The organism is Klenkia soli, from assembly GCF_900103975.1.
GTDB lineage: Bacteria > Actinomycetota > Actinomycetes > Mycobacteriales > Geodermatophilaceae > Klenkia > Klenkia soli.
The window spans coordinates 57,672-171,184 of the sequence record NZ_FNIR01000009.1 but is presented as its reverse complement, the minus strand read 5'-3'; the positions used below and the strand labels follow the sequence as shown (position 1 = coordinate 171,184).

The following is a 113,513-nucleotide window of genomic DNA, read 5'->3' as shown; positions in this document are numbered from 1 at the left end:
TGGGTGGCCAACGAGATCGACGTCGTCCCGCCGTCGGAGCCGCTGCCCAACCTGCCGGTGGCCCGCGCCGTCTGGGAGCCCCGCCCCGACTTCGCCACCTCCACCGAGGGCTGGCTCACCGCCGGCGGCCCGCACCACACGGTGCTGACCACCCAGCTGACCACGGCCGAGCTGACCGACCTGGCCGACGTGTTCCGCACCGAGCTGGTCGTCATCGACGCCGACACCACCCGCCGCAGCCTGGCGAAGGAGCTGCGCTGGTCGGCGGCCTACCACCGGCTGGCCCAGGGCCTCTGACGCTCCCGGGGGTGGGTCGTCGACCGGCCCACCCCCGGTGCCGTCAGCTGTGCTGCATCCACACCCGGCGGCGGCCGGCCTTGGTGCGCTCGTGGGCCATGGCCTCGACCATGGCCCGCTGCTGCGCGGTGGCCCGGTGCTCGGTGACGGCGACCTCGGCCTCGCGCATGGCGCGCTCGGCGCGCCGCTCGGCCGCGGTGGCCGGGGGCAGCTCGGGCTCCTCGTCGTCCCCCGTGCTGCCGGAGGCCAGGTTGGCCCGGTAGGGGTTGTCCTCGGGCAGGTTGCCGCTGACCCGGCCGTAGAGGCCCAGGGTGAGCAGCAGCAGGCCCACCACGATCGAGAAGATGACGTTCGACATCGCGAACGCCAGCACGTTCAGGCTGGTGTTGAGCACGAACAGGTGCCAGAACGCCGACAGCAGGAACGCGACGCCCACCCCGGTCATGACGATGCCGGCGACGCGCCCGCCCTTCACGGCGGCCGCGACCAGCACGGCGGCGGTGACCAGCGAGATGGTCGAGAGCAGGCCGTTGCTGGACAGGCCGGCGACCGTGCCGCCGTCGGTGGAGAAGAAGTCCAGACCGCCGACGAAGCCCAGGACGCCGAACACGGCGAGGACGGCGGCGACGGCGAAGGCCCCGATGCGGTGGACGACGACCACCCGGTGGGCGGTGGCGGTGTCCACGCTCTCCTCGTGGACGCGGGGACGGCGTTCGGGTGTGGTGTGGGCGGTCATGGCAGGCTCCTGCGCTCGCGGACTGAACGACATCGTCGGGGTACCCGCCGGATCCCGCAGTAACCTCCGTTTACGCCGCTGAGGTGATCACCAGCGGCGGCGCCGGCTGATCAGGTCGGCCACCGCGGCCTCGGTGGCCGACCGCGCCTCGCCGCGGCCCTCGACCAGGGCCGACAGGGCGGTGCCGTCGGCCAGGGCGACCAGCCGGCCGACCGGGACGTCGCGGTGCCCGCCGCCGGTCAGCACCTGCCCGACCAGGGCATCCAGCCGGGCCCGCGTGGCCTGCAGCGTCGGCCGCAGCTCGGGGTGCCGGCCACCGGCCAGGAACCGCTCGTAGAAGGCCAGCACCTGGTCGTCGGTGCGGCAGTGCGCCCCGAGCAGGACGTCGACGACCCGGGCTGCGGTCTCACCGGTGCTCCGGCGGCCGGTCGGCAGCGCGGCGACCAGCTCGGCGGCCCGGGCCAGCTCCTGCTCGGCGACCCGGTCGACGGCGGCCACCCGCAGGTCGGCCAGGTCGCGGAAGTAGTAGGTGGTCGCGGCCAGCGGCACCCCGGCCGCGGTGGCCGCGGTGCGGTGCGACACGGCGCCGGGGCCCTGCCGGACGACCAGGTCCGCGGCCGCGGCGACGATGGCCTCGCGCCGCGCCTCGCCCTTGGGTGTGGTCATCAGTGGGCGGACGACGGGGCCAGGTTGAGCCCGATCACCCCGGCCACGATCAGCACGATCGACAGGATGCGCAGCGTGCCCACCGGGTCGCCCAGCAACCACATGCCGACGACGGCGGTGCCCGCGGCCCCGATGCCGGTCCAGACCGCGTAGGCCGACCCGACCGGCAGGGTGCGCAGCGCCAGGGTCAGCAGGGTGAAGCTGATGCCGGCGCAGACGACGAACGACAGCGTCCACCACAGCCGGCTGAAGCCCTCGGAGTTCTTCAGCGAGACGGCGAACGCGGTCTCGAACAGACCGGCGACGACGACGAGTGCCCAGGCCACGACGGCCTCCTTCCAACAGATTGGTACGACCGTACCTCAATACAGGTACGACCGTCCAGTTCTACCGTCCGCCTACGGTGGTCGTCGTGACCGTCGACGGAGGACCCCGCGTGGAGCTGGACTGGGCCGGCACCCACCGCTACGCCGCACCGGTGGTGCGCCCACGGGACGTCGCCCACCTGCAGGAGGTGGTGCGGGGCGCGACCGCCGTCCGGGCGCTGGGCACCCGGCACACCTTCAACGGTCTGGCGGACTCACCGGGCGTGCTGCTGGACCTCACCGCGCTGGCCGACCGGGTCGACGTCCGCCCCGACGGCACGGTCGTGGTCACCGCGGGGACGACGTTCGGCGCGCTGGCCCGCGAGCTGCACCGGCAGGGCCGCGCCCTGCACAACCTGGGGTCGCTGCCGCACATCTCGGTCGGCGGCGCCGTCGCCACCGGCACCCACGGGTCCGGCGACCGGGCCGGTGCGCTGGCCACCGCGGTGCGCGGGTTCACCCTGGTCGGCCCGGACGGCGAGCTGCGCACGGTCACCGGGGACGACGTCGCGGCGCAGGCCGTGGCGCTGGGCTCGATCGGCGTGGTCACCGAGCTGGTGCTGGCCACCGAGCCGACCTACGACGTCCGGCAGGACGTGTACCGCGGTGCCGCGACGGCCGAGGTGCACGAGGCCTTCGGGGCCGGCGACAGCGTCAGCGCCTTCACCCGGTGGGACGGCACGGCCGACCTGTGGGTGAAGACCCGGTTGCCGGCGGAGGTGCCCGACGAGCTGCTCGGTGCCCCCCGTGACCCGGTGAGCCGGGACCGGATCACCGACGAGATCGTCGGCAACGTGACGCCGCAGGGCGGGCTGCCCGGGCCGTGGCACGAGCGGCTCCCGCACTTCCGGCACGACGCCACCCCCAGCAACGGCGACGAGATCCAGTCCGAGTTCTTCGTCGACCGGGCCGACGCCGCCGCGGCGATCGCGGCCGTGGCCGGGGTGGGGGACCGGATCCGCGAGCACCTGGTGGTGAGCGAGCTGCGCACGGTGGCCGCCGACGCCCTGTGGCTCTCGATGGCGCACGGCCGTGACTCGCTCGCCGTCCACTTCACCTGGCGCCGCACCGCCGGGGCGCGCGAGGTGGCGGTGCCGCTGGTCAGCGAGGTCCTCAGCGCCGTCGGGGCCCGGCCGCACTGGGGCAAGGCGCACACGGTCAGGGACGTCGCCGCCGTCGTGCCCCGGCTGGCCGAGGCCCGGGCGCTGTTCGACGCGCTGGACCCCGACCGGGTGTTCAGCTCGCCGCAGGTCGAGGCGCTCGGGGTGCGCTCCCCGGGCTGACGGGGGAGCGCACCCCGGGCTCAGCGCACGAACCGGGAGACCGCGCTCCGCATCTCCGCGGCCATCCGGGCCAGCTCGTCCACGGCGAGCCCGGTCTGGCCCAGGGCCTGGGTGGTCGAGGTGGCGGCCGCGGAGACGCCGGTGATGTTGGCGGCGATCTCGGTGGTGCCCGCGGCGGCCTCGGCCACCGACCGGGACATCTCGTTCGTCGTCGCGGTCTGCTCCTCGACGGCGCTGGCGATGGTCAGCTGGTAGTCGTTGATCTGGCCGATGACGGTGCCGATGCGGCCGATCGCCGTCACCGCACCCCCGGTGTCGGCCTGGATGGCCTCGACCCGGCGGGCGATGTCCTCGGTGGCCCGGGCGGTCTCCTGGGCCAGCTCCTTGACCTCGTTGGCGACGACGGCGAAGCCCTTGCCGGCCTCGCCGGCCCGGGCGGCCTCGATGGTCGCGTTGAGGGCCAGCAGGTTCGTCTGCTCCGCGATCGAGGTGATCACCTTGACCACGTCGCCGATCTCCTTCGACGAGACCCCCAGCTTGGCGATCGTGGCGTTGGTCGCCTCCGCCTCGCCGACCGCGTCGGCGGCCACCCGGGCCGCGTCGGCGGACGACTGCGCGATCTCCCGGATCGCCGCACTCATCTCCTCGGCGCCGGCGGCCACCGTGGCCACCGACCGGGAGACCTCGTCGGCGGCCGAGGACACCAGGGACGTCTGGGTCGAGGTCTCGCCGGCGGCCGACGAGATCTGCGAGCTGGAGGCGGAGAGCTCCTCGGAGGAGGCGGCGACGGCGTCGGCGGAGCGGGCCACCGAGTCCATGACGTCGCGGATGCTGACCACCGCGCCGTCCAGGGCGGCGCTCATCTGCCCGAGCTCGCACCGGGTGCCGAACGCGCTGGCCTTCGTCAGGTCGCCGGCGGCCAGGGCCTCGGCGACGTCCTGCACGCACCGCACCCCGCGGGCGAGACCGGCGGCGACCCAGGCGCCGGCGGCCAGGGCGAGGGCGGCGCCGACCGCGATCACCGCGAGGACCTCGAGCCGGTCGGTGCGGTAGGCGGCCTGCGCCGTCGTGGCTGCGTCGGACCCCGAGCTCCGCTCGAGGCTGCGCAGCCGGTCGATGTCGGACTCGGCCTGGGTGACCAGCGGCTTGGCCACCGACTGGTTGGCCGTGCGCCACCCGGCCTCGTCGCCGGAGAGGGCCAGCGGGCCCAGCGTGTCCTGCACCGCGGTGACGTAGGCCGAGAACGACTGCTCGGCGTCGGCCAGGGTGCTGGCGCGCTCACCGGTCAACCCGGCGCCGGTGTAGTCGTCGGCGGCGGTCCCGAAGGCCTGCTGCAGGTCGGGGATGCCGTCCAGCACGGTCTGGGCGTCGGCCGGCGTGGCCGCGATGAGGGCGTCGCGGGTGGCGATGCGGACGTCGGTCAGCGCGGCGCGCATGTCCCCGGCCGCGGCCACCCGGAGGAGGTTCTCGCGGTAGAGGGCCTGGGTGTCGTCGGCGCTGCGGCCGGCGGCCAGCACGCCGAGGACCCCGACGACGACCGAGACCAGGGCGGCCAGCGTCACCACCGCGAGCACCTTCGTGCGCACCGGGCGGTCGTACCACCACTGCAGCAGCCGGTGGTCCGTCGCACGCGGGGCGGGGGCCGGGGTGGGCGGACGGGTCATGGTTCCTCCAGGGGCCTGGCGTCGGCGCGGCGGGGAGGCCCTCGTCGCGGACCAGGCTTCGGCCGAGCCGACCGACCCGTGCACGCGAAAGTCCGAACTCGTTCCGGAAAGGTCGGTGACCGGCCCGCCCACCTCGACAGGACGACCTGTCGACCCCGGCTCAGGCGTCCCGGACGACCGGGCAGCTCATGCACCGCGGACCCCCGCGGCCGCTGCCCAGCTGGTCGCCGGCGATCGCCACCACCTCGATCCCGGCGGCCTCCAGCGCCTTGTTGGTCACCGTGTTCCGCTCGTAGGCGACCGCCAGGCGGGGCCCCAGGGCCAGCGTGTTGTTGCCGTCGTCCCACTGCTCGCGCTCGGCGGTGACCGGGTCCAGGCCGGTGTCGATCAACCGCAGCCGGTCGATGCCCATGGCGGCCGAGGCGGCGGTGAGGAACGGCTGCGGGCCGGTGATGCGCAGGTCGCCGTGGTCGGGGTCGTCACCGGAGCGCACGGTCCAGGCGGCCAGGGTGTCGGCCACCGCGGGGTACATGACCATGGCGTCGACGTCGACCATCGTGGCGATGGTGTCCAGGTGCATGGTGGCCCGCTCCTGGGCGATGGGGACGACCAGCACGGTGTGCGCGAGCCCGCGGGCGAACACCCGCCGGGCCAGCCGCTCGGCCCCGCCGGCGGTGGTCCGCTCGCCGACGCCGACGGCCAGCACCCCGGGCGCCAGCAGCAGGACGTCACCGCCCTCGAGGTGCTCCAGCGAGGGGTCGTAGAGCCGCTGCGGCCCGCCGAAGCGGGGGTGGTGGGCGTAGATCGCCCCGGTGATCGTGGACTCGCGGTGCCGGGCCGGCATGGTCAGCGAGGTCACCGCCACCTGGTCGCCGACCCAGACGCTGGAGTCGCGGGTGAACAGCAGGTTGGGCAGCGGCCGCACGACGAAGTCGCCCTGGCCCATGAGCTCGAAGGCCAGGCCGCGGGCGCCGGGCAGCTCGTCGTGGGCCAGCCCGCCGATCAGCGCCGCGGCCAGGTCGGCCGAGGCCAGCCCCGACAGGTGGTCGACGCACGCCCGCTGCAGGGTGGCCCCGATGCGCGGGTCGTCGACGGCGGCGGCGACCAGCTGCTCGCGCGCCGCCGGGATCTCGAGCACCTCGCTGAGCAGCCGGTCCACGTGCAGCACCTCGACCCCGCGGTCGGTCAGCGCGGCGGCGAACGCGTCGTGCTCCTCCTGGGCGCGGGCCACCCAGGGCACGCCGTCGAAGAGCAGCTCGTCGTTGTTGCGCGGGGTGAGCCGGCGGAGCTCGGCGCCCGGCCGGTGCAGCACGACGGTGCGCAGTCGACCGACCTCGCTGGTGACCAGGGGAGAAGTCATGGGCAGACTGTGCCCTGTGGAGAACGAGGAGCAGCAACCCGCCTGGTTCGTCGTGGTGCTCGGCCTCGGCCTCGCCGTGGCGGTGGCCGCGCTCTGCTTCTTCGGGCTGGCGGCCCTGGGCGCCGAGCAGGTCGGCACGGGCTTCGTCGTCCTCGTCGGGGTGCTGTCCGCGGTCATCGGCGGGTTCCTGTCCCGCAGCCTGGCCGCCAAGCTGCCGCCGGTGGGCCGGTCGCGCTGAGCCGAGCTGGTGGCGTTGGCCGCCGAGCTCAGGCGGGCGTGACCGGGGCCGGGGCCGGCACCGAGCGGAACACCCGGTTGAGGCCGGTCTGGTTCAGCAGCAGCCGCAGCGACGTGGGGGGCTCGACGACCTCGAGCTCGGCGCCGGCCCGCTTCTGCTTGCGGGCCAGGTGCACCATCAGCTCCAGCCCGGCCGAGCTCATGAAGGTCACCTCGCGGGCGTCCACCCGGCTCGGCCAGTCGGCCGGCCGGACCATCAGCCGGAAGTGCCGGACGACGTCCTTGTCGATCTCGCCGGTGAACACGAGCAGCTGCCCGTCGTCGACGAGCTCGATGGAGCCGTGCTCGGGCGCGCTGTTCTCGACGTCCTGGCTCATGGAGCGGTGGGTGTCCGCCCGGGGCGCGGTCCAAACCCTCAGGAGGGCAGCAGCACCCCCGGGTTGCAGATCCCGGCCGGGTCCAGCGTGGCCTTGACCGCGCGCAGCACGTCCACCCCGAGCGTCCCGATCTCGCGGTCCAGCCACGGGCGGTGGTCGGCACCCACCGCGTGGTGATGGGTGAGGGTGCCCCCCGCGGCCAGCACCGCGTCGGTGGCCGCCCGCTTGGCCGTCAGCCACTGCTGGATCGGCAGGTCGTCGTCGCGGTCGGCGAGCACCGTCAGGTACAGCGAGGCGCCGGTGGCGTAGCCGTGCGAGAGGTGGGTCATCACCAGCGGCTGCGTCCCGGGGGTGGACAGCGACTCGCGCAGCGCCCGGCGGGCCGCGTCGTACACCGTGGGCAGCGCGCTCCAGGTCGCCGCGGTCTCCAGCGTCTCGACCAGCAGGCCGAGGTCCAGCAGCCGGTCGCGCAGGTAGGGGCCCTCGAAGCGGTGGCGCTCCCACGCCTCGCCGACGCGGGTGCCGGCGCGCTTGCCGCCGTCCTCGCGCAGCAGCGAGCTGGCCGCCCGCTGCCGGGCGCGGACGATCGTGGGCAGCCCCTGCCACCCGACGACCAGCAGGCAGCCGCTGCCGTGCCCGCGGCCGCGCAGGGCCCCGCGCAGCGCCCGGGCGCCGGCGCCGCCGGCCAGCACCAGGTTGGCCCGGGTCTCGTCGGGGTCGCTCAGGCGCACGACGTCGGGCAGCAGGTCGTGCCGGGCCAGCCGCTGCAGGGCCGCCAGCCCGGCCGCCCAGCTGCGGAAGGACCAGCCCTCGTAGCCCTCGGTGCGCGGTCGGGGGCGGACCCGCAGGGTGACCTCGGTGATCACCCCCAACGTGCCCTCGGAGCCGACGGCCAGGCCGAGCAGGTCGGGGCCGGCGGCCGAGGCGGGGGCGTGCCCGACCTCCAGGACGCCGGTCGGGGTGGCCAGGGTGAGCCCCTCGACCAGGTCGTCGAAGCGGCCGACGCCGGTGGACGCCTGACCGGCGCTGCGGGTGGCCGCGTAGCCGCCCAGGGTCGCGAACTCCCAGCTCTGCGGCAGGTGGCCCAGCGTCAGGTCGTGCTCGGCGAGGGCGTCCTCGAGGGCGGGGCCGCGCATCCCCGGCCCCGCGGTGACCAGCGAGGAGGGGACGTCGACCGACACCACCCCGGCCATGCGGGCCAGGTCGACCACCACCACGGGCCGGTCGTCGACGTCGGTGCCCGACAGCCCGCCGACCACGCTGGTGCCCCCGCCGAACGGGACGACGACCACCCCGTGCCGGCTGCACAGCTCCAGCAGCGCGGCGGTCTGGGCCGTGTCGGCCGGGGTGAGGACGGCGTCCGGTGCGTCGGTGGCGTCGCCGGAGCGGCGGCGGAGCAGGTCCAGGTAGCTCTTGCCGCCGGTGCGGCGCAGCCGGGACTCCCGGTCGTCGCGGACGTTCTCGACCCCGAGCAGGGTCACCAGCTCGGCGCGGACCGGCACCGGCAGTCGGCTGGGGGCCAGCTCGATCGACTCGACGGGTACCGGCGGGGTGCTGCGCGGCGTCCAGCCCAGCTCGCGGGCCAGGTGCTTGCGGGCGGCCTTGGGCAGGGTGCGCTTGATCGCGGCGTCGGGGGTCAGCTCCAGCGACCCGTCGGCCACGTGCGCGACGCGGGTCCCCGGGGGACCCCAGCCCTGGATGGTCAGTTCCGGTTGCTCGGCCACCGGGACAGTCTGCCGGGTCGAGGGCTCGGGTCGGGGCGCCGCGCACCGACTCCGCCTGGGAAGGTGGGTGGTCGTGAGGGGAACCCGGCTGGACGGCGACCGGCGGCAGCGCGACCTCGACCGGCTGGGTGCGGCGGTCGACGTCCTCGTGGTGGGCGGCGGGGTGACCGGCGCCGGGGTGGCCCTGGACGCCGCCTCCCGCGGGCTGTCGGTGCTGCTCTGCGAGCGCGCCGACCTCGCGGCCGGTACCAGCCGGTGGTCCTCGAAGCTGGTGCACGGCGGGCTGCGCTACCTGGCCCACGGGGAGATCGGGCTGGCCCGGGAGTCGGCCCGCGAGCGCGCCGTCCTCATGGGGGTCACCGCGCCGCACCTGGTCGAGCCGCTGGCGTTCTGCGTGCCCGACGCCGCGGGCCGGGACGTCGCCGCCGTGGCCGGCCTCGGCGGCGTGCTCGGCGATGCCGTGCGGACGTCGGTGCGCGGCGGTCGCGGATCCCTGCCGCGCGCCCGGCGGGTGGACGCCGACCAGGTCTCCGCCTGGTTGCCCGGGGTGCGGGCCGGGGGTGGGGGAGTCGCGTTCTGGGACGGCCGGCTGGTGGACGACGCCCGGCTGGTGGTCGCGCTGGCCCGCACGGCTGCCGGGTACGGGGCCGGCGTCCTCACGGGGGCCTCCGTGGTCGGCGTGGACGGCAGGACGGCGACCGTCCAGGTCGAGGGCCGGCAGGTGGAGGTGGAGGCCGGGGTGGTGGTGAACGCGGCCGGCGTCTGGTCGGCCGCGCTGGACGACGGCATCCGGCTCTCGCCGTCCCGGGGGTCGCACCTGGTGGTGCGGGCCGACCGGCTGGGGTCGCCGACCGCCGCGCTCACCGTGCCGCTGCCGGGCTCGCGCTCGCGCTACGTGTTCGCGCTGCCGCAGGACACCGGCCTGGTGTTCCTGGGCATCACCGACGAGCCGGTCGAGGGCCCTGCACCCGACGACGACCCGCAGCCCTCGGCCGCCGAGGTCGAGCAGCTGCTGAGCACGGTGAACCGGGTGCTGGCCGACCCGCTGACCAGCGCGGACGTCGTCGGCGCCTACGCCGGCCTGCGCCCCCTGGTGCTGCCGGCCTCGGCCGGGACGGGGCCGGGGGACGCCACCGCCGACCTCTCCCGCAAGCACCTGCTGCACCGCTCCGGGTCGGTGCTGACGGTGGTCGGCGGCAAGCTCACCACCTACCGGGCGATGGCCGAGGAGACCGTCGACGCCGCCGTGGCGCTGCTGGGCCGGGGTGCCGGCCGGTCGGTCACCGCCCGGCTGCCGCTGGTCGGGGCCGCTCCCCGACGGGCGCTGGACCGGGTGCCGGCGCCGGCCCGGCTGGTCGCCCGGTACGGCACCGAGGCGCCGCAGGTGCTGGCCCTGGGCGCGGCGCCGCTGGTCGAGGGCCGCCCCGAGACGGTGGGGGAGCTGCGCTTCGCGGTGGCCGCCGAGGGCGCGCGCACGGTCGCCGACCTGCTGGACCGCCGCACGAGGATCGGCCTGGTGCCGGCCGACCGCCAGGCCGCGCAGGCGGCAGCCGAGGCCGTGCTGACCGCCTAGGGCAGGCGGTAGAGGTGGCGGGCGTTGTGCTCCAGCACCGCTTCCGCGTGCTCGCCGGCTGCCTCTCCCAGGAGGTCGAGGTCCTCGTCGGCGAAGGGGCGGCTCGCGCGCGTGCTGGGCAGATCGGTGCCGGCCATCAGTGCCCGCGGGTCGACGGCCAGGATCGCGGTGACCGCGGCCTCGACGTCCAGCTCCACCCGGCCGAAGCCGGTCGCCTTGACCACCGCGCCGTGCTCGACGAGGTCCAGCAGGTCGGGCAGGCCGTCGGCGTGCAGGCCGAGGTGGTCCACCGTCACCTGCGGCAGCCGGCGCAGCACCGGGGCCAGCTCGGCGAGGTCGCGGGAGTCGACGTACAGCTCGGCGTGCCAGCCGGCCAGGTCGTGCACCCGGCGGGCCAGCCGGTCCAGGTCGCCGACCGGCGCCGAGCCGCCGCGCCGCAGGTTGAACCGCACGGCGCGCACCCCCGCGGCGTCCAGCCGCAGCACCTCGGCGTCGGGGACGTCGGCCGGCAGCTGCGTGACGCCGACGAACCCCGGGCCCAGCAGCTCGAGCGCCGCGAGCAGGTAGCCCTGGTCGAAGGCCTGGAAGGACCCGGAGACCACGGCCCCGCCGACGACGCCGAGCCCCGCCGTCCGGGCGCGGTAGTCGGCCACCGTGAACGGCTCGGGCAGGAAGCCCTGGTTGGCGACCAGCGGGAACGCCGGGTCGACGACGTGCAGGTGGGTGTCGACCAGCCTCACAGGAAGGCCTTGCCCTCGCCGCGGTAGGTGGCCGCGGTGCCGACCAGCTCGTCGCCGGCCACCAGGTGCAGCTGGTTCACCCGCTCGCACAGCTCGCCGGCCTTGGCGTGCCGGAACCAGACCCGGTCACCCAGCCGCAGGCCCGCCGCGGCGGCGCCCAGCAGCGGGGTCTGCGCCTCGCCGGCGCCCTCGAGGGGGTTGTAGCGCAGGCCGGGTGGCCAGGCGATGGTCGGCTGCCGGTCCGCGCCGGGCGGGCCCGAGGCGACCCAGCCGCCGCCCAGCGCGGTGGCCACCCCCGCGGAGGGACGGCGCACCACCGGCTGCACGAAGTAGGCCGCGGGCCGGGCCCGGAACCTGCGGTAGGAGTCGAACAGCGCCGGGGCGTAGAGGCCCGAGCCGGCGGCCACCTCGGTGACCGCGGGCTCGGCGGAGGTCTGCTCGACCGACCCGGTGCCGCCGCCGTTGACGAACCGCAGCGGGGCCAGCGCCGACACGGCGGCCACGACGGCGGCCCGGCGCTGCGCGATCTCCCGGCTCGACGCGCGCTGCATCGCCCGGACGGCGGCCTGCCGCAGCGGGTTGCCGATGACGTCGCCCATCCCCGCGACCTGGCCCTCGTAGGCCATCAGCCCGTCGAGGTGCAGCCACGGCCGGGCCAGCACCGCGCGGGCCAGCGCCACCGCCTGCGCCGGGGTGCGCACGGGCGAGCGCAGCGGGCCCAGGTGCACCCGGCCGCCGAGCAGCTCGAGGGCGGCGTCCAGGTCCAGGCAGACCTTCACCGGGGCGGCCGGTGCGCGCCCGACCGCGGCCTCGACGACGTCCAGGGACTCGACGGAGTCGACCATCAAGGTCACCCGTTCGGCCAGCTGCGGGTCGGCGGCCAGCGCGGCGATCGCGTCGGTGTCGGTGCTGGGGTAGCCGACGACGACGTCGGCGTGGTCGGCGGCCAGCCACAGCGCCTCGGGCAGGGTGAGCGCCAGGACGCCCGCGAAGCCGGGCCGGGCCAGGGCGCGGGCGGCCAGCGGGCGGGAGCGCACGGACTTGCTGGCCAGCCGGATGGTGGTGCCGGGCGCGGCGCGGGCCACCAGGGCGTCGGCGTTGGCGTCGTAGGCGTCGAGGTCGACGACGGCGAACGGCGGCTGCAGGCCGTCGGTGGCCGCGCGGAGGACGGCGAGCCGGTCGGGGCCGATCATGCTGCCGGTCACGCGGGTCGGGCCGCGGCGAGCAGTGCGTCGGCCAGCGCGCCGATGACCTCGCGGGCAGCCTCGCCGTCGCGGTCCACCAGCCAGGTGAGCGCCAGCCCGTCGAGCGTGGAGTTGATCAGCCGTGCCAGGACGGGCACCGGCGTCGTCCAGGTGAAGCCGGCGGCGGCCGCGCCGTCGGCGAGGAACTGCTCGTGGACGTCGAGGTAGTGCCGGAACAGCCGGGCCACGGCCGGGCGCAGCTCGGGTCGGTGGCGGGCGTGGTGGGACAGCTCGTAGCCGATCAGCTCGCGGTGCGGGTCGGCCTCCAGCCGCTCCCACAGCGCGGTGAGCGCACCGACCACCACGGTGCGGAGGTCGCCGTCGGCGGAGAACCCCTCGCGCACGTGGTCGACCGTGCGGTCGGTGATCCGCTCGGCCGCGAGCACCAGCAGCTCCTCGCGGGAGTCGAAGCAGTAGTGGAAGGCGCTGAGGCTGGCGCCGGCCTCGGCCACGATCGCCCGGGTGGTCGCGGCCGCGACGCCGTCGCGCACGAGCACCCGCAGCGCGGCCTCGACGAGGTCCTCGCGCCGGTCGGCCAGCGGCTTGCGGACGACCGGTGCGCGCCGCGCAGGGCTGCGTCGGGTGGCGGGCGGCATGCCCGGATCGTCGCACGTCGGAGGCTCGCGACGCCACGGGTCAGTCGTATGGGTCAATTGACCCAGACACTTGACCTGGACAGTCGATCCAGCGCAGACTCCCCGCACCGCGAGCGAAGGAGACCCGATGAGCAGCACCCCGACCACCGACCACGGCGACACCACCCTGGTGATCGGCGCCGGTCCCGCCGGCCTGGCCACCGCCCGGGCGCTCGCCGCGCGCGGCCTCCCGTACCACCAGGTCGAGCGGCACTCCGGGGTCGGCGGCATCTGGGACATCGACGCCCCCGGCAGCCCGATGTACGAGGCGGCCCACTTCATCTCCAGCCGCACGCTGTCCGGGTTCCCCGGCTTCCCGATGGGCGAGGACCTGCCCGACTACCCCGACCACCGCCAGGTGCTGGGCTACCTGCGCGAGTTCGCCGCCGCCCACGGGCTGACCGACGCCGTCGAGTTCGGCCGGTCGGTCACCGGGGTCCGGGCGGCGGACGGCGGCTACGCGGTGACGTTCGACGACGGCCGCACGACCCGCTACGGCGCGGTGGTCTGCTGCAGCGGCGCCCAGTGGACCCCGCGCCTGCCCGAGATCCCCGCGTCCTCCACCGTCGAGGTGATGCACAGCAAGGACTACCGCGACCTGGACCAGCTGCGCGGGCGCCGGGTGCTGGTCATCGGCGGCGGCAACTCCGCCTGCGACATCGTCGTGGACGCCGCCCGGGTCGCCGACCGCGCCGTGCTGAGCATGCGCCGCGGCTACTGGTTCATCCCCAAGCACGTGTTCGGCGTCCCGTCCGACGTCTTCGCCGCCCGCGGCCCGCACCTGCCCAAGCGCGTCGAGCAGGCCGTCTTCGGCTTCGTGCTCACCAGGCTCTACGGCCGGCCCGAGCGGCTGGGGCTGCCGAAGCCCGACCACCGGGTCTTCGAGACCCACCCCGTGCTCAACAGCAACCTGTTCCTGGCGCTGCAGCACGGCGACGTCGTCCCCCGGCCGGGCATCGCCGACGTGGTGGGCACGACGGTCACCTTCACCGACGGCAGCACCGAGGACGTCGACCTGGTCATCGCCGCCACCGGCTACCGGCACGTGATCCCCTACGCGCAGGAGCTCTTCGGGGGTGGCGAGCACCCCGACCTGTACCTGACCGCGTTCTCCCGCGAGCACGAGGGCCTGTTCGGCATCGGCTTCACCGAGACCAACTCCGGCGCCTACGGGCACGTCGACGGGCTGGCCCAGCTGGTCGCCGCGCACCTGGCCGACCGGCGCGACGACCCCGCCGCCTACCGGAAGTTCCGGTCGATGGTCCGGCACGAGCGGCCCGACCTGTCCGGTGGCATCCGGTTCGACGACTCGCCCCGCCACGCCGGCTACGTCGACGCCGACGCACTCACCGCGTTCCGCCGCGAGGTCATGGGCCGCATGGGCTGGCGGGCCGAGCACGGGGTGCCGGCGCCGGCCCTCGTGGCGGTGCCCTCGTGACCGGGGCCGGTGTGGTCGGCACGTCGCTGGCCGAGCTGCGCCGGTTGCTGACCCGCCGCACCTGGTCGGGCACCGACCGGGTCGTGGTCATCACCGGCGGGGCGGGTGGCATCGGCAGCGCGCTGGCCGCCCGGCTGGCCGGTCGCGGGGCGTCGGTCGTCGTGGTCGACCGGGACGGCGAGCGGGCCGCGGCGGTCGCCGCCGGTCTGCCCGGCCCTGGGGTGCACACGGCGCTGGACGGCGACCTGACCGACCCCGCGCAGGTCGAGGCGGCGCTGGCCGAGGTGGACCGCCGGCACGGCCGGGTCGACGTGCTGGTCAACAACACCGGCATGACCAGCGCCGAGCGGTTCGGCGACCGGTCGCTGGCCTCGATCGAGCAGGAGATCACGGTCAACACGCTGTCTCCGCTGTACGTGACCCGGCTGGCGCTGCCGCTGCTGCGCCGCTCTGTCGACCCCCGGGTGGTCACCACGGTGTCGCTGGCCGGGATCTTCCCGCAGGCCGAGACCCCGATCTACTGCGCGTCGAAGTTCGGCCTGCGCGGCGCGATGCTGTCGATCGCGCTGGACCTGCACGCCGAGGGCGTCCGGGTGGGCAGCGTGCTGCCCTCGGCCACGGACACCCCGATGCTGCGCCGCGAGGCGGTGGAGGGCGGCAACGCGCTGCAGTTCCAGGGCGGGCCGCCGCAGCGGCCCGGCGACGTCGTCGACGCCGTCCTGTCGTTGCTGGACCGGCCGCGGCTGGAGGCCTACCCGCGCCCGGCCGAGTCCCGGCTGGTGCGGTTGTCGATGGCCTTCCCGAACCTGCTGCTCACCCTGCTGCCGTTCTTCGCCGGCAAGGGCGAGGACGGTCGGCGGGCCTACCTGGAGGAGCTGCTGCACCGCGGCGAGGTCGCCCGGGACGGCGCGGGCTGGGTGCTCGCCGATCCCACTGGATGAGAAGGGGTGTTCACTCATTGGGATCGCCGGTGCACGATGGGGGAGTGGACACCTACACGCACGGGCACGCCGACGCCGTCCTGCAGTCCCACCGCTGGCGCACCGTCGAGAACTCCGCCGGGTACCTGCTGCCGCACCTGCGGGCCGGGCTCGACGTCCTCGACGTCGGCTGCGGGCCGGGCACCATCACCGTCGACCTGGCCCGCCGGGTCGCCCCGGGCCGGGTGCTCGGGCTGGACGTCGTCGAGGCACCGCTCGGCGAGGCCCGCGACCTGGCGGCCCGGGAGGAGGTCGTCGTGGAGTTCGCCGTCGGCGACACCTACGCCCTCGACCTGCCCGACGACTCCTTCGACGTGGTGCACGCCCACCAGGTGCTGCAGCACCTCACCGACCCGGTGGCGGCGCTGCGCGAGATGGCCCGGGTGTGCCGGCCGGGCGGGCTGCTCGCCGTGCGGGACGTCGACTACGCCGCCACCACCTGGTTCCCGGACGACGAGGGCCTGACCCGGTGGCTCGACCTCTACCGCGCGGTGGCCCGGCGCAACGACGCCGAGCCCGACGCCGGCCGCCGGCTGCGGGCCTGGGCGCACGCCGCGGGCCTGCGCGACCACACCGCCTCGGCGTCCACCTACTGCTACGCCTCGGACGCCGAGCGCCGCTGGTGGGGCGACTCGTGGGCCGGCCGGGCCACCGCGTCGTCCTTCGCCGAGCAGGCCGTGTCCTACGGCCTGGCCACGGCCGACGAGCTGGCCGGGGTGGCCGCGGCGTGGCAGCGCTGGGCAGCCGCCGACGACGGCTGGCTGGGCATGCTGCACGGCGAGCTGCTCGTCCGGGTCGGGTAGCCCCGACGATCAGCGGGGGTGCGCCTCGAGGACGTGCAGCGAGCGGCGGACGCCCACGGTGACCGCGCCGAGTGCGAAGAAGCCCTCGTCGTCGGGCACCTCCGAGGCGCGCAGCAGGTGGGTGAGCCGGTCCAGGGCGCCCAGCGCGGTGTCGACGGCGTCGTCCCGGGAGTCCCGCTCGGGTCCCGAGTGGTACGGGATGCGGACCACCGCGGCCAGCCCCGAGAGCGCGTCGGCCAGCACCCACCCGGTGCCGTCGTCGACCCGGTCCAGCCCGCGGCGGTGCGGCTGGAACTCGGCGACGAGGTCGGTCAGGTCGTCGACCAGCACGGCCACGCGGTCCAGGGCCCGGGACTGCTCCCGCACCCGGGACGCCGAGCCCTGCCAGCGGGCGGCCCGCGGGTTGGCCCGCCGGGCGCGCTCCACCTGCACCTCGGCGGTGCGCATGCGGTCCAGCGCCCGGTCCAGCCGGGTGCCGCGCTCGGCCCAGTCGTCGGGGTCGGGCACGGTGCCGCCGCGGACGGCGTCGGCCATGTCCTCCAGGTGCACCGCGAGCAGCCCGCGGGTGACGGCGATCCGCTCGACCGCGACGGTGAGCAGCATCGGCGGGAAGAGCGCGGTGGTCACCGCGACGCCCACGACCGCGCCCAGCAGGGTCAGCCCGCCGTACCGCAGCACGTAGGCGGCGGGGTCGTCGGTGCCGATGGTGATCATCAGGACGGCGGCGAAGCTGACCCAGCTGGCCTGCTCGCGCAGCAGCCGCCACTGCTCCACGACGATCGCCAGAGCGACGATCAGCGCGATGGTGAACGCGTTCGGCACGCCCCGGGTGACCTCGTAGACCCCGACGGCCAACCCGAAGCCCAGGAACATGGCGGCCACCGTGCGCCAGGCGGCCCCGGCGGAGTCGGCCACCGTCGGGTGGACGGCGATCACCGCGCCCAGCGGGGCGTAGTAGGCGTAGTCCGACAGCGTCGCCGGCAGCAGCACGGCGATCTGCCAGGCCAACCCGGCGGCCACCGAGGCGCGGACACCCCGCTGCACCCACGGCCGCCGCACCACCCCGACGAACTCCCTCACCCCCGCCAGGGTGGCAGGGTCAGCTGCCGGTCGGCTCCCCGGGGATGGTGAACAAGGGGGCCCAGGGCTCGTCCGGGCCGATCGGGAACTGCACGCCCGGGGAGGTCGCCTGGTTGGTCCAGCGCGCCTCGTAGGGCAGCCCGTCGAAGACCACCCGGGCTCCGCGGGTGTACAGGGTGGCGGGGTCCCAGGCGTCGGTCACGTCGGTGACCGAGGGGACCGGCTCGGGGGCGGCCTCCGTGGTGGTCACCGCGCCCAGCAGCGTCCAGGGCGACGGGGTGCCCGAGCCGGTGGTCGAGGGGTCGATGCCCGAGGCGTACCAGCGGGCCTCGTACACCTGGCCGTGCCAGACCACCTTGTAGCCGGCCGGGTACTGGGCCTCGGCGCGCCAGATCGGGTACGGGCTGGTGGTGGGGTCGTCGAGGACCGGTTGGCGGGTGTCCTGCCGGACGACCTCGGTGACGGTGCCGGTCGCGCCGGGCGACCCGATCCGGCCGAACGCGGTGGTGAACGCCAGCGGGTCCTGGGTCACCCCGCTGCAGGTGTTCGAGTGCACGGCGACGTCGGCGAAGCTGGCCCCGCACGGCTGGTCGCGGTTGATCGACCACATCGACAGCCGGCCGAGGCCGCGCTCCCGCGCGAACGTGGTCAGGCCGGTGGCGTCGTCGACCGTGAAGACCTCGCCGTCGACGTCGTTCTGGCCGATCATCGGGGTGGCCCCCAGGTGGGCCCACAGGTCGGCGTCGTCCAGGGGCTCGCCGCGCTGCTCGTACGCGTCGCCGAGCTGGGCGGCGGTGGCGGTCAGCGCGTCCTCCGCGGCGGCGAGCATGCCGGTGCCGGCGGCCTTCGACCCGCCGTAGTCCATGGTCATCACGTTCACCCCGGCGAGGTCCACCCCGCCGTCCAGCGTGCGTCCGACCAGCGCCAGGCCGTCGGCGGTCAGGCCGTCGGGGGTCACCGGGAGGGTCAGCCACACCGACAGCGGGCGGTCCTCGGCCCGGCGCTCGGCCTGCACGGTGGCCAGGGCACGGGCCCGGCGGTCGGCGGCGGCCTGGTCGGCGACGGCGGTGCCCTCGACGTCCATGTCGACCGAGGACAGGTCGTAGCGCTCGACGACGTCCCGGTAGGCGTCGGTGAGGGCCTCCTCGTCGGTGCAGGCCACCGACAGCTCCTCGTTGGTGAGCCCGCCGAAGCTGACGACGACGTCGCCGCCGGCCGATCGGAGCTGGGTGATCCGGCGGTCCAGGTCGAGGTCCTGGCCGGCGCCGTCCAGCGAGTAGTAGCCGCCCCAGCTGGGCGAGCACGCGGCGTCGGGGTCGGCGACGACGAAGGCCAGGGCCACCGTACGGGCCGGGTTGGCGGCGGGGTCCTGGAACTGGAAGGTCGGGGTCAGGGTCACGTCGACGTAGGGCACGTGCCAGGCCGACGCGGGCGCCGGGTCCGGGGTGCGGACGTCGTCCACCTGGACGACGGCGGCCGCGGTCACCCCGCCCAGCGCCGCCACGAGCAGCGCCAGCCGCGGCCAGGACAGCCGTCGGGCCGGGGGCTGCTCGTCGACCGGGTCGCCGGTCGGCGGGGTGCTCGGGGTCATGCGGTGCTCCCTCTCGTGCCTGCTCGGGTGGCCGCCGTCCTGTGCCGGGGGCGCACTCTCCCCCTCGGTGTCGGCAGCACCGGCCCGCACCTGGAGCGCCCGGTGACGACCGGGTCGCCGGGTCACCCGTGGGGGTGGCCATCGCTCAATGCGGACCTCACCCGTGCCGATGGACGGCGCAGGACGCAGGCACGGACCTGCGCATCGGCCGACGAGAGCAGACCACCGTGAACGAGCACCAGCCCGACCCCGGGCCGCCGGCCGCCCGCCGCCAGTGGGGCAGCGACCGCCGCACCGCGCCGCACCCGCTCGTGCCGCCGAAGGTGTCCGACGGCCGGATGGCGATCGGCCGGTTGGCGATCGTGCTCACCGTGTCGGCCTGGGCGGTCTACGTCGCCTTCACCGTCGAGCAGCAGTTCATCGAGGGCAAGGCCGACAGCGCCCGGCTGGTGATCGAGGCCGTCGTCTACCTGCTGATGGTCACCGGGCTGGCGACCTCTGCGATGGCCTACCTGATCACCCGCATCGGGTTCTTCTACCGCAGCCGCGCCCACCAGCGCGCGTCGCGGCCGGTGCTGGACGCCTTCTTCGACACCCCGGCCGCGGCCCCGGTGACCGTCCTGGTGCCCTCGTACCAGGAGGACGAGCGGACCATCCGCACCACGCTGCTGTCCGCCGCGCTGCAGGAGTACCCCGGCCTGCAGGTCGTGCTGCTGCTGGACGACCCGCAGAACCCGACCACGCAGCGGGCCCGCCGGCTGCTGGCCGACGCCCGGGCGCAACCCGAGATCATCGAGACCCAGCTCGCCGTGCCGGCCAGCCGGTTCCAGGCCGCGCAGGCCCGCCTCGAGCGCGAGCTCGCCGAGGGCCGCCAGCCCGGCACGGACGACGTCGCCGCACTCGCCGGTCACTACCGCTTCGCCGTCGACTGGTTGACCGAGCTCGGCGGCGAGCACCCGGTCCTCGACCACACCGACCGGTTCTTCGTCGACCACGTGCTGGGCGCCCTGGCCCGCGACCTCGCCACGGTCGCCGACGCGCTGGTCGAGGGCGCCGCCGACGGCGCGGTGCTGCCGGCCGGCCGGCTCGTGCAGCTGCACCGGCGGTTGGTCTCGACGTTCACCGCACGGGTGACCAGCTTCGAGCGCAAGCGCTACCGCTCGCTGTCGCACGAGCCGAACAAGGCGATGAACCTCAACAGCTACATCGGCCTGATGGGCGGCAGCTACCAGGAGGTCGACACCCCGGTGGGCCTGGCCCTCGTGCGGTGCTCGGCGCGCGCCGCGGACCTCACCGTCGCCGAGCCCACCTTCGTGCTGACCCTGGACGCCGACAGCATGCTGCTGCCGGAGTACGCGGCCCGGATGGTGCACCTGCTGAGCCAGAACTCGCACTCCCGGGTGGCCGTGGCCCAGACCCCGTACAGCTCGTTCCCGGGGTCGGCGACCCGCCTGGAGCGCATCTCGGGGGCCTCGACGGACCTGCAGCACATCGTCCACCAGGGCATGACCCAGTACGACGCCACCTTCTGGGTGGGCGCCAACGCGGTGCTGCGCAAGAAGGCCCTCGACGCGATCGTCGAGATCGACTACGACGGCGACTTCGAGATCCGCCGCTACATCCAGGACCGCACGGTCATCGAGGACACCGAGTCCACCATCGACCTGGGCGTGCACGGCTGGTCGCTGGTGAACTACCCCGAGCGGCTGGCCTACTCGGCCACCCCGCCGGACTTCGGCTCGCTGTGCATCCAGCGGCAGCGCTGGGCCAACGGCGGGCTGCTCATCCTGCCCAAGCTGCGCGAGCAGATGCGGGCCCGCCGGGCCCGCGGGGAGCGCAACCGGTTCGGCGAGCTGTTCCTGCGGGTGAACTACATGGCCTCGATCTGCTGGAGCTCGATCTGCCTGATCGGGATGCTGGTCTACCCGTTCAACGCCGAGCTGCTCAACCCGCTGCTGCTGCTGGTCTCGGTGCCGTACTTCCTGATGATGGCCGGGGACCTGAAGTCCGTGGGCTACCGCCGCACCGATGTCCTGCGCATCTACGGGTTCAACCTGATCCTGCTGCCGGTCAACCTGTCCGGGACCGTCGCCTCGCTCCTGCAGCTGATCACCGGGGAGAAGAGCGCGTTCAAGCGCACCCCGAAGGTCCGGGACCGGACGACGGCGGGGGCGCTCTACATCCTGGCCCCGCTGGCGCTCATCGCGTGGTGCGCGGCGACGATCGTGGTCGACGTCCGGCTGGAGCGCTGGGAGAACCTGGCCTACGCGAGCCTGAACGCCGTCCTCGCCACGTACGCCATGGTCGCGTTCGTGGGGATCGGCAACAGCATCACCGACCTGTGGGTGCACCTGCGCGACTGGCTGTACCGGCCGGTCACCACCGCCCCGGCCCGCGGTGCCCGCCGCGGACCGGTCGGCGCGCGCCCGGTGCCGGCCCGTGCGCTCGAGCCGGCCCCGACGGCGGACTGGGCCTCGGTGCTGCACTACGGCCTGCCCGCCGTGGTGCCCACCGCCCCCGACGCCGAGGGCGGTGCGCAGCTGCAGCCGCGGCCGGTCACCGCCCCGGTCGAGCCGGATGCCGACGCCGCCGTCGTCGCGGCCTTCCGGGACTTCATCTTCTTCACGGTGTTCCAGCCGGTCGTGGACCTGGCGACCGGCGAGCCGGTCGGGTTCGAGGCGCTCTGCCGGTTCGCCGACGGCCGGCCCCCGCAGGAGCGGCTGGCCGCGGCGCGGGACCGCGGCCTGGGCGTGGACCTGGACGGCGCCATGCTGCGGGCCTCCCTGGCCGCGGCCGGCGGGCTCCCCGAGGGCGCCTGGGTGTCGGTCAACGTCTCGGCCGGCATGTGGGACTCCGGGCGCGAGCTGGCCGCGATCGTCGGCCGGTCGGCGAGCCCGGTCGTGCTGGAGTCCGGCGGCCTGGTCGGTGGCCGGGACCTCACCGGTGCCGACGTGCCGCTGGGCGTCCGGGTGGCGCTGGAGGACCCGCTGGTGGGCTACGACAGCTTCAGCCGGGTCGACCAGCAGCGGCCGGCTTTCCTCAAGCTCGGCCGCGAGACCACGGCGGGCATCGAGGCGGACCCCGCCCGCCGGGCCCTGCTCGCCGCCCTGGTGCCCTTCGCCCTGGAGCGTGACTGCGAGGTCGTGGCGTCGGGGGTGGAGACCGCGGGTGAGCTGGCCGCGCTGCAGTCCTGCGGCGTCCGGCTGGGCCAGGGCTTCTACCTCGGCCTGCCCGCACCTGCGCCCCGGTCGTCCCGGGCCGCGCTGGCCTGAGCCCACCGGATCCCGACCCTGTCCTCAAGGTGCGCCCTCCGCGCGCCGATGACGGGGAGGACGGGATGGCCCCGCACGACTGAGCCCGGTACCGGCCGGCTCAGCGGTGCGGGGCCCCGGTCGTGGAGCGCTCAGCGAGCCGCCCGCGCCGCCCTGCGGCCCTCGGCCACGTAGTCCTGCAGGACCGTCTCCTCGGCCAGCTGCGCCGGGTCGACCAGCACCCAGCCGGCCAGCTCGCGACCCTGCATCACCATGCGCGCGACGCCGTCCCGCTCGACCAGGCCGTCGGCCACGGCGGGGTCGCAGCGGACCATCAGCCCGCCGTTGCCGCTGACCGCCACGGCCATGGCCCCGCCGACGAGGAACGCCAGGCCGCCGAACATGCGTCGTTCGGCGACGTCCGGGACGGTCGACAGCACGTCGCGGACCCGGTCGGCGAGCTCCTCGTCGTGGGCCACTCGCGCAGGATGGCCCCACCGGCGCCTGCGGGCAAGACCGGTGCGAAGGCACCCTCCCGGCCCCCCCCGACGACGCCGAGGAGGGGACGGACACGCTCGTCGCCGAAGGGGGACGGCACCTGACCGCGGTGCGATCCGGAGGATCGCGATGTGCTCGGTGCGATCCGGAGGATCGCGATGTGCTCAGCGCAACGGGACGGCGAGGTCCAGGGCGGTGACCCAGCCGTGCACCGGCATCGGTCGGCCGGTCAGCCATCCCTGCACGGCGTCGCAGCCAAGCCGGAAGAGCAGGTCCAGGTCGGCCGGCTGCTCGATGCCCTCGGCCAGGGCGGACAGCCCGAGGTCGTGGGCCAGCCGGATGCTGTGCCCGACGATGACCGCGGCGGCCGGGTCGGCGGAGATCCCGGCGGTCAGCGAGCGGTCGAACTTGACCTCGTCGATCGGCAGCCGGTGCAGGTAGGCCAGGGAGCTGTAGCCGGTGCCGTAGTCGTCGACGGCGATGCGCAGCCCGATGGACCGCAGCGCGGTGAGCGTCTGCAGGGCGCGGTCGGGGTCGAGCATGAGGGTGTCCTCGACGACCTCGACGGTCAGCGCCCGGGCGGGCACCCCGTGCCGTTCCAGGGCGTCGGCGATGCGGTGGGGGAGCAGCTCGTCGTCGAGGTCGGTGGCGCTGAGGTTCACCGCGACGGGCACCTCGCGGTCGCGCCACCAGCGAGCCGCCCCCCCCAGGGCGAGGTCGAGGACCCGCTCGGTGACGGCGGCGGCGAGGTGGCCGTGCTCGGCGGCCCGCAGCACCTCGCCGGGGCCGAGCAGACCGCGGGTCGGGTGCTCCCAGCGCAGCAGGGCCTCGCAGCCCACCACGGTGGCCACGCCGCCGGTGCCGGTCTCGGCGATGCGGTGCTGCGGCTGGAAGTGCAGCAGCAGCTGGTCGTCGGCGGCCAGGGCGGCGTGCAGGTCGTCGACCCAGGCCAGCAGGGAGTCCTCCTGCACCTGGCTGCAGCGGGCCGGGTCGTGCACGGCCGTACCGCCGGTGCTGGCCTGGGCCTCGGCGAGCGCCTGGTCGGCGCAGCGGAGCAGCGTGTCGGTGGTGGGCAGCTCGCCCTGGGCGCTGGGCAGCGCGTGGCTGACCGCCGTCCCCACGTTGGCGGTGAGGTGCAGGCGGTGGCGGTCCATGTCGAACGGGCGGCCGAGCCGGTCCCGGACCAGGTCCGCGAGCGCGGCGGCCCGGGCGGAGTCGTCGCCGGCGAAGGCGAATGCGAAGTCGTCGCCGTCGATCCGGGCGACGACGGTGTCGTCGAGGGCGAGGGAGGTGAGCTGGTCGGCGACCCGGCGGAGCACTCGGTCCCCGACCTCGTGCCCGGCTTCCTCGTTGATCCGGCGGAAGCCGTCGAGGTCCACGGCGACCAGGGTGATCGGGCCGTGGGGGAGCCAGCGGTCGAGCCGGTCGGCCAGACCGCGTCGGTTCAGCAGCCCGGTCATCGGGTCGGTGAAGGCGTCCTGCAGCCGGTCCAGGGCCGACCGGGCGACCCGGATGGTCAGCAGGAAGCGGAGGGCGACCACGGCCAGGCAGCCGGCGGCGGCCAGCGCGAGGGGGGTGCCCCAGGCCTGGGTGCCGGTGCTGCGCTCTGCGATGAGGACGGCGAGCAGGTTGGCGCCGGTGCCGGCGAAGGGCAGCACGTTGGACCAGGTGGACAACCGGTCGGTGACCCGGACCGCGCGGTCGCGGCTGCTGTTCACCGGCCGGATCACCGCACCGGCCAGCACCAGGCAGGCCCCGGCCATGAGCAGCGACGTCGCGGCCGTGGCCGACGGTCCGCCGAAGTGCACGGAGTGGCTGCTGGCCAGGTCGGCGGCCAGCAGCAGGACGGAGCCGACCAGCAGCGGGGGCACCACGCTGTCCCGGCCGGGGCGCAGCACGGAGAACAGGGCCACCGCGCCGGCGACCAGCAGCACGTCCAGGCCGGTGAGCACCAGCACGACCCGGGTCGGCAGGTCGGTGTGCCCGGTGCCGATCCCGATCAGCACGACGGTGCCGGCCACGGCGGTGACCCCCAGCGTGGTGGTCACGGCGTCCAGCCCGATCCGGACCAGCAGCAGCCGGTCGCGCAGCGGGGCGATGAGGGAGATCAGGACGACGGCGATGCCGGCCTGCCCGAGCAGGTGCAGGCCGTCCAGCGCCCACGCCGCTCCGCCCTCCCGGCCGGGTTCGGCGATCCGGCCCAGCACGGCGGCGACGGCCAAGGCGCCCAGGCCGATGCCGAGCGCGCTGCGGGCGACCGATCCCGGCGCCCCTGGGAGCCGGTCCCGGAGGGACACCAGCGCCGCCAGGACGTGGACGCCGCCCAGCACCAGGACGTCGACGACCAGCCGCCACGTGCTCGACGGGGACGTCGTCGCCAGGAGGAGGGCCCAGCCGGCCAGCACCGTGGTCGTGACGACCAGGGCACGTCCCGAGGTGGCCGAGTGCAGCATCCGGCGCGCCGTCGGACGGGATCCGGCTGGGGCGGACGCGGCACGGGCGATCTGCAGCGAGGCCGTCACGCGGGCGCCGTCCCCGACGACGGCCGGGCGACGACGGACGGGGCGGCTGCCATCGTGGTCTCCCGGGGTCAGGCGAGCCGCACGGTGCGGCTCGCCCGACGGTTCTCGGTCGGATCCCCGGCCCGGTTGACCGGGATGGAGTCGTTCCACCCCGCCGGAGTGAGGACGGAACCGTTCCGGTTACCCGGCGCGGTGCTCGGCGTTGGCCACGACCGCGGTGCTGACGTACTGCGCGAGGCCGGGGGCGATGCGCTCGTAGTGGGCGGTGAAGCGCTCGTCCTCCACGTACATCCGGCCCAGGCAGGCGTGCATCCCGGGCGGGCAGTCGTACCAGCGGCGGGTGATCTGCTGCCGGTGCTCCTCGGCCAGCTCCCGTGCCCGGTCGCCGTCGGCCGGGGCGCCGTCGGCCAGCGCCGCGGCGAACCGGGCCTCGAGGTCGTCGGTCTCGGCCTTCACGTCCAGCCAGTCCTGCTTCGTCATGCCCTTCTGCCGCTGCTGGGACTGCTCCCAGGCGGGGGTGTCGCCCCAGCGCTGCTCGGCCTCGTCGGCGTACTCGTCGGGCAGCCAGTCGCCGAACACCTCGAGCTTCTCCTCCGGGGTCATCGGGTTCCCCATCTCCAGTGCCTCCATCTCCTTCTCGACGGCCTGCACCATCAGGTCGGTCCGGTCCCGCTGCTCGGTGAGCAGCCGGCGCTGCCGCCGCAGGTGCTCACCCGCGTCGACGTCCGGGTCGTCCAGCAGTGCGCCGATCTCCTCGAGGCCGAAGCCGAGCCCCCGGTAGAGCAGCACCTGCTGCAGCCGGTCCACGTCGGGCAGCTCGTACACGCGGTAGCCCGCCGACGTGCGCCCGGACGGGACCAGCAACCCGATCCGGTCGTAGTGGTGCAGCGTGCGCACCGTCACCCCGGCCAGCCGGGCCAGCTCACCCACCGAGTGGCTCATGCTCCGTCCTCCTCCACGAGGGACACGCAACATCCTGACGCCGCGTCAGGGTCAACCCCTTGCCCGGAAACCGCGGTTCCCGGGAAAGGGTGGTGCACGATCGAGGCATGCCTGCATCGTCGGAGGACCGGTTCCCGCGCTCCCGCGTCCGGATCCGGGGGCACGAGATGGCCTACGTGGACACCGGCGAGGGTGACCCGATCGTGCTCCTGCACGGCAACCCGACGTCGTCCTACCTGTGGCGCAACGTCATCCCGCACCTGTCCGGGCTCGGCCGGTGCATCGCGCCGGACCTGATCGGCATGGGCGAGTCGGACGGGCTGCCCGACCCGCAGCGCGGCACCTACTCCTTCGCCACCCACGCCGAGTTCCTGGCCGACCTGCTCGAGGAGGTGCAGGTCGGGGACCGGGTCACCCTGGTGCTGCACGACTGGGGCGGCGCGCTGGGGTTCGACTGGGCGCGGAAGAACCCCGACCGCGTGCGGGCGATCGCGTTCACCGAGACGATCGTGACCCCGCTGCTGTGGGCCGACTGGCCGCGGGCGGCGAAGGGCGTGTTCCAGGGCATGCGCTCGGACCACGGCGAGGAGCTGGTGCTCGAGCGGAACACCTTCGTCGAGCGGATCCTCCCGGCCTCGACGCTGCACGGGCTCACCCCCGAGGCGCACGACCGCTACCGGGCGCCCTACCCGACGCCCGAGAGCCGCTGGCCCACCCTGGAGTGGCCGCGGAACATCCCGATCGAGCACGTGCCGCCGGACGTGCACACCGCCGTGGACGCCTACGGCGAGTGGCTGGCGCGCTCCGACGTCCCCAAGCTGTTCGTCGACGCCGACCCGGGCTCGATCCTGGTCGGCCGCCAGCGCAACCTGGTGCGCCGCTGGCCGAACCTGACCGAGGTGCAGGTGCCGGGCGCGCACTTCGTCCCGGAGGACAGCCCCGACGAGCTGGGGACGGCGATCGCCACCTGGCTCCGCGGGATCCCCTGACCCCGCTCGACGTCACGTCGAGCGGACCGGGGCGGGCTCCAGGACGGTGTCGCAGACCGCCAGCAGGCGGGCCCGCAGCGCCTGGCCGCGCTGCGCGAAGCCGCGCTGGGCCGCGGCGTACTCCGCCTTGCCCGCCGCGGTCTCGATCGGCACGGGGGCGTAGCCGTGGGCGGCCAGGTCGTACGGGCTGGCCCGCATGTCCAGCACCCGGATGTCCACGGCGAGCTCGAAGCAGTCCGCGAGCAGCTCGCCCGGCACGGCGGGGGCGAGCTTGCAGGCCCACTTGTAGAGGTCCATGCCCGCGTGCAGGCAGCCCGGTTGCTCCAGCTCCACCTGGGTCGCGCGGGTGGGGGTCAACGCGTTGCGCGGGGCCGCGGTGGGGGTGAAGAACCGGTAGGCGTCGACGTGCGTGCACTGCAGCCGGTGCGACTCGACGACGGCGTCCGTGCCGGCCGGGCCCAGCCGCAGCGGGACGGCGTCGTGCCGCGGCGGGGCCTGGTGCACCATCGCCCACTCGTGCAGGCCGAAGCAGCCGAACTGCCCGGCCCGGGACGACGTGGCGCCCAGCAGACCGGCCACCCACCCGGCCGACGTCCCCCGCTTGGCCCGGAAGGCGTCGAGGTCCAGCCCGACCGAGCCGTCCGGCAGCCGCGCGTGCAGCGGCCAGCCCAGGCGCTCGTCGGCCAGGTCGCCGGTGACCGAGGCGCCCACGCCGGCGTGCCAGCGCAGCAACCGGGCCGGGCTCTGGGAGTAGTAGGTGAACAGGAAGTCGAGCACCGGGTGCGCCTCGTGCCGCTGCCGGCGCTCGAGGTGCGGCCCCACCCAGGTCAGCAGCCTGCTGCGGTGCGCGGCCGCCCGGGCGGCGGCGTCGGCGGGGTCGAGCACGGTCACCGGTCCAGCGTAGGTCGGCCTTGACAGTGGTCCAACGTTCAACGAGTCTCGGCGTCGGCCGTGATCGCGGTCACCCGCCTCGTCGAGGAGTGCGCCCGTGCCCGTGGAGACCGACGTCCTGGTGGTGGGTACCGGTCCCGCCGGGGCCTCCGCCGCCCTGTTCCTGGCCACCTACGGCACCCGCGTCGTCGTCGTCACCAAGTACTCCACGCTCTCGCAGGACCCGCGGGCGCACATCACCAACCAGCGGGCGCTCGAGACCCTGCGCGACGTGGGCGTCGAGGACACCCTCATGGCGCTGGCCACCCCCTGGGAGCTCATGGGGACGACGACGTTCTGCACCTCGCTGGCCGGCGAGGAGCTCGGCCGCATCCCGTCGTGGGGCACCGACCCCGCCCGGCACGCCGACTACCAGCTGGCCAGCCCCTGCACGATGCTCGACGCCCCGCAGACGATCACCGAGCCGGTGATGGTCAAGGCCGCCCAGGACCGCGGCGCCACGGTGCGCTTCGACACCGAGTACCTGCGGCACGTGCAGGACGACGAGGGCGTCACCACCACCGTGCGCGACCGGCTGAGCGGCCTGGAGTACGAGATCCGCTCGAAGTACCTGGTCGGCGCCGACGGCGCCCGGTCGAAGGTCGCCGCCGACCTCGAGCTGCCCTTCGAGGGCCCCGGTGCGGTGGGCGGCGCGCTGGGCATCGTGTTCAAGGCCGACCTCACCCACCTCGTGGCGCACCGCCCCTCGGTCCTCTACTGGATGCTGCAGCCGGGTGCGGAGAAGGAGGGCGTCGGCCTCGGCGTGCTGCGCATGATCAAGCCCTGGACCGAGTGGATGCTCATGTGGGGCTACGCGGTCGCCGACGGCCCGCCGGAGCTGACCGACGAGTTCGTCCGCGAGCTCGCCGTCGGGCTGGTGGGCAGCGACGACTTCGAGATGGAGGTCCTCTCGGGCTCGCCGTGGACGGTCAACCACCACTTCGCGACCACCATCGCGAAGGGCCGGGTGTTCTGCGCCGGCGACGCCGTCCACCGGCACCCGCCGACCAACGGCCTGGGCTCCAACACCTCGATCCAGGACAGCTACAACCTGGCCTGGAAGCTCGCGCACGTGATCGACGGAGCGGCGGGTCCCGCTCTGCTGGAGTCCTACGACGCCGAGCGGGCGCCGATCGCCCGCCAGGTCGTCGAGCGGGCGAACCAGTCGATCGCCGACACCGGCCGGATCATGGCCGCCCTCGAGCTCACCGACACCACCGACACCGAGGCGCTGGAGCGCCAGCTCGCGCTGCGCCGGGCACCGGGCGCCGAGGGGGACAAGGTGCGGGCCGCCGTCCGGGAGGCCATCGCCTACAAGGCCTACGAGTTCGACGCCCACGGGGTGGAGCACAACCAGCGGTACGCGTCGGGCGCCGTCGTCCCCGACGGCACCGACATGCCGCCCTACCGGCGTGACCACCAGCTCTACGCCCAGCCCACCACCTGGCCCGGCGCCAAGCTGCCGCACGCCTGGGTCACCCGCGACGGCGGCCGGGAGGTCTCGACGCTGGACCTGGTCGGCAGGGGCCGGTTCGCCGTCGTCACCGGGGTGGGCGGCCAGCCGTGGCTGGACGCGGCCGCCGAGCTGGGTGCCGCGCGCGGGCTGGAGATCACGCCGGTCGCCATCGGGCCGGGGCTGCCGTTCGACGACCCGTACGGCACCTGGGCCGACCTGCGCGAGATCGCCGACGGCGGGGTGCTGCTGGTGCGCCCGGACTGCTACGTGGCGGCCCGGCACCTCGAGGCACCCGGCGACGACGCCCGCGACTGGCTGGCGGGCGCGCTGGACGCCGTCCTGGGGCGGGTCGCGGCGGGCTGAGCCCCACGGGGGGCGGGTCGCGACTACCGTTGTCGGGCCCGCCCCACCCGAGGAGACCTGCACGTGTCGAGCAGCACCACCGACCAGGCGATCGTCAGGGAGCAGGACCCGGCTCCGGTCGTGGAGGAGCAGGAGCACGTCACCGGGCTGTACGCCCGGCTGGACGCCGCCCGCGAGCTGGCGGTGACCCGCCGGCAGCAGGCGATCTCGGCCCCGCTGGTGGACAACCCGCAGGCGATGGGCGAGAAGGAGGCGGCGGTCCGCTTCCACGGCACCCGGATCGTGCAGCTGGACGCCGCCGAGGCCGGGCTGGTGCTGGGCCGGCTGGACCGGGAGGAGAACCCGCAGCCGCTGTACGTGGGCCGCACCGGGCTGCCGGCCGACGACGCCGGCGGCGACCCGGCACTGGTCGACTGGCGGGCGCCGGCGAGCCGGCCGTTCTACACCGCCACCCCGTTCCGGCCTGAGGGCATCGCGCGGCGCCGGCACATCCGCACCCTGGGCCGCCGGGTGACCGGGATCGACGACGAGGTGCTGGTGCTCGCCGAGGGCGAGGAGGCCGACGACCGCGGCCTGACCGGCGAGGCAGCGCTGCTGCGGGCGCTGACCGCCGAGCGCACCGGCCGGATGACCGACATCGTCCGCACCATCCAGGCCGAGCAGGACACGATCATCCGCTCCGACGCCCGCGGCATCCTCGTCGTCCAGGGCGGGCCGGGCACCGGCAAGACCGCCGTCGCGCTGCACCGGGCGGCGTTCCTGCTCTACACGCACCGCGACCGGCTGGCCCGCAGCGGGCTGCTCGTCGTCGGACCCACCCCGACCTTCCTGCGCTACATCGCCGACGTGCTGCCGGCGCTGGGTGAGACCGGCGTGGTCATGGCCGGCCTCGGCCAGCTGCGCCCGGGCCTGTCCACCACGCTGGTCGACGAGCCCGCCGTGGCCGAGGTCAAGGGCCGCCTCGCCATGGCCGAGGTGGTCGCGAACGCCGTCAAGGACCGCCAGGGGTCCATGCGCGGCACGCGCGAGATCGTGGTGGACCGCGAGCGGATCCGGCTGCGCGCCGGGGACATCGCCCGCGTGCGCACCCAGGCGCGGCGGGCCTCACGGCTGCACAACCTGGCCCGGCCGGCGTTCTTCCGCGGTCTGGTCGACCTGGTCGCGCAGCGGCTGGCCGACCGGCTGGGCTCCGACGTCCGCGGCGGGGAGAACCTGCTGGACGCCGAGGACCGGCGCGCGCTGCGCCGCGAGATCGCCGGGGAGCCCGCGGTGGCCGACCTGGTGGAGGAGCTGTGGCCGCTGCTCACCCCCGAGGAGCTGCTGCGCGACCTGTTCTCCTCGCCCGAGCGGCTGGCCCGGGCGGCGCGGGGGCTGACCGACGACGAGCGGGCGCTGCTGGTGCGGGACCGGGACGCCGCCTGGACCGTCTCCGACGTCCCGCTGCTGGAGGAGGCCGACGAGCTGCTCGGCGTCGACGACTCCGCCGACCGGGCCGCCGCGGCCCGCCGTCGGCAGGCCGGTGTGGACGAGGCGCAGCGGGTGCTGGACCTGCTGCACGGCTCGCGCTCGCACGACGCGGACGACGACGAGGAGTCCGAGGAGCTGATGGCCGGCGACCTGCTCGACGCCGAGGGCCTGGCCGCGCGCTCCGACGAGGCCGACTACCGGTCCACCGCCGAGCGGGCGGCCGCCGACCGCACCTGGACCTTCGGGCACGTGGTGGTCGACGAGGCGCAGGAGCTGTCGGCGATGGCGTGGCGGGTGCTGGCCCGCAAGTGCCCCACGCTGTCGATGACCGTCGTGGGCGACCTGGCGCAGACCGGCACGCTGGGCGGGGCGGACAGCTGGGCCGAGGTGCTCACCCCGCACGCCCGCACGCAGTGGCGCCAGGCCGTGCTGACGGTCAACTACCGCACGCCCACCGAGATCATGGCGGTCGCCGCCGACGTGCTGGCCGCGTCGGGCTCGCAGCTGCAGGCGCCGACGTCGGTGCGCAGCAGCGGCGAGCACCCGCGGGCCGAGCGGGTGGCGGCCGGCGACCTGGTGGCGCGGGTGGCCGAGGTGACGGCGGACCTGGCCGGCAAGGGCGGCACCTGCGCGGTCGTCGTCCCGCCGTCCCTGTTCGACGCCGCGGTGGCCGCCCTGCCCGACGCGACCGCCGGACCCGACGCCGACTCCTCGGCCGGCCCGGTGCTGCTGCGCCCGGCCGAGGCCAAGGGCCTGGAGTTCGACTCGGTGGTGCTGGTCGAGCCCGCCCGGGTGCTGGCCGAGGGCGTGCGCGGCGACTCCGACCTCTACGTGGCGCTCACCCGGGCCACCCAGCGCCTGGCCGTGCTGCACGCCGAGGACCTCCCCGCCAGCCTCGGCCGCCTCACCGGCTGACGCTTCCTACCCGCAGCGTTGATCAGGGGGGTGCACGGAAGTTCGTCCCCCTCCACGAGATCTGGTGGAGGGGGACGGACTCCGGCGAGGGAGGACGGCCCCGGTCAGCGCGTGGCGGAGGCGCCGATGCCGGTGCGGACCTCGTAGAGCTCGGGGAAGAAGGTGAGGTCCAGCGCCCGGCGCAGGAAGCTCGCCCCGGAGCTGCCGCCGGTGCCGGTGGTGAAGCCGATCGTGCGCTGCACGGTGCGCAGGTGCCGGAACCGCCAGAACTGGAAGGCGTCTTCGATGTCGACGAGGTCCTCGCAGGTCGCGTAGTCGGCCCAGTGGGTCTCGGTGTCGTCGTAGATGCGGCGGACGACGGGGACCAGGTCGGCGTGCATCGTCCAGGCCTGACGGACGTCGCGGTGCAGCACCTCGTCGGGGACGGCGTGGCCCTGCCGGGCGAGGTGGCGCAGGAAGGCGTCGTAGACGGTGGGGGTGTCCAGCAGCTCGGCGAGCACCGCCTGCGCCTCGGGGGCGTCGTCGAAGACCTTCAGCATCGCGGCGTTCTTGTTGCCGAGGATGAACTCGACGGCCCGGTACTGGTGCGACTGGAAGCCCGACGAGCTGCCCAGCGACCCGCGGAACTCGGCGTACTCGCTGGGGGTGAGGGTGGCCAGCACCGACCACTGCTCGGCCAGGGTGCGGAAGATGTGCTTGACCCGGGCCAGGTTCTTGCGGGCGCGCGCCGGGTCGTCGGCGTCGAGGTGCTCGCGCACCGCGCGCAGCTCGTGGAGCACCAGCTTGAACCACAGCTCGGTGGTCTGGTGCTGGATGATGAACAGCAGCTCGTCGTGGTGCTCGGGCCGGCTGACCGGGTGCTGGGCCGAGAGCAGCCGGTCGAGGTCGAGGTAGGCCCCGTAGCTCATGGTGTTCCGCAGGTCGGTGCGGATGCCGGCCTCGAGGGGGCGCTCGCCCGCGTGCTCGCTCATGCCGGCCATCCTGCTCCCCGGCTCGCGGGGCAGGTCAGCGGCAGTCGGCGGCGAGCACCCTGGTCGTGCTGGCCGGCGCGGCGGCCAGCTTCTCCGGGGCCCGGGTCGGACGCCGGGTGAGCTCGCCGCCGCAGTTGCGGCACCGGCCGTGCAGGACGTCCGAAGCGCACGTCGAGCACCAGGTGCACTCGAACGAGCAGATCCACGCCTCGGTCGAGGACGGCGGCAGGTCGACGTCGCAGCACTCGCATCCGGGTCGCATCTCGAGCACGACGCTTTCTAGCAGGCCGGGTCAGAAGGGTGGGGGGTCGTCGGCGGGTTCGTGGGGCGCTGCCGGTTCGGCGTCGAGGTCGAGGACCTCGCCCATGGCCGGTGGTCGGGTGGCTCGTGCGGTGCCGCCGGGTGTGGTGACGTGCAGGGTGCCGTCGGCGTCCATCTGGAACCGCCAGCCGGGAGCGTGGGTCTTGAGCCTGTGATGCCGGCGGCAAAGCATGGCCAGGTTGCGGACGCAGGTGGGTCCGCCGGCGTCGGGGTTGTGGTGGTCGTAGGGGACGACGTGGTCGGCGTCGCAGGCTCGGGCGACCTGGCGGCAGCCGGGGAAGCGGCAGTGCCGGTCGCGGGCGCGCAGGTACCGGTACTGGGCGGCGGTCGGGGTGTACCCGGGCGTCGCCGGTGGTGGTCCGACTCCGCGCCCGGTCTTGGCGGCGGTGACGAGTTCCTCGGGGGTGGCCACGGCCAGCAGCCGGCCGCGGTGGCCGGTGATGGTGAACGCCAGCTCACCGCCGTCGGGGTGGGTGAGTCCGAGGGCGTCGATCCAGGTCAGCAGCGATCGCACGGCGGCCGGGCTGACCGGCAGCCCGTCGACGTGCCCGACCTGAGCACCACCGAAGGCCACCTGCTCACCGGCGAGCAGACCGACCCCGGCATCGGGCACACCTGTCCCCTCGACAGGTGGACCGGTCCTCGCTGGATGCGCAGCACCGCCCAAGACCTCGGTGGCTCCGCCGGCAACGGTGTCCTCGCCGTCAGCGTCGGCGTCGGCCTCGACATCGGTGTCGTCCTCGGCGGCATCCGTGCCGGAGTCGTCGTCCGCGGAGCCGGTGCCGGTGTCGGCAGTCGCGGCGGACTCACCTCCGGCATCGCCCTCACCCCCCTCGGCCTCGGCCTGGGCTTGGGCGATGAGGCCGCTGAGGTCGGGGACCAGCAGGTGGGCCAGGTCGGCGTTGATGGTCAGGTGCGCGATCGCGGGGTCCAGCTGCTCCCACGGGCGGGTCAGCAGCGTGACCACGAGTTCGGTCTCGATCTCCCCGGACGGGCGGGTGTCCCCGTCGGCCTTCAGCTTCCGCACGAACGCGCCCAGCTGGGCCTTCACCAGCTTCGCGTCGGCGGCCTCCAGGTTCGTCGCCCGCAGATCGGCCAACCCGTCGCCGGTTCCCTGCACCCGCACCCCGGCCTCCCGCTTGCGCAGCGCCTTCCGCCGGTCCGCCGCCTCGGGATCGGCCGCGATCAGCGCGGCGTCGATCCGCTCCCGCAACGTCGTCGGCGGGCACCCGGCCGCAGCCCACTCCACGCCGCGGGCCGCGATGGCATCGATCACCGCGTCGTCGACCGGCCCACCCCAGGTCGCGGCCTGGTAGCGCAGGGCCTTCACGATCACCTTCGCCCGCGCCTCGTCGATCCGGCCGTCGGCCAACGCGTGCCACACCGCAGGCAGCTGCCGCACCAGGGCCAGGTCGTCGTCGACCAGGTACCGGGCCGAAGCGACCGACATGTTCAGCAGGACCGCCACCTCATCGGGCAGGAAGTCATCGGCAGCCTGCAGCGACGGATCCAGGTCGACATCGGCCTCGGGCCGGGTGTCGGTGCGCGCGCCGGGGGCGAACGGCAACGGGTGCTGCGCGCCCAGGGTGGCTTTCCGCTCGACCAGGCCGGCTCGGTAGGCGGCGAGGGCCGACATCTGCCGGTGCACCGACGCCAACTCCGCATCCAGGTCAGCACCCTCCAGACCGGCCGCCACGGCCAGCCCGGTGAGGCGGGGAAGCACAGTCGGACCTTCGGTGCCGGCGGCAGCACGGCGCGGGGTGATCTCCACCCAGAACCGCTCCGCCGTCGCCGTCATGGACCCAGTCCACCAGAGGGGTACGACAATTCCGGCCGGCCGAACAGGCCGTTGAACAGCTGGTTCACCGCAGTTGACCCATCACCGTCGGATGTCGGTCAGCTCAGGGCGGCGGCCCCGGCGACCCGGAGGAAGTCCAGCTTCTCGGCGGCGGGGGACCCCGTGGCGACGGTCATCGTCACGATCCGCAGCTCCGACCCGCTCACGGTGAACACGTCGCAGTCCACCTCGAGGTCGCCGACGACGGGGTGGTCGATCGTCTTGCGCTGGGACAGGTGCTCCCCGACCGCGCCGGTGTCCCAGAGCCCGGCGAACTCCGGGCTGGTCTCACGCAGCCGGTCGATCAGGCCGCGCAGCCGGGGGTCGTGCGGGTGCCGCCCCTGGGTGCGCCGCAGGTCGGCCACCAGGGACGCCCGGAACTCCGCACCGCCGTCCGCGTGCCGGGCCCGGCCGGCCCGGTCGCCCAGCACCTCCTCGTGGAAGGTCTGCACCACCAGGTTCCGCTCCCAGGGCGTGCGGCCCGCGGGCTCGCCGAACAGCCCCGCCCAGGTCGAGCTCCAGGTCAGCAGGTCCCAGGCCGCGGTGAACACCGCGATCGGGTTGTCGCCCATGCGCGTCACCAACCGCTGCACCCCGGGCGGGACGTGCGTGCTCACCAGCGCCTCGCCGGGCGGTTGCAGCCCGGCCAGCCGGTACAGGTGGTCCTGCTCGCCCCGGTCCAGCTGCAGGGCCCTGCCCAGCGCGGCCACCACCTGCGCGGACGGCGTCCGGGCGCGGCCCTGCTCCAGCCGGACGACGTAGTCCACGCTCACCCCGGCCAGCGCTGCCAGCTCCTCGCGCCGCAGCCCGGCGGCCCGGCGCACGCCGAAGGCCGTCGTCCCCACGTCGGCGGGGGAGAGGCGATCGCGCCACGACCGCAGCAGGGCGCCCAGCTCACCGTGGTCGGTCACCGGTCCAGTGTCGTCCCGCCCGCGTCGGCCAGCCTGGTACCGGCACTCCACAGGCTGCGCGGGGCCACGCGCGACGTCCGGGACCGCCGCACAGTGGGAGCCATGACCACGACACTGATCACCGGCGGCAACAAGGGCCTGGGTCGCGAGACCGCCCGCCGCCTCCTGGCCGAGGGCCACACCGTGTGGATCGGCGCCCGCGACGAGGCCCGCGGTCGGCAGGCCGCCGACGAGCTCGGCGCCCGCTTCGTCCAGCTCGACGTCACCGACGACGCCTCGGTCGCCGCCGCGGCCAGCACCGTGCGCGAGCAGGGCGGGCTCGACGTCCTGGTGAACAACGCGGGCATCACCGGCCCGCACACCGAGCCCGCCGAGCTCACCGGCGCCGACGCGCTGCAGGTGTTCGACACCAACGTCGCCGGCATCGTCCGGACGACGACGGCGTTCCTGCCGCTGCTTCGCGACTCCGCGGCCCCGGCGATCGTCAACGTGACCAGCGGCCTGGGCTCGTTCTCCGCCGTGCACGACGAGTCGCGGGTCGAGTCCACCGTGGTCGCGCCGCTCTACACGGCCTCGAAGTCCGCCGTCACCATGCTCACCGTCCAGTACGCCAAGGCGTTGCCCGGCATCCGGGTGAACGCCGCCGACCCCGGCTACACGGCCACCGACCTGAACGGCAACAGCGGCCCGCAGACGGTCACCGAGGGCACCGACGCCGTCGTCGCGCTCGCGATGCAGGGCGCCGACGGCCCCACCGGCACCTTCACCGACCGCGAGGGCCGCGCCCCCTTCTAAGCAGCGATGATCAGGGGGGTGCACCGAACTCCGTCCTCCTCCACCAGATCTGGTGGCGGAGGACGGACGACCGTGCACCCCCCTGATCAACGCTGGACCACCCGCACGGGGGTGGCGGCGCGACGGGGGTGCAGGGGCGCGGGACACTGATCACCATGGGGTTCACCTCGCTGTACGGGCACGGGTTCGCGCGGGTGGCCGCGTGCACGCAGCGCACTGCGCTGGCCGACCCGGCGGCCAACGCCGAGAACGTGCTCCGCCAGGCGCGGGCCTGCCACGAGGACGGCGTCGCCGTCGCGGTGTTCCCCGAGCTCACGCTGTCCGGCTACTCGATCGAGGACCTGCTGCTGCAGGACCCGCTCCTGGACGCCGTCGAGACTGCGCTGCAGACCGTGGTCGAGGGGACGGCGGACCTGCTCCCGGTGCTCGTCCTCGGCGCGCCGCTGCGGCACCGCAACCGCATCTACAACGCCGCGGTCGTCGTCCACCGCGGGCGCATCCTGGGCGTGGCCCCGAAGTCGTACCTGCCGACCTACCGCGAGTTCTACGAGCGCCGCCAGCTCGCCCCCGGCGACGACCAGGCCGGCGAGATCACCGTGGGCGCCACCAAGGTCCCGTTCGGCCCGGACCTGCTCTTCGCCGCCACCGACGTGCCCGGCCTCGTGCTGCACGCCGAGGTCTGCGAGGACATGTGGGTGCCCATCCCGCCCAGCGCCGAGGCCGCGCTGGCCGGCGCCACCGTCCTGGTCAACCTGAGCGGCTCGCCGATCACCGTGGGCCGGGCCGAGGACCGCCGGCTGCTGGTGCGCAGCGCGTCCAGCCGCTGCCTGGCCGCCTACGTCTACGCCGCCGCCGGCGAGGGCGAGTCCACCACCGACCTGTCGTGGGACGGCCAGACGCTGGTCTACGAGAACGGCGCCCTGCTCGCCGAGACCGACCGCTTCCCGTCGGGCGACCGTCGCGCCGTCGCCGACGTCGACCTGGACCTGCTCCGCCAGGAGCGCGCCCGCACGGGCACCTTCGACGACAACCGCCGGCACCACGACCCGCAGCACCGCACCGTGGAGTTCACCCTCGACCCGCCGGAGCGGGACCTCGGGCTGAGGCGCCCCCTCGAGCGGTTCCCGTTCGTGCCCAGCGACGACGCCCGCCTGGAGCAGGACTGCTACGAGGCCTACAACATCCAGGTCGCCGGGCTGGCCCAGCGGCTGGCCGCCATCGGGAACCCCAAGGTCGTCATCGGGGTCAGCGGCGGCCTGGACTCGACCCACGCGCTGATCGTGGCCGCCCAGGTCATGGACCGGGCCGGCCGCCCCCGCAGCGACGTCCTGGCCTTCACCATGCCGGGGTTCGCGACGTCGGACCACACCAAGGGCAACGCCTGGGACCTCATGCGGGCCCTGGGCGTCACCGCCGCCGAGCTGGACATCCAGCCCACCGCACGGCTCATGCTCGACGAGATCGACCACCCGTTCAGCGACGGCGAGCCGGTCTACGACGTCACGTTCGAGAACGTGCAGGCCGGGCTGCGCACCGACTACCTGTTCCGGATCGCCAACCAGCGCGGCGGCATCGTGCTGGGCACCGGCGACCTGAGCGAGCTGGCCCTGGGCTGGTCCACCTACGGCGTGGGCGACCAGATGAGCCACTACAACGTCAACGGCGGCATCCCGAAGACCTTCATCCAGCACCTGATCCGCTGGGTGATCGCCACGGAGCAGTTCGACGACGAGGTCGGCGCCACCCTGCAGTCCATCGTCGACACCGAGATCAGCCCCGAGCTGGTGCCGGGGGAGACCGCGCAGTCCACCGAGGCCAGCGTCGGGCCCTACGCGCTGCAGGACTTCACCCTCTTCCACGTGCTCCGCTACGGCTTCCGGCCGAGCAAGATCGCCTTCCTGGCCTGGCACGCGTGGCACGACGCCGCGGCCGGCGACTGGCCGCACGCCTACCCCGAGGCCAAGCGGGTGGCCTACGACCTGCCCGAGATCAAGCGCTGGCTCGAGGTGTTCTGCCAGCGGTTCTTCGGGTTCAGCCAGTTCAAGCGCTCGGCCATGCCCAACGGGCCCAAGGTCAGCGCCGGCGGCTCGCTCTCCCCGCGGGGTGACTGGCGGGCGCCCTCGGACGGCTCCGCCGCCCTCTGGCTGGCCGACCTGCGGACGAACGTGCCGGGATGAGCGCGCGGGCCAGCAGGACGGAGCGGGCCGCAGGACTCCCCGGGGACGACGTCGTGCCGGACGCCGACGTCGTCATGGACACCGCGTTCGACCTCCCCGCGCCGCCGGCCGCCGTGTGGCCCTGGTTCGTGCAGCTGGGCAAGCGGCGGGGCGGCTACTACCTGCCGCGCTGGGTCGAGGCGGTCACCCCGCGCGCCCGGCGCGGGCTGCGGCACCTGGACGACGACCTGCTCGGCCTGCAGGTCGGCGACACCATCCCCGACTGGGGCGGTCGCGAGGCCACCTTCACCGCCCACGAGATGACGCCGCCGCACACCCTGGTGCACCGCTCCACCCGGGACCACGTCCGGCTCAGCTGGGCGATCGTGCTGCGCGCCCAGGGCCCCGGCACCCGCGTGCAGCTCCGGCTGCGGCTGGCCGGCGTCCGGCACCGCACGACCGCCCGGGTGCTGGGCGGCGCGGCCGACCGGCTGACCGTCGAGGGGCTGGCCGTCGGCCTGCGGGAACGCCTGACCAGCGCAAGCGGCACTGACCCGGCCGGAAGCCCCGGGGGCGAGGACGATGGTCGGATGGCCACCGTCTCCCGGCACGTCGACGCACCCCCCACCGCTGTCTGGGACGTCCTCGCCGACGGCTGGAGCTACAGCAACTGGGTGGTCGGCGCCTCGCACATGCGCGCCGTCGAGGCCGCCTGGCCCGCCGCCGGGTCGAAGCTCCACCACAGCCAGGGCAGCTGGCCGGTGACCCTCGACGACGAGGCCGTGGTCGAGGTGTCGAAGCCGGCCAGCCGGCTGGTGCTGCTGGCGAAGGGGCGCCCGCTGGGGTCGGCCCGGGTGCAGCTCGACCTGCGCAGCGAGGACGGCGGCACCCGGGTGACCATGACCGAGACCCCGGTCAGCGGGCCCGGCAAGCTGCTGGACAACCCGTTGGCCGACGTCGTGCTGGCCCGCCGCAACACCGAGGCGCTGGCCCGGCTGGCCGCCATGGCTGAGCGCCGCACGACGCCCGGCGCCTGACCGCCCTCAGACCAGCGCGCGCACCGTCTCGACCACGGCGATCACCGCGAAGACCAGGAACAGCCCGGCCGCCACCCGGCGGATCAGCGGGATGGGCAGCCGGTCGGCCAACTTCTTGCCGAGGAACACGGCCAGGCCCGAGACCACCAGCAGGGCCGCCCAGGAGCCGATGAACACCGACACCGGGGCGTCGTAGCGGGCGGCCAGGCCGGCGGTGGCCAGCTGCGACAGGTCGCCCCACTCGGCGGCGAACAGCACGCCGAAGCTGATCGCGGCGGCCTTCGGGAACGAGACCTGCTCGCGCTGCTCGGCGGCCTCCCCGCCGTCCTCGGGTCCGCTGTTCGCGCTGCGCCACAGCAGCACGGCGCCGACCAGGAACAGCAGCGCCACGACCCCGCTGACCAGGGCCGCGGGCAGCAGGGACAGCAGGGAGCCGGCGGTGACCGCGATGGCCACCTGAACGGCGAAGGCGGTGCCGACGCCGACGAACACCGGCAGCGGGGCGAACCGCGTGGCCAGGATGAGCGTGGCGAACAGCGTCTTGTCCGGCAGCTCGACCGGGAGGATCAGGATGAACGCGGCAGCGATGACCGACAGGACCACGGGGGCTCTCTTCTGTGCTGGGCGCCGCCGGGCAGGGGGCGCGCAGCCTCCGACCGGCAGCGCCACGGATGGGCTGCTCCAGTCGAAGGTCTCGCCCATCCGGCTCGCGCCGGACCCGCTGACCGGGTGCCCGGGGGCACCAGCATGTCGACCAGCGGACGGGGGGCTACTCCCCTTCTCCGCGGAGGACTCTAGACGACGAGGTCAGCGGCGCGCGATGCGGGCGGCGAACACCCCGGCGGCGTAGCCGTTGTCGATCGCGGAGACGACCACCCCCGCGGTGCCGGAGTTCAGCATCGTGAGCAGGGCCCCGATGCCGCCGAACCCCCCGGCCTGCCCGGCAGAGGTGGGGACGGCGACGACCGGCGCCTCGGTCAGCCCGCCCACGGTGGTGGCCAGCGCGGCGTCCAGCCCGGCGACGACGACCACGCAGTCGGCCTCGGCCAGCACCGACCCGTCGGCGAGCAGTGCCTGCAGGCGGTTGCCCCCGACGTCGTCCGCGCGCACGACCTCGGTGCCGCTGACCCGGGCCACGAAGGCGACCTCGGCGGCCACCGCTGCGTCGGCGGGGCCGGCGCACAGTACGGCGACCCGGCCGCGCACCTCGGGCAGCGGGCCGACGGCCGCGGCCATCGCCACGTGGTCCATCGTCGTGTACGCGTCGTGCTCGGCGGCCAGGGCGACCAGGGTCTCGGCCGCGGCGCCGACCACGATCGCCGGGCGCTCCGGGTGCTCGCGGCGGGCCTCGCGGACCAGCGCCAGCACCTGCTCGGTGCTGCGGCCGGTCCCGCGGACGACCTCGGGGCCGCTCGACGCCAGCGGGGCGCGGGTGGTGGCGACCCGGGCGGGGTCCTCGACGGCCGGGGCCTCGTCGGTGGCCGGGCCCACGACCCGTCCGCCGCGCTGGGGACGCGGTCCGCCGGGGGCGGGGACCGGCTCGACCAGCAGCCGGCCGAAACCGCCCGCGGCGTCGTCGTCGACCCGGGGGGTCGGCACCGGCCGCGGGTGGTCGCCGAACAGGATGTCGGTGGGCCGGCCCGGGGCCGGGTCGACGGGCTGCGCGTCCATGCCCGTGACGGTAACCGCATCCTCCGGCGACTCCCCGTCACCGGCCGGGGTCGCGTCGGACTCCAGCAGCTCGCCCTCGAAGACCGGTGCGGCGGTGCGCGGGGCGTCGGGCTGGGTGTCGTCGGCCCGGGTCTGGGTCACCCCGGACAACCGGACGACGCGGTCCCGGCCGCTGCGCTTGGCGTCGTAGAGCACGCCGTCCGCCGCGGCGAACAGGGTGCGCCGGTCGTCGCCGCGGGCCGCCGAGGCGATGCCCGCGCTGATCGTGACCGGGACGTCGACGCCCAGGGCCGACCAGTCGTTGGTGGCGATGGAGGACCGGATCCGCTCCATGGCCCGCTCGCCCTGCTCGGCCGTGGTGTCCGGGAGCAGGACGACGAACTCGTCGCCGGCCCAGCGGCACACCTCGTCGGTGTCCCGGACTCCGTCCACGAGCAGCTGGGCGACCGCCCGCAGCACGGCGTCGCCGCCCGGGTGCCCGGCGGCGTCGTTGATCGACTTGAAGTGGTCGATGTCCACCACGGCCAGCGCGGGGGCGGCGCCGGCGGCCAGCAGGCCGTCCAGGCGGCCCTCGGCGTAGCGCCGGTTGGGCAGGTGGGTCAGCGGGTCCTCGTAGGCCTGCCGGCGCAGCTGGCCGGCGGCCCGCTCGGTCTCGAGCAGGCTCTTGCGCCGGCCGAACAGCTCGACCCAGCGGGTGCGCCGCTCGTCGACCCGGTCCAGCTCGTCGGCCAGGTAGGCCTGCAGGTAGGGCAGGGCGCGCGCGGCGTCGTCCAGGTCGGCGTGCAGGGTGCACAGCTCGCGCAGCGCGGCCCGGCGCAGGCGGGGGAGCCCGTGCTCGGTGGACAGCGCCAGGGCGTGGGCGAGGTGGTCGTCGGCCGCGGGGCCGTCGCCCTGGCGGCGCAGGGCCCGGCCCAGGGCCAGCTCGGCCGAGGCCAGCAGGGCGCGGTCCTGGTCGGCGGGGACGACGCCGACCACGCGGCGCAGGGTCTGCGCGGCGGCGTCGTGCTCGCCCAGGCCGACCAGCGCCGCCCCGAGCACCACCTCGGCGGTGGGTCGGTGGGGGTCGTCGGCGGGCAGGCCGTCCAGCGTCTCGAGGGCCAGGGCGCGGGCCTGCGCGAAGTGCGGGTCGGCGGCGTCGGAGCTGCCGTCGTCCAGCAGTCCCTCGCCGACCTCGGCGCACAGCGCGGCCAGCCGCGAGGCGCTGTCGCCGACCAGGGCCAGGGCCGCCGGGCCCGGGTCGTCCTCGGCCAGCCGCAGCGCGGTGTGGTGGGCGCGGCGCTGGTAGTCCAGCGCCAGCGGCATGAGCTCGAGGTCGGCCAGCACGCCGGACAGCGCGCCGAGGGTGTGCACCAGCAGCGGGCTGGCGGGCAGGGCCGGGTCCAGCAGGCTGGCGGCCTCGACCGCCTCGTCCATGGCGGCGTCGACCCGGCGGGACAGCAGCTCGATGGCGGCGTGCCGGGCCAGGCCGGCGGCCCGCTGCAGGTCGTCGTCGGCGGCGTCGAAGGCGGCCCGGGCCGACCGGACCAGCGCGATCGCGGTCGCGGCGTGGTCGTCGGTGCGGGAGCGGGCGCCGAGCGGCTGCTCCGTGACGTGGGCGGCGTCGTCGGGCTCGGCCTGCACCGGGGCGTCGGTGTCGTCGATCGGGTCGCCGAGCAGGGTCAGGCCGGCCATGCGCAGTCGGCGCACCAGCAGCTCCGCCCGCAGCGTGTCTGCCCAGGCGCGGGACAGCGAGCTGAGCGGCGCGCCCGCGGACACCGGAGGCTCGGCGGCCGTCGCCGCATCGAGGTCGGCGAGCAGGGCCTCGGCGACGTCGAGGTGCCAGTTCGTGAGCGCCGAGCTGACACGCTCGTGCAGGATCCCCGGTGGCACGAGCGCACTGTGCCCGCCTGGATGCGTTCTGTCACCCTTTCCGTCGGGGGCGCGCCGGGCGCGCGCTGCCCGGCGGGTCACCGGAGCCACCGCAGCCACAGCTGTCCCGTGCGCCCCGCGGGCATCACGAACCGGCGTCCTCGGGCTCGTCGGGCTCGAAGGCCCAGCCGGGGGTGCGTCGCGTGCGGGCCCCGAGCAGCTCGACCACGAGCTCGTCGACCGACGTGTGCGGGGTCGTCGTGGCCGTCGGGGCGCCCTCGCCGTCCGGGGTGGAGGTGCGCACCCGGTCGCGGCCCGAGCGCTTCGCCGCGAACAGGTGCAGGTCGGCGTCGTCGAACAGCTGCCGCCAGGTGCGCGGGGTGGTCGGGTGCGAGGTCGCGATGCCGATGCTGACGGTCACCTCGCCCTGCAGGTCCAGCTCCCGCCAGTCGCAGGCCACCACGGCGGTGCGCAGCCGCTCCATGGCGATCACGGCCTGGGCCTCCTGCGCCCCGGGCAGCACCACGAGGAACTCGTCGCCGGCCCACCGGTAGACCTCGTCGCCGGTGCGGCAGTGCTGGCGCAGCAGGTCGGCCAGCCGGCGCAGGACGGCGTCCCCGTGCAGGTGGGAGTTGCCGTCGTTGACGTCCTTGAAGCGGTCGACGTCGACCACGGCCAGGGCGACGGGGGAGTCGGCGGTGTCGAGCTCGGCCAGCCGGCGCTCGGCGCTGCGCCGGTTGCCCAGCCCGGTGAGGGGGTCCTCGAGCGCGTGCCGGCGCATGAGCGCGGTCTGCCGCTCGGCCTCGCGCAGCCGGCTGCGCCGCACGAACATCTCGGCCCACAGCTCGCGGCTGCGGTGGTGGATGCGCACGGTGTCGGCCCGGTAGGCCTCCAGCCACTGCAGGGCCTCGGCGGCCCGCCCCAGCGCAGCCGTCGTCCGGCCCAGCTCGAGCAGGCACTGGCGGTACCGGCGCCGGTCACCGACCCCGGCGAAGGCGGTGGCCGCCGCGTAGAGCAGGTCGGCGGCCTCCTCGGCCTCGGGGCCCAGGGCGTCGGGCGGTCCGGCGACCCGGGACAGCAGGCGGGACAGCGCGAGGTCGGCGTAGCCGCGCAGCCACGGACCGCCCTCGACGGCGATGCGGTCGCGCACCCGGCGCAGCGCGGGCAGGGTGCCCTCGAGGTCACCGGTCAGGGTCAACGCCCAGCCGTGGACGACGGCGAGCAGGTCGGCCTCGGCGTCCGGGGGCTCGTGCTCGAGCTCGGTCGCCGAGAACGAGCAGCGCAGCGCCACCGCGGCCAGCCGGGCCGCCCGGACCTCGTCGCCGCGGCGGTGCACGGTCTGGGCGAGCTCGGCGTGCTGCTGGGCGCACAGCCGCAGCAGCTGCCAGCGGGCGGGCTCGTCGCCCAGCGCGGCCGCCACCCGGTACCCGCGCAGGGCCTGGGCGACCGCGAGCTCCTCGAGGTCGAGCAGGGTGAGGGCGAGGGAGAGCCAGTGGTGGGCCTGGTGCAGCGCGCGGCTGGGGGCGTCGGCCGGGACCTGGTCGGTGAGCAGGCTGGCGTCGACGGCCAGGTGCAGGGCGGCCTCGAACCGGTTGCCGCTGACCTCGAGGTGGGCCAGGTAGGCCAGCAGCAGCGCCCGCTCGGCGTCGGCCGGGCAGTCGTCGGCGGCGGACCGGGCCGCGAGCACCTGGTCCCCGGCGGCCTCGCCGTCGTGCTCGGCGAGCGCCCGGCGGGCGGCGAAGGCGCACGACCAGGCCTGCCAGCGGGGGTCGCGAGCACCCGACAGCTGGTCCTCGACGGAGGTCAGCAGCTCGGCGAAGGCCCGGGGGTCGTCCCGGTCGCCGGCCTCGAGGAGCTCCCAGCGCACCCGGGAGAGCGCAGCCTCGTCGAGGAGGGCGGGGCTGCCGGTGGTCACGCCGTCCTCCGCTCGCCTGGGGGACGGCGGTGACCGCCGTCCGGTTCGTGGCGATGCGTCTCCCCCCGGTGCGGACACGACGTCCACCCCGGCCGCACTACCCTCGACGGATGCCTGCTCAGCCCACCGGGCCCACCCCGACGAGGATCGCCTTCCTGGGGCCCGAGGGTACCTTCACCGAGGCGGCGCTCCACAGCCTCGGCACCCCCTCCGAGGGGGGCTCGGTGCCGGCGGCCAGCGTGCCCGCGGCCCTGGCCATGGCCCGTTCCGGCGAGGTCGACGCCGCATTCGTCCCGCTGGAGAACTCGGTCGAGGGCTCGGTGTCGCCGACGGTCGACGGCCTGGCCGCCGGCGCCCCGCTGGTGATCACCCGCGAGGCGTTCCTGGAGGTCGACTTCGTGCTGGGGGTGCGGCCGGGCACCGGGGCCGTGCGCCGGGTCGCGAGCCACCCGCACGCGCTGGCCCAGACCCGCGGCTGGGTCGCGGCCCACCTGCCCGACGCCGAGGTGGTGCCGGCGGCCTCCACCGCGGACGCCGCGCGGCTGGTCGCCGCAGGTGAGCTCGACGGCGCGATCTGCCCCGAGCTGGCCGCCCACCGCTACGGCCTCGAGGTCGCCGCCACGCGGCTGGCCGACACCCCCGGCGCGGTCACCCGCTTCGTCCAGGTCGAGCGGCCCGGGCAGCTCCCCGCGCCCACGGGCGCCGACCGCACCACCGTGACCTGCCTGGTGGCCGACCGCACCGGTGCGCTGCTGGACCTGCTCACCGAGTTCGCCTCGCGCGGCATCAGCCTGACCCGGCTGGACTCCCGGCCCACCCGCGAACGGCTGGGCGTCTACTCGTTCTCGGTGGACGTCGAGGGCCACGTGGCCGACGCCCGGGTCGGCGACGCGCTGCTCGCGCTGCACCGGCTGTGCGACGAGGTGCGGTTCCAGGGGTCGTACCCGCGGGCCGACGGCCGGTCGACCGCCCCGGTGCCCCACCGCGTGCACGACGCCGCCTTCCGCGACGCGGCCACCTGGCTGGACGGGCTGCGCCGGGGCACGGCGGGCTGACCGCCCGCACCGCCCGGCAGCTCCCACGGCTCCCCAGTCTGCTGCTGCCCGGGGCGGATGCAACCCCGATGACCACATCGTGTGGTCATGCGGTCACAGGTAGAGGCCGCCGGCCTCCTCGATCCGCTCGGCCGCGACGGCGTGGATGTCGCGCTCGCGCAGGATCAGCAGGTCCTCGCCGTGCACCTCGACCTCGTGCTGGTCGTCGGGGGAGAACAGCACCTGGTCCCCGACCTTGACCTGCCGGACGTTGCTCCCCACCCCGCGCGCCTCGCCCCAGACCAACCGCTTGGCGATCTGCGCCGTGGCCGGGATGAGGATGCCGCCGGTGCTGCGCCGGTCGCCGGCGTCCTTGCGCTGCGACACCAGCAGCCGGTCGTGCAGCATCTTGATCGGCAGACGTCCGTCGTTCTCCATGGTCAGCCCCATCCCAGGTCGTGCAGCTTCTGCTCGTCGATGCCGAAGTGGTGGGCGATCTCGTGCACCACGGTGATCGTGACCTCCTCGGCCACCTGCGCAGGCGTCTCGCAGACGTCGCAGATCGCCTCCCGGTAGACCATGATCCGGTCCGGGAGCTGGCCCGAGAGGTCCCACGTGCGCTCGGTGAGCGCGTACCCCTCGTAGAGCCCGAGCAGCGTGGGCTCGTCGGGGTTGCGGTCCTCGACCAGGACGACGACGTTGTCCACCAGGTCCATCAGCTCGGCCGGCACCTGGTCCAGGGCGTCGGCGACCAGGTCCTCGAACTCCTCGAGGGGCAGGGCTCTCACCAGCTGGTCGGGAGGGGGCGGCCCTCCTCGTAGCCGGCGGCCGACTGCACCCCCAGCACGGCCCGCTCGTGCAGCTCGTCGACCGTGCGCGCACCGGCGTAGGTGCACGACGAGCGGACGCCGGCCACGATCTGGTCGACGAGGTCCTCGACGCCGGGGCGCGCCGGGTCCAGGTACATGCGCGAGGAGCTGATGCCCTCCTCGAACAGGGCCGCCCGGGCCCGGTCGAAGCCGGACTGGGTCGAGGTGCGCGCCTTGACCGCCCGCGCCGAGGCCATGCCGAAGCTCTCCTTGTAGAGCCGGCCGGTGCCGTCCTCGTGGACGTCGCCGGCGCTCTCGTAGGTGCCGGCGAACCACGAGCCCACCATCACGCTGGCCGCGCCGGCGGCGAGGGCGAGGGCGATGTCGCGCGGGTGCCGCACCCCGCCGTCGGCCCAGACGTGCTTGCCGAGGTCGCGGGCCGCGGCGGCGCACTCCTCGACCGCGGAGAACTGCGGCCGGCCGACGCCGGTCATCATGCGGGTGGTGCACATGGCACCGGGTCCGACGCCGACCTTGACGACGTCCGCGCCGGCCTCGACCAGGTCGCGGGTGCCGGCGGCGGTGACCACGTTGCCGGCCACGATCGGCACGGACCCGGCCACCGAGCGCGCGGCCCGCACCGCCTCGACCGCCTTGGCCTGGTGGCCGTGGGCGGTGTCGACCACGAGGACGTCGACGCCGTGCGCCAGCAGCGCCTCGGCCTTGCCGGCGACGTCGCCGTTGATGCCGACCGCGGCCGACGTCAGCAGCTTCCCGGCCGGGTCCAGGGCGGGGGTGTAGAGCGCCGAGCGCAGCGCGCCCTTGCGGGTGAGGACGCCGACCAGCTGGTCGCCGTCGACCACGGGGGCGGCGTTGACCCGGGCGTCGGACAGGACGTCGAAGGCCTTCGGCAGGTCGGTGCCCGCGGGGATGGTCAGCGGGTCGGGCGCCATGACCTCGGAGAGCTGGGTGAACCGGTCGACGCCCTGGCACGCGCCGTCGGTGACCACGCCGACCGGCCGCCCGCCGTCCACGACGACCAGGACGCCGTGCGCGCGCTTGGTGAGCAGCTGCAGCGCCTCGGCCACGGTCGCGGTGGGGGCCAGGGTGACCGGGGTGTCGTAGACGGTGTGCCGGGCCTTGACCCAGCTCACCACCTCGCCGACGACGTCGACCGGGATGTCCTGCGGGATGACGGCCAGCCCGCCGCGCCGGGCGATTGTCTCGGCCATGCGGCGGCCGGAGATCGCCGTCATGTTGGCCACCACGACCGGGATGGTCGTGCCCACGCCGTCCGGCGTCGTCAGGTCGACCTCGAGCCGCGACCCGATGGTCGAGTCGTTGGGGACCATGAAGACGTCGGCGTAGGTGAGGTCGGTCGCCGGGCGCTGGTCGTTCAGGAAACGCATGGGTCCATGGTCCCGCACGCCGGGTCTGGTTGGCTGCCCGGCATGCGACGTCTGCTGGTGATCGGCATCGGGGCGGGCGACCCGGACTTCGTCACCGTCGGTGCCGTGCGGGCGCTCAACGAGGTCGACGTGTTCCTCGTGCTGGACAAGGGCCCCGCGACGGCGGACCTGACCGCGGCCCGGCGGGCGGTGTGCGAGCGCTTCGTCGAGGGCGACTTCCGCTTCGTCGAGCTGGCCGACCCCGAGCGGGACCGCGACCCGGCGTCGGTGGCGGCCGAGCAGCGCTACACCCGGGCGGTCGACGACTGGCGCACCGACCGGGCGGTGCTGCTGCAGCGGGCGATCGCCGAGGAGGTGCCCGAGGGCGGCACCGGCGGCTTCCTGGTCTGGGGCGACCCCTCGCTCTACGACGGCACGATCCGGGTGCTCGAGGAGATCGCGGCGGCCGGCGAGCTGGAGATCGGGTGGGACGTCGTCCCCGGCATCACCGCCGTGCAGGCGCTCACCGCCCGGCACCGGATCCTGCTCAACCGGGTCGGCGGCGCCGTGCACCTGACCACGGGGCGTCGGCTGGCCCGGGAGTTCCCGCCCAACGCCGACGACGTGGTGGTGATGCTCGACAGCGAGCTCGCCTGCCGGGCGTACCTCGACCTGGACCTCGACATCTACTGGGGCGCCTACCTCGGCACCGAGGACGAGCTGCTGGTCAGCGGCAAGCTGGCCGACGTGGTCGACGAGATCGCCGCCGTGCGGGCGGCCGCGCGGGAGCGCAAGGGGTGGGTCATGGACACCTACCTGCTCCGCCGCAAGACCGTTACCTGATCGAGACATCCAGATCTTGTGGTCGCCCCGAACTCCTCGTGATCCCCCAGACGTCAGCAACGAGGAGTGACCGTGAACATCACCAAGACCGCCGTCAAGCGCACCGCCGTCGCCGGGGTCGCGCTGACCGCCGCCCTGACCATGGCTGCCTGCAGCTCCGACTCGGGCAGCGACACCAGCAGCACGAGCACCTCGGCCGCTGCGGCCACCGAGTCGACCGTGACCAACCCCGAGCCCATCGCCACCATCCCGGCGATCCAGCCCGGTGGCGACACCTCCGTGGCCCTCGACCAGGGCTTCCTCGACGCGCTGACCAGCCTGAACATCACCCCGGGCGTCATCGGCACCGCGACGCTGGCCGACGGCGCGCTGGACTTCCCGATCACGGGTGGCACCGCGACCGTCTACCCGAAGGACTCCGGCTACCGCCCGTTCGTCCAGGGCGCGATCTTCCACCAGGGGTCGGGCATCTCGCTGACAGCCGGTGAGAACGTCATCCAGCTCGAGAACTTCGTCGTCGTCCCGAGCAAGCCGGCCATCCTCTTCGCCGACGTCTCGGTCAACGGCACCCTGGCCGCGGCCTCCTTCCCGCTGTTCAACCTGAACGGCAGCACCCTGGAGCCCATCACGGTCGACAGCGCGGGCAACGCGATCCTGACCGGCACCAAGGTCGAGGTCTCCCCGGCCGCCGCCGAGTTCCTCAACACCACGCTGGGTGCCCCCGGCGCCGTCCCGGACAACTTCCTGGTCGGTGTCGCCACCCTGACGGTCCCCACCGCCGCGGGCTGAGCAAGGACCCGGCTGCCCCCCACGACGCGCTCCGCGCGCCGCGGGACCCGGCAGCCGGGCCGTTCCAGCACGTCGCGTCGCCCCTCACCTCCTCGGAGGTGGGGGGCTTCTGCGTGCCTAGGGCAGGACGACCCAGACGTGCTTGCCGGCGTCGGAGGCGTACCAGCCCTCCTGCAGCGCGTCGTGCGCCACGAGGCCCAGCCCCATCCCGCCCTGGGCGGGGTCGCGGTCGAACGCCGGGCGCGGTGGTGCGTCGACCGCCTGGTCGCAGACCGTCAGCAGCCACGCGTCGTCGGTGCGGCCGATGTCGACGACCACGGGCGTGCGCCCGTGCCGCAGGGCGTTGGACATCAGCTCGTCGACGGCGAGCACGAACATGTCGGGGTCGGCGACGGCCGGTGCCTGCTCGGTGCCCTGCTCGGCCAGCTTGCCGCGCAGCTCGCGGCGGATGCGGGGCAGGTCGGTGAGGTCGGCGGGCACCCAGTGCCACAGCTGCTGGGCCGCCGGCGGGCGCCGTTCCTGCCAGACGGGCGAGGACTCAGCCACGGTGCGGCGGGCGGGGCGACATGCGGGTGGACCTCCTGGTCGACGGCACGACGTGCCGAGGCCCGGAGTCTGCCCGGGCGCCACCGGGTGGAAACCAACCGCGGCGGGTCGGACACCTACCATCGACGGGTGATCGACCTGCGCCTCCTCCGCGATGACCCCGACCTCGTCCGCGCCAGCCAGCGTGCCCGGGGCGACGACGAGTCGGCGGTCGACCGCCTGCTGGCCGCCGACACCGAGCGTCGCGCTGCCGTGCACCGGGCCGACGACCTCCGGGCCGCGCAGAAGGCCGCCTCCCAGTCGGTGAAGAAGGCCACCCCCGAGGAGCGCCCCGCCGTGCTCGAGCGGGCCAAGGCGCTGGCCGCCGAGGTGAAGGTCGCCGAGGAGGAAGCGCGGGTCGCCGACGAGGCGCTGCGCGCGGCGCACATGTCCATCGCCAACGTCGTCGCCCCCGAGGTGCCCCCCGGCGGCGAGGACGACTCGGTCACCCTGCGCACCGTCGGCGAGGTGCCCACCTACGACTTCCCGGTGCGCGACCACCTCGAGATCGGCACGGCGCTGGGCGCCATCGACATGGAGCGCGGCGCCAAGGTCTCGGGCTCGCGGTTCTACTTCCTCACGGGCCCGGGCGCGCTGCTGGAGTTCGCGCTGGCCCAGCTGGCCATCACCCGGGCCGTCGCCGCCGGGTTCACCCCCGTGGTGGCCCCCGCCCTGGTGCGCCCCGAGGCCATGGCCGCCACCGGGTTCCTCACCGAGCACGACGAGGAGGTCTACCGGGTCGAGCGCGACGACCTCTACCTGGTCGGCACCTCCGAGGTGCCGATCGCCGCGATGCACGGCGACGAGGTGCTCGACCTGTCCGCCGGCCCCAAGCGATATGCCGGGTGGAGCGCCTGCTTCCGCCGCGAGGCCGGCTCCTACGGCAAGGACACCAAGGGCATCATCCGCGTGCACTGGTTCGACAAGGTCGAGCTGTTCAGCTTCTGCGCCCCCGAGGACGCCGCGGCCGAGCACCTGCGTCTGCTGCAGTTCGAGGAGGAGTTCCTGCAGGCCCTCGAGCTGCCCTACCGGGTGGTCGACATCGCCGCGGGCGACCTGGGCACGAGCGCCTCGCGCAAGTACGACCTCGAGGCGTGGTTCCCCACCCAGGGCACCTACCGCGAGCTCACCTCGACCTCGGACTGCACCACGTTCCAGGCCCGCCGGCTGGGCATCCGCTCCCGCGACGCCGACGGCAAGCCGCAGACCGTCGCCACGCTGAACGGCACCGCCTGCGCGATCGCCCGCACCATCGCCTGCCTGCTGGAGTTCCACCAGCGCGCCGACGGCTCGGTGCACGTGCCGGTGGCGCTGCGCCCGTGGCTGGGCGGGCACGCCGTCCTCACGCCGGGCATGTCGCTCGCACCGTCCGCGTGACGGGGCACATCCCCGCGCGGGTCGCCAACACCCTGCCGCAGCACAGCGGCGGCGCGGGCAGCGACGTCGTCCTGGAGCTGGGTGATCTGGGGCCCTGGCGGCCCCGGCTGGTGGCCACCGACCTCGACGGCACGCTGCTGACCAGCCAGGGCACGGTCAGCGAGCGCACCCGGGCCGCGATGGACGCCAGCTGGGCCGCGGGCGTGCCGGTCGTGGGCGTCACCGGCCGCGGCCCGCGGCTGCTGGACAGCGTGCGGACGACGCTGGGCGGGCGCGGCGTCGCCGTCCTGGCCCAGGGCGGGTTCGTGGTGGACCTCGACCGCGACGAGGTGCTGCGCACCGTCGGGCTCCCGCGCGACGAGGCGCAGGCGGTCATCGAGGCCATCGAGGGCGTCACCGGCGAGCTGGTGCTGGCCGTCGAGGACGCCGCCACCCAGAGCGAGGCCCTCTCGCCGCTGCGGGTGCAGCACGGGTTCGAGTGGCCCTACCCCGAGCCGGCCGACCTGCTGCCGCGCGACCAGGTGCTGCCCGCCGGCCCCGTGCTCAAGGTGTTCCTGCGCTCCGAGACCCTCGGCCAGGACGACCTGCTGCGGCTGGCCCGCTCGGTCACCGACCCGTCGGCCGCCGAGGTCACCCACGCCGGACTGGGCTTCATCGAGGTGCTGCCGCCGGGCATCACCAAGGGCTCCGGGCTGGCCGTGGCGCTCGAGCGGTTCGGGGTGCCGATGTCCGACGTCCTGGTGTTCGGCGACATGCCCAACGACCTGCCGATGATCCACGCCGTGAACGACGCCGGCGGCCGCTCGGTCGCCGTCGCCAACGCCCACCCCGCGGTCCTGGCCGCGGCCACCGGCCGCACCGGTGGGCACGACGCCGACGGCGTCGCCCGCTACCTGGAGGCCCTCGCGTGACCGGCTGGACCCCGAAGCTGATCGCCAGCGACATGGACGGCACGCTGCTGCGCAGCGACGAGTCCGTCGCGCCGGCCACCCTGGAGCAGATCCGGGCCTGGGGTGAGGACGGCGTTCCGTTCGTGCTGGCCACCGGCCGGCCGCCGCGCTGGATGCTGGCCATCCGCGAGGTGCTCGGCGAGGGTCGCGCCGTCTGCTGCAACGGCGCCGTCCAGCTCGACCTCGGCGCGTTCGAGGTGCTGCACGAGCACCCCATGCCGGTCGAGGTGCTGCAGCACGTCACCGCCGGGCTGCGCCGGGCGCAGCCGGGCACCTGGTTCGCCGTCGAGTACGGCCTGGAGTTCCGCCACGAGCCGGTCTACCAGCCGCGCTGGGACGTCGACGCCCCCGGGGTCGCGCAGGCGACGCTGGAGGAGATGACGCAGGCACCGGTGGCCAAGCTGCTGGCCCGGCACGAGGACCTCCCGCGCGCGGAATTCCTGGATCTGGTCGCCGAGACCGTCGGCGACCTGGCGACGGTCACCAACTCCTCCTCCGACGCGATGGCCGAGATCTCCGCGAAGGGCATCAGCAAGGCCACCGGGCTGGCCGACGTCTGCACCGACCTGGGCCTCGGCCCGGCCGACGTCGTGTTCTTCGGCGACATGCCCAACGACGTCGAGGCCTTCCGCTGGGTCCGCGAGGGCGGCGGCCGGGCCGTGGCGATGGGCAACGCCCACCCCGACGTCCTGGCCGTGGCCACCGACGTCACCACCACCAACGACGAGGACGGCGTGGCCAGGTTCCTGGCCGCGCTGCGATAGGAGAACCGCGATGCCCCACCTGCGTTCCGACGTCACCACCCAGGGTCGCAACGCCGCCGGCGCCCGCGCGCTGTGGCGGGCCACCGGCACCGGCGAGGACGACTTCGGCAAGCCGATCGTCGCGATCGCGAACTCCTACACGCAGTTCGTGCCCGGCCACGTGCACCTCAAGAACATGGGCGACATCGTCGCCGACGCCGTGCGCGCGGCCGGCGGCGTGCCGAAGGAGTTCCACACCATCGCCGTGGACGACGGCATCGCGATGGGCCACGGCGGGATGCTCTACTCCCTGCCCAGCCGCGAGGTCATCTCCGACGCCGTCGAGTACATGGTCAACGGGCACGCAGCCGACGCCCTGGTCTGCATCTCCAACTGCGACAAGATCACCCCGGGCATGCTGAACGCCGCCATGCGGCTGAACATCCCCACGGTGTTCGTCTCCGGCGGGCCGATGGAGGCCGGCAAGGCGGTCGTGGTCAACGGGGTCGCCCAGGCCCCCACCGACCTCATCACCGCGATCTCGGCGTCGGCGTCCGAGGCGGTCGACGAGGCCGGCCTCAGCGAGGTCGAGCGGTCGGCCTGCCCGACCTGCGGCTCGTGCTCGGGCATGTTCACCGCCAACTCGATGAACTGCCTGACCGAGGCCCTGGGCCTCTCGCTGCCGGGCAACGGCTCCACGCTGGCCACCCACGAGGCCCGCCGCCAGCTGTTCGTCCAGGCCGGGCACACCGTCATGGACCTCGCGAAGCGCTGGTACTTCGAGGACGACGCGAGCGCGCTGCCCCGCGGCATCGCCACGAAGGCCGCGTTCGAGAACGCCATGGCCCTCGACGTCGCCATGGGCGGGTCGACCAACACCGTGCTGCACGTGCTGGCCGCAGCAGCCGAGGGCGAGGTCGACTTCACCCTGGCCGACATCGACGCCATCTCCCGCCGGGTGCCGTGCCTGGCCAAGGTGTCGCCGAACTCGGACTTCCACATGGAGGACGTCCACCGCGCCGGCGGCATCCCGGCCATCCTGGGTGAGCTCCGCCGCGGGGGCCTGCTCGACGAGGGCGTGCACGCCGTCCACGCCGGGTCGCTGGCCGAGTGGCTGGACCGGTGGGACATCCGTGGCGGCTCGGCGTCCGAGGAGGCCGTCGAGCTGTTCCACGCCGCCCCCGGCGGCGTGCGCACCACCCAGGCGTTCTCCACCGCGAACCGGTGGAGCTCGCTGGACACCGACGCCGCCGAGGGCTGCATCCACGACGTCGCGCACGCGCACACCGTCGACGGCGGACTGGCCGTGCTCAGCGGCAACCTGGCCCCGCAGGGCTCGGTGATCAAGACCGCCGGCATCCCCGAGGAGCTGTGGGTCTTCACCGGCCCGGCCCGGGTGGTCGAGAGCCAGGAGGCCGCGGTCGAGGTGATCCTCTCGAAGACCATCCAGGCCGGCGAGGTGCTCGTCGTGCGCTACGAGGGTCCGGCCGGTGGGCCCGGCATGCAGGAGATGCTGCACCCCACCGCCTTCCTCAAGGGCACCGGCATGGGCAAGAAGTGCGCGCTGATCACCGACGGCCGGTTCTCCGGCGGCTCCAGCGGCATCTCGGTCGGCCACATGGCGCCCGAGGCGGCCGCCGGCGGCGCGATCGGGCTCGTGCGCGACGGCGACGTCATCACCATCGACGTGCACCGCCGGCTGCTCGAGGTCGCCGTCGACGACGCCGAGCTGGCCGACCGCCGGGCCAAGATGGACGCCGCCGAGCGGCCCTGGCAGCCGGCCGAGCGCGACCGCCCGGTGTCCCGCGCGCTGCGCGCCTACGCCGCGCTGACCTCGGGCGCCGACACCGGAGCCGTGCGCAGGCTGCCCTGATCCGTCCTGCCGGCGCCCCGGCAGAGGAACCTCTGCACCCCCTTTCGCACTTGAATGGGGGTGCAGAGGTTCCTTTGCCCACCGGGTGGGGGAGGGCGCCTCAGAGGTACTGGCCGCCCCCGGCCTGCTGGCCCGCGCCCGGCTGGCCACCGGGCAGGGCCTTGCGCCGCATCTCGTCCAGCTGCGCGCGGGCGGCCATCTGCTGGGCGAACAACGCGGTCTGGATGCCGTGGAACACGCCCTCGAGCCAGCCGACCAGCTGGGCCTGGGCGATGCGCAGCTCGGCGTCGCTGGGGGTCTCGTCGGCGGTGAAGGGCAGCGTGATCCGCTCCAGCTCCTCGCGCAGCTCGACCGACAGGCCGTCCTCGAGCTCGCGGATGGAGGCCGCGTGGATGTCGCGCAGCCGGTTGCGGCTGGCCTCGTCCAGGGGGGCCGCCCGGACCTCCTCCAGCAGCTGCTTGATCATCGTGCCGATCCGCATCACCTTGGCCGGCTGCTCGACCAGCTCGCCGATGTTCTCGCCGTCGCCGTCCGGCATCGGGACGGTGCCCACCGGCTGACCGTCGGGTCCGACGACGACGACCTGGCGGCCGCGGGTCTGCTCGTCGTTCGCTCCGGGTGTCGTCATGCCCACCATCCTGCCCGCGGCCGGCCCGCGCAGCTCCTCGGCCCTCCCTGTGACGGAGCGGCCCCTCACGGTGACCGGCCTCGGTTTAGGGTCTGAGGTATGCAACCGGGGGCCGCGCAGCTGGACGTCGCCCGCGTCCGCGGCCTGTTCCCCGGGCTCTCCGACGGTTTCGTGCACGCCGACGGCCCGGCCGGCTCCCTGGTCCCCGAGAGCGTCCTGCGTGCGGTGTCCCAGGCCATGCGGGTGCCGATCGCCAACCGCGGTGGGGTCTTCCCGTCCTCCGCGCGGGCCGAGCAGCTGGTCGCCGGTGCCCGCTCGGCGGTGGCGGACCTGGTGGGCGGGACCCCGAAGGGCGTCGTCCTCGGGCCGAACATGACCACGCTGACCTACTCGATGGCCCGCACGCTGGCCAAGACCTGGCGGCCCGGCGACGAGATCGTGGTCAGCCGGCTCGACCACGACGCCAACATCCGCCCGTGGGTGCAGCTGGCCGAGGAGGCGGGCCTGCTGGTCAAGTGGGCCGAGGTGGACATCGAGTCCGGCGAGCTGCCCGAGTGGCAGTACGACGAGCTGCTCACCGACCGCACCCGCCTGGTCGCCGTCACGATGGCCAGCAACGCGATCGGCACCCGCCCCGACGTCCGGGCGATCGCCGACCGCGCGCACGCCGTGGGTGCGCTGGTCTACGTGGACGGCGTGCACGCCGCCCCGCACGGGCTGATCGACTTCACCGCCACCGGGGCGGACTTCCTGGCGCTGTCGGCCTACAAGTGGTGCGGGCCGCACGTGGGGGCCGTCGTCGCCGACCCCGCCCTGCTCGAGACGTTGACGCCGGACAAGCTGGTGCCGGCCTCCGACCGGGTCCCCGACCGCTTCGAGACCGGCACCGCCACCTTCGAGCTCTACGCCGGGGTGGCCGCCGCGGTCGACCACCTCGCCGCGCTCGCCCCCGACGCCGCGGGCACCCGCCGTGAGCGGCTGCAGACCTCGATGGCCGCCGTCGTCCGGTACGAGAGCGCGTTGTTCGACCGGCTGGACCGCGCGCTGCGCTCGATGCGCCACGTGCAGGTGCTGGGGTCGCCGCTGTACCGCACGCCCACGCTGTCGTTCACGGTGTCCCGGATGACGCCGCGGGCCGTCGCCCGCGAGCTGTCCCGCCGCACGATCTGCGCCTGGGACGGCGACTACTACGCCCGCGAGCTCTTCGACGCCCTCGGGGTCAACGAGCAGGGCGGCGCCGTGCGGCTGGGCATCCTGCACTACAACACGGTCGAGGAGGTCGACCACATGGTCGAGTCCATCGCCGCCCTCGCCTGACTCCATCAGTCGTTGACGAGCAGCACCTTGCCGGTGTGGGAGCTCTCCTCGAGGATCCGGTGGCCGTCGCCGGCCCGTGCCATCGGCAGACGGGTGTGCACCACCGGGCGCACCCGGCCGGCCTCGACGTCGGGCCACACGTGCGCGCGGACGGCGGCCACGATCGCCGCCTTGCCGTTGGGCCCCTCGACCGGCCGGCCGCGCAGGCCCATCGCGTGCACGCTGCCGCGCTTGGCCAGCAGCGCCCCGATGTTCAGCTCGCCCTTCACCCCGCCCTGCATGCCGATGATGGTGATCCGGCCGTCGGGGGCCAGCGCGTCGACGTTGCGGGCCAGGTAGGCCGCGCCCATGTTGTCCAGGACGACGTCGGCCCCGCCGGCGGCCTTGACCACCTCGACGAAGTCCTCGTCCCGGTAGTTGATCGTGATGTCGGCGCCCAGCTCGCGGCAGAACGCCAGCTTCTCGGCACTGCCGGCCGTGGTGGCCACCCTCGCCCCGGCGCGCTTGGCCAGCTGGATCGCCATGGTGCCGATGCCGCTGCCGCCGCCGTGCACGAGCAGCAGCTCGCCGCGGGTCAACCCGGCCCGCAGGAAGACGTTGGACCACACCGTGCACGCCACCTCGGGCAGCGCGGCGGCCGAGGCCAGCTCGACGCCGGCGGGGCGGGGGAGCAGCTGCGCCGCCGGGACGGCGACCTTCTCGGCATAGCCCCCGCCGGCCAGCAGCGCGCACACCTCGTCGCCGACCTGCCACCCCTCGACCCCCGGGCCGACCTCGGCGACGATGCCGCTGCACTCCAGGCCCAGCACTTCGCTGGCGCCGGCGGGCACCGGGTAGTTGCCCTCGCGCTGCAGCAGGTCGGCCCGGTTGACCGCGCTGGCCACGACGTCCAGCACGACCTCCCCGGGCCCGGCGGTGGGGTCGGGCAGCTCGCCCCAGACGAGCTTCTCGGGGCCGCCGGGGGAGTCGATGGTGATCGCGCGCATGGGCCCGACCGTAGGCCGCGCCCGTCCGGCGCGCCCGGCCGGGAACCCGCAGGGTGGAGCGGTGAGCCAGCTGCCCGTCCCCGCCGTCGACGCCGTCCCCGCCTGGGTGGGCGAGCACCTGGGCCACCTGCACCGGGACGACGAGGTCCGCCCCTCGGGCCGGTTCCGCGGCGGGCAGGCCGCGGCCGACGCCGCGCTGGCCACCCTGGACATCACCGGGTACGCCTCGCGCCGCAACGAGGTGCTGCCCGAGAGCCGCCGCGGTGCCTCGGCCATGAGCCCGTGGATCCGGCACGGGCTCCTCCAGCTCCCCGAGGTGTGGGACGCCGTGGCCGACGCCCCGACCCGCGACCGCTCGAAGTACCGCGACGAGCTGCTCTGGCAGGAGTACTCGCGGCACCTCTACGCCCGGCTGGGCACCCGCACCCGCTCGGCGCTGCGGGCCGAGCCGGCCCGCGGCCGGGCGCGCTGGCAGGAGCCGTGGCCCCGCGACATGCTCTGCCTGGACACCGTGCTGGGCGAGCTGGACGACGACGGGTGGCTGGTCAACCAGACCCGGATGTGGGTGTCCTCGCAGTGGACCGTGCGGGCCGGGCACGACTGGGCGGCCGGCGACGACGAGCTGTTCGCCCGGTTGATCGACGGGTCGCGGGCGGCCAACCGGGTCGGCTGGCAGTGGACGGTCGGCGCCGGCAACGGCAAGGCCCACGGCTTCTCGCGCTGGCAGGTGCGCAAGCGGGCGCCGGGTCTGTGCGAACGCTGCCCGCTGGCCGCCGACTGCCCGATCGAGGCCTGGCCCGAGGACCAGCCGACCCGCTGGCTGGAGCGCGAGCCGCTGATGGCCGCCGACCCCTCGCCCGGGGTGACCGCGGGGCCCTCGTCGGTGGAGTCCGGCGGCACGCCTGAGGCGGTCTGGCTGACCGCCGAGTCGCTGGGGACGACGGACCCCGCGCTGGCCGCCCACCCCGACCTGCCGGTGGTGTTCGTGTTCGACGAGCCGCTGCTGGCCCGGCTGCAGCTGGCCTCGAAGCGGCTGGTCTTCCTCGCCGAGACCCTCGCCGAGCTCGCGGAGGACCGGGAGGTGGAGCTGCACCTGGGATCGCCGACCGAGGTGCTGGCCGGCCGGCCGGTGGCGGTGACGCACGCGCCGGTGCCCGGCTTCCGCGAGCGGGCGCGGGTGGTCGCGCCGGTGGAGGTGCACCCGTGGCCGTGGTTGCGCCGTCCGCACGCGGGCCCGGTGAGCAGCTTCAGCGCCTGGCGGAAGGGCCTGCCCCGGCCGTGATCATGCAGAACCGCAACGGCGACACCCCGGTGTGCGGGATGTCGCCGTCGTCGTCCTGCGGTCTCGGTGGGCGGGTCAGCGGCTGCGGAGCTCCTTGCGGAGGATCTTGCCCGCGGCGGACTTCGGCACCGTCTCGATGAACTCGACCAGGCGGATCTTCTTGTGCGGGGCCACCTTCTCGGCCATGTAGGCCTTGACCTCGTCCTCGGTGATCTCGACGCCCGGTGCCCGCACCAGGAACGCCTTGGGCAGCTCCTCGCCGGACTCGGCGTCCTCGACCCCGATGACGGCGGCGTCGGCGATCTGCGGGTGGGCGATCAGCACGGCCTCGAGCTCGGCCGGGGCCACCTGGTAGCCCTTGTACTTGATCAGCTCCTTGACCCGGTCGACCACGGTGTACCGGCCGGCGTCGTCCACCACCGCGACGTCGCCGGTGCGCAGCCAGCCCTCGCCGTCCAGGGTGTCGCGGGTGGCCTGGTCGTTGTTCAGGTAGCCGGCCATGACCTGCGGCCCGCGCACCCACAGCTCGCCGCGCTCGCCCGCGGCGGCGTCCTCGCCGGTGGCCGGGTCGACCAGCCGGCACTCGGTGTTGGGGATCGCGTAGCCGACCGTGCCCTTGGGGGTGTCGCCGGCACCCTCGGGCTGCAGACCGGCGTCGGGGGTGGTGTGGCTGACCGGCGACAGCTCGGTCATGCCGTAGCCCTGCGCCACGGTGACGCCGTCCTCGCCGGTGCCGGCGAGCCTGCGCAACCGGTCCTGCGCGGCGAAGGCCAGCGACTCGTCCAGCGGGGCGGCGCCCGAGGTGACCGACCGGAGGCTGGACAGGTCGAACTGGTCGACCAGCGGGTGCTTGGCCAGCGCCAGCAGGATCGGCGGCGCCACGAATGCCCGGGTCACCTTGTGGTCCTGGATCGCGCGGAGGAACTGCTCGAGGTCGAAGCGCGGCAGGGTGATGATCGCGCCGCCCCACTGCAGGCCCTGGTTCATCAGCACGGTCAGCCCGTAGATGTGGAAGAACGGCAGGACGGCGATGATCCGCTCGCCGTCGGGTGCCAGGTCGATCAGCGGGCGGGTCTGCGCCACGTTGGCCACCAGGTTGCGGTGGGTGAGCATCACGCCCTTGGGGAGCCCCGTGGTGCCGCTGGAGTAGGGCAGCGTGACCAGGTCGGTGGCCGGGTCGATGTCGGGGCTGACCGAGGGCGCCCCGCTGGTGAGCAGGTCGCGCAGGGAGTCCGCGCCCTCGGCGCCTTCGAGCACCACCAGGTCGGTGACGCCCGCCGACTCCATCGCCGGGCGGGCCCGGTCGAGGAACGGCGAGACCGTGACCAGCAGCTTCGCGCCGGCGTCCTTCAGCTGGAAGGCGATCTCGTCGGGCGTGTAGAGCGAGTTGATCGGGCTCATCACGCAGCCGGCGGCCGCGATGCCGTGGAAGACCACCGGGAACCAGATGGTGTTGGGCGAGAACACCGCGACGACGTCGCCCTTGCCCAGCCCCCGGGCGTGCAGCGCGGCGGCGAACCGGTCGACGTACGCGACGAGCTGACCGTGCGTGATCGTCTCCCCGCTCAGCCCGTCGACCAGGGCCGGGGCGTCGCCCAGCTCCGGCGACCGGGCCAGCACGTAGGCGGGCACGGGCAGATCGGGGATCTCGACGTCGGGGAAACGGCTGGCCAGGGTCACACGTCCTCCAGGGGTGAGCGTGGCGCCAGTCTCACACCCGGCCGGTGACCGGTGTCAGCGGGGCCGGAGCACCTGCTGCGTGCAGCGGAACAGCGCCACGGTCTTCCCGGTGGCCGGGTTGCTGACCACGGCGTCCCACACCTGGGTCGTGCCCCCGGCGTGCACGGCGGTGGCCACGCAGTCGATGCGGCCCTCGCGGGCGGTGCCCAGGAAGTTGCTCTTGAGCTCGATCGTGGTGAACCCGGTGGCGTCGTCGGGCAGCAGGGCGCGGGTGGCCAGCCCGCAGGAGGTGTCGGCGAGCGCGACGACCGTGGCCGCGTGCAGGTAGCCGTTGGGTGCCAGCACCTCGGGCCGGACGTCGAGGTGGCTTGTCAGCCGGCCGGTCTCGTGCGTGTCGACGACGACGCCGACCAGCCCCGGCAGGGTGCCCGGCAGCAGCGCGTTGAGCTCGTCGGCGGTGTGGAACCCGGTGGCGGCCATCCCGGGAACCTAGCGCGGCAGCAGGCGGCCCGGCGGCAGCAGGGCGTGCACGCCGACCACCTGGTTGACCACCTGGGTCACCCGCAGGTCGACCAGCACCGAGGCCAGGGCCAGCGCCTCGGACCGGCCGACCCCGTGCAGGGCGCCCATCAGGTCGAGCACGGCGTCCAGGGCGTGACCGGTGGCGGTGTCCAGGTCGTCGGCCACGCCCATGGCCACCCAGCCGGCCGGGGTGTGCGCGACCGGCGTGCGCAGCTCGAGCCCGTGCAGGTCGTCCAGCACGTCGAGGGTGAGCGTCGCGTCGACCGGGCACTCGATCGCCGTGCCGCTGACCTCGCCGTCGCCCTGCGCGGCGTGCCCGTCGCCGACCGACAGGAGCGCGTCGGGGACGGTGACCGGCAGGTAGAGCGTCGACCCGGCCACCAGTTCTCGGCAGTCCAGGTTGCCGCCGTGCCACCGCGGCGGCACCGTCGAGTGCCGACCCGGCTCGGCCGGCGGCACCCCCACCACCCCGAGGAAGGGCGCGACGGCGACCCGGTGGCCGTGCTGGGTGGTCGCCACGCCGTCGGCGATGGTCCAGCGCAGCACGACCGGGTCGTCGAGCACCCCCAGCCTGCGGTTGAGCGGGGTGTCGCGCAGGCCGCAGTACGTCGTCCCGAAGGCGCCGGGGACGACGTCGTCCACCCGGACGGACAGCACCTGGCCCGGCCGCGCCCCGCGGACGGCGACCGGCCCGGTGAGGGCGTGCCCGGTACCCGGCTCCCACGCGGGGTGCCGCTCGCGGGCCGCCAGGTCGCCGCCGTCGTGGGGACCGGTGGACCACCCCGAGTCCAGGCAGCCGATCGTGACCGTGGCCCCGGGGTCGACGGTCAGCGCCGGGGGCAGGTCGGGATCGAACCAGCCGTGCAGCGTCTCCCGGCTCGGCGCGAGCACTACCGCAGGGCCTGGTTGACCAGCTGGCGCAGGTGGGAGCGGATCGGCAGGGTGCTCGAGGGCAGCAGCTGGGTGTAGAAGGTGACGGTGAGGTCCTCGACCGGGTCGACGTAGAACGCCGTCGAGGCCGCGCCGCCCCACGAGTAGTCACCCACCGAGCTGACGACGCCGTACCGGGCCGGGTCGAGCACCATCGAGAAGCCCAGGCCGAAGCCCACCCCGCGCAGCGGCGTCTCGGCGAACAGCGGCCGGCCGTAGGTCTCGAGGTCGGCGTTGCCCGGGATGTGGTTGCGGACCATGTGCGCCAGCGTGCGCGAGCCCAGGACCCGGTCGCCGGACGGCGTGGCGCCGCCGGCCCGCAGCATCTCGACGAACTTCAGGTAGTCGCCGGCCGTCGAGACCAGCCCGCCGCCGCCGGACAGGAACGCCGGGCGCTGCTTCGCGGCCGGCTCGAAGGCGGCCAGCGGGGTCAGGCCCGGGGCGTAGAGGCGGGCCAGCAGCGCGGGGTCGTCGTCCGGGCGCAGGCCGAACGAGGTCTCGGTCATGCCGAGGGGGCCGAGCACGCGCTCGGCGAACACCTCGTCCAGCGGCTTGCCCGCGACCACCTCGACGAACCGGCCGAGCACGTCGGTGGAGACGCCGTAGTTCCACTCGCTGCCGGGCTGGAACACCAGCGGCAGCGCGGCCCACTGCCGGCTGACCTCGGCCGAGTCGGCGCCCGGCGGGGTGCCCCACTCGTGCCCGGCGGCGCGGTACATCGCGTCGACCGGGTGGGTGTGGTGGAAGCCGTAGGTCAGGCCGGAGGTGTGGGTGAGCAGGTGCCACACCCGGATCGGCTCGGTGGCCGGTTCGGTGACCGGCTTGGCGGAGCTGCCGGCGACGTACACCCGGGGCTCGGCGAACTCGGGCAGCCAGCGGCTGATCGGGTCGGTGAGCTCGAAGGCGCCCTCCTCGTACAGCGACATCGCCGCCACCGAGGTGACCGGCTTGGTCATCGAGAAGATCCGCCAGATGGTGTCGGCGGTGACCGGCAGCTGCGCCTCGACGTCGCGGTGCCCGTAGGTGCCGACGTGCGCCAGCTCCCCGTGCCGGGCGACGGTGACCAGGAACCCGGGCAGCTGCCCGTCGTCGACCCAGCGGGCCAGCCGGGCGTCCAGGCGGGCCAGCCGGCCGGCGTCGAGTCCTACGGCTGCGGGGTCGGTCTCCACGGTGAGCACGTCCGCATCCTGCCCCCGACGTACGACAGCGCCCGTCCCCGGGTGGGGACGGGCGCTGCCGACGAGCTCAGGAGACGGGGACGGCGGCGGCGGCCTTCTTCAGGTTCGAGCCGGCGGTCAGCTTCGCGGTGTTCGAGGCGGCGATCTCGATCGACTCGCCGGTCTGCGGGTTGCGGCCGGTGCGGGCCGAGCGGGAGCTGCGCTCGAGGGTCAGCAGCCCGGCGACGGCGATCTTCTCGCCGCGGGTGAGGGCGTCCACGAACTCCTCGCCGAGGGCGGCGATGACGGAGTCGACGGTGGCGGCGGGCACGTCGGCGCGCTTGGAGATGGCGGAGACGAGTTCGGCCTTGTTCACGGTGGTTCCTCTCGGTGGTCTGTGCGGCCCACCACGGCGGTGGACCTCCCCGGCAGGGGCATCCACAGCGGGCGCGTACCCCGCCGTGGGCGGTCTGGTCGACCACGTCGTCGACCAGGGACGACGGGCACGTTGCCATGCCGTGGCGCCCCGTGGCCAGTCAGAGGCCCGGATTCCCGGGGTTTTCCCACCTCATCCGACCCACCAGGCACCCGCGTCGTACGTTCGGGGCATGCCGCAGCTCCCCGGGACCGACCTGATCGTCAGCGACCTCTGCTTCGGGGGGAACGTGTTCGGCTGGACGGCGGACGAGGCCACCTCGTTCGCCCTGCTGGACCGCTTCGCCGACGCGGTGCCCTCCACGGAGTCCCCGTTCGTCGACTCGGCCGAGATGTACGGCAACGGGCTGTCCGAGCAGATCCTGGGCCGGTGGATGGCCGAGCGCGGGGCGCGCGACCGCGTCGTCGTGGCGACCAAGGCCTCGCCGGGGGAGAAGGAGCACCCGCTGTCGGCGCCCGAGATCCGCGCCGCGGCCGAGCGCTCGCTGCGCAACCTGCAGGTCGACACCATCGACCTGTACTACGCCCACTACGACGACGAGACCACGCCGCTGGAGGAGACCCTGCGGGCCTTCGACGAGCTGGTGCAGGCGGGCAAGGTGCGCCACGTGGCGGCCTCGAACTACTCCGCCGACCGGCTCGGGCAGGCCCTGGACCTGCAGCGGGACCTCGGCCTGAGCCCCTACGTCGCGCTCCAGCCGCACTACAACCTCATGGAGCGCCCGGCCTACGAGGACCAGCTGCGCGACGTCGTCGCCGAGCGCGGGCTGGGCACCCTGCCGTACTTCTCGCTGGCCAAGGGCTTCCTGACCGGCAAGTACCGGGCCGGGGAGACGGTCGACTCCCCGCGGGCGAAGGGCGCCGCGGCCTACGTGGGAGAGCAGGGCGACCGGGTGCTCGCGGCCCTGCAGCAGGTGGCCGACGCGCACGGCACGACCGGGTCGGCCGTCGCGCTGCGCTGGTTGGCCGACCGGCCCACCGTGGTGGCCCCGATCGCCAGCGGGCGCTCGGTCGAGCAGCTGGCCGACCTGCTGCCGATGCTGGACCTGCGCCTGGCCGACGACGAGCGGGCGGCGCTGGACGACGCCTCGAGCTGACGGGGCGGGCGCGCGGGGGTTATCGTTCGCTGCGCTGCCCTGGACCTGGTGGTGACCCACCGGAGTCCTGAGGAGTCCCCGTGAACGTGTGCTGCCTGCTCGGCGCCGGGTGACCGACGACCGCCCCGGGGGCCGGCTCGTGGTGGCCGACGTCCTCGCCTCGGTCGTGTCGCAGGGTGATCGTTCGATCTGGGCGGACGCCCTGGTGGTCGACTGCCAGCGGCACCTGGGCGCGGCCGGTGTCGGGCTGGCCGTCGCCGACGACAGCGGGCCCGTGGGCGTCCTGGCCGCCTCCCGCGGTGCCGGGCAGGTCGGTGAGGACCTCCAGTTCGCCCTCGGCGAGGGTCCGTGCCGCCTGGCCGCCCGGGACCGGCGCACCGTGCACGCCCCCGACCTCGCCCGCGACGACCGCTGGGTGCAGTTCGGCCGCAGCGCCGCCGAGGCCGGGATCGCCGCGGCCACGAGCGTCCCGTTGCAGGTCGGTGCCGTGCTGGTCGGGGTGCTGGACGTCTACTGCGGCACCCCGGGCCCCCTCGCGGTCGAGTCCGCCCGCGACCTCGTCGTCTACGGCCAGGCGGCGACCGCCGTGCTGCTGCTGCTCGCCGACGTCGACGAGGTCGGGGGCGCCGGCGGGAACGCCGACGTCCTGGCCGACCTGGCCGACATCCGCCCCGTCGTGCACCAGGCCGCCGGCATGGTCGCCGTGCAGCTGGGCATGGACCTGGGCGAGGCGCTGCTGGAGCTGCGGGCACGCGCGTTCGGCGCCGGGCGGTCGCTGCGCGACCTGGCCACCGACGTCGTGGCCCGCCGCACGAGGTTCGACGTCCCCCCGCACGGCCGACCCACCGGCGACACTCCCTCAGCTGACCCCGAGAGGAACCCAGATGAGCACCCGTGAGGACCTGATCGCCGACGCGTTCGTGGAGCTGGCGGACTGCCTGGTCGACGACTTCGAGGTCACGGATCTGCTGCACCGGCTGATCGACCACGCGCTGCGGCTGCTGGACGCCGACGCGGCCGGCATCATGCTGGCCGACGCCACGGGCACGCTGCAGGTGGTGGCCTCCAACAGCCACGCCGTCGAGGCCCTGGAGCTCTTCGAGCTGCAGGCGGACGCCGGCCCGTGCGTGGACTGCTTCCGCACCGGTGAGCCCGTGACGCCGGCGGACCTGGCCACCGTGCGGGCCTGGTGGCCCACCTTCGCCCCCGCCGTGGAGGCGGCGGGCTTCTCGTCCGCGCAGGCCGTGCCGATGCGGCTGCGCAGCGAGGTCATCGGCGCCCTCAACATCTTCCGGAAGGGCGAGGGCGCGCTGGTCGGCGGTGACCTGAAGCTGGCCCGGGCGCTGGCCGACGTCGCCACGGTGGCCCTGATCGCCGACCGCACCATGGCGGCCCGGCAGGTGCTCGCCGACCAGCTGCAGCAGGCGCTCAACAGCCGGGTGCTGCTCGAGCAGGCCAAGGGCATGCTGGCCCAGCGCGCCGGGGTGGGCGTCGACGAGGCGTTCACGCTGATGCGGGGCCACGCGCGGCGCAGCGGGCACGGGCTGCGCGAGGTCGCCGCGGCCGTCGTCGCCGGTCGGGGCGTCCTCCCGACCTGACGGTGGCGGCGGGTTCCCGGGGCCGTTAACCTCTGCGGTGCGCCGTCCTGGCGCTGGTGGCCCCGGACCCGGCAACCCCTGGATCCGAGGGGTGGGGCATGAGCGGGAGCCGACGGACGGTGGTCCGGATGGACGACCTGTTGCACGTGCACGCGGACGTCGGGGCGGCGAGAACGGTGACGCTCACCCTGGTCGGCGAGCTGGACCACCTGGGTGCCGGCCCCCTGGCGCGCGTCCTGGCCCGGACGTGGGCGGCCCGGCCCGGTGGGCTGACCCTAGACCTGCGGCAGCTGGAGTTCATCAACGCCCGCGGGCTGGCCTGCCTGCTCGGTGCCAGCCGGACGGCGCGCCGGCGCGGGGTGCCCCTGGTCCTGCTCTGCGCCCCGGGTCTGGTCTCCCGGATGGTCACCCTCGTGGGGTTGGCGGACCGGCCGGCCGCACCGGACGTGCCCGTGCTGACCCTGGTCCCGCGCGTGCCCCCGGCCCTCGAGCTGGTCGACGCCGCCGGCGAGCGGTCGGCGGCTCCGCCGGGGGCCCACGGCGCGGAGGCGAGGTGCACCGCGCTGGTCGAGCTCGACCTCGCGCTGTCCGTGACCGGGGCGGATCTCGCGGCCACCCGTGAGGTGGTCGTCGCCCGCCTCGCGGCCGACGTCCCCGCGGCCGACCACGTGGCCGTGTGCGGCGCATCCGGCCGCCGGACGCCCGCCGACGCGACGTGCAGCAGCGTCGACGCAGCTGCCCTGACGGCCCTCCAGGTCAGCGCGCGCGAGGGTCCTGCGGACGACGCCCGGCGGCTGCGGGCGACCGTGCACGTGGCGGACCTGCACCGCGACGAGCGCTGGCCGCGCCTCGCCCGGCAGGCCTCCCGGCAGGCGGCCCGCAGCGTGCTGACGATCCCGCTGGTCCACGAGGGGCAGCTGGTCGGGGTGCTCACCCTGCACAGCGACCGCCCCGACGCCTTCGACCCGGCCGCCCGGGAGCTGGCCGGCGCGCTCGCCGCGCGGGCGGCCACCGCGCTCGGGGCGGCCGCCGTCCGGGTCGGCCTGGAGCAGGCGCTCCGCAGCCGGGACGTCATCGGACAGGGCAAGGGCATCCTGATGGCCCGCTACGGCCTGACCGCCCCCCAGGCGTTCGCCCTGCTGTCGCGCACCTCGCAGGAGCGGAACGTGCGGGTGGTCGACCTCGCGGAGGAGCTGGCCCGGACCGGCGTGCTGTGACCGGGTGCGGTCGCCGCCCTCGGGTCAGCTCGCGCCGAGCGCGCCGGCGAGGTCCTCGACGCGCACGAGGCCGACGACGGCGCCCCCGGGGCCGGTGCACGGCACCGGGTCGAAGCGCACCGCGGGGCGACGGGCCAGCGCCCGGCGCAGGGCCTCGGCGACGGGGGTGTCGACGGGCAGCACCAGCGAGGCCGGGGCCTCGAACCAGGCGCCGCTGCGGGCGTCCACGAGGGACAGCGTGCCCGGGCGGCCGGCGTCGTCGAGGACCACGACCGGTGGGGTGAGCTGCCGGTCGTCCCTGCCCGGCGACCAGGTGCGCACCGGGCGCAGCAGGCCGGCGACCGTGTCGTCCCGCGCGTCGCGGGCGGCCCGGGTGCGCAGCGCGCGCAGCACCCGGGGTGCGGCCGGTCCGAAGCCCTCGGCGGTGGGGCCGAGCAGCCAGCCGCGGGCGGCGTGCACCCCGAGCTCGAGCAGGCCGGTCAGCTCGGCGTCGGTCTCGACGCCGTCGGCCAGCACGGTCGCCCCGGCGCGGTCGGCGTAGGCCAGCACCCCGGCGGCCACGGCGGTCCGCCGCGCGTCGCCGGCCAGCCCGGCCACCAGGGCGGCGGGCAGGACGACGACGTCGGCGGGCAGCTGCGGCAGGCGGTGCACCAGCGGCGCGGGGACGGCGAGCAGCGCGCCCCGCTCGCGGAGGACGGCGCACCGGCGCAGCAGCGCGGCGTCGTCGTCGACCTTGGCGTCGGTCAGCTCCAGGACGACGCCGGCCAGCGGGACGTCCAGCGCGGTGTGCACGACGGGTGCGCCGAGCAGCCACGGGTCGACCGGTACGTGCAGCTGACCGGAGTCGGGGCGGCGGGCCAGCGCGGTCTGCAGCAGCAGTGCCTGCACGGGACCGGCGAGGCCGGCGTCGTGCGCGGCGGCGAACCAGACGTCGGGGGCGGCGGTGCCGGGGAAGCGGGCGGCGGCCGTCCAGCCGGTCACCTCGCCGGACGCCAGGTCGACCACCGGGGAGTGCACGACGGTGAGGTCGTCGGGGTCGGCCAGCAGCGGGCGGCAGTCGGCGCGGCGGGTGGGCTCGAACAGGTCGGTCACACGGGTGGGATCGTCAGTGCGGCGCCCCGGCTTGAGGCCGGCGTCCCCCGGACGGGTGGCTCAGGCGGGGACGGCGATGCCGCCCAGCAGGGCGGGGATCTCGGCGGCGTCCACCGGACGCCCCAGCAGGTAGCCCTGCGCGTGCCGGCAACCCAGCGCGCGCAGCAGGGTGAGCTGCGCGGGCCGCTCGACGCCCTCGGCGACGACCGGCAGCCCGATCTCCTCGGCCAGCCGCAGCACGGCGTGCAGGAAGGTGGCCTGCCGCCGGTCGGTGTCCACCCCGGCCAGGAACGACCGGTCGATCTTCACCGAGTCCAGCGGCATGGCGTTGAGCTGGGCCAGCGAGGAGTAGCCCACCCCGAAGTCGTCGAGGGAGACCCCGACGCCCAACCCGCGCAGCTCGGTCACGGTGCGCCGGGCGGCGTCCAGGTCGGCGAAGATGCCGGACTCGGTGATCTCCAGGACCAGGCTCCCGGCGGGCAGCCGGTGGGAGGCCACCAGCCCGGCGACGGTGTCCACGAAGCCGGGGGCGATCAGCTGGCTGGGGGCCACGTTGACGTGCACGGACAGCGGGTCGGGGCGCCCGCGGGTCCAGCTCGCCAGGCGCGCGCAGGCCGCGGCGAGCAGGTCGGCGGTGAGCTCCTTCATCAGGCCGCTGCGCTCGGCGAGCGGGATGAAGACGTCCGGCGGGACGTCGACGCCCTCGTGCCGCCAGCGGGCCAGCGCCTCCAGGCCGGCGACGCGGCCGGTCTCGAGCTCGACGATGGGTTGGTAGTGCAACCGGACGACACGGTCGTCGATGGCGGTGCGCAGGGCGTCCCGGAGGGCGGCGTCCTGCAGCTCGGCCAGGCTCATGCCGGGGCTGTAGGCCACGATCCGGTCCTTGCCCGAGCGCTTGGCGCTGTACATGGCGGTGTCCGAGCGGGCCAGCAGCTCGTCGGCGGCCAGCGGCGCGTCGTCGGCGTCCAGCTCGCAGATGCCGACGCTGGCGTGCACCTCGACGACGTCCCCGCGCAGCGTGAACGGGGGCACGAGGGCGGCCGAGACCTTCGCCGCGATCGGCATGGGGTCACCGCCGTCCTCGAGGAGGACGGCGAACTCGTCGCCGCCGAGGCGGGCGACGGTGTCCCCGGTGCGCACCGCACCGGTGAGCCGCTCGGCGACCCGCACGAGCAGCTCGTCGCCGACGGCGTGGCCCAGGGTGTCGTTCACGACCTTGAAGTCGTCGAGGTCGAGGAAGACCACGGCCACCGGGCGCAGGTCCCGGGCGTGCAGGGCCAGCGCGTGGTCCAGCCGGTCGAGGAACAGGGCGCGGTTGGCCAGCCCGGTGAGGCCGTCGTGGAAGGCCTGGTGCCGCAGCTCGGACTCGCGGGTCGCCAGCTCGGTCGCGAGCTGGCTGTTGTCCCGCAGCGCCAGGTACTGGCGGGCCAGCAGCAGGGCGACGACGACCCCGGCGGTGAGCAGCTCCCACCCGTCGAGCTGCCGGCCACGGAAGGCCAGGACGGTCGTGACGGCGAAGGCGACGGCGACGGGCACGTACAGCAGGTGGTCCGACCGGTTCGTGTCCTCACCCGCGCGCTGACCGCTGACCTGCACGGGAGCGGCGACCGAGGCCGGGCACAGGGCGGCGAGCGCGATGAGCAGGAAGCCGGCGATCCACCCGAGGTCGAGCAGGTTGCCGTCGTAGTCGCCCTCGGCCGCGACGTAGGCGAAGGCGCTGTCCGAGACGCTGAACGCGATCAGGCCGACGGTGACCAGCGCCTGCGGCAACCGGTCGGTGGTGGCGCGGGCGATGGTGAGCGTGCCGAGCACGATGACCAGCACGTCCAGCATCGGGTAGCCGACCAGCAGCGCCCCGACCAGCGGGTCGTTGCCGGTGTTGGCGGCGACGACCGCGCCCAGGGTGGTCACCCAGCTCACCAGGCCCACGGCGGCGGAGGTCATGGCCGCGTCGAGGGCGCGCCGGGTGCGGGCGGTCGAGCCGTCGGAGGTCGGCTGCAGCATCAGCGAGGCGCCGGCCAGCAGCGGGAACGCGACGAACCCGACGTCGGCGAAGGAGGGGAACGGGGCCTCCCCGCCCTGCACGATCTGGACCCAGCACCACCAGGCCTGGCCGGCCGACCAGGCCGCCGTGCCTGCGGAGAGGCAGCCCCAGGACCACCGGGGCCGGCCCGTGGCGGACCGGGCGCGCGCGGCGGTGGTGGCGGCCGCGGCGAGTCCGGCGACCAGCTGCACGACGTTGGAGACGTAGCGGTCGAAGAACTCGGCCTGGGTGGACACCGAGGCCACCTGGCAGCCGACCAGGACGACCAGGACGGCGACGACCGCACCGACGGGCGGCGCATGAGGCCGGCGACGTGGTCCCCGCGGCATGAGGAGCCCTCCTGTGAGACGGACCCAGGTGGTCCGTGGCCACATCATCGGCCGGTCGCGGGCCTGCCTGCATGCCTCTCCCGGGTGAGTCCGCGGGTGGGGCGGGTCACCGCCGTCGGCGACGGCTGCCCGACCACCGGGCCCGGGCCCGCAGCGGCAGGTCGATCGCGACCGGCGCCGACCAGCCGCGCAGCACCGACAGCAGCCGCAGGCCGGCCACCAGCACGATGGTCGCCGCGGCCACCGGGAGCAGCGGCAGGTCCAGCGGCCCGGCCAGGACGGCCAGCAGCGAGGCGCCGATCAGCGCGGCCACCGCGTTGTAGGGCCCGGGCTGGATGATGTCGGCCCGCTGGGCCAGCAGGACGTCGCGGATGACCGCGCCGCCCACCGCCGTCGCCACCCCGATGAACACGACGCTGGCCGACGGCAGCCCGGCCAGCTGCGCCTTCTGCGCCCCGATGACGGTGAAGAAGCCCAGGGTGAGCGCATCCAGCCCGACCAGCAGCGCGGTGGTGCGGGACAGCCAGCCGGAGAAGAAGAACGTGACCATGGCGGTGATCGCCACCGTGGGCAGGTAGGCCGGGTTCGTCAGGGCGACCACGGGCACACCCATGAGGACGTCGCGGATCAGCCCGCCGCCCAGCCCGCCGGAGACCGCCAGCAGCAGCACGCCCGACACGGCGAAGCCCTCACGGGCGGCCAGCAGGCCGCCCGTGAGGGCTCCGATCACGATCGCCGCGAGGTCCACCACGGCCGGGATGTGCAGCGTGTCCACGCCGCCCATCCTCTACTGGGCGGGGGCCATCTCCAGGTCGACCGCCGTGGCGTCGGGGGTGTCGACGGCGGTGCCCGAGCCGTGGGCGGCCTTCACCCGGGCGTCCTCGGCGGCCATGGCCTCCTGGCGGGGGCCCTCCTCCGACACGATGCGGGACTGCACCCAGGCGTCGGGGATGGCGAACCCGTCGACCAGCGTGGTCAGGTGCGGCCGCAGCTCCTTGAGCAGCGAGTTGACCGTGCTGGTCACCGCCTTCGAGCGGGTCGGGGTGAGCCGGCCGTGCTCGAGGAACCAGCCGCGGTCGGCCTCGATGGTGGTCAGCGCGTACAGGTCGCACAGCTTGGCCAGCAGCGCCTTGGCGGCGGGGTCGGTGGTGCGGTCGACGGCGGCGACGAAGGCCTCCAGCACGACCCGGTCGATGTGCGTGGTCGCCGTCCGCAGCACGTGGTCCTGGACGTCGTTGAACACGTCGAACAGGCGGTTCTCCTTGTTCGAGGCGCCCTTGCGGAGGCGGTTGGCCGCCCCCTCGAGGGTGTGCTTCTCGCGGTCCTCGAACATCTTCAGCTGCCAGCCGCGGTCCAGGAGCGAGACCTCCTCGTCCCGACCGGGGACGGCGTCCACGAGCCGGGCGATCAGGCCGCGGGCCGCCGTGCGCTCGAGCACCGTCTCCTTGACCAGGTCGGCGACGAACTGCGCCTTGCCCCAGCTGTCCAGCGAGCCGAAGGAGTCCTGGTAGCCGGTGAGCAGGCCCTTGGCGACCAGCTGCAGGAGGACGGTGTTGTCGCCCTCGAAGGTGGTGAACACGTCGGTGTCGGCCTTGAGCGCCGGCAGCCGGTTCTCGGCCAGGTAGCCGGCACCGCCGCAGGCCTCGCGGGCCACCTGGATGGTGGCGGTGGCGTGCCAGGTGTTGGCCGCCTTGAGCCCCGCGGCCCGCGACTCGAGCTCGCGCTGCGCGGCCTCGTCGACGTCCGCCGCGCCCTGCACGTCGTGCATGGTCGAGGTGAGCTCCTCCTGGGCGAAGTGCAGCGCGTAGCTCTTGGCCAGCGCCGGCAGCAGCTTGCGCTGGTGCACCAGGTAGTCGTTGATCACGATCTCGCGGTCCTCGCCGGGGGCGGCGAACTGGCGGCGCTGCTCGCCGTAGCGGGTGGCGATCTGCAGGGCGAGCTTGGTCGCCGAGCCGGCCGAGCCGCCCACGCTGACCCGCCCGCGCACCAGGGTGCCGAGCATGGTGAAGAAGCGCCGGGTCTCGTTCTCGATGGAGGACGTGTAGGTGCCGTCCTCGGCGACCTGGCCGTAGCGGTCCAGCAGCATGTCGCGCGGCACGCTGACGTGGTCGAAGCTCAGCCGGCCGTTGTCCACGCCGTTGAGACCGGCCTTGGGGCCGTCGTCCCCGACCGTGACGCCGGGCAGCACGTTCCCGGCCTCGTCGCGGATCGGCACCAGCCAGGCGTGCACGCCGTGCCGCTCGCCCTTCGTCACCAGCTGGGCGAACACGACGGCCATGCGGCCGTCCTTCGCGGCGTTGCCGATGTAGTCCTTGCGGGCGGACTCGTGCGGGGTGTGCAGGTCGAAGGTCTGCGTGGCCGGGTCGTAGGTGCAGGTGGTGCGCAGCTGCTGGACGTCGGAGCCGTGGCCGGTCTCGGTCATCGCGAAGCAGCCGAGCAGGTCGGCGCTGATGATGTCGGCCAGGTAGGCGGCGTGGTGCCGCTCGCTGCCCAGCAGCTGCACGGCGCCGCCGAACAGGCCCCACTGCACGCCGGCCTTGACCATGAGCGAGAGGTCGCCGAAGGCCAGCATCTCGATCGAGGTGACCGAGCCGCCGGAGTCCTCCTCGCCGCCGTAGGCCTTCGGGAAGCCCAGGCGGGTGCGCCCGGTGGCGGCGAGGTCCTTGAGCAGGCCGGTGATCCGCTCGCGGGCCTCGGCGCCGGTCTCGCCGTACACCGGGGCGTACTTCACCTCGCCCAGCTGCTCGCGGGCATCGCGCCGGACCTGGGCCCAGCGGCCGTCGAGCACCTCGGTGAGGCGGGCCGGGTCGACGGTGGTCAGTGGCTGGTTGCTGGTCATCGGGTCTCCTCGTTGGTGGTGCGGGTGACGACGCCGGACAGTCCGGCCCAGGCGAGATCGGTGAGGTGGGCGGTGAGTTCACCGCGCGGCATCGGTTCCGGCGAGCTGAGCCACCGGTCGGCGGCCGAGCGGACCAGGCCGACGAGCCCGTGCCCCCACGGCTCGGCCGCGGCGGTGGGGCGCCCGGCGCCCTCCAGGGCCAGGGCGACCAGGGCCGTGGCCTGCGCGCCGACCAGCTCGGACAGCCCGGCGATCGGGTCGGCGCCGGGGTCGCCGGCCGGTGCGTGGACGACGAACCGGTACAGCTCGGGGTCGGCCTCGATGAAGGCCAGGTAGGTGTCGATGGCCGCGGCGACCATCTGCCGCGGCTTCTCGGTGCTGGTCATCGCCGTGCGCAGGGCCTCGAGCAGCTGCCCGGCGACCTGGGTGCAGACGGCCAGGTGCAGCTCGCCGCGGTCGGCGAAGTGCCGGTAGACGACGGTCTTGCTCGTGCCCGCCGCCGCGGCGATCTCCTCCATGCCGACGCCGGGGCCGTGCTCGCCGACCGCGGCGACGGTGGCCGCGACCAGCTGCTCGCGGCGGGCGCGGCGGTGCTCGTCCCACCTCGAGTCGCGCCGGTCACGGCGTTGGGGCACGGTGCCCGCACGAGTGGGCGGGGTCATGGGGGATGTCACCGCCGTCAACTTCATGTGAACGACGGTACCTGATACCGTCGGTACCGACAACGGCACCCAGATCTCCTCGGAGGGCCCCATGACCCGCAAGGCAGCGATCGTCGGCGGGAACCGCATCCCGTTCGCCCGCTCGAACAAGAAGTACGCCCGGGCCAGCAACCAGGACATGCTCACCGCGACCATCGACGGCCTCGTGGCCCGCTACGGCCTGGCCGGCGAGCAGGTCGGCGAGGTGGTGGCCGGCGCCGTCCTCAAGCACGCCCGCGACTTCAACCTGACCCGCGAGGCGGTGCTGGGCTCCCAGCTCTCGCCGACCACGCCGGCCTACGACGTGCAGCAGGCCTGCGGCACCGGGCTGGAGGCCGCCGTCCTGGTGGCGAACAAGATCGCGCTGGGCCAGATCGAGTCCGGCATCGCCGGCGGCACCGACACCACGTCCGACGCCCCGCTCGCGGTCAACGACGACCTGCGGCACGTGCTCATCGCGCTGAACAACGCCAAGACCCTGCCCGACCGGCTCAAGCTGCTCGGCAAGATCCGCCCCGGCCAGCTGGTGCCCGACCAGCCGCGCAACGTCGAGCCGCGCACCGGGCTGTCGATGGGCGAGCACGCCGCGCAGACCGCGAAGGTGTGGGAGGTCAGCCGTGAGTCGCAGGACGAGCTCGCCGTCGCCAGTCACCACAACCTGGCCGCCGCCTACGACCGCGGCTTCTTCGACGACCTGGTAACCCCGTTCCTGGGCCTGACCCGCGACGACAACCTGCGCGCCGACTCCTCGGTGGAGAAGCTCGCGACGCTCAAGCCGGTGTTCGGCAAGGGTGAGGGCGCCACCATGACGGCGGCGAACTCCACCCCGCTCACCGACGGCGCCTCCGCCGTCCTGCTGGCCAGCGACGAGTGGGCCGCGCAGCACAGCCTGCCGGTGCTGGCGCACCTGGTCGACGCGCAGACCGCGGCGGTGGACTACGTGCACGGCGGCGAGGGCCTGCTCATGGCCCCGGCCTACGCGATGCCCGTGATGCTGGCCCGCAACGACCTGACCCTGCAGGACTTCGACCTGTACGAGATCCACGAGGCCTTCGCCTCCACCGTGCTGTCGACCATGAAGGCCTGGGAGGACCCGGCGTTCTGCAAGGAGAAGCTGGGCCTGGACGCCCCCTTGGGCTCGATCGACCGCGCGAAGCTCAATGTCAACGGCTCGTCGCTGGCCGCCGGGCACCCCTTCGCCGCCACCGGCGGCCGGATCGTCGCCTCGCTGGCCAAGCAGCTGCACGACCTCGGCCCCGGCAAGCGCGGGCTGATCTCCATCTGCGCCGCCGGCGGCCAGGGCGTCGTCGCGATCCTCGAGTCCTGACCCCCTCCCCTTCCCCAGGAACCGCGGTTTCTGGGATCCCCCCGAACGGAGACACCATGAGCGACTGGTACCGCGACTTCGCCAACTCCGGCGTCGGCACCACCCTGGTCAAGCAGTTCGGCCTGCCCCGGCCGGCCGTGCTGCGCCGCTACAGCCCCGGCCAACCGCTGCTGGACGGCCCGGCGCTCGTCGGGTCGGCCGGCGACGGCCGACTGCGCGCCGAGATCGAGTCGGTGCTCGAGGAGGACGGCGTCACCGTGCTGTCGCCGGTCACCGCCGACGGGGGCAAGGGCCCGAAGGTGGCGGCCGTCGTCCTCGACGCCACCGGCCTGACCACCCCGGCCGACCTGGCCTCCGCGCACGACTTCCTGGCCCCCGCGGTGAAGCGGCTGGGCACCAACGGGCGGGTCGTCGTCCTGGGCGAGGTACCCGGCGACGCGCCGTCCCCGGCGCTGGCCGCGGCCCGGCAGGCCCTCGACGGCCTGGTCCGCTCGCTGGCCAAGGAGCTGCGGGCCGGCGCGACCGCGAACCTGGTCTACGTGCCGACCGGCGCCGAGGCGTCGGTGCCCGGTCCGCTGCGGTTCTTCCTGTCCGGCCGGTCGGCCTACGTCGACGGCCAGACGGTCACGCTCTCCGCCGCCGACGTGCCCAGCGGGGACGGCGGGACCACTCCGCTGGCCGGCACGGTCGCCGTCGTCACCGGTGCGGCCCGCGGCATCGGTGCCTCGATCGCCGAGGTGCTCGGCCGGGACGGCGCCCACGTGGTCGCCGTCGACATCCCGGCCGCCGGCCAGTCGCTGGCCCAGGTCGCCAACCGGGTCGGCGGGACGGCGCTGCAGCTGGACATCACCGCCCCCGACGCCGCGCAGAGGCTGGTCGAGCACCTGCGCGAGCGGCACGGCGGCGCCGATGTGGTCGTGCACAACGCCGGCATCACCCGCGACAAGCTGCTGGTCAACATGGACGCCGCGCGCTGGAACTCGGTGCTCGCGGTGAACCTGCAGGCCCAGCTGGACATCACCCAGGCGCTCCTCGAGGCCGACGGCGCGCTCGAGCCCGGCGCCCGGGTGGTGGCGGTCAGCTCGCAGTCCGGGATCGCCGGCAACCGCGGGCAGACCAACTACTCGGCGTCCAAGGCCGGCGTGATCGGCATGGTGCGCGCGTGGGCGCCGGAGTTCGCCTCGCGCGGGGCGACGATCAACGCGGTGGCGCCCGGCTTCATCGTCACCGAGATGACCGCGAAGATGCCCTTCGGCACCCGCGAGGTGGGCGCCCGGCTGAACTCGCTGCAGCAGGGCGGCCTGCCCGTGGACGTCGCCGAGGCCATCGCGTGGCTGGCCCAGCCGGCCAGCGCCGGGGTCAACGGCCAGGTGCTGCGCGTGTGCGGCCAGAACCTGCTGGGCGCCTGATGGGCACGCCCGTCGTCCTGTCGTCGCCGCCGTCGATGGCGCAGCTGTTCGCCAAGGCCGCGCTCACCGCGCGCGGCCGGCGCGGGTCGCTGCCCGACACGCACCTGGCCCGGGTCGCCGTCCAGGTCGACCCGGCGCAGGTGGCCGACTACGCCGAGGTCTGCCGGTTCCGGTTCGGCGACACCCTGCCGCCGACGTTCCCGCACGTGCTGACCTTCCCGCTGCAGGTCGCCCTGATGGCTGACCGCGCGTTCCCGCTGGCCCTGCCCGGGCTGGTGCACGTGCGCAACCGGGTGGACGTCGTCCGGCCGATCGGGATCTCCGAGAAGCTCGACCTCGAGGTCTGGGCCGCGGACCTGAGACCGCACCGGTCCGGTGCCACGGTCGACCTGGTCGCGTCGATGCGCTCGCGAGGTGACGAGGTGTGGCGCGGGCGGTCGACCTACCTGGCCCGGGGGGCGAAGGCGCCCGAGGGCGAGCCGACCGACCTGGAGCTGGAGATCGGGGACGTCGCGCAGGCGGCGGTGTGGCGGGTGCCCGACGACGCCGGTCGGCGGTACGCGAAGGTCAGCGGCGACGTGAACCCGATCCACCTGTCGGGCCTGACCGCCAAGGCGTTCGGGTTCAAGCGGGCCATCGCGCACGGCATGTGGGTGAAGGCCCGGGCCCTGGCGGCGCTCAGCGGCCGACTGCCCGCGGCGTACCGGGTCGACGTCGCCTTCAGGAAGCCGCTGTTCCTGCCCTCGACGGCGACCCTGTCGACGGGGGCCCGGGACAGCGGGTGGGACCTCGCGGTCAGGAACCAGAAGAGCGGCCAGGACCACGTCCTGGGGGTCATCCGCCCGCTCTGACCACGCTCGCCGTGTTGATCATGGGGAAGCGGCACGCCGACACGCCCTGACCCGGCGTGTCGGCGTGCTGCATCTGCACTCTCGACGGCGCGAGCGTGGATCCCCGGTGCGGGGGACGGCGGTCAGGCGGCCAGGGGGTGGACGGCGCTGCGGCCCAGGACCCGGTCGTAGTGGCCGACCAGCTCGTCGCCCAGCCGGCCCCAGGTGCGGTGCGCCACGGACGCCCGGGCGCGTGCGGCTGCCGCCCGCAGTGCCAGCCGGTCGTCGCGCAGGCCCTCCACCTGCGCCGCGAGCACGTGGGGGTCGTCGCCGGCCCACAGCCAGCCGTTCTCCCCGTGCCGCACCAGGTCCAGCGGCCCGCCCGACGCCGCGACCAGCGCCGGTACGCCGGCCGCCAGAGATTCCTGCACCGCCTGGCAGAACGTCTCGTCGGCGCCCGGGTGCACCAGCAGGTCCAGCGACGAGACCAGGTCGCCGAGCTCCTCGCCCACCACCCGTCCGGTGAACACCGCCCGGGGCAGGGCCCGCTGCAGGGCCTTCCGCTGCGGACCGTCGCCGACCACCACCAGCCGCACGCCCGGCAGCTCGGACAGCGGGCCCAGCAGGTGCAGCCGCTTCTCCACCGCCAGCCGGGCCACGGTGCCGACGATCAGCTCGCCGCCCGGGCTCAACCGGGCCCGCACCGCCGCCGAGGACCGGCCCGGGTGGAACTGCTCGAGGTCCACCCCGCGGGCCCACAGCGCGAGCGGACCGATCCCGTGCCGCCGCAGCTGGGCCATCGTCGACGTCGAGGGCACCAGGGTCAGCGCCGTCCGGTCGTGCAGCGTGCGCAACCACCGCCACGTCGTCGCCGAGCCACCGGGCACCCGGTACCGGCCGGCGTAGGCGGCGAGATCGGTCTGGAACACGGCGACCGCCGGGATGCCGCGCTGCTGGGCGGCCCGGGCCGCCGTCCCGCCCAGCATCGCGGGCGAGGCCAGGTGGACGACGTCCGGGCGCAGGCGGTCCAGCAGCTCGCCCACCTCGCCGGTGGGCGCGGCCAGCGGGAGCTCCCGGTAGCGGGGCAGCCGGACCGACCGCACGGCGTGCACGGGGACGACGGCGCCGCACCGCGTCTCGTAGTCCGCGCCGGACGGGGCGACGACCACCGGTTCGTGGCCGCGCAGGGCGAGGTGGTCGGCGGCCCGCAGCACGGAGGTGACGACGCCGTTGACCGCCGGGGTGAACGTCTCGGACACGAGGGCGACGCGCATGCGCCCAGCACAACCCACCCGGGTGTCGCCGATCTGTCCAGCCGGCGCACACCCGTCGACGATCACGGGCCCCAGGACACCCGGGGACGGTGTGTCGCCGGCGCAGGTCCGTGATCACCGGGGGCCGCGGGCGCGCGGGCTACCCTCGGTCGGCCAGGAGGGCTCGCCTAGTGGCCGATGGCGGCGGTCTTGAAAACCGCTAGGGGTTCACGCTCCTCGAGGGTTCGAATCCCTCGCCCTCCGCTCGGACGAGGGTGTCCGCCGGGCATGCCTGCCCGGCGACCACCGTCGGTCGCCGCGGGAGCCCGGCCCGGGGCCCCCGCTTGTGCCAGAGTGCGTGCGTGACCCCACCACCTCGGCGTCGCTCCCGGGTGACCGGCTCCGAGGTGGCCGCGGCGGCCGGTGTCTCCCCGGCCACGGTCAGCTACGTGCTCAACGACACGCCCGGCCAGTCCATCCCGGAGAGCACCCGGACGCGGGTCCGGGAGGCGGCGGCCCGGCTGGGGTACCAGCCCAACGCCGCCGCGCGGTCCCTGCGCGTCGGCCGGTCGGACGTCGTCGTGGGCCTCGTGCCGGACACCGGCTACAGCGCGACGTTCAGCGACCTGATGCTCAAGCTGTCGCGGTCGCTCTCCGAGCTGGGGCTGTCCCTGGTGCTGCACCCGGCGCCCCTGGACCCGGTCCGCCTGCGGGAGCTGCTCCGCACCATCGACCCGGTGGGGGTGGTCGCCCTCACCGGCCTGGACGACGACACGGTCACCGCGCTGCAGGCGGCGGGGGTCCGAGTCGTGGTGGGCACGGCCGGGGCCGGTGCTCCGCGCGCCTGGGAGATCAGGTTCGGGGCCGGGGAGTTCGGGGCCGCGCAGGCGCAGCACCTCCGCTCCCGCGGCCACGAGCGCATCGGGCTGGTCCGGTGGGCGCGCGACTTCCCCTCCGCCACCGATCAGGGCCGCGCCGCGGCGCTGCTCGAGGTGATGGCGGTGGCGGGCCAGACGCACATCCCGGTCCTGGACCTCCCGGCGGACCCCGGCGCGGCCGAGCAGGCGTTGGGCGTCTGGTTGCGGGACGAACCCGCCGTGACCGCCGTGGCCACCATGGACGACGACGTCGCCGCTCTCGTGGTCTCCTCCGCCGACCGGCTCGGCGTCGCCGTCCCCGACCGGCTCGCGGTGGTGGGGGCCTACGACTTCCCGGTCTGCACCCTCGTCCGGCCGGCGCTGTCCACCGTCCGGGCCGACCTCGGGGACCTCATCGGCCGGTTCGCCGCGATCATCCACGAGGCGGTCGCCGACGCGGGATCGCCGCTGCCCGACCGCATCGCGGTGGACACGGCGCGGGTCGTCGCCCGGGGGAGCACCTGACCGACCAGGTTCTGCGGCGTGGCCGCCGCCGTGCGGAACACCGGGTCAGCGGTGTGGACGCGGCGGAGGTCTCAGCGCCGGTGCACCGCGCACCGGGGCGCGACCGCGAGCAGGACGTCGTCGACGACGGCGCGCACCTCGTCGCTCGCCAGCGGCGGTGCGCAGAGCAGGAACCGGCGGACCCACAGGCCCTCGACCAGGGAGACGACGGTGCCGACGGCCGACTCGTCGGCGGTGTCCCCGGCCCGGCAGGCGGCCCGGACCCGCTCGCGCAGCGGGACCAGCACGGTCCGCTCCGCGGCCTCCCGCAGCTGCGGGTCGCGGGCGGAGTGGGCCAGGGCCGCCGCGGCGGTCAGCTCGGCGAGGTGGAGCGGCTCGGTCAGCCGCTGCAGCAGGGACGTCAGCTGGGTGCGGCCGTCGTCGGTGGGGCTCGGCGGGTCGGGCAGGGGGTCGACGGCCAGCACGGCGTCCGCGATCAGGTCGGACGCCGTGGACCAGCGCCGGTAGATGGTGGCCTTGCCGACCCCGGCCCGCGTCGCGATGGCGTCGACGGTGATGGCTGCCCGGCGGTCGGCCAGGAGGTCCTGGGTCGCCGCGATGACCCGTGCGGTGGCTCCGTGGTCGCGGGGCCGGCCGCCCCGACCGCGGTGGGCGCGGGCGTGCAGGTCACGGCGGCCGGCGGCCGGGGCGAGGACCGGGCTGCCGTCCGCGGAGGGGGCACCATCACCGGGCACTGGATCGACCTCCTCGGCGGTCGCCCGGTGCGACCCGATCCCACTTTAACGATTGAGTGAGGACGGGAGCGATTGCCGGGTGGGTCAGCTCACAGGTGGGTGGCGTCGTCCTCGACCATGGCGCCCAGCCGCTCGATCAGGCTCTCGAGGGACTCCTCGAACTCCGTGACGGTCTCGTCCAGGGCCAGCAGGTGCTGGAGGTCGGCGATGGACCGGTGCTCGGCGACCAGGGCGTCCGGGTCGGCGTCCGGCGCGCCGTCCGGGTCGTCGAGGGCGTTGATGGCCACCCCGCGCTGGGCCACCTCGAGGAGCAGGTGGCCCAGCAGGAAGCTGGTGTAGGCCCGGTAGGCGACGACGGTCTGCTCGTCGGTGAACCCGTGGCTGCGCAGCGCGGTCAGGAACGAGTCGATCCACCGCAGGCTGCGCAGCGGCGGCCGCACCCAGGGCGCTGCCGGCGGGCGGGTGGCCACCAGGGGGAACAGGGCGGGGTGGGCCAGGGCGCTGCGGCGCACGCCGTGGGCCAGGCGCTGCAGGTAGTCCTGCCACCCGTGGACGGGGCTCAGGTGGACCTCGGCGTCGTCGAACAGCTCGTCGACGACCCGGCCGACGACGGCGTCCAGGAGGTCGTCCCGGCTGGGGACGTACCGGTACAGGGCCATGGCCTCGACGCCGAGGCGGGCACCCAGCCGGCGCATGGTCAGCGCGGGCAGCCCGTGGGTGTCCACGTAGTCGACGGCGGCGGAGACGATGCGGTCCCGGCTGAGCGGCTCACGCGGCCCCAGGGGCTGCACGCCCGGCGGGTCCTGCGCCGGGCGCCGGTCCCGGTTCTCGGGGAGGTCCGGGTCGTCGGGGTGGTCGGGGGCGGTGATCCCGCCGCTCACGGTGGCGCCGACGTCCCGTGCGCCCATCGCGGAGTCCGGCTGCGCCCGTCCCTCCGGCGCCGGTCCGGCCGGTCCCTGCTCGACCGGCCCCGTGCGTCCGTCGTCCGTGTCCGTCACCTGTGCACCTGCTCCCGGTCCCCGTCGCCGCCACCGTCGTGCCGGCATCCACACGTGTGACGCCCGGGCGACGGCAGGGATTCCCCGCCACCGGTCGGACCAACCGTCGGGTCAGGCGGTCGGTCCCGCCGCGAGGGTGCTGGACGTGATGACCTCGGCGAGCTCGTCGTGGGCGAGGGCGGCCTCGACGTCCTGGCTGCCGGTGACCCAGGAGGTGACCAGGCGGACCCGTTCGACGGGTACGGCCCGGGTGGTGACGACCGGTTCGTCGGCGGTGAGCACCAGCCATCCGCCGGTCGCCCCGTCCAGCAGCTGCTCGGCCGGGACCGGGACGGCGGCGGCCGGGTCGACGTCGACGTAGTGCAGGCGGGCCCGCTGGCGGGTCAGGGTCACCGGCACCATGACCTGCTCGGTCGTGGTCTCCACGCGCAGCACGGCCCGGCGCACCGGCACCGCCTCGGTGGTGGTCGACAGCTGCTGGGCGGTGAGGACCAGCGTGCCGGGCTCGGGGGTGCGGGGTGCGCTGGTCATGGGGACTCCGGTCGGGTGGGGGAGGGCCGGTGGGGCGTGCCGGACGGTGCCGGCACGCCCCGCCGCCGTGGGTCAGCTCGTGTAGCGCTGCGCCTCGTCGCGGACGGCGTCCGCGGGCGAACCGCTGTGCTGCGCCTCGCGCTTGGCGTTGGGCGCCTCGGCCTCGACCTTGGCCAGCGTGGTCTCCCAGCGCTGGCGCATCGGGGCGATGCCACCGCCGCCGACCGCGACGACGGCGATGCCGACGACCGCGGCCAGCGAGGCGTAGAGGACGGCGTTGACGACGTTCTGGGCGATCTGCAGCTGGTTCAGCGCGGCGATGACGCCCAGCGCCAGGATGACGGTGGAGGCCACGTTCGCGAGGACCTTGCCGTAGGACAGGCCGCCGAGGGTGTTCTGGACCAGCAGCTTGACCCCGGCGGCGACCGCGGAGGCGATGACCAGGATGAGGATCGCGACGAAGACCTTGGGCAGGTAGCCGATGATCGCGGCGAGGTAGGTGCTGATCGGGTTCTGGCCGAAGACCCCGAACGCGGTCGAGAGCACGAAGAGCATCACGGCGTAGAAGACGATCTTCGCGAGGATGTCGGAGGCGTCGTACTGGGAGGTGGCGAGGGCCTTCTTGACGCCGCCGCGCTCGACGGCGTGGTCGAAGCCGACCTTCTCCAGGACCTTGCTGATGATCTTCTGCAGCGCCTTCGCGATGAAGTAGCCGATCACCAGGATCAGCAGGAACCCGACCAGCTTGGGCAGGAACTGCACGACGGTGTCGAGCAGGGTGGTGAAGGAGTTCTTGAGCGAGGACATGGGCTCTCCAGAGCTGTGGGGTGGGGGTGGCGCAGAGGGGGGCGCGGGGCCACGCCCCCCTCGGGGGATCAGCGGTCGCGGTCGGTCGGGCGGGCGTCGCCCTCGACCTGCTCGATCTCCTCGTGCGCGACCTCGGCGTCCACCGTCTGCTGCTCGGTGACGGTCTCGGTGGCCAGCCGCACCCGCTCGACCGGGACGGTCTCCTTGGCGACGACGGGGCGCTCGGCGTGCAGCGTGACCTCGTGCTCCTCCTCGGTGAGCGCGCCGCCGGCCATCGCGTCGTCGCGGTTGGCGTCGGTGATCGGCTCGCGCTCGACCCGGACCTCCTCGTGGGAGACGGGCACGGTGCGGGTCACGTTCTCGGTGACGACGTGCTTGCGCAGCCGGGCCCGGCCGACCTCGGTGGCCTCGGTGCCGACGGTGAGCCGCTCCTCCGAGCGGGTCATCGCGTCGTCGGTGGTCGGCCCGGAGGTGTCGTGGCCGACGGTGCCGGCGGCGTCGCGACGGTCCTCGCGCTGGTCACCGGTCAGGCCGGCGCTCCGGTCCGGACGGGGCGCGGTGATGCCGCCGTCGGTGGTGCGGGTGTCGGTGGTGCGGGTGTCGGTGGTCTGGGTGTCGCGGTTGTCCGCGGTGCCCTCGGCGATGCCGTAGTAGCGGTACAGCTCGCGCTCCTCGGCGGGGGAGAGGTGGCCCTCGGCCTCGATCTTCGGGGCGTCCTTGACCATGGCCTTGTCGTAGGGGAACCGCAGGGACTCCCCGGACAGCTCGGCCTGGGCCAGCGGGATGAAGGTCTCCCTGGTGCCGAACATGCCGGTCTTCACGGTGGCCCACTCGGGGCGGCCGGACTGGTCGTCGAGGTAGACCTCGGAGACGTTGCCGATCTTGTCGCCGTCGGAGTCGACGGCGGTGGAACCGATGACGCTGGTGATGTCCTGCTCGGTGATCACGGGTGCTCCTGGTGAGGGCAGCCCGCAGGCACGACCGGGTGGGTCGTGTGCGGGCGTGGGGGGTCAGCGACGAGAGCGCTGGAGGAACCGGAGCTGGGATCTCAACTGAGCCGGCAACTCACCAGGTGCCCGCTGGTGTACGCGGTAAACGGACGGACCTCACAATTGTTTACGACGTACACGCGGCGGTCGGGGTCAGCGTGCCCCGGTGGGCCCGCCCGCCGACCGGCCGCGGCGGCGGTGCTTGGGGCGGGACGCATCGCCCGGGGGTGGCCCGGCGTCCGAGCCCCGGCCGCGTGCGCTGCGGTCGAAGGCGTTGGGGTCGGTGCGCCCACCGGCACCGACGTCGGACTTGCGGGGCTTGCGCCCGCCCGCCCCGCGTCCTGACGAGCCTCCGGACGACGCCGCGGCCTTCCCGCCGCCGGACCGGCCACCCGACGAGCGCGGGGGACGCCGGTCGGCAGCCGCCCGTCCGGCCGGCCGGGTGCCGCAGTCGCGGCAGGTGGTGAACCAGGGTGCGATGCCCGTGCCGCAGCCGGTGCACCGGGCCGCGGTCGACAGGCTGATCGCCTCGGGCAGCAGCTCGGTGATCCGGTTGGCGCACTGCTCCTCGACCGCGGCGGCGTCGGCCGAGGTCAGCCCGGCGACGCCGGGGAACGACCGCAGCAGGGTCTGCGCCTCGCGGGCCTGCGCCGCGGCCTGCTCGTAGTCCTGCACCGTCGACCCGCGCGGGACGGCGGGCAGCACCAGCTCGCGGGACACCGCCAGCCCGGCCTCGTGCTGCAGCGCGGCGCGGGCCAGGGCCAGCCAGCGCACCTTGCGCGGCGGGTCGTGGTCGATCGCCAGGTTGATCAGCCGCCAGACCGTCCACAGGTCGGTGGCCAGCGGGCCGCGGAGCATCGGCAGCAGCGCGTGGACCCGCAGCACCAGCCCGCTGACGTCGTCCGGGGTCATGACGGCGGACTCGGGGCCGTCGGCCTTGGTGGCCGCGCGCGCCCACATCGACCAGCGGGTGAGCGCCTCGGGCAGGTCGACGGCCTCGAAGGCGCCGAGGTCGTCCAGCTCGGGTCGCAGGCGCGGCTTGCGGTTGGGCAGGTCGCTCATCACGTCGCCGCGGGCGACCGCGGCACCGGCGGCGACCAGCGAGGCCAGCGGCTTGAGCCCGGCCACCCCGCCCAGCACGCCGACCTGGCCGTGCCCGGTCAGCCCGTAGCGCCCGGCGCGGCCGGCGATCTGCGCGGCCTCCCAGGTGCGCAGCGGGCGCATCTCGGTGCCGTCGAACTTCTGCGTCTCGGCGAACAGCACCGTCGTCGCGGGCACGTTGATGCCGTGCCCGATGACGTCGGTGGTCACCAGCACCTCGAGCTCGCCGCGGGTGAACCGGGCGATGACGTCGCGGCGGGTGGCCGGGGGCAGTGCGCCGTAGAGGACGCCGACCTTGCCGCGCCGGTGCGGGTCCAGCTGCGCGGCGACGGCGTAGACGGTCTTGCGGGAGAACGCGACGACCAGGGTCTGCTCCCGCACCTGCGACGGCTTGACCGGCGCGTGCAGCACGTCCAGCCGGGACAGCCGCTTGTGGTTGACGACGACGACCTGCTCGGCGTCGGCGACCAACGGCTTGAGCAGCAGCAACGCCTCGGCGGCCGAGATGAGGTGCATCTCGCGGTACTCGCCGGTGAGCAGCAGCCGGGCCCAGTGGTGGCCGCGGTCGGGGTCGGCGACCCAGTGTGACTCGTCGAGCACCAGCAGCTCGCCGCGCGGCGGGGCCTTCTCGACGGTGCAGCAGACGATCGGCGCGTACGGGTCGATCTCCTCCTCGCCGGTCGAGAGGCCCACGGTGCCGGCGGGCAGCTGGGCCGAGAGCTTGGCGTAGGCCTCGTGCGCCAGCTGGCGCAGCGGGGCCGCGTAGACCCCGGAACCGGCGGCGGCGAGGGCCTGCAGCGACTCGTAGGTCTTGCCGGAGTTGGTGGGGCCCAGGTGGAAGACCACGTGCTCGGGGCGGGTGGTGCGCACCGGGAGTGCGGGCTCGGCGCCGTCGACCCAGGTCTGCTGGGCCCGGCGCTCGTCACGGCCGCGGGTGGTCTCGCTGGCGGTCCGCTGCGCCGGGGTGCGGACCCGGCGGCGGGAGGTGGGGGAGGTGGTCACGACGTCCTTCGGATGGGGGGGGGTCGGCGCAGTGGTGCGCTCAGGACCTCACGGGGTTGCAACAGCGACCGGAGCCGATCTGTGCCCACCCCACGGTCCCACACGGGCCGCCGGGACCGGCCGCACGCGCGCAGCACGACCTCCCTCGTCGGGATGACCCCGGGATCGGTGGTGCACCACCGGACGACGAGGCTGCCGACAGTGGGGACGTGGACGCGGTGAACCCCCTCGGTCGCGCGCTGGACGCGCGCCGGCGCTGGTGGACCCTCCGCCGCCCGCACTTCGCCCCCCGGGTGACGGCCGCGCTGCTGGTCAGCGGCGCCGTCCTGCTCGCCGTCGTCCTCGTGGTCTTCCCCGTCGACGCGGCTGTCGCGCCCTGGGTGCTGGCCGCGGCGATGCTCGCCACCGCGGTCTGGTGCCGGCTGGCGCCGGCGGGCAGCCGTGCGGCGGGGATCGCCGTGGTGACCGGCTCGCTGCTCGCCGTCGCCGCGGTGGCGGTGTCGGCCCACCTGTTCGGCGGGCTGGTCCAGGGCTGGCCCGCACTGCTCGGGCTGCCCGTGGTCCACGCCAGCAGCCAGCTGCAACGCCGCGCCGGACGGGTCGTCACCGCGTTCTCCTGCGCCGCCGCCGCCTGGCTGGCGGTGGACTTCGCGCAGGACGGCGGGCGGATGGTCGTCGACGTCCTGCTGGTCGTGGGCTGCCTGCTCCTGCTCGCGGCGTTCACCCAGCACACCGCCGACGACCAGGAGCGGCTGGCCGAGTCCCTCGAGCGGATCGCCGGGGTGGACGTGCTCACGGGCCTGGTCACCCGTCGGGTGCTGGACGACGCCGCGGTGCTGGCGCTGGCGGCCACCACGACACCGGGCGGGACGTCGCTGGTGCTGCTGGACCTCGACCACTTCAAGTCCGTCAACGACACCCACGGGCACCCGGTCGGGGACCGCGCCCTCCAGCTCGTGGCCGGCCTGCTGACGGCCTCGGTCCGGCGCAGCGACGCGGTGGTCGCGCGGCTCGGCGGCGACGAGCTCGCGGTCCTGCTGCGCGGCTGCACCCCCGACACCGCGGTCGCGCGGGTGAGCGCCCTGGTGGGGGCCGTGCGCCGCACCCCGCTGGTCGTCCCCGGCATCGGTTCGTTGCCCCTGACGGTCAGCGTGGGCATCGCGCACGCACCCACCCACGCCGAGGACCTGCGGTCGCTCTACGCCGCGGCCGACGAGGCGCTCTACGCCGCCAAGCGCGCCGGCCGGGACGGCTGGGCGGTGGCCCCCGCCCCCGAGTCCCGCCCCGGGGCCCCGGCCCGCCCCCGTCTCGGTGCCGCCGGTCCCCCTCCCGGGTGAGCGCACCGCCGCTGCGGTGCGGCGCTGCCCGGCCCGGGCCGATGGACCAGGTGTGGGGGTACCAGCAGGACTGCGGACACGGGAACCGGCGACGGCGGCACGGGCGGCGGCCACGCTGACCGGCTTCAGCGGGCTGGTGCTGCTGCCCTGGGCGCTGTTCCTGCCGCCCCGGCTCGACCCGGGCCCGCTGGTCGCCTGCGTGGTCTTCGCCCTGCTGCTCATGGCCTCCTCGTTCGGGCTGCTGCGCCTCCCGCCGGAGCGCCTCGACCGTGCCGGTCTGCTGCTGGTGGTCCCCGTGCTGGGCGCCCTGGCCGTGGGCGCCACCAACTACGTCACCCGCGACACCTCGGCCGCCGCCCAGGTGTTCCTGGTCGTGCCGGTGCTGCTGGGGGCCTCGCAGCTGCGCGGCCCCGGCGCCCTGCTGGCCACCGGCCTGGGCGTGCTCGTCTCCGGCACCGCCACGATCCTGGTCGACCCGTCGGCGCAGGGGTTCACCGACGCCGTCGTCGTCGGTTCGGCGATGGTCGCCGTCACCCTCGTCCTCGTGCGGTCGGGCGACCGGCGCGAGCGCGCCTTCGACGTCCTGCACGAGCAGGCCACCGCCGACGGGCTCACCGGGCTGCTCCGCCGCGGGGCGGTCGACGCGCTGCTCGCGGAGGCCCTGCTCCGGGGTCAGGTCGCCGTCCTCATGGTGGACGTCGACGGCTTCAAGCAGATCAACGACGTGCACGGCCACCTGGTCGGGGACCAGGCGTTGGTGCACCTGGCCGACGTGGTGCGCGGGCAGGTCCGGCACACCGACTGCGTCGTCGGCCGGCGGGGTGGTGACGAGCTGGTCATGGTGCTGCCCGACTGCACCCGCGAGGGTCTGGCCGGCCGCGCCGCCGACCTGGTCGCGGCCGTGCAGATGGCCCCGCTCCAGCTGGCCGACGGTCGACTGCTCCCGCTGACCATCAGCGTCGGCGGCGCCCACGCACCCACCCACGCCGCCGACGCCACCGGTCTGTACGGGGCCGCCGACGCCGCGCTCTACACCGCCAAGCGGGCCGGCCGCGACCGGTTCAGCATCGCCGAGGTCACCGTCGTCGGCTGAGCGTGCCCACCGCGGACACCAGCGTGCGGGCGGTCAACCGGCCGTCGGCAAGCCCGAGGGCCACGACGTCGTCGAACACCCGCTGGTCGGCGGCCGCGGCGCCGAACGCGGCGTCCATCAGCCACGGCCGGCTGCTCAGCCGGGACGCCGCCGAGGTGTGCCGCAGGTGGGTGCCCAGCCGCTGCCGCAGCGCCGTGCGGAACACCCGGCCGGCCTGCGCGCCGTGTGCCGCGGCGGCACCGGCGAAGGCCCCGGACAGCACCGCGTAGAAGATGCCCTCGCCGGTCATCGGGTTGATCAACGAGGCGGCGTCGCCGGCCAGCAGCACCCGGCCGTCGGGCTGGCGCGGCCGTCCGGTCGAGAGCGGCAGCCGGTGCGCCCTCAGCTGCTCGGGCTCGACGCCGGGCAGCAGCCGGTGCAGGCCCGCGAGCAGCTCGGCCCGGGTGGCGCCCGCGCCCACCAGCTCGCCGTAGCCGACGTTGGCCCGGCCGTCGCCGATCGGGAAGGACCAGGCGTAGGCCGGCCAGCGCTGGTCGGTGGTGGTGATGACCTGCACGCCCTCGGTCGACGTCGGTGCGTAGCCGCGGATCGCGATCGCCAGCCGGTCGGGCCGGTTCGCCGGCGTCCCCAGCGCCCGCCGGACGACGGACTCGGCGCCGTCCGCACCGACGAGCACCCCGGTGGTGAGCACGCCGTCGACGTCCACGCCGTCGGGCCCCGGGGTGATCTGCCGGACGGTGTGCCGGCGGAACTGCGCACCAGCGGCGAGCGCGGCCTCCAGGACGCGGCCGTCCAGCACCGCCCGGGGGACGACGACGGCCGGCCGGTGCATGGCCCGCTCGACGGTCCGGCCGGACGGCGAGGTCAGCCGCAGCCGCGGGACGGCGGGGTACCCGTGGGTCACCGCGTCGACGTCCACCCCGAGCGCGGCCAGCACGTCCAGCGCCTCGGGGGCGATCCCGTCGCCGCACACCTTGTCCCGCGGGAAGTCCGCCCGGTCCAGCACCAGCACCGAGGCGCCGTGCCGGCGGGCAGCCAGGGCGGCTGCGGCACCCGCGGGCCCGCCGCCGACCACGACGACGTCCCAGGCCTCCATCGGGTCGGTCGCCTCCACCGGGTCGACGGTAGGCGGTCAGACCCCGGTGGGCTGGGCCAGCACGGATCGCCAGGTGTCCCGGTCGTGGGCGGCCGGTGCGGTGGTGGCCAGGAAGTCCAGCAGCACGGCGGCGAACCGGTCGGGCTCGGCCAGGTGCGGCCAGTGCCCGGCGCCGTCGAACAGCTCGACCCGCGCACCGGGGACGGCGCGGGCCACGGTGCGGGCGTGCTCGACGGGGATGATCCGGTCCCCGGTGCCCCACACGACCAGCAGGGGCAGCGTCGCGGCCAGGTACAGCCGGTCGAGCGCGGTCACCGCCTGGCCGCGCAGGTCGGCGACGCTGCGCAGGGTCCGCAGGAACGCCGCCCTGGCCTCGGCGTCGCGCAGCTCCAGCAGGGCCTCGCCGGCCTCGGCGAGGTCCTCGGCCCGCCGCCACCCCACGGTGGCGCCGGCTCGCCGCAGCACCCCGAGGCAGGCCCGCCACGGGGTCGGCAGGTCGGTGAGGACGTCGAGCACCACCTCCGCGCCCGGGACGGTCGCCAGGCGCAGCCCGATCGACAGCTCGGGACCCAGCCCACCGCTGGACACCAGGGCGAGGCGCTCGCAGCGCTCGGGGAACTGGTAGGCGAACTGCTGCGCGATGCCGCCGCCCAGGGAGTGGCCCACCACGGTGGCGCGTTCGACGTCGAGGACGCTGAGCAGGTCGCGCATGCCGTTGGCGTAGCCGGCGATCGAGTAGTCACCCCGGGGCTTGTCGGAGTCGCCGTGCCCGAGCAGGTCCGGGGCGATCACCAGGTGGTGCTCGGCGAGCCGGTCGACGACCCCGGCCCAGGTCTGCGCGCTGTTGCCGATGCCGTGCAGCAGCAGGACGGCGGGGCCGCTGCCTGCGGTGACGAAGGCGCGCGTGTGCCCGTGCACCACCCGCACCTGGCGGGCCAACCGGGTCGCCCCCGACCCAGTGCAGCAGGCCGGTGTTCCCGCCGTGTTTCAGGTGGTGCGCGTCCACTTGCGCTCGGGGTGCTGGTACTGCGCCACGAACTCCAGCAGGCCGTCCGCGGTGTGCACCACGCCCAGGGCGTCCAGGCGGCGGCCGTCGAGGTAGCCGTCGTCGACCATGCGGTGCAGCTGGGTGAGCAGCGGCTGCCAGAAGTCGTCGACGTCCAGCAGCAGGGTGGGCTTGGCGTGCAGGCCGAGCATGCCCCAGGTCCAGGCCTCGAAGAGCTCCTCGAGCGTGCCGGCCGCGCCGGGCAGCGCCACGAAGGCGTCGGCGAGGTCGGCCATGGCGGCCTTGCGCTCGTGCATGGTCTGCACGACGCGGAGATCGGTGAGGCCGGGGTGGGCCAGCTCGTCGTCGACCAGGTGCTGCGGGATGACGCCGACGACCTCGCCGCCGGCGGCCAGCGCGGCGTCGGCGACGGTGCCCATCAGCCCGACGTGCCCGCCGCCGTAGACGATGCCGACCCCGGCCCGGGCGAGGGACTCGGCGAACGTGGCGGCGGCGTGCTGGTGGGACGGCGGCCCGGCCTGCGACCCGGTGAAGACGGCGATGCGCATGGTCGGCACCCTGCCAGGCCCTCCCCGCCCCACGGTGATCAGGTGACCTGATCGAAGGGTGTCCGACTGCACCACCGTTGGTGAGGTCGGCCCACCGGTGATCAGGTCACCTGATCACCGTGGAGCGGGAGCGGGGTCAGGAGGCGGGCTTGCCGTACGCGCGGGTGACCCACTCGGCGATGCAGACCGGCTTGTCGCCGCCCTCGCGCTCGATGACCACGGCGATGGTGTTCTGCACGCCGCCGGCCACCTCCTCGGTGTCCTTCAGCGTCGTGGTCGCCCGCACCCGCGAGCCCACCGGCACCGGGGCGGGGAACCGGACCTTGTTGAGCCCGTAGTTCACGCCCATCACCGCGTCGGTGATCGTGTAGGTGGCGGTGGCCAGAGGCACGGCCAGCGACAGCGTCATGAAACCGTGGGCGATCGGCCCGCCGAAGGGGCTCTCGGCCTTCGCGCGCTCGACGTCGACGTGGATCCACTGGTGGTCACCGGTGGCGTCGGCGAAGGTGTTGACCGCCTCCTGGGTGATGTCGTACCAGTCGCTGGTGCCCAGCTCCTGGCCCTTCAGCGTCGGCAGGTCGGCGATGGTGGTGGTCGTGGTCATGCGGCACTCCTCGGTGAGATGTCCGGTCGGGGTCGATCCTGCCGTGCGGGGGTCACTGCACCTCGAACAGCTCGATGCGCACCCCGCGCGGGTAGCGGGTGCCCACCCCCAGGTAGAGGTGGGAGTTGAGCCGGGCCAGCCGCGGGGCGGCGGTCTCCAGCCGGACGGCGCCCCGGAAGTAGACCCGGTCGGGATCCACGGGTTCGCCGGCACGCAGCCGCGCCGAGTCCTCCGCCGAGGCCACCCGGAGCGCCGAGTTGTGCACGGCCACCAGCTCGCCGTCCTCGGACTCGATCAGGTAGCGGGCCTCCAGCTCGGTCTCGGTGTCGTTGCGCAGCAGCTGGACGTCGGCGCCGCCGGGCAGCACGCGCCCGGTGAGCAAGGGGCCGCTGACCATGCCCCCGGTGATCGGCACGACCCGGCGCACCCCGGTGGCCAGCGCACCGACCTCGACCGGCTCTCCGACGTCGGCAAGCACGGTGGCCACCAGCTCCAGCGCCGGCGCGGTCACGGGGCCAGCTCGGCGCGCAGGTCGGGCTTGCGCACCTTCCCGGTCGCCGTCTTGGGCAGCTCGGTCACGAACCGCACGTGCTTGGGCACCTTGAACCCGGCAAGCCGCTCGCGCAGCGCCGCGCGCAACGCCTCCGGGTCCGGCACGGTCCCGGGGGTGGGGACGACGACGGCCAGGCCGACCTCGCCCCAGTGCGCGTCGGGGACACCGATGACGGCGACCTCCTGCACCTCCGGCAGCTCCAGCATCGTGGACTCGACCTCCGCCGGGTACACGTTCTCCCCGCCCGAGATGATCATGTCCTTGTAGCGGTCGCGGATGGTCAGGTAGCCCTCGTCGTCGACCGAGCCGGCGTCGCCGGAGTGGTACCAGCCGTCGACCAGCACGGCGGCGGTCGCCTCGGGGGCGTCCCAGTACCCCTGCATGACGTTGGGCCCGGACAGCACGACCTCGCCGATCTCGCCGGGCGCGCACTCGGTGCCGTCGGGCCGCACGACGCGGACGTCGACGAAGAACTGCGACTTCCCGGCCGACCCCACCTTCGCCACGGCGTCCGCGCTGTCCAGCATCGTGCCGGCGGGGGCGGTCTCAGTCATGCCGTAGGCCTGCTGCACGGTGATCCCGCGGTCCAGCCAGGTGTGCAGCAGCGGCAGCGGCAGGGGCGCCCCGGCCGCGGCGACCGTGCGCAGCGCGGAGAGGTCGAGGGTGGCGAAGCCGGGCTGCCGGGCGAGGGCGTCCATCATCGTGGGGACGGCGAAGAACGACGTCACCCGCTGCTCGCTGATCACCTGCAGCGTGCCGGCCGGGTCGAAGCCGCGCACCAGCACGACGCAGCCGCCGCGCAGCAGGGTCGGGTTCACCGTGCCGTTCAGCCCGCCGACGTGGAACAGCGGGGCCAGGCCCAGGGTCCGCTCGTCGGGACCGCCCTCCAGGCTGAGCACCTGGTTCAGGCACGCCCAGGTCATGTTGCCGTGGGTGAGCACCGCGCCCTTGGGCTTGCCGGTGGTGCCCGAGGTGTACATGACCAGGCAGACGTCGTCGTGGGTCACCGCCTCGTCCCTGAGGACGGCATCGGCGGCAGCGGTGAGCTCCCACCACGGGAGCGAGCCCTCCTGGTGGTGATCATCGGCATCCGCAGCCGGCGACCCGCGGTCGGCGGCGTGCCCGGCCTGCACGTCACGATGATCGACATCCGGGGCGGGTTCGGCGGACAGCCAGTGGGTGACCCCTGGCAGCTGCGGGCGCAGCACCTCCGCCGTCCCCACGTGCTCCCGGCCGTGGACGACGACGCTCGCCCCGGAGTGCTGCAGCACGTACTGCGCCTCGGGCGGGGTGAGCCGGGCGTTGACCGGCACCCACACCGCCCCGAGCTGGCCGCAGGCGTAGAGCAGCTCGAGGCCGACGGGGTGGTTGGCGCCCAGCCAGGCGACGCGGTCGCCGCGCTGGACGCCCAGGTCGTGCAGGACCGTCGCGGCCCGGCGGACGGCGAGGGCGAACTCGCCGTGGGTCGTGGTCGTCCCCTCGAACCAGATCGCCGGCTTCTGCGGGGACATGCGCAGTCGTCGTTCGGGCCAGGACCCGAGGCCCTGGTTCCTCACCGCAGCCCCAAGGCGCGGATCGCGTTCTCCTTGAAGATCAGCGGCTTGACCTCGGGCTTGATGTCCAGGGTCTCGAAGTCGGCCATCCAGCGCTCGGGGCGCAGCAGCGGGTAGTCCGAGCCGAACAGCACCTTGCGCTTGAGCAGGCCGTTCGCCGCCTTGACCAGCTGCGGCGGGAAGTACTTCGGCGACCAGCCCGACAGGTCGATGTACACGTTGGCCTTGTGGGTGGCGCTGGAGATCGCGCTGTCCTGCCAGGGCACCGAGGGGTGCGCCATGATGATCGTCAGGCCGGGGAAGTCGGCGGCGACGTCGTCCAGGAGCATCGGGTCGGAGTAGCGCAGCTTGATGCCGCGCCCGCCCGGCAGGCCCGCGCCGATGCCGGTCTGCCCCGTGTGGAACAGTGCGGGGACGCCGAGGCTCTGCAGCTCCTCGTAGAGGGGGTAGACGGCCCGGTCGTTGGGCTCGAAGGCCTGGATCGACGGGTGGAACTTGAACCCCCGGACGTCGTGCTGCTCGACCAGCTTCCGGGCCAGCTGCACCCCGGCAGCCCCCCGGGCCGGGTCGACGGACCCGAAGGGGATGAGGACGTCGGGGTGCTGCGCCGCGAGGTCGGCGATCTCCTCGTTGCTCAGCGCCGGGTGGCCGGTGGCGTGCTCGATGTCGACGGTGAACACGACCGCGGCCATGTTCTTGCTGCGGTAGTCCGCGGCGATGTCGGGGACGGTGGGGTCGTAGGGGTCGCCCTTGAAGTACTTCGCTGTGGCGGCGTTCAGCTCGTCGTCGAGGGCGAGGTGGCCGTGGGTGTCGGCGTGCACGTGGGTGTGCACGTCGATGGCGACCAGGTTCTCCAGGTCCAGCTGCAGGGCCACGTCAGGACTCCGGCTCGAACTGCTGGCCCACGGTCTGCTTCGAGGCCTCGAACGTCCCGGGCCAGACGTCGGCGATGGCCTCGGCCGACCAGCCGGTGCCGTCGGCGAACTCCACGACGGTCTCGACCGGGTGCGTCCACAGCGCCAGGCGGTCGCCGCCGATGCCGATGGCCTGGCCGGTGATGCCGGCGGCCTCGTCGGAGGCGAGGAAGGCGATCAGCCCCGCGACGTCCTCCGCCGAGCCGAACCCGAGCTGCTGGCGGGCGTAGGCCGGCAGCGGGTCGCCGTTCTTCAGCGCGGTGACGTAGGGCTCGAGGAAGGGCACCGTCTCGGTCATCGCGGTGGCCGCGACCGGCACCACGGCGTTCACGGTGATCTGGGCCCGGGCCAGCTCCATCGCCCAGGTGCGCACCATGCCGACGATGCCGGCCTTGGCGGCGGCGTAGTTGGTCTGGCCGAAGTTGCCGACCTGGCCGGTGGGGGAGCCGATGCAGATGATCCGGCCGCCCTCGCCCTGCTCGCGCAGCTTGATCGCGGCGGCCCGGGTGCAGGTGAAGGTGCCGCGCAGGTGCGTGGTGATGACCGCGTCGAACTGCTCGTCGGTCATCTTCCACAGCGTGGTGTCGCGCAGGATGCCGGCGTTGTTGACCAGGACGTCGAGCCGGCCGAACTCCGACACCGCCCGGTCGACCAGGGCCTGCGCGGCCTCGCTGGAGCCGACCGGCACCACCTCGGCGACGGCGGAGCCCCCGGCCGCGGTGATCGACTCGACGGCGGACTGCGCCACCTCGGCGTCCACGTCGTTGACCACGACGGCGGCGCCGCGGCGGGCGAGCTCGGTGGCGTAGGCCAGGCCCAGGCCTCGGCCGGATCCGGTGACGACGGCGACCTTGCCGGTCAGCTCCACGGGTGCTCCTCGGTGCAGGGGGTGGTGCCCGGACCGTAGGTCGGTATCGTGGAGGTCGTCAACGATGGAGGTGCTCATGGGTCAGCCGCTGACCGACGACCTGGGGTTCCTGCTCTCCCGCGCCAGCGGCGTCGTCGTCCGGGCCACGAACGCGGCCCTGGTCGAGCACGGGCTGCGGGTGCGGCAGTACTCGGTGCTGGTGCTGGCCGCCGACGCAGCCGAGGGCATCACCCAGCGCGAGCTGGCCGACGTCCTGGGCCTGGACCCCTCCCAGGTCGTCCTGCTGGTCGACGAGCTCGCCGCCTCCGGGCTGGTGGAGCGGCGGCCGTCCTCGACCGACCGGCGGACGAAGCTGGTGGCCGCCACCCCACGAGGGCGCGAGGTGCGCTCGGCGGCGGCCCGCACGGCGGCCGACGGTGCCGGCGGGCCGCTGGCCGGGCTCGACCAGGCCGAGCGGGCGCAGCTGCGCGAGCTGCTGGGTCGGCTGCTGGCCACCGGTGGCGCCCCTGACGCACCGGGTTCGCGGGGTCGCTCCGGCTCTGCGCCCAGAACGGGAGCAGAGCCGGAGCGCTGAGGACCAGGAGGACGCCGTCGGCCGCTTCCGCGATGTGGAAGCCCTGTTCCCCGCTCCGGTGACCGCGGTCACGATGGGCGGCATGACCTCGATCGTCCGCAACCAGTGGTACGTCGCCGCCTACGGCCGGGAGATCGGGCGGGAGGTGTTCGGCCGCACGATCTGCGGGGAGTCGATCCTGTTCTGGCGGCGCGAGGACGGCTCGGTCACCGCGATGAGCGACCGCTGCGTGCACCGCCGGTTCCCGCTGAGCGAGAAGCCCTCCCACCTGGTCGGCGACACGGTGGTCTGCGGCTACCACGGCTTCACCTACGACGCGGACGGGAAGTGCGTCGCCGTCCCCGGCCAGACCCGCGTGCCCCGCACCGCCCGGCTCAAGAGCTACCCGGTCGTCGAGCAGGACAGCTTCGTCTGGGTGTTCATCGGGGACGACGACCGCAGCGACACCGTGCCGATCCCGCGGGCACCGTGGCTGGACGCCGACGGCTACACGACCGTCTCCGGCATGGAGCCCCTGGCGGCCCGGGCCAGCCTGCTGGTCGACAACCTCATGGACCTCAGCCACGAGACCTACCTGCACGGCGGCTACATCGGTACGCCCGAGGTGGCCAACACCCCGATCACCACCGAGGTCGACGAGGACGCCCAGGTCGTCCACGTCTCCCGGCACATGGACGACGCCGACTGCCCGCCGTTCTACGCGAAGTCCACCGGCATCCAGGGCCGGATCGTGCGCTGGCAGGACATCGAGTTCCACCCGCCGTGCCTCTACCTGCTGCACAGCCGGGTGGCCCCGGTCGGCGTCCTGCCGGAGGAGGACGGCACCGACCCCGGTGGCTTCCACGTCGAGGTCGTCTACGCCATCACGCCGGAGACCGAGCACTCCACGCACGACTTCTGGGCCGTCGCCCGCGACTTCGCGCTGGAGGACGAGGGCGTGAGCGACTTCCTGCGCGAGAGCAACCGCACCGTCGTGCTGCAGGACGTCGTCGCGCTGGACGCCCTCGAGCGGGTGCTGGCCGGCGAGCCCGACGGCTACCAGGAGCTGTCGATCAACATCGACACCGGTGGCCTCGCCGCCCGCCGGATCATCGCGGCGATGGCCGCCGCAGGCGCCGAGCAGGTCCCCGAGAGCCCCGCGGCCCTCGCGCGATGACTCGCCCGTTGCGGACCGTCCCCGCCGGTCCGACCGCGACCCCCACCCGGGTGCTGGACGGCGACCGCGTCACCCGGGTGGCCTGGCTGCCCGGCAGCGACCGGCTGCTGGGGGAGTGCTCGTGCGGCGCCCGCGCCGAGGGCGGTGACCCGATCGGCATGTGGCAGTGGCTGCTGGCCCACCCCGACCACCCGGCGCAGGTCGCCGAGCCCGACGCCGGGGTGGCCGCCGTGCACGTGCCCCCGCCGCACCGCGTCGCCCGGCCGGAGCAGGCCGCCGGCCCCCGGACGCCGCTGCGGTGAGCGAGCCGGAGCTGCGCCTGGTCGTCGGTGACCGGGTCGACGGGGCCGAGGGCGTCGTCGTCCTGACCCTGGTCGACCCGACCGGGGCCGACCTGCCCGTCTGGACCCCCGGTGCGCACGTCGACCTGGTGCTCACCGACCAGCTGACCCGGCAGTACTCGCTGTGCGGCGACCCGGCCGACCGCGGCACGTACCGGATCGGCGTGCTGCGCGAGGAGGCCGGCCGGGGTGGGTCGGCGCACGTGCACGACCAGCTGCTCGTGGGGGCGGAGGTCCTGGTCCGGGGCCCGCGCAACCACTTCGAGCTCCAGGACGCCGCGCGGTACGTGTTCGTCGCCGGTGGCATCGGGATCACCCCGATCCTGCCGATGGCCGCCGCCGCCCGGGCCGCGGGCACGCCCTACGAGCTGCACTACGGCGGTCGCAGCCGGCGGTCGATGGCCTTCCTCGCCGAGCTCGAGGGCACCCTGCACCCGCAGGACGAGGTCGGCCTGATCGACCTGGACGCGGTGCTGGGCGACCTGCCCGACGGCACGCTGGTCTACTGCTGCGGCCCCGAGCCGCTGCTGGCCGCCGTCGAGCAGCGCTGCCCCCCGGGCGTGCTGCACCTGGAGCGGTTCGCGCCCAAGGAGGTCGGCGAGCCGGCCCGCTCGGACGCCTTCGAGGTCGAGCTGTCGCTGAGCGGGAAGACCCTCACCGTGCCGCCCGAGCTCAGCATCATGGCGGTGCTGCGCGAGCACGGCGTCGAGGTGCTCAGCTCGTGCGAGGAGGGCACCTGCGGTACCTGCGAGACCGGGGTGCTCGAGGGCGAGGTCGACCACCGCGACTCGCTGCTCACCCCCGCCGAGCAGGCCGCCAACGACGTGATGTTCGTCTGCGTCTCGCGCGCGGCCTGCCCGAAGCTGGTGCTGGAGCTGTGACACTGCGCCGGTGAGGACGGCGAACGGCAAGCTGCTCGCCGTCCTCGACGCGTTCGGCCGGGACCGCCCCCGGCTGACGCTGTCCGAGATCGCCCGCGCGGTCGGTGCTCCGTTGTCGACCACCCACCGGCTGGTCGCCGAGCTCACCGCCTGGGGCGGGCTCGAGCGCGACGAGGACGGCGGCTACCGGATCGGCCTGCGCGTCTGGGAGCTGGGCGCCCTGGCCCCCCGCGGGCTCGGGCTGCGCGAGGCCGCGCTGCCGTTCATGGAGGACCTGTACGAGGTCACCCACGAGAACGTGCAGCTGGCGGTGCGGGACGGCCACGAGGTGCTCTTCGTCGAGCGGTTCGCCGCCCGGGGCGCGGTCACCGTGCTCACCCAGGTGGGCGGCCGGTTCGCCCTGCCCCCGACCGGCGTCGGGCTGGTGCTGCTGGCGCACGCGCCGGCCGCGGTGCAGGACGCCGTGCTGGCCGGTCCGCAGGAGCGCTACACCCGGCAGACGGTGGTCGACCCCGCCGAGCTGCGCCGGGTGCTGGCGCAGGTGCGCCGGGCCGGGCACGCGGTCAGCGACCGCCAGGTCACCGACGACGCGGTGTCGGTGGCCGCGCCCGTGTGGCAGGCCGGGGTCGTGGTGGCAGCGCTGTCGATCGTGGTGCGCGGTGGGTCGGTGGCCGCCGTCCGGCCCTACGTCAACGGCGTCATGGCCGCCGCCCGGGGGATCAGCCGGACCCTGCCGCGCTGACCGGGGTCAGCCCGCCGACCGCGGAGCGGGGATGCCGGCGGGACCGACCACGCGGTTGCGGCCGCTGCGCTTGGCCTCGTACAGCCGGGCGTCGGCCCGGCCCAGCAGGTCGGCGGGGGTCAGCGGCAGCGGGTTGGGGCTGATCGCCATGCCGATGCTGACCGTCACGGGCAGCCCCTGGGTGAGCTCGGTCCACAGCTTGTGCTCGATGCCGTGCCGCAGCTGCTCGAGCACCGACATCGCCTCGGCGGTGCCGCAGCCGGGCATCACGAGCAGGAACTCCTCGCCACCCAACCGGGCGGCGAAGGCGCCGTTCGCCACGCTGAGGGCGACGGCCTCCATGACCCGGGCCACCCTGCGGAGCACCTCGTCGCCCACCTCGTGGGAGCACGTGTCGTTGACCTGCTTGAAGTGGTCCAGGTCCACCAGGCCCACCGCCAGCGGGCGGTTCCCGTCGGCGGCCGCGAGCAGCACCGGCAGTTCGTCGTCCAGGTGCCGCCGGTTGTAGAGCCCGGTGAGGGCGTCGCGCAGCGACAGCTCCCGGTACCGGCGGCTCTGCTGGCGGGCCTCGGTGGTCTCGTACATCGCCTGCAGCGTGCGGGCCCGGGCCTCGCGCTGCTCGGACTGCAGGGCCAGTGCCTCGCGGGTGTAGCGGACGTGCTCCTCGTAGGCGTCGCGGAAGGCCCCCGCGGCGGCGAACAGCTCGGCCCGCTCGCGGCGCGCCCGGGTGCGGATCGCGGTGAGCCCGTGCGCCTCGCAGCGTCGGATGCACTCCTCCAGCGAGGCCCGGGCCTCGTCGTGCAGGCCACGGGCCCGCTGCACCTCGGCGTGGGTGAGCAGGATGTCGGCACCGGCGTCGCCCTCGGGGGAGGAGTCCAGCGCGGCGGGGTCCAGGCCGGGCCGCAGCGCGGCCGCGGCCTCCTCGAGGTCGCCGAGGTTCAGGAGCACCCGGCCGATGGTGTCCCGGGTCGCCAGGTCCAGCGGGACGTCGTGCACCCGGGCCAGTTCCTGCAGCCGCTCGACCCCGGCCTGGGCGGTGGCCAGCTGGCCGGCCAACGACGCGGTGTAGGCGCTGTTGTTGAGGATCTGCATCAGCCGGGTCACGTCGCCGGCGCGCTCGGCCAGGACGAGGACGTCGGCGTACCGGTCCTGGGCGGTGAGGTCGCCCTGCAGGCCCAGGCAGTCGGCCAGCCGCTTGCGGTGGTCGATCCGCACCGGGACGGCGGTGGTGTCGTCGAGCAGGTCGACCGAGTGCACCGCGTGCTCGAGGGCCTGGGCCAGGTCGCCCAGCTCCTGGAACACCGCGGCCAGGACGTAGTGGGCCCGGGCGCGCACGGCCGGGGCGTGGTGCTCGGTGGCCCAGCGCTGCACCGTCTGCGCGGTCGCGCCGGCCTCGGCCAGGTGCCCCTGCCGGCGACGGACGTCGGCGGCGACCAGGTCGGCGCGCAGGGCCAGCTCGGGGAGGCCCAGGTGGCGGGCCTCGGCGGCGGTCCGCGCGGCGTCGTCCCCGGCGTGGGCGAGGTCCTGCTCGAAGCGCGACAGGGCCTCGAGCTCGTCCACGGCCACACCGACGGCGGCCGCGGACGGCCCGTCCGTCGAGGTCACCGGTGCGAGGTCCACGTCGTCCCATCGTCGTCCCGACGCCGCGCTTGAGCCCGGCGTGTCGTCACTCCCCCGGACGGGGGTGGTGTCGGCCCACACACCTTGCTCCTCCAGCGGTTGCACCGGTACCCCGCAGGGCAGGTTCACCCGTGCTCTCCGCCCTCCGCCGTCGTACCGACCACCTCGTCCGCCGGTTGGACGCCGACCGCTACCTGTTCCTGCTGCTGCTCGGGTTCGGCGGCTCGATCGTGGTCACCCGGCTCTACCTGGAGCTCACCGGCTACCCCACGGTCGGCGGCGACACCCTGCACATCGCGCACGCCGTGTGGGGCGGGCTGCTGCTCGTCGTGGGCGGCGTCCTCCCGCTGGTGCTGGCCAACCGGTCGGCGCTGCCGGTGGCCGGGTTGGCCACCGGGATCGGGGCCGGGTTGTTCGTGGACGAGATCGGGAAGTTCATCACCGTCGACAACGACTACTTCTTCGCCGCGGCCGCGCCGGTGGCGTACGCGGTGTTCGTGCTGGCGCTGTGGGTCTACCTGCGGGTGCGCGGGCGCCGCGACCCCTCACCGCGCTCGGAGCTGCACGCGGCGCTCGAGCTGCTGGGCGACGTCGTCGACCGCGACCTGTCCGCCGCCGACCGCCGCGAGCTGGAGCAGCGGCTGGCGTCGGCCGGCCGGGCGGACGCCGAGCGGCTGTCCCGGCTCGCGCACGACCTGCTGGAGCTGACCCGCAGCGGCGCCCTGGACGGCGGCGTCGAGGAACCGGGCCGGTTGCGCCGGCTGGCCGACCGGCTGGACGGGTTCGCCGACCGCCACCTCTCGGGCGCCCGGCTGCGCCGGCTGACCACCGGTGCGCTGGGCCTGCTCGGCGTCGTGGCCGTCGGGGACCTCGCCGTCGTCGGCTTCATCGGACTGGACCTGCTCGACGGGACGACGACCAGCCTCGCCGACGCCGCCAACGACTACGCCCGGGTCGGCATCCAGGACGGCCTCGGCGTGACGCTGCTCCTGCTGCGGGTGGGGCTGGACGTCGTCGTCGGCGTGCTGCTGCTGGTCGCAGCGGTCCAGCTGGCGCGCGGGCGGGACCGCCGCGGGGTCGAGCTGGGCCAGGGCGGGCTGCTGCTGGCGCTCACCCTGGTCGACGTGCTGCTCTTCTACACCGACCAGTGGATCGCTTCGGGGGCCGCGGCGACCCAGCTCGTCGTCCTCGGGCTGGTCTGGCGGTTCCGCCGCGACGCGCTGGGCGAGGGGCCCGACGGGCTCAGCGAGCGGGGCGCACGAACGCGTTCAGCTGCGCGGTGATCACCTTCGGGAACGTCTCGAAGGCGGCTGCCCGCTCGGGGGAGGCGTTGTAGGTCGTCTCGACCTCGGTGAACCGGGCCTCGTCGCCGTCCAGCTCGACCGACCAGACGAACGCGTGGTTGGCCTCGTCCACCCACGCCTCGAGCACGCGGAAGCCGAACTGCTCGCGGACCGGGACGATGCGCGGGAACCAGGCGACGAACTCGGCCATGCGGCCGGGCTCGACGGTGTACCGGCGCAGCTGCACTGTCATGCGGGGAAGTGTGCCCGTCGGGTTCACTGGTGGCATGGCCGACCGCACCTGGGGGTTCCGCACGCGTGCGCTGCACGCCGGCGGGCAACCCGACCCGACGACCGGTGCCCGCGCGGTGCCGATCTACCAGACCACCAGCTACGTCTTCGAGAGCGCCGACGACGCCGCCAACCTGTTCGCGCTGCAGAAGTACGGCAACGTCTACAGCCGGATCGGCAACCCCACGGTGGCCGCGTTCGAGGAGCGCATGGCCTCGCTGGAGGGCGGGCTGGGGGCGGTGGCCACGTCGTCCGGGCAGTCGGCGGAGTTCCTGACCTTCGCCGCGCTGGCGGGGGCCGGCGACGAGATCGTCGCCTCGGCCAACCTGTACGGCGGCACGATCACCCAGCTCGACGTCACCCTGCGCCGGTTCGGGGTGTCCACCACGTTCGTGCGCGGCACCGACCCGGCCGACTACGCCGCCGCGATCACCGACCGCACCAAGCTGCTGTTCGCCGAGGTCGTCGCGAACCCGGGCAGCGAGGTCGCCGACATCCGCGGCCTGGCCGACGTCGCGCACGCCGCCGGCATCCCGCTCGTGGTCGACGCGACCACCGCCACCCCGTGGCTGTGCCGGCCGATCGAGCACGGCGCGGACATCGTGATCCACTCGGCCACCAAGTTCATCGGCGGCCACGGGACGACGATCGGCGGCGTGGTCGTCGACGCCGGCACCTTCCCGTGGGCCAACGGCAACTTCCCGCAGATGACCGAGCCGACCGCCTCCTACGGCGGCATCTCGTGGTGGGGCAACTTCGCCGAGTACGGCTTCCTGACCAAGCTGCGCAGCGAGCAGCTGCGCGACATCGGCGCCTCGCTGTCGCCGCACAGCGCGTTCCTCCTGCTGCAGGGCGTGGAGACGCTGCCGCAGCGCATGCGCGAGCACGTGGCCAACGCCCGGCGGGTGGCCGAGTGGCTCGAGGCCGACGACCGGGTGGCCTGGGTGAAGTACTCGGGCCTCCCCTCGCACCCGTCCCACGACCGCGCCCGGCGGTACCTGCCGGAGGGGCCGGGGGCGGTCTTCAGCTTCGGCGTGGTCGGCGGTCGGGACGCCGGCCGCCGGTTCATCGAGGCGGTGCAGCTGTGCAGCCACCTGGCCAACATCGGCGACGCCCGCACGCTGGTCATCCACCCGGGTTCGACCACCCACGGCCAGCTCTCGGCCGAGCAGCTCGAGACCGGCGGCGTGTCGGCGGACCTCATCCGCATCTCGGTCGGCCTGGAGGACGTCGAGGACATCCTGTGGGACCTCGACCAGGCGCTGACGGCGGCGACGAAGTGAGCGCCCCCACCGCCGGTGAGCGGCAGGCGATCCTGGACCGCACCCGCACGGTCGCCGTCGTGGGCGCCTCGGACAACCCGGCCCGGGCTTCCTACTTCGTGGCCACCTACCTGCTCTCGACCACGCCCTACGAGGTCTGGTTCGTCAACCCGCGGGTGAGCGAGATCCTGGGCCGGCCGGTGTATCCGTCGCTGGCCGAGCTGCCCGGGGTGCCGGACCTCGTCGACGTCTTCCGCAAGCCGGCCGACCTGCCCGGGGTGCTGGACGAGACGATCGCGGTGGGCGCGAAGACGTTCTGGCTGCAGTTGGGCCTCTCGGACGACGCCCTGGCCGAGCGGGGGGAGGCGGCGGGCCTGGACGTGGTGATGGACCGCTGCCTGAAGATCGAGCACGCCCGCTTCCACGGGGGCCTGCACCTGGCCGGCTTCGACACCGGCGTCATCACCTCCCGCCGCCGCCCCCTCCGCCCCTGACCCCCGGGGGGTGCCCGTCCGGTGGGGTGGCGCCGGGTCCTCCAGGGTGGTGACCCATCGCAACGGGTCACCACCCCACAGGGATCGCCGACACCCGGTCCTCAACCGGGCCCGCCCACCGTGTCCAGGGCGCGCCAGAGCCACCCGTCGTCGACCTGGGCACCGGTGCGCGGCTTCCCGACCGCTCGTGGGTGCTCGCCGAAGACCCGGAGGGCCGGGCCCGGCGTGGCCAGCTCCCGCAGCACGCGTGCCCGCACCGTGGACCACTGCCGGGTGAGCATCTCGTAGGTGACGCGGATGAACCGGATGCCGAACGAGCGCAGCAGGTCCTCCACGCGCTTCTCCTCGACGAGGTCGCGTGCTGCGGCGGGGCCTCGGTACTTCACCAGCCCGTCGAACTCCACGGCCAGGGCCGCTTCGGGGTACCAGCCGTCGACCACCTTCAGCAGCTCGCCGTCCAGCCAGATCTCGACCTGGGGCAGGAACGGAGGCAGACCGCCGGCGGCGAAGGTCAGCCGCCCGCAGGTCTCCAGCCAGCTCTCGGCCCGGCCGTCGGCCAGGTCGAGCACCCGGCGGACGGCGGGGGTGCCGGCCACCGTGGCGTGCCGCTCGAGGGTCTCCAGGAGCTCGTCCCGGGTGGTCAGCCGGCGCAGCAGTGCCGCGTCGACGGCCGCGACGGCGTCCTGCTCCCGCCAGGAGCGGGCGACGTCCACCAGGGTGCGGGCGGCGCTGGTCAGCGGGTAGGCGCCGCGGCGGGTCACCTCGTCGGCCGACAGGGCCGCGCGGTGCAGCACCCAGTCGCGGCCGCGGGCGCCCCGGCCGGTCGGCCCGGCCAGGTGCACGAGGTCGGCCGCACCGCGTCGGAGGGCCGGGCGGGGCAGCCCCCAGATCCATGCCGCGGTCGACGAGGAGAACGGCGTCCCCGCCGGGGCGACCGCCGCGCCCACGGCCAGGGCCCGTAGTCCCGGGAGGCGACGCGTGCGCTCGACCTCCGCCCAGTCGGCCGCGGAGACGTAGGCACCGGCGCGCACCCGACGCAGTTCACCCCGGCGCACGGCCGCGGCGATCTCCTGGTCGGTGACCCCGCAGGCCAGGAGCCCGGACCGGGTCAGCAGACCCAGCCGACGCCGGGCGGTCTCCCGGGTGACGAGGGGCAGCACGAGGCTCATGGGGCCACCGTGCCCGCCGCCGCGCCCCCGACGTCCTCCCCGGGCAGACCTGTGGACGGCGCCCCCCGGTGTGGACGACGAGCCACCCGCATCGCGCCGACCTGCTACTGCCGCGCGGCTCCCGGCTGGCTCCGCAGGGGGTGGCGGTGGTTCTCCGGGGGTGGTGACTGATCGCGACGGGTCACCACCCCCAGGAATCCGCGGCCACCCCCTCTGCGGGGGCCTCGGGGGCGGGGCGGGGGAGGATGGGGCGGTGCCGCACACCTCGCCCACCGACGGGTGGACCACCTGCGACCTCGGCCACCGGCACTGGGGGTTGGTCGGCGCAGCGGGGCTGCTGGTGCACCGCCCGGGCCCCGCGGGGCCGGAGGCGTTGCTGCAGCACCGGGTGGAGTGGAGCCACCACGGGGGCACCTGGGGCACCCCGGGCGGTGCGCTGCACGAGGGCGAGAGCGCGACCGAGGGTGCGCTGCGCGAGGCCGGCGAGGAACTGGGTCTGCTCCCCGGGCAGCTCACCCTCGGCGAGCTGTCGGTCGACGACCACGGCGGGTGGAGCTACTCGACGGTGCTGGCCACGCCCGTCGACGAGCTCGACCCGGCGCGCCTGGTCCTCGACCGCGAGAGCACCGAGGTGGCGTGGGTGTCGCTGGCCGACCCGGGGGTCGAGCTGCACCCGGGGCTGGCCGCCGCACTGCCCACGCTGCTCGGCCTGGTCGGCTGACCCGGGGTCCCGCGGACGAGGCGGACCCGGGCCGGCACGAAGCCGGTCCGCCGCTGGAAGTACCGGGTGCCGGCCGGCGTGAGCAGCATCGAGCCGGACACCACGAGCACCCGCACCTGGCGCTCCAGGACGTGCTCGACGACGGCCAGGTGCAGCAGGTAGCGCAGGGCCGCGCCCGCCGGGTTGCCCGGGGCGGTGACGAGCGTGGCCAACCCGGCCACCGGCCCGTCGACCACGACCTCGGCCAGGCCCACCGCCTCGCCCTGCTCGGTCCGGGCCACCAGCATGTGGGAGCGGACCTCCTCGATCCCCTGCTCGAGGACCATCGCGGCCGGGTCCTGGGCCCGCATCCGGGCGACGTCGCCCACCACGGCCCGGCGACCGGCCTCGTCGAGGACCGGGGTGCAGGTCAGCCCGGCCGCCCGGGCGCGGGTGATGTTGGTGCGCATCGCCTGGCGGGGTCGCCCGGAGAGGTACTCGGCCGTCGTGGCCGGGAGGTCGAGCACGGCCACCGGCGCCCGGGCCCACGGCGAGATCCGGGCCGACCCGCCGAACCAGCGCGCGATCTCGGTGCCGGCGGGTCCCGGCCCGACCGGGATCGTCGAGGACGGCAGGCCGCGCAGCACCGTGAGGGTGGCCCGCAACCCGGCGCGTGCCTGCGCCGAGCCGACGGCGGTGCGGACGGCGGCCCACGGGCCCGGGGCGCGGTGGACCGCGCTAGCCCAGGCGGCGGCCGCCTCGACGGCTGCGTCGGCCGGCCAGTCGGAGGTGCGCCGGGCGCCCGCTGCCTGCATCCCCATGGTGGTGACCGTCCTCTCCGGGCCCGAGCGGTCTCGTGAGCCGGGCACACCCTAGGACCCGCACCTGGGACCTGGGTCACGACACGAGGGCCGGTGCGCGTCGCTCCGGCGACGGGGCCATGATCTGCCGATGACCGACCGACGCGCCCTCGCCCGGCTGGTGCACGGGGTGCTGGCCGCCGTCGTCGTCCTGTCCGTGCTCACCGAGCTGGGGCGGGCGATCAGCGGCGCGACGGTGCTGGTCCCGGCCGACGACCCCGGCACCGGCACCCGGGTGCTGCGGCTGTTCTCCTACTTCACCATCCAGAGCAACCTGCTGGTGCTGGCCGGGGTGCTGCCGCTGGTCCGCGACCCGGCCCACGACGGCCGCGGCTGGCGGGTGGTGCGGCTGACCTCGCTGCTGGGCATCATGGTGACCGGGCTGGTGTACGCGGTCGTGCTGGGGCCCACCCTGCACCCGACCGGGCTGGGCTGGTGGACCAACGCGGGGCTGCACTACGTCGCCCCGGTGCTCGCGGTCGGGGGCTGGCTGGTGCTCGGCCCGCGCCCGCGGGTCACCGCGGCCACGGTCGGCTGGTCGATGGCCTGGCCGCTGGCCTGGATCGGCTACGCCCTGGTCCTGGGCGCGCTCACCGACTGGTACCCCTACCCCTTCATGGACGTCGTCGAGATCGGCTACCCCGCGGCGCTGCGGAACCTGGCCTTCGTGGCGGTGCTGGCCGTCGTCCTCCTGCCGGGGTTCAGGCTGGCCGACCGGAAGCTGCCACCTGCACCGTGACCAGGCGGTGGTCGCCGAGGCTCAACCGGGTGACGAGGGGATCGCTGCCGACCACCCCGCCCAGCGACAGCACGTGGTCGAACTGCACCTTGGGGTCCGGCGCCGGCCAGGTCCGCTCCGCCACCAGCCGCCGTCCACCGGTGACCAGGGCCGACAACGAGCCGCCCAGGTTGAGGTCCCCGGCGACGACGACCGGGCCGGGGAGGCTGCGGGCCCAGCGGTGCACCCGGCGCAGCTGCCGGGCGGCGGTGGGCGCGGCGAAGGACAGGTGCGTGCCGACGACGGTCAGCCCGTCGAGCTCGGCGGCGATCGCGGCCCGCGGCTCGTCGGGGAACCACCACAGCCGGCGCGACCCGGTGCGCGGGTCCGGGGCGACCAGCGGCAGCTTCAGCGGCCCGGCGGTCAGCCCGAGCACGTGCCAGCGCCGCACCGGCAACCGCAAGAGCAGCGCCACCCCGTAGTGCGGGCCGGTCAGGTCGCCGTGGTCCAGCGCCGGGGGCAGCGCCGTCCAGCTGGCGAAGGGGTCCGGCGTCCCGGCGAGGGTGGCCGCGAACCGCCACTCGGGGAACCCCAGCACCGCGGCCTGGTGCACGTGGTGGGAGCGCGGCTGGTCGACGTCGACCTCCTGCAGGGCGAGGACGTCGACGTCGAGGTCGGCCACGGCGGCGACGAGGTCGGCCCGGGAGACGGACACCCCGTCGTCCCCGCGGCCCGAGGCCAGGTTGAGCGTGCCGATGCGCATGCGCCCATGGTGCGCACACCGGATACGTTCGCCGGGTGAGTGCACTGGACGGCGTCTCGGCGACCTTCGACCCCACGGCCTGGACGGCGGTCCCCGGCTTCGAGGGGCTGACCGACCTGACCTACCACCGGGCGGTCGACGCCGGCGTGGTGCGGGTGGCCTTCGACCGGCCCGACGTGCGCAACGCCTTCCGCCCGCAGACGGTCGACCAGCTGCTGCAGGTCATGGAGCACGCCCGGCTGGACACCACGGTCGGCTGCGTGCTGCTCACCGGCAACGGCCCCAGCCCCAAGGACGGCGGCTGGGCGTTCTGCTCGGGCGGCGACCAGCGGGTGCGGGGCCGCTACGGCTACGAGGCCGGCGCCGGGGTGAGCGGGCGGCTGCACATCCTGGAGGTGCAGCGGCAGATCCGGTTCATGCCGAAGGTCGTGGTCTGCGTCGTCCCCGGGTGGGCCGCGGGCGGCGGGCACAGCCTGCACGTGGTCAGCGACCTGACCCTGGCCAGCGCCGAGCACGCCCGGTTCAAGCAGACCGACGCCGACGTCGGCAGCTTCGACGGCGGGTTCGGCTCGGCCTACCTGGCCCGGCAGGTCGGGCAGAAGTTCGCCCGCGAGATCTTCTTCCTCGGCGAGGAGTACTCGGCCGACGACGCGCACCGCATGGGCATGGTCAACGCCGTCGTGCCGCACGCCGAGCTCGAGGCCACCGCGCTGGAGTGGGGCCGCAAGGTCGTGGCCAAGAGCCCGACCGCGCAGCGGATGCTGAAGTACTCCTTCAACCTCGTGGACGACGGCCTGGTCGGCCAGCAGCTGTTCGCCGGCGAGACCACCCGGCTGGCCTACATGGCCGAGGAGGCCGTCGAGGGCCGCGACTCGTTCCTGGAGAAGCGCCCGGCCGACTTCAGCCGCTTCCCCTGGCATGTGTGACTCCAGGTGATCATCTGCCGGAGATGCTGTGACGCACGGTCACGCCATCGTGTCGGTCGTTGTGGTGGATCCACTCCACCGGGCAGGATGCGGGCGTGACGAGCACCGACCTGACCGCGCGGCAGGGGTCGAGGTCCCCCGGCCGGCCCCTCAGCGCCGAGTTGTCCGAGCAGCTGGTGGCCGTGGCGGTCGACATCCTGGCCGACGAGGGCTGGGGGCGGCTCAACAGCGACCGGGTCGCGGCCCGGGCCCGCGCGGGCAAGGCCGGCATCTACCGCCGCTGGCCCACGATGTCGGCACTGGTGCGGCACGCGGTGGGCGGTTTCGACCTGGTGCCCCGCCCGGCCGACCACGGGTCGCTGCGCGACGACCTGGTCGCCCTGCTGCAGCCCTGGACCCGCCCGCTGGACAAGCACGAGCGCGCCACCGCCAGCCTGGTCGGCGCCGCCCGGCACGACGACGACCTCCGCGCCGGCCTGCACGAGGCCGTGGTCACCCCGCTGGGTGCCGTCCTCGCCGACCTCGCGAATCGGTCGGCCGGGCGGGGGCGCCCGGTCCCCGCGCACCGGCTCGACCTGCTCTGCACCCTGGTGCAGGCGCTGTGGTGGGAGCGCTACACGGCCTTCGCCGTGCCGATGACCGACGCCGAGGTCGCCGACCTCGTCGACACCGTGCTGCTCCCGGTGGTCTCCGACTCCTGACGCTCGCGGGTCATCCGGGGCCGGGTGGTGCGGGCGGCCCGCTCGTCGGCCGGCCGCCCCTCCTCCAGCCGGAGGATCGCCCGCAGCGCCTCGGAACCGCCGGCCCGGTCGGCGGCCTGCGGGAAGCCGCCGTGCACGCACTCGATGGCCACGCGCGAGGCGGCGCGCAGCTCGGCGATCAGCTGCGGGAGCTCGCGTGCCCCGTCGGGCACGCCGGACAGCTGACGCCACTGCTCGTCGAGCACCACACGCGCACCGGCGACCAGCAGGCCGCTGGTCATGCCGGCGCCCAACCGCAGCCCGGGGACGTCGCCCAGCTCGGCGGCCCAGGTGCGGTGCAGCGCCGTGGTCAGCCGGTCCTCGGCCTCGCGGAGCAGCTCGCGCTGGTGCACCCGCAGCGCGGGGCTGGCCAGGATGGTCTCGAGGTAGGTGCGGTAGGACGGCCGGCGGAGCAGCAGCGGCACCGACGAGACGTGGTGCACCAGCCACGCGGTCGCGGTGGTCATCGCCCCGGTGCCCGGGCTCCGGTCGGTCACCGCCGTCGCGGGGCCGGCGACCCACGGCACCCGGTCGGCGAAGTAGAGGTCCTCCTTCGTCGCGAAGTGGTTGAACACCGTCTGCACGGCGACCTCCGCCGCGGCCGCGATGTCGGCCACGGTCACCTCGTCGAAGGGCCGCTCGGCGAACAGCCGCTGGGCGGCGCGGCGCACCTCGACCCTCGTCCGGGCCTTCCTCATCGCGTGGCGGGCCTGCTCGGGCATGCACCAGAGAGTAGGCACGTGCGGGCTCGAACGGGTTGACCCGGACTGCTCGCGTCAGGCGGGCGCTTCGCCCGCCCAGTCCGCGGACACCGCCTGCGCCCACGAGCGCAGCAGCACCGGGAGGTCGACGACGTCCAGATCGGCCGCCACGTCGGCGATGGTGGTGCGCCAGAGCTCGGGCCGGGAGCTCCGCACGGGGCGGCGGGCGCCCTCGCCCAGGGCGTCGCGCAGCCGGTGCAGGGCGGCGGCGTCGGGGGTGTGCTGGGCGTCGTAGGCGGTGCCGGCCAGCTCCACCAGGTTCGCCGCACGCAGGTCGCTGGGCGCCTCGTCGCGCAGCCCGCGCACGGTGACGTCGAACAGCCGGGTGCAGGCGGGGGAGGCCCCGGGGTGCCGGGCCTCCAGACCCGGCACCGCAGCCAGCACGGCACCGCACCCCGGGCACCGCGACACCAGGCTCGGCGGCTGGGGAGGGGCGGGGGACCCGTCGGTCTGGCTGGCGGGAG

105 protein-coding genes and 1 tRNA gene (1 of these 106 only partly in view) are annotated in these 113,513 nt (G+C 74.8%); 46 read left to right on the top strand and 60 right to left on the bottom strand.

Annotation, left to right across the window (positions count from 1 at the left end; translation table 11 throughout):
* A protein-coding gene (gene araA / locus BLS67_RS15180; protein WP_242654112.1) for an L-arabinose isomerase crosses the window boundary here: on the top strand, nt 1-297 show its end. Its footprint begins 1,230 nt before the window's first position; the window shows 297 of its 1,527 coding nt (coding positions 1,231-1,527); its start codon lies off the left edge, out of view; the stop codon is at nt 295-297.
* Nucleotides 298-340: 43 nt separating this feature from the next.
* Here the strand turns inward: araA and BLS67_RS15175 are convergent, their stop codons facing one another.
* From BLS67_RS15175 to BLS67_RS15165, 3 genes are all read right to left on the bottom strand, one after another.
* A complete protein-coding gene (locus tag BLS67_RS15175; protein WP_091246684.1) occupies nt 341-1,033 on the bottom strand; it encodes a DUF4383 domain-containing protein in 693 nt (230 codons plus the stop codon).
* Between the two features lie 87 nt (nt 1,034-1,120).
* Nucleotides 1,121-1,699 carry a TetR/AcrR family transcriptional regulator gene (locus BLS67_RS15170; protein ID WP_091246683.1) on the bottom strand — a complete coding sequence of 193 codons (579 nt, stop codon included), beginning with the start codon at nt 1,697-1,699 and terminating at the stop codon, nt 1,121-1,123.
* A complete protein-coding gene (locus BLS67_RS15165; protein WP_091246681.1) occupies nt 1,699-2,025 on the bottom strand; it encodes a DMT family transporter in 327 nt (108 codons plus the stop codon). Before BLS67_RS15165 ends, BLS67_RS15170 begins: the two co-directional genes overlap by 1 nt.
* A gap of 86 nt (nt 2,026-2,111) precedes the next feature.
* Here BLS67_RS15165 and BLS67_RS15160 point away from each other — a divergent pair, with 86 nt between their 5' ends.
* Nucleotides 2,112-3,347 carry an FAD-binding protein gene (locus BLS67_RS15160; protein WP_207500633.1) on the top strand — a complete coding sequence of 412 codons (1,236 nt, stop codon included), beginning with the start codon at nt 2,112-2,114 and terminating at the stop codon, nt 3,345-3,347.
* 20 nt (nt 3,348-3,367) lie between these two features.
* Here the strand turns inward: BLS67_RS15160 and BLS67_RS15155 are convergent, their stop codons facing one another.
* Both BLS67_RS15155 and BLS67_RS15150 read right to left on the bottom strand, forming a co-directional pair.
* The gene (locus BLS67_RS15155; protein ID WP_091246676.1) at nt 3,368-5,011 is read right to left on the bottom strand and encodes a methyl-accepting chemotaxis protein; all 1,644 of its coding nucleotides are present in this window, start codon (nt 5,009-5,011) and stop codon (nt 3,368-3,370) included.
* Nucleotides 5,012-5,171: 160 nt separating this feature from the next.
* A complete protein-coding gene (locus tag BLS67_RS15150; protein WP_091246674.1) occupies nt 5,172-6,371 on the bottom strand; it encodes an arginine deiminase in 1,200 nt (399 codons plus the stop codon).
* Nucleotides 6,372-6,387: 16 nt separating this feature from the next.
* Here BLS67_RS15150 and BLS67_RS15145 point away from each other — a divergent pair, with 16 nt between their 5' ends.
* Nucleotides 6,388-6,609, top strand: a complete 222-nt coding sequence (locus BLS67_RS15145; RefSeq protein ID WP_091246673.1) for a hypothetical protein — start codon at nt 6,388-6,390, stop codon at nt 6,607-6,609.
* A gap of 28 nt (nt 6,610-6,637) precedes the next feature.
* On the opposite strand, the gene BLS67_RS15140 is transcribed toward BLS67_RS15145, so the two are convergent.
* Nucleotides 6,638-6,985 carry an STAS domain-containing protein gene (locus BLS67_RS15140; protein WP_091246671.1) on the bottom strand — a complete coding sequence of 116 codons (348 nt, stop codon included), beginning with the start codon at nt 6,983-6,985 and terminating at the stop codon, nt 6,638-6,640.
* Between the two features lie 38 nt (nt 6,986-7,023).
* Entirely contained in the window at nt 7,024-8,709 is a 1,686-nt protein-coding gene (locus BLS67_RS15135) for an FAD-binding oxidoreductase (protein WP_091246669.1), read from the bottom strand.
* Between the two features lie 73 nt (nt 8,710-8,782).
* On the opposite strand from BLS67_RS15135, the gene BLS67_RS15130 reads away from it, so the two are divergent.
* The gene (locus BLS67_RS15130; protein ID WP_242654111.1) at nt 8,783-10,282 is read left to right on the top strand and encodes a glycerol-3-phosphate dehydrogenase/oxidase; all 1,500 of its coding nucleotides are present in this window, start codon (nt 8,783-8,785) and stop codon (nt 10,280-10,282) included.
* On the opposite strand, the gene BLS67_RS15125 is transcribed toward BLS67_RS15130, so the two are convergent.
* From BLS67_RS15125 to BLS67_RS15115, 3 genes are read right to left on the bottom strand one after another with little or no spacing between them, the layout of a single operon-like run.
* Nucleotides 10,279-11,022: an amidohydrolase family protein gene (locus BLS67_RS15125; protein WP_207500632.1), complete on the bottom strand. Its 744-nt coding sequence runs from the start codon at nt 11,020-11,022 to the stop codon at nt 10,279-10,281. The two genes, BLS67_RS15130 and BLS67_RS15125, sit on opposite strands and share 4 nt — an antisense overlap.
* Nucleotides 11,019-12,227, bottom strand: a complete 1,209-nt coding sequence (locus BLS67_RS15120; protein WP_242654110.1) for an alanine racemase — start codon at nt 12,225-12,227, stop codon at nt 11,019-11,021. The genes BLS67_RS15125 and BLS67_RS15120 overlap by 4 nt, the downstream gene beginning before the upstream one ends.
* Nucleotides 12,224-12,862, bottom strand: a complete 639-nt coding sequence (locus tag BLS67_RS15115) for a TetR/AcrR family transcriptional regulator (protein WP_091246667.1) — start codon at nt 12,860-12,862, stop codon at nt 12,224-12,226. Before BLS67_RS15115 ends, BLS67_RS15120 begins: the two co-directional genes overlap by 4 nt.
* Nucleotides 12,863-12,989: 127 nt before the next feature.
* Here BLS67_RS15115 and BLS67_RS15110 point away from each other — a divergent pair, with 127 nt between their 5' ends.
* The 3 genes from BLS67_RS15110 to BLS67_RS15100 are packed head-to-tail and all read left to right on the top strand — an operon-like array spanning nt 12,990 to nt 16,122.
* Nucleotides 12,990-14,339, top strand: coding sequence for a flavin-containing monooxygenase (locus BLS67_RS15110; RefSeq protein ID WP_207500631.1), 1,350 nt, complete (start codon nt 12,990-12,992; stop codon nt 14,337-14,339).
* A complete protein-coding gene (locus BLS67_RS15105; RefSeq protein ID WP_207500630.1) occupies nt 14,336-15,280 on the top strand; it encodes an SDR family NAD(P)-dependent oxidoreductase in 945 nt (314 codons plus the stop codon). Before BLS67_RS15110 ends, BLS67_RS15105 begins: the two co-directional genes overlap by 4 nt.
* 44 nt (nt 15,281-15,324) lie before the next feature.
* The gene (locus BLS67_RS15100; protein ID WP_242654109.1) at nt 15,325-16,122 is read left to right on the top strand and encodes a methyltransferase domain-containing protein; all 798 of its coding nucleotides are present in this window, start codon (nt 15,325-15,327) and stop codon (nt 16,120-16,122) included.
* A gap of 9 nt (nt 16,123-16,131) precedes the next feature.
* Here BLS67_RS15100 and BLS67_RS15095 read toward each other — a convergent pair whose 3' ends face one another.
* Nucleotides 16,132-17,202, bottom strand: coding sequence for an FUSC family protein (locus tag BLS67_RS15095; RefSeq protein WP_165617608.1), 1,071 nt, complete (start codon nt 17,200-17,202; stop codon nt 16,132-16,134).
* Nucleotides 17,203-17,221: 19 nt separating this feature from the next.
* Nucleotides 17,222-18,793, bottom strand: coding sequence for a chitinase (locus tag BLS67_RS15090; protein ID WP_091246663.1), 1,572 nt, complete (start codon nt 18,791-18,793; stop codon nt 17,222-17,224).
* A gap of 227 nt (nt 18,794-19,020) precedes the next feature.
* Between BLS67_RS15090 and BLS67_RS15085 the strand changes: the two genes are divergently transcribed.
* A complete protein-coding gene (locus BLS67_RS15085) occupies nt 19,021-22,065 on the top strand; it encodes a glycosyltransferase family 2 protein (protein ID WP_207500629.1) in 3,045 nt (1,014 codons plus the stop codon).
* A 131-nt stretch (nt 22,066-22,196) separates the two neighbouring features.
* Here the strand turns inward: BLS67_RS15085 and BLS67_RS15080 are convergent, their stop codons facing one another.
* The 3 genes from BLS67_RS15080 to BLS67_RS15070 all read right to left on the bottom strand — a co-directional run bounded on the left by BLS67_RS15080 (nt 22,197) and on the right by BLS67_RS15070 (nt 26,006).
* Nucleotides 22,197-22,523: a TfoX/Sxy family protein gene (locus BLS67_RS15080; RefSeq protein ID WP_091246662.1), complete on the bottom strand. Its 327-nt coding sequence runs from the start codon at nt 22,521-22,523 to the stop codon at nt 22,197-22,199.
* Nucleotides 22,524-22,706: 183 nt separating this feature from the next.
* Nucleotides 22,707-24,995, bottom strand: coding sequence for a putative bifunctional diguanylate cyclase/phosphodiesterase (locus tag BLS67_RS15075; protein ID WP_131801746.1), 2,289 nt, complete (start codon nt 24,993-24,995; stop codon nt 22,707-22,709).
* A 249-nt stretch (nt 24,996-25,244) separates the two neighbouring features.
* Nucleotides 25,245-26,006, bottom strand: a complete 762-nt coding sequence (locus BLS67_RS15070; protein ID WP_091246659.1) for a MerR family transcriptional regulator — start codon at nt 26,004-26,006, stop codon at nt 25,245-25,247.
* Between the two features lie 107 nt (nt 26,007-26,113).
* Here BLS67_RS15070 and BLS67_RS15065 point away from each other — a divergent pair, with 107 nt between their 5' ends.
* Complete coding sequence (locus BLS67_RS15065) at nt 26,114-26,995, top strand: haloalkane dehalogenase (RefSeq protein WP_091246657.1); 882 nt, start codon at nt 26,114-26,116, stop codon at nt 26,993-26,995.
* A gap of 12 nt (nt 26,996-27,007) precedes the next feature.
* Here the strand turns inward: BLS67_RS15065 and BLS67_RS15060 are convergent, their stop codons facing one another.
* Nucleotides 27,008-27,886, bottom strand: coding sequence for a 3-methyladenine DNA glycosylase (locus BLS67_RS15060; RefSeq protein ID WP_091246656.1), 879 nt, complete (start codon nt 27,884-27,886; stop codon nt 27,008-27,010).
* Between the two features lie 97 nt (nt 27,887-27,983).
* Here BLS67_RS15060 and BLS67_RS15055 point away from each other — a divergent pair, with 97 nt between their 5' ends.
* Together BLS67_RS15055 and BLS67_RS15050 are read left to right on the top strand one after the other, a co-directional pair.
* The gene (locus BLS67_RS15055; protein ID WP_091246655.1) at nt 27,984-29,744 is read left to right on the top strand and encodes an FAD-dependent oxidoreductase; all 1,761 of its coding nucleotides are present in this window, start codon (nt 27,984-27,986) and stop codon (nt 29,742-29,744) included.
* A 63-nt stretch (nt 29,745-29,807) separates the two neighbouring features.
* Nucleotides 29,808-32,126, top strand: a complete 2,319-nt coding sequence (locus BLS67_RS15050; RefSeq protein WP_242654108.1) for a HelD family protein — start codon at nt 29,808-29,810, stop codon at nt 32,124-32,126.
* 104 nt (nt 32,127-32,230) lie between these two features.
* Here the strand turns inward: BLS67_RS15050 and BLS67_RS15045 are convergent, their stop codons facing one another.
* The 4 genes from BLS67_RS15045 to BLS67_RS15030 form a co-directional block, all read right to left on the bottom strand.
* Nucleotides 32,231-33,097: a tryptophan 2,3-dioxygenase gene (locus BLS67_RS15045; RefSeq protein WP_091246653.1), complete on the bottom strand. Its 867-nt coding sequence runs from the start codon at nt 33,095-33,097 to the stop codon at nt 32,231-32,233.
* A 34-nt stretch (nt 33,098-33,131) separates the two neighbouring features.
* Nucleotides 33,132-33,359: a DUF1272 domain-containing protein gene (locus BLS67_RS15040; RefSeq protein ID WP_207500626.1), complete on the bottom strand. Its 228-nt coding sequence runs from the start codon at nt 33,357-33,359 to the stop codon at nt 33,132-33,134.
* Between the two features lie 30 nt (nt 33,360-33,389).
* Nucleotides 33,390-35,216, bottom strand: coding sequence for an HNH endonuclease signature motif containing protein (locus tag BLS67_RS24765; RefSeq protein ID WP_091246648.1), 1,827 nt, complete (start codon nt 35,214-35,216; stop codon nt 33,390-33,392).
* A 98-nt stretch (nt 35,217-35,314) separates the two neighbouring features.
* On the bottom strand, nt 35,315-36,166 hold the full coding sequence (locus tag BLS67_RS15030) for a helix-turn-helix transcriptional regulator (RefSeq protein WP_207500625.1): 852 nt from the start codon (nt 36,164-36,166) through the stop codon (nt 35,315-35,317).
* Between the two features lie 102 nt (nt 36,167-36,268).
* Between BLS67_RS15030 and BLS67_RS15025 the strand changes: the two genes are divergently transcribed.
* From BLS67_RS15025 to BLS67_RS24140, 3 genes are all read left to right on the top strand, one after another.
* Entirely contained in the window at nt 36,269-36,961 is a 693-nt protein-coding gene (locus BLS67_RS15025; protein ID WP_091246647.1) for an SDR family NAD(P)-dependent oxidoreductase, read from the top strand.
* Between the two features lie 155 nt (nt 36,962-37,116).
* The gene (locus BLS67_RS15020) at nt 37,117-39,138 is read left to right on the top strand and encodes an NAD(+) synthase (RefSeq protein WP_091246645.1); all 2,022 of its coding nucleotides are present in this window, start codon (nt 37,117-37,119) and stop codon (nt 39,136-39,138) included.
* Nucleotides 39,135-40,154, top strand: a complete 1,020-nt coding sequence (locus BLS67_RS24140; protein WP_207500624.1) for an SRPBCC family protein — start codon at nt 39,135-39,137, stop codon at nt 40,152-40,154. The genes BLS67_RS15020 and BLS67_RS24140 overlap by 4 nt, the downstream gene beginning before the upstream one ends.
* A gap of 6 nt (nt 40,155-40,160) precedes the next feature.
* Here the strand turns inward: BLS67_RS24140 and BLS67_RS15005 are convergent, their stop codons facing one another.
* The 3 genes from BLS67_RS15005 to BLS67_RS14995 form a co-directional block, all read right to left on the bottom strand.
* Nucleotides 40,161-40,757, bottom strand: coding sequence for a TMEM165/GDT1 family protein (locus BLS67_RS15005; protein WP_091246643.1), 597 nt, complete (start codon nt 40,755-40,757; stop codon nt 40,161-40,163).
* 204 nt (nt 40,758-40,961) lie between these two features.
* Entirely contained in the window at nt 40,962-43,694 is a 2,733-nt protein-coding gene (locus tag BLS67_RS15000; RefSeq protein WP_242654107.1) for a diguanylate cyclase domain-containing protein, read from the bottom strand.
* A 124-nt stretch (nt 43,695-43,818) separates the two neighbouring features.
* The gene (locus BLS67_RS14995; RefSeq protein ID WP_242654106.1) at nt 43,819-45,588 is read right to left on the bottom strand and encodes a GGDEF domain-containing protein; all 1,770 of its coding nucleotides are present in this window, start codon (nt 45,586-45,588) and stop codon (nt 43,819-43,821) included.
* Nucleotides 45,589-45,698: 110 nt separating this feature from the next.
* Between BLS67_RS14995 and pheA the strand changes: the two genes are divergently transcribed.
* Nucleotides 45,699-46,643 (top strand): prephenate dehydratase, encoded by a 945-nt coding sequence (gene pheA / locus BLS67_RS14990; RefSeq protein ID WP_091246638.1) that lies wholly within the window; start codon nt 45,699-45,701, stop codon nt 46,641-46,643.
* A gap of 93 nt (nt 46,644-46,736) precedes the next feature.
* Here the strand turns inward: pheA and BLS67_RS14985 are convergent, their stop codons facing one another.
* The 3 genes from BLS67_RS14985 to BLS67_RS14975 are packed head-to-tail and all read right to left on the bottom strand — an operon-like array spanning nt 46,737 to nt 48,840.
* Nucleotides 46,737-47,072: a GroES family chaperonin gene (locus BLS67_RS14985; RefSeq protein ID WP_242654105.1), complete on the bottom strand. Its 336-nt coding sequence runs from the start codon at nt 47,070-47,072 to the stop codon at nt 46,737-46,739.
* The gene (locus BLS67_RS14980) at nt 47,063-47,410 is read right to left on the bottom strand and encodes a metallopeptidase family protein (protein ID WP_091246636.1); all 348 of its coding nucleotides are present in this window, start codon (nt 47,408-47,410) and stop codon (nt 47,063-47,065) included. The genes BLS67_RS14985 and BLS67_RS14980 overlap by 10 nt, the downstream gene beginning before the upstream one ends.
* On the bottom strand, nt 47,407-48,840 hold the full coding sequence (locus tag BLS67_RS14975; RefSeq protein WP_091246635.1) for a GuaB1 family IMP dehydrogenase-related protein: 1,434 nt from the start codon (nt 48,838-48,840) through the stop codon (nt 47,407-47,409). The genes BLS67_RS14980 and BLS67_RS14975 overlap by 4 nt, the downstream gene beginning before the upstream one ends.
* A 42-nt stretch (nt 48,841-48,882) precedes the next feature.
* Here BLS67_RS14975 and cobF point away from each other — a divergent pair, with 42 nt between their 5' ends.
* Nucleotides 48,883-49,662 carry a precorrin-6A synthase (deacetylating) gene (gene cobF, locus BLS67_RS14970; RefSeq protein WP_091246633.1) on the top strand — a complete coding sequence of 260 codons (780 nt, stop codon included), beginning with the start codon at nt 48,883-48,885 and terminating at the stop codon, nt 49,660-49,662.
* A gap of 72 nt (nt 49,663-49,734) precedes the next feature.
* Complete coding sequence (locus BLS67_RS14965) at nt 49,735-50,451, top strand: hypothetical protein (protein WP_207500623.1); 717 nt, start codon at nt 49,735-49,737, stop codon at nt 50,449-50,451.
* Between the two features lie 117 nt (nt 50,452-50,568).
* Here BLS67_RS14965 and BLS67_RS14960 read toward each other — a convergent pair whose 3' ends face one another.
* On the bottom strand, nt 50,569-50,997 hold the full coding sequence (locus tag BLS67_RS14960; RefSeq protein WP_091246631.1) for an ATP-binding protein: 429 nt from the start codon (nt 50,995-50,997) through the stop codon (nt 50,569-50,571).
* Between the two features lie 129 nt (nt 50,998-51,126).
* On the opposite strand from BLS67_RS14960, the gene serS reads away from it, so the two are divergent.
* The 4 genes from serS to ilvD are packed head-to-tail and all read left to right on the top strand — an operon-like array spanning nt 51,127 to nt 55,979.
* Nucleotides 51,127-52,413, top strand: coding sequence for a serine--tRNA ligase (serS, locus tag BLS67_RS14955; protein WP_091246629.1), 1,287 nt, complete (start codon nt 51,127-51,129; stop codon nt 52,411-52,413).
* Nucleotides 52,410-53,324, top strand: coding sequence for an HAD family hydrolase (locus BLS67_RS14950; protein ID WP_242654104.1), 915 nt, complete (start codon nt 52,410-52,412; stop codon nt 53,322-53,324). The genes serS and BLS67_RS14950 overlap by 4 nt, the downstream gene beginning before the upstream one ends.
* Entirely contained in the window at nt 53,321-54,127 is an 807-nt protein-coding gene (locus tag BLS67_RS14945; protein ID WP_091246627.1) for an HAD family hydrolase, read from the top strand. The genes BLS67_RS14950 and BLS67_RS14945 overlap by 4 nt, the downstream gene beginning before the upstream one ends.
* A gap of 10 nt (nt 54,128-54,137) precedes the next feature.
* Nucleotides 54,138-55,979: a dihydroxy-acid dehydratase gene (gene ilvD, locus BLS67_RS14940; RefSeq protein ID WP_091246626.1), complete on the top strand. Its 1,842-nt coding sequence runs from the start codon at nt 54,138-54,140 to the stop codon at nt 55,977-55,979.
* 100 nt (nt 55,980-56,079) lie between these two features.
* Here ilvD and BLS67_RS14935 read toward each other — a convergent pair whose 3' ends face one another.
* A complete protein-coding gene (locus BLS67_RS14935; RefSeq protein WP_091246834.1) occupies nt 56,080-56,607 on the bottom strand; it encodes a bacterial proteasome activator family protein in 528 nt (175 codons plus the stop codon).
* 99 nt (nt 56,608-56,706) lie between these two features.
* Here BLS67_RS14935 and BLS67_RS14930 point away from each other — a divergent pair, with 99 nt between their 5' ends.
* Nucleotides 56,707-57,924: a cysteine desulfurase-like protein gene (locus BLS67_RS14930; protein ID WP_091246624.1), complete on the top strand. Its 1,218-nt coding sequence runs from the start codon at nt 56,707-56,709 to the stop codon at nt 57,922-57,924.
* A gap of 5 nt (nt 57,925-57,929) precedes the next feature.
* On the opposite strand, the gene BLS67_RS14925 is transcribed toward BLS67_RS14930, so the two are convergent.
* Nucleotides 57,930-58,910 carry an NAD(P)H-quinone oxidoreductase gene (locus BLS67_RS14925; protein ID WP_091246622.1) on the bottom strand — a complete coding sequence of 327 codons (981 nt, stop codon included), beginning with the start codon at nt 58,908-58,910 and terminating at the stop codon, nt 57,930-57,932.
* 61 nt (nt 58,911-58,971) lie between these two features.
* On the opposite strand from BLS67_RS14925, the gene BLS67_RS14920 reads away from it, so the two are divergent.
* Nucleotides 58,972-60,192 carry an FAD-binding domain-containing protein gene (locus BLS67_RS14920; protein ID WP_207500622.1) on the top strand — a complete coding sequence of 407 codons (1,221 nt, stop codon included), beginning with the start codon at nt 58,972-58,974 and terminating at the stop codon, nt 60,190-60,192.
* Between the two features lie 75 nt (nt 60,193-60,267).
* Here BLS67_RS14920 and BLS67_RS14915 read toward each other — a convergent pair whose 3' ends face one another.
* The 5 genes from BLS67_RS14915 to BLS67_RS14895 form a co-directional block, all read right to left on the bottom strand.
* Nucleotides 60,268-61,872, bottom strand: a complete 1,605-nt coding sequence (locus tag BLS67_RS14915; protein ID WP_091246620.1) for an AMP-binding protein — start codon at nt 61,870-61,872, stop codon at nt 60,268-60,270.
* 54 nt (nt 61,873-61,926) lie between these two features.
* The gene (locus BLS67_RS14910) at nt 61,927-62,352 is read right to left on the bottom strand and encodes a PaaI family thioesterase (protein WP_091246617.1); all 426 of its coding nucleotides are present in this window, start codon (nt 62,350-62,352) and stop codon (nt 61,927-61,929) included.
* Nucleotides 62,353-62,361: 9 nt separating this feature from the next.
* Nucleotides 62,362-63,285 (bottom strand): acetamidase/formamidase family protein, encoded by a 924-nt coding sequence (locus BLS67_RS14905; protein ID WP_091246615.1) that lies wholly within the window; start codon nt 63,283-63,285, stop codon nt 62,362-62,364.
* The gene (locus tag BLS67_RS14900; RefSeq protein ID WP_091246613.1) at nt 63,285-64,502 is read right to left on the bottom strand and encodes a serine hydrolase domain-containing protein; all 1,218 of its coding nucleotides are present in this window, start codon (nt 64,500-64,502) and stop codon (nt 63,285-63,287) included. The genes BLS67_RS14905 and BLS67_RS14900 overlap by 1 nt, the downstream gene beginning before the upstream one ends.
* 67 nt (nt 64,503-64,569) lie before the next feature.
* Entirely contained in the window at nt 64,570-64,857 is a 288-nt protein-coding gene (locus tag BLS67_RS14895) for an HU family DNA-binding protein (protein ID WP_091246611.1), read from the bottom strand.
* A 232-nt stretch (nt 64,858-65,089) separates the two neighbouring features.
* Here BLS67_RS14895 and BLS67_RS14890 point away from each other — a divergent pair, with 232 nt between their 5' ends.
* The 4 genes from BLS67_RS14890 (at nt 65,090) to BLS67_RS14875 (ending at nt 68,828) form a co-directional block, all read left to right on the top strand.
* Complete coding sequence (locus BLS67_RS14890; RefSeq protein WP_091246609.1) at nt 65,090-66,013, top strand: aldo/keto reductase; 924 nt, start codon at nt 65,090-65,092, stop codon at nt 66,011-66,013.
* Between the two features lie 109 nt (nt 66,014-66,122).
* Nucleotides 66,123-66,911, top strand: a complete 789-nt coding sequence (locus BLS67_RS14885; protein WP_165617607.1) for a GAF and ANTAR domain-containing protein — start codon at nt 66,123-66,125, stop codon at nt 66,909-66,911.
* Nucleotides 66,898-67,611, top strand: a complete 714-nt coding sequence (locus BLS67_RS14880) for a GAF and ANTAR domain-containing protein (protein ID WP_091246604.1) — start codon at nt 66,898-66,900, stop codon at nt 67,609-67,611. The genes BLS67_RS14885 and BLS67_RS14880 overlap by 14 nt, the downstream gene beginning before the upstream one ends.
* Before the next feature lie 128 nt (nt 67,612-67,739).
* The gene (locus BLS67_RS14875; RefSeq protein ID WP_165617606.1) at nt 67,740-68,828 is read left to right on the top strand and encodes an ANTAR domain-containing protein; all 1,089 of its coding nucleotides are present in this window, start codon (nt 67,740-67,742) and stop codon (nt 68,826-68,828) included.
* Nucleotides 68,829-68,852: 24 nt separating this feature from the next.
* Here the strand turns inward: BLS67_RS14875 and BLS67_RS14870 are convergent, their stop codons facing one another.
* From BLS67_RS14870 to BLS67_RS14850, 5 genes are all read right to left on the bottom strand, one after another.
* Nucleotides 68,853-69,920 (bottom strand): EAL domain-containing protein, encoded by a 1,068-nt coding sequence (locus BLS67_RS14870; RefSeq protein ID WP_091246601.1) that lies wholly within the window; start codon nt 69,918-69,920, stop codon nt 68,853-68,855.
* Nucleotides 69,921-69,980: 60 nt separating this feature from the next.
* Nucleotides 69,981-72,293, bottom strand: a complete 2,313-nt coding sequence (locus BLS67_RS14865; RefSeq protein WP_091246599.1) for a putative bifunctional diguanylate cyclase/phosphodiesterase — start codon at nt 72,291-72,293, stop codon at nt 69,981-69,983.
* Nucleotides 72,294-72,399: 106 nt separating this feature from the next.
* Nucleotides 72,400-73,077 (bottom strand): trimeric intracellular cation channel family protein, encoded by a 678-nt coding sequence (locus tag BLS67_RS14860; protein WP_091246598.1) that lies wholly within the window; start codon nt 73,075-73,077, stop codon nt 72,400-72,402.
* A gap of 3 nt (nt 73,078-73,080) precedes the next feature.
* On the bottom strand, nt 73,081-75,132 hold the full coding sequence (locus BLS67_RS14855; protein WP_091246596.1) for an acyl-CoA dehydrogenase family protein: 2,052 nt from the start codon (nt 75,130-75,132) through the stop codon (nt 73,081-73,083).
* Nucleotides 75,129-75,794, bottom strand: a complete 666-nt coding sequence (locus tag BLS67_RS14850) for a TetR family transcriptional regulator (RefSeq protein WP_091246594.1) — start codon at nt 75,792-75,794, stop codon at nt 75,129-75,131. Before BLS67_RS14850 ends, BLS67_RS14855 begins: the two co-directional genes overlap by 4 nt.
* 91 nt (nt 75,795-75,885) lie before the next feature.
* On the opposite strand from BLS67_RS14850, the gene BLS67_RS14845 reads away from it, so the two are divergent.
* The 3 genes from BLS67_RS14845 to BLS67_RS14835 are packed head-to-tail and all read left to right on the top strand — an operon-like array spanning nt 75,886 to nt 79,420.
* Entirely contained in the window at nt 75,886-77,160 is a 1,275-nt protein-coding gene (locus tag BLS67_RS14845; RefSeq protein ID WP_091246592.1) for an acetyl-CoA C-acetyltransferase, read from the top strand.
* A gap of 56 nt (nt 77,161-77,216) precedes the next feature.
* On the top strand, nt 77,217-78,569 hold the full coding sequence (locus BLS67_RS14840; RefSeq protein ID WP_091246589.1) for a 3-oxoacyl-ACP reductase: 1,353 nt from the start codon (nt 77,217-77,219) through the stop codon (nt 78,567-78,569).
* On the top strand, nt 78,569-79,420 hold the full coding sequence (locus BLS67_RS14835; RefSeq protein ID WP_091246588.1) for a MaoC family dehydratase: 852 nt from the start codon (nt 78,569-78,571) through the stop codon (nt 79,418-79,420). Before BLS67_RS14840 ends, BLS67_RS14835 begins: the two co-directional genes overlap by 1 nt.
* 122 nt (nt 79,421-79,542) lie before the next feature.
* Here BLS67_RS14835 and BLS67_RS14830 read toward each other — a convergent pair whose 3' ends face one another.
* Nucleotides 79,543-80,673: a glycosyltransferase family 4 protein gene (locus BLS67_RS14830; protein WP_091246586.1), complete on the bottom strand. Its 1,131-nt coding sequence runs from the start codon at nt 80,671-80,673 to the stop codon at nt 79,543-79,545.
* Nucleotides 80,674-80,829: 156 nt separating this feature from the next.
* Here BLS67_RS14830 and BLS67_RS14825 point away from each other — a divergent pair.
* Both BLS67_RS14825 and BLS67_RS14820 read left to right on the top strand, forming a co-directional pair.
* Nucleotides 80,830-80,916, top strand: a tRNA-Ser gene (locus BLS67_RS14825).
* Between the two features lie 98 nt (nt 80,917-81,014).
* Complete coding sequence (locus BLS67_RS14820) at nt 81,015-82,034, top strand: LacI family DNA-binding transcriptional regulator (protein ID WP_165617605.1); 1,020 nt, start codon at nt 81,015-81,017, stop codon at nt 82,032-82,034.
* A gap of 71 nt (nt 82,035-82,105) precedes the next feature.
* On the opposite strand, the gene BLS67_RS24495 is transcribed toward BLS67_RS14820, so the two are convergent.
* From BLS67_RS24495 to BLS67_RS14790, 6 genes are all read right to left on the bottom strand, one after another.
* A complete protein-coding gene (locus BLS67_RS24495) occupies nt 82,106-82,768 on the bottom strand; it encodes a TetR family transcriptional regulator (protein WP_109504756.1) in 663 nt (220 codons plus the stop codon).
* A gap of 89 nt (nt 82,769-82,857) precedes the next feature.
* On the bottom strand, nt 82,858-83,766 hold the full coding sequence (locus BLS67_RS14810; protein WP_242654102.1) for a TetR/AcrR family transcriptional regulator: 909 nt from the start codon (nt 83,764-83,766) through the stop codon (nt 82,858-82,860).
* Between the two features lie 111 nt (nt 83,767-83,877).
* The gene (locus BLS67_RS14805) at nt 83,878-84,297 is read right to left on the bottom strand and encodes a DUF2382 domain-containing protein (RefSeq protein ID WP_091246581.1); all 420 of its coding nucleotides are present in this window, start codon (nt 84,295-84,297) and stop codon (nt 83,878-83,880) included.
* Between the two features lie 72 nt (nt 84,298-84,369).
* Entirely contained in the window at nt 84,370-85,104 is a 735-nt protein-coding gene (locus BLS67_RS14800) for a mechanosensitive ion channel family protein (protein WP_091246579.1), read from the bottom strand.
* Between the two features lie 68 nt (nt 85,105-85,172).
* Complete coding sequence (locus BLS67_RS14795) at nt 85,173-86,051, bottom strand: DUF2382 domain-containing protein (protein WP_091246577.1); 879 nt, start codon at nt 86,049-86,051, stop codon at nt 85,173-85,175.
* A 195-nt stretch (nt 86,052-86,246) separates the two neighbouring features.
* Nucleotides 86,247-88,196, bottom strand: coding sequence for a helicase-related protein (locus tag BLS67_RS14790; protein WP_091246576.1), 1,950 nt, complete (start codon nt 88,194-88,196; stop codon nt 86,247-86,249).
* A gap of 209 nt (nt 88,197-88,405) precedes the next feature.
* Here BLS67_RS14790 and BLS67_RS14785 point away from each other — a divergent pair, with 209 nt between their 5' ends.
* On the top strand, nt 88,406-89,533 hold the full coding sequence (locus BLS67_RS14785) for a GGDEF domain-containing protein (protein ID WP_091246574.1): 1,128 nt from the start codon (nt 88,406-88,408) through the stop codon (nt 89,531-89,533).
* A 52-nt stretch (nt 89,534-89,585) separates the two neighbouring features.
* The gene (locus BLS67_RS14780; protein ID WP_131801745.1) at nt 89,586-90,626 is read left to right on the top strand and encodes a GGDEF domain-containing protein; all 1,041 of its coding nucleotides are present in this window, start codon (nt 89,586-89,588) and stop codon (nt 90,624-90,626) included.
* Here BLS67_RS14780 and BLS67_RS14775 read toward each other — a convergent pair.
* The 8 genes from BLS67_RS14775 to BLS67_RS14740 all read right to left on the bottom strand — a co-directional run bounded on the left by BLS67_RS14775 (nt 90,610) and on the right by BLS67_RS14740 (nt 97,768).
* Complete coding sequence (locus BLS67_RS14775) at nt 90,610-91,740, bottom strand: NAD(P)/FAD-dependent oxidoreductase (RefSeq protein ID WP_242654101.1); 1,131 nt, start codon at nt 91,738-91,740, stop codon at nt 90,610-90,612. The genes BLS67_RS14780 and BLS67_RS14775 overlap by 17 nt on opposite strands.
* A gap of 18 nt (nt 91,741-91,758) precedes the next feature.
* Nucleotides 91,759-92,640 (bottom strand): alpha/beta fold hydrolase, encoded by an 882-nt coding sequence (locus BLS67_RS14770; protein ID WP_165617604.1) that lies wholly within the window; start codon nt 92,638-92,640, stop codon nt 91,759-91,761.
* A 69-nt stretch (nt 92,641-92,709) separates the two neighbouring features.
* The gene (locus tag BLS67_RS14765) at nt 92,710-93,276 is read right to left on the bottom strand and encodes an LOG family protein (protein ID WP_091246826.1); all 567 of its coding nucleotides are present in this window, start codon (nt 93,274-93,276) and stop codon (nt 92,710-92,712) included.
* A 136-nt stretch (nt 93,277-93,412) separates the two neighbouring features.
* The gene (locus tag BLS67_RS14760) at nt 93,413-93,880 is read right to left on the bottom strand and encodes a MaoC family dehydratase (protein ID WP_091246570.1); all 468 of its coding nucleotides are present in this window, start codon (nt 93,878-93,880) and stop codon (nt 93,413-93,415) included.
* Nucleotides 93,881-93,932: 52 nt separating this feature from the next.
* On the bottom strand, nt 93,933-94,391 hold the full coding sequence (locus BLS67_RS14755) for a DUF3237 domain-containing protein (protein WP_091246568.1): 459 nt from the start codon (nt 94,389-94,391) through the stop codon (nt 93,933-93,935).
* The gene (locus tag BLS67_RS14750) at nt 94,388-95,989 is read right to left on the bottom strand and encodes an acyl-CoA synthetase (RefSeq protein ID WP_091246567.1); all 1,602 of its coding nucleotides are present in this window, start codon (nt 95,987-95,989) and stop codon (nt 94,388-94,390) included. Before BLS67_RS14750 ends, BLS67_RS14755 begins: the two co-directional genes overlap by 4 nt.
* Nucleotides 95,986-96,849 (bottom strand): amidohydrolase family protein, encoded by an 864-nt coding sequence (locus tag BLS67_RS14745; protein ID WP_091246824.1) that lies wholly within the window; start codon nt 96,847-96,849, stop codon nt 95,986-95,988. Before BLS67_RS14745 ends, BLS67_RS14750 begins: the two co-directional genes overlap by 4 nt.
* A 13-nt stretch (nt 96,850-96,862) precedes the next feature.
* Nucleotides 96,863-97,768: an SDR family NAD(P)-dependent oxidoreductase gene (locus tag BLS67_RS14740; protein ID WP_207500618.1), complete on the bottom strand. Its 906-nt coding sequence runs from the start codon at nt 97,766-97,768 to the stop codon at nt 96,863-96,865.
* 76 nt (nt 97,769-97,844) lie between these two features.
* Between BLS67_RS14740 and BLS67_RS14735 the strand changes: the two genes are divergently transcribed.
* The 5 genes from BLS67_RS14735 (at nt 97,845) to BLS67_RS14715 (ending at nt 101,462) form a co-directional block, all read left to right on the top strand.
* Nucleotides 97,845-98,342, top strand: a complete 498-nt coding sequence (locus tag BLS67_RS14735) for a MarR family winged helix-turn-helix transcriptional regulator (RefSeq protein ID WP_207500616.1) — start codon at nt 97,845-97,847, stop codon at nt 98,340-98,342.
* Nucleotides 98,343-98,424: 82 nt separating this feature from the next.
* Nucleotides 98,425-99,498: an aromatic ring-hydroxylating oxygenase subunit alpha gene (locus tag BLS67_RS14730; protein WP_091246821.1), complete on the top strand. Its 1,074-nt coding sequence runs from the start codon at nt 98,425-98,427 to the stop codon at nt 99,496-99,498.
* Nucleotides 99,495-99,800 (top strand): hypothetical protein, encoded by a 306-nt coding sequence (locus BLS67_RS14725; RefSeq protein WP_207500614.1) that lies wholly within the window; start codon nt 99,495-99,497, stop codon nt 99,798-99,800. The genes BLS67_RS14730 and BLS67_RS14725 overlap by 4 nt, the downstream gene beginning before the upstream one ends.
* Complete coding sequence (locus tag BLS67_RS14720; protein WP_091246564.1) at nt 99,797-100,720, top strand: PDR/VanB family oxidoreductase; 924 nt, start codon at nt 99,797-99,799, stop codon at nt 100,718-100,720. The genes BLS67_RS14725 and BLS67_RS14720 overlap by 4 nt, the downstream gene beginning before the upstream one ends.
* 10 nt (nt 100,721-100,730) lie before the next feature.
* The gene (locus BLS67_RS14715) at nt 100,731-101,462 is read left to right on the top strand and encodes an IclR family transcriptional regulator (RefSeq protein WP_091246563.1); all 732 of its coding nucleotides are present in this window, start codon (nt 100,731-100,733) and stop codon (nt 101,460-101,462) included.
* A gap of 6 nt (nt 101,463-101,468) precedes the next feature.
* Here the strand turns inward: BLS67_RS14715 and BLS67_RS14710 are convergent, their stop codons facing one another.
* Nucleotides 101,469-103,082: a GGDEF domain-containing protein gene (locus BLS67_RS14710; RefSeq protein WP_091246561.1), complete on the bottom strand. Its 1,614-nt coding sequence runs from the start codon at nt 103,080-103,082 to the stop codon at nt 101,469-101,471.
* A gap of 131 nt (nt 103,083-103,213) precedes the next feature.
* On the opposite strand from BLS67_RS14710, the gene BLS67_RS14705 reads away from it, so the two are divergent.
* Nucleotides 103,214-104,365: a hypothetical protein gene (locus tag BLS67_RS14705; RefSeq protein ID WP_091246560.1), complete on the top strand. Its 1,152-nt coding sequence runs from the start codon at nt 103,214-103,216 to the stop codon at nt 104,363-104,365.
* Here BLS67_RS14705 and BLS67_RS14700 read toward each other — a convergent pair.
* On the bottom strand, nt 104,325-104,618 hold the full coding sequence (locus BLS67_RS14700) for an NIPSNAP family protein (RefSeq protein WP_131801744.1): 294 nt from the start codon (nt 104,616-104,618) through the stop codon (nt 104,325-104,327). The genes BLS67_RS14705 and BLS67_RS14700 overlap by 41 nt on opposite strands.
* A 34-nt stretch (nt 104,619-104,652) precedes the next feature.
* Between BLS67_RS14700 and BLS67_RS14695 the strand changes: the two genes are divergently transcribed.
* Both BLS67_RS14695 and BLS67_RS14690 read left to right on the top strand, forming a co-directional pair.
* Complete coding sequence (locus BLS67_RS14695) at nt 104,653-105,939, top strand: O-acetylhomoserine aminocarboxypropyltransferase/cysteine synthase family protein (RefSeq protein ID WP_091246555.1); 1,287 nt, start codon at nt 104,653-104,655, stop codon at nt 105,937-105,939.
* Nucleotides 105,936-106,412 carry a CoA-binding protein gene (locus tag BLS67_RS14690; protein WP_091246553.1) on the top strand — a complete coding sequence of 159 codons (477 nt, stop codon included), beginning with the start codon at nt 105,936-105,938 and terminating at the stop codon, nt 106,410-106,412. The genes BLS67_RS14695 and BLS67_RS14690 overlap by 4 nt, the downstream gene beginning before the upstream one ends.
* A gap of 101 nt (nt 106,413-106,513) precedes the next feature.
* Here BLS67_RS14690 and BLS67_RS14685 read toward each other — a convergent pair whose 3' ends face one another.
* Entirely contained in the window at nt 106,514-107,581 is a 1,068-nt protein-coding gene (locus BLS67_RS14685) for a type IV toxin-antitoxin system AbiEi family antitoxin domain-containing protein (RefSeq protein ID WP_091246551.1), read from the bottom strand.
* A gap of 253 nt (nt 107,582-107,834) precedes the next feature.
* Here BLS67_RS14685 and BLS67_RS24130 point away from each other — a divergent pair, with 253 nt between their 5' ends.
* Together BLS67_RS24130 and BLS67_RS14675 are read left to right on the top strand one after the other, a co-directional pair.
* A complete protein-coding gene (locus BLS67_RS24130) occupies nt 107,835-108,302 on the top strand; it encodes an NUDIX domain-containing protein (protein ID WP_207500612.1) in 468 nt (155 codons plus the stop codon).
* Between the two features lie 930 nt (nt 108,303-109,232).
* On the top strand, nt 109,233-109,880 hold the full coding sequence (locus BLS67_RS14675) for a Pr6Pr family membrane protein (RefSeq protein ID WP_091246550.1): 648 nt from the start codon (nt 109,233-109,235) through the stop codon (nt 109,878-109,880).
* Here BLS67_RS14675 and BLS67_RS14670 read toward each other — a convergent pair.
* Nucleotides 109,843-110,622, bottom strand: coding sequence for an endonuclease/exonuclease/phosphatase family protein (locus tag BLS67_RS14670; protein WP_091246548.1), 780 nt, complete (start codon nt 110,620-110,622; stop codon nt 109,843-109,845). The genes BLS67_RS14675 and BLS67_RS14670 overlap by 38 nt on opposite strands.
* A gap of 35 nt (nt 110,623-110,657) precedes the next feature.
* Here BLS67_RS14670 and BLS67_RS14665 point away from each other — a divergent pair, with 35 nt between their 5' ends.
* Together BLS67_RS14665 and BLS67_RS14660 are read left to right on the top strand one after the other, a co-directional pair.
* Nucleotides 110,658-111,548, top strand: coding sequence for a 1,4-dihydroxy-2-naphthoyl-CoA synthase (locus BLS67_RS14665; RefSeq protein ID WP_091246546.1), 891 nt, complete (start codon nt 110,658-110,660; stop codon nt 111,546-111,548).
* Nucleotides 111,549-111,643: 95 nt separating this feature from the next.
* Complete coding sequence (locus BLS67_RS14660; RefSeq protein ID WP_242654099.1) at nt 111,644-112,249, top strand: TetR-like C-terminal domain-containing protein; 606 nt, start codon at nt 111,644-111,646, stop codon at nt 112,247-112,249.
* On the opposite strand, the gene BLS67_RS23850 is transcribed toward BLS67_RS14660, so the two are convergent.
* Nucleotides 112,162-113,010 (bottom strand): TetR family transcriptional regulator, encoded by an 849-nt coding sequence (locus tag BLS67_RS23850; protein WP_091246543.1) that lies wholly within the window; start codon nt 113,008-113,010, stop codon nt 112,162-112,164. The genes BLS67_RS14660 and BLS67_RS23850 overlap by 88 nt on opposite strands.
* A gap of 54 nt (nt 113,011-113,064) precedes the next feature.
* Nucleotides 113,065-113,460: a DUF5946 family protein gene (locus BLS67_RS14650; RefSeq protein ID WP_423221509.1), complete on the bottom strand. Its 396-nt coding sequence runs from the start codon at nt 113,458-113,460 to the stop codon at nt 113,065-113,067.
* Nucleotides 113,461-113,513 lie beyond the last annotated feature (53 nt).

Excerpts from the sequence above, each read along its gene's own strand:
- BLS67_RS15075 (WP_131801746.1), bottom strand. The coding sequence starts at position 24,995 with ATGCTGCACTCGGCCACCTCGGGACGTGCCCTGGTCGTCACGACCACG.
- BLS67_RS15150 (WP_091246674.1), bottom strand. The coding sequence starts at position 6,371 with ATGACTTCTCCCCTGGTCACCAGCGAGGTCGGTCGACTGCGCACCGTC.
- BLS67_RS15090 (WP_091246663.1), bottom strand. The coding sequence starts at position 18,793 with ATGACCCCGAGCACCCCGCCGACCGGCGACCCGGTCGACGAGCAGCCC.
- BLS67_RS14860 (WP_091246598.1), bottom strand. The coding sequence starts at position 73,077 with ATGGGCGGCGTGGACACGCTGCACATCCCGGCCGTGGTGGACCTCGCG.
- BLS67_RS15040 (WP_207500626.1), bottom strand. The coding sequence starts at position 33,359 with ATGCGACCCGGATGCGAGTGCTGCGACGTCGACCTGCCGCCGTCCTCG.
- BLS67_RS15170 (WP_091246683.1), bottom strand. The coding sequence starts at position 1,699 with ATGACCACACCCAAGGGCGAGGCGCGGCGCGAGGCCATCGTCGCCGCG.
- BLS67_RS14930 (WP_091246624.1), top strand. The coding sequence starts at position 56,707 with ATGCAACCGGGGGCCGCGCAGCTGGACGTCGCCCGCGTCCGCGGCCTG.
- BLS67_RS15045 (WP_091246653.1), bottom strand. The coding sequence starts at position 33,097 with ATGAGCGAGCACGCGGGCGAGCGCCCCCTCGAGGCCGGCATCCGCACC.
- BLS67_RS14880 (WP_091246604.1), top strand. The coding sequence starts at position 66,898 with ATGAGCACCCGTGAGGACCTGATCGCCGACGCGTTCGTGGAGCTGGCG.
- BLS67_RS23850 (WP_091246543.1), bottom strand. The coding sequence starts at position 113,010 with ATGCCCGAGCAGGCCCGCCACGCGATGAGGAAGGCCCGGACGAGGGTC.
- BLS67_RS14765 (WP_091246826.1), bottom strand. The coding sequence starts at position 93,276 with ATGCGCATCGCCGTCTTCACCGGGTCGCAGGCCGGGCCGCCGTCCCAC.
- BLS67_RS15155 (WP_091246676.1), bottom strand. The coding sequence starts at position 5,011 with ATGACCCGTCCGCCCACCCCGGCCCCCGCCCCGCGTGCGACGGACCAC.
- BLS67_RS14735 (WP_207500616.1), top strand. The coding sequence starts at position 97,845 with ATGGGTCAGCCGCTGACCGACGACCTGGGGTTCCTGCTCTCCCGCGCC.
- BLS67_RS24140 (WP_207500624.1), top strand. The coding sequence starts at position 39,135 with ATGAGCGCGCGGGCCAGCAGGACGGAGCGGGCCGCAGGACTCCCCGGG.
- BLS67_RS15140 (WP_091246671.1), bottom strand. The coding sequence starts at position 6,985 with ATGAGCCAGGACGTCGAGAACAGCGCGCCCGAGCACGGCTCCATCGAG.
- BLS67_RS15025 (WP_091246647.1), top strand. The coding sequence starts at position 36,269 with ATGACCACGACACTGATCACCGGCGGCAACAAGGGCCTGGGTCGCGAG.
- BLS67_RS14840 (WP_091246589.1), top strand. The coding sequence starts at position 77,217 with ATGAGCGACTGGTACCGCGACTTCGCCAACTCCGGCGTCGGCACCACC.
- BLS67_RS14670 (WP_091246548.1), bottom strand. The coding sequence starts at position 110,622 with ATGCGCATCGGCACGCTCAACCTGGCCTCGGGCCGCGGGGACGACGGG.
- BLS67_RS14850 (WP_091246594.1), bottom strand. The coding sequence starts at position 75,794 with ATGACCCCGCCCACTCGTGCGGGCACCGTGCCCCAACGCCGTGACCGG.
- BLS67_RS14685 (WP_091246551.1), bottom strand. The coding sequence starts at position 107,581 with ATGAGCCTCGTGCTGCCCCTCGTCACCCGGGAGACCGCCCGGCGTCGG.
- BLS67_RS14875 (WP_165617606.1), top strand. The coding sequence starts at position 67,740 with ATGGACGACCTGTTGCACGTGCACGCGGACGTCGGGGCGGCGAGAACG.
- BLS67_RS14935 (WP_091246834.1), bottom strand. The coding sequence starts at position 56,607 with ATGACGACACCCGGAGCGAACGACGAGCAGACCCGCGGCCGCCAGGTC.
- BLS67_RS15175 (WP_091246684.1), bottom strand. The coding sequence starts at position 1,033 with ATGACCGCCCACACCACACCCGAACGCCGTCCCCGCGTCCACGAGGAG.
- ilvD (WP_091246626.1), top strand. The coding sequence starts at position 54,138 with ATGCCCCACCTGCGTTCCGACGTCACCACCCAGGGTCGCAACGCCGCC.
- BLS67_RS24765 (WP_091246648.1), bottom strand. The coding sequence starts at position 35,216 with ATGACGGCGACGGCGGAGCGGTTCTGGGTGGAGATCACCCCGCGCCGT.
- cobF (WP_091246633.1), top strand. The coding sequence starts at position 48,883 with ATGCGACGTCTGCTGGTGATCGGCATCGGGGCGGGCGACCCGGACTTC.
- BLS67_RS14910 (WP_091246617.1), bottom strand. The coding sequence starts at position 62,352 with ATGGCCGCCACCGGGTTCCACACCGCCGACGAGCTCAACGCGCTGCTG.
- BLS67_RS14985 (WP_242654105.1), bottom strand. The coding sequence starts at position 47,072 with ATGGGGCTGACCATGGAGAACGACGGACGTCTGCCGATCAAGATGCTG.
- BLS67_RS15020 (WP_091246645.1), top strand. The coding sequence starts at position 37,117 with ATGGGGTTCACCTCGCTGTACGGGCACGGGTTCGCGCGGGTGGCCGCG.
- pheA (WP_091246638.1), top strand. The coding sequence starts at position 45,699 with ATGCCTGCTCAGCCCACCGGGCCCACCCCGACGAGGATCGCCTTCCTG.
- BLS67_RS14675 (WP_091246550.1), top strand. The coding sequence starts at position 109,233 with ATGACCGACCGACGCGCCCTCGCCCGGCTGGTGCACGGGGTGCTGGCC.
- BLS67_RS14730 (WP_091246821.1), top strand. The coding sequence starts at position 98,425 with ATGACCTCGATCGTCCGCAACCAGTGGTACGTCGCCGCCTACGGCCGG.
- BLS67_RS14865 (WP_091246599.1), bottom strand. The coding sequence starts at position 72,293 with ATGCCGCGGGGACCACGTCGCCGGCCTCATGCGCCGCCCGTCGGTGCG.
- BLS67_RS14725 (WP_207500614.1), top strand. The coding sequence starts at position 99,495 with ATGACTCGCCCGTTGCGGACCGTCCCCGCCGGTCCGACCGCGACCCCC.
- BLS67_RS14835 (WP_091246588.1), top strand. The coding sequence starts at position 78,569 with ATGGGCACGCCCGTCGTCCTGTCGTCGCCGCCGTCGATGGCGCAGCTG.
- BLS67_RS14700 (WP_131801744.1), bottom strand. The coding sequence starts at position 104,618 with ATGACAGTGCAGCTGCGCCGGTACACCGTCGAGCCCGGCCGCATGGCC.
- BLS67_RS14800 (WP_091246579.1), bottom strand. The coding sequence starts at position 85,104 with ATGTCCTCGCTCAAGAACTCCTTCACCACCCTGCTCGACACCGTCGTG.
- BLS67_RS14890 (WP_091246609.1), top strand. The coding sequence starts at position 65,090 with ATGCCGCAGCTCCCCGGGACCGACCTGATCGTCAGCGACCTCTGCTTC.
- BLS67_RS14695 (WP_091246555.1), top strand. The coding sequence starts at position 104,653 with ATGGCCGACCGCACCTGGGGGTTCCGCACGCGTGCGCTGCACGCCGGC.
- BLS67_RS14975 (WP_091246635.1), bottom strand. The coding sequence starts at position 48,840 with ATGCGTTTCCTGAACGACCAGCGCCCGGCGACCGACCTCACCTACGCC.
- BLS67_RS14855 (WP_091246596.1), bottom strand. The coding sequence starts at position 75,132 with ATGACCAGCAACCAGCCACTGACCACCGTCGACCCGGCCCGCCTCACC.
- BLS67_RS14805 (WP_091246581.1), bottom strand. The coding sequence starts at position 84,297 with ATGACCAGCGCACCCCGCACCCCCGAGCCCGGCACGCTGGTCCTCACC.
- BLS67_RS15070 (WP_091246659.1), bottom strand. The coding sequence starts at position 26,006 with ATGAGCCACTCGGTGGGTGAGCTGGCCCGGCTGGCCGGGGTGACGGTG.
- BLS67_RS14845 (WP_091246592.1), top strand. The coding sequence starts at position 75,886 with ATGACCCGCAAGGCAGCGATCGTCGGCGGGAACCGCATCCCGTTCGCC.
- BLS67_RS15115 (WP_091246667.1), bottom strand. The coding sequence starts at position 12,862 with ATGCCGCCCGCCACCCGACGCAGCCCTGCGCGGCGCGCACCGGTCGTC.
- BLS67_RS14925 (WP_091246622.1), bottom strand. The coding sequence starts at position 58,910 with ATGCGCGCGATCACCATCGACTCCCCCGGCGGCCCCGAGAAGCTCGTC.
- BLS67_RS14830 (WP_091246586.1), bottom strand. The coding sequence starts at position 80,673 with ATGCGCGTCGCCCTCGTGTCCGAGACGTTCACCCCGGCGGTCAACGGC.
- BLS67_RS14760 (WP_091246570.1), bottom strand. The coding sequence starts at position 93,880 with ATGACCACGACCACCACCATCGCCGACCTGCCGACGCTGAAGGGCCAG.
- BLS67_RS15110 (WP_207500631.1), top strand. The coding sequence starts at position 12,990 with ATGAGCAGCACCCCGACCACCGACCACGGCGACACCACCCTGGTGATC.
- BLS67_RS15065 (WP_091246657.1), top strand. The coding sequence starts at position 26,114 with ATGCCTGCATCGTCGGAGGACCGGTTCCCGCGCTCCCGCGTCCGGATC.